The organism is Streptomyces sp. NPDC048606 (assembly GCF_040650855.1).
In the GTDB taxonomy this organism is placed as follows: Bacteria; Actinomycetota; Actinomycetes; order Streptomycetales; family Streptomycetaceae; genus Streptomyces.
In genome coordinates this window covers 1-112,418 of record NZ_JBEZIB010000028.1, presented here as the reverse complement: position 1 = coordinate 112,418, position 112,418 = coordinate 1, and the positions used below count along the sequence as shown (strand labels likewise).

General features: G+C 74.7%; 101 protein-coding genes, 2 tRNA genes and 1 riboswitch (1 of these 104 running past the window's edge). Of the genes, 69 read left to right on the top strand and 34 right to left on the bottom strand.

Annotation, left to right across the window (positions count from 1 at the left end; all coding sequences use genetic code 11):
- Nucleotides 1-1,480, top strand: partial view of a SpoIIE family protein phosphatase gene (locus AB0D01_RS27525; RefSeq protein WP_363059799.1) — the 3' portion only. 602 nt of this gene lie to the left of the window's left edge; the window shows 1,480 of its 2,082 coding nt (coding positions 603-2,082); its start codon lies beyond the left edge, outside the window; the stop codon is at nt 1,478-1,480.
- On the opposite strand, the gene AB0D01_RS27520 is transcribed toward AB0D01_RS27525, so the two are convergent.
- The gene (locus AB0D01_RS27520; protein WP_363059797.1) at nt 1,477-3,102 is read right to left on the bottom strand and encodes an AMP-binding protein; all 1,626 of its coding nucleotides are present in this window, start codon (nt 3,100-3,102) and stop codon (nt 1,477-1,479) included. The two genes, AB0D01_RS27525 and AB0D01_RS27520, sit on opposite strands and share 4 nt — an antisense overlap.
- Nucleotides 3,103-3,246: 144 nt before the next feature.
- On the opposite strand from AB0D01_RS27520, the gene AB0D01_RS27515 reads away from it, so the two are divergent.
- The 5 genes from AB0D01_RS27515 (at nt 3,247) to AB0D01_RS27495 (ending at nt 8,147) form a co-directional block, all read left to right on the top strand.
- Nucleotides 3,247-3,873, top strand: coding sequence for an alpha-ketoglutarate-dependent dioxygenase AlkB (locus tag AB0D01_RS27515; RefSeq protein WP_363059795.1), 627 nt, complete (start codon nt 3,247-3,249; stop codon nt 3,871-3,873).
- Between the two features lie 36 nt (nt 3,874-3,909).
- Entirely contained in the window at nt 3,910-4,863 is a 954-nt protein-coding gene (locus AB0D01_RS27510) for a tellurite resistance/C4-dicarboxylate transporter family protein (RefSeq protein ID WP_363059793.1), read from the top strand.
- Between the two features lie 9 nt (nt 4,864-4,872).
- Nucleotides 4,873-5,307, top strand: coding sequence for a VOC family protein (locus AB0D01_RS27505; RefSeq protein ID WP_363059791.1), 435 nt, complete (start codon nt 4,873-4,875; stop codon nt 5,305-5,307).
- 153 nt (nt 5,308-5,460) lie between these two features.
- On the top strand, nt 5,461-7,752 hold the full coding sequence (locus AB0D01_RS27500; protein WP_363059789.1) for an RNA ligase: 2,292 nt from the start codon (nt 5,461-5,463) through the stop codon (nt 7,750-7,752).
- 38 nt (nt 7,753-7,790) lie between these two features.
- Nucleotides 7,791-8,147, top strand: a complete 357-nt coding sequence (locus tag AB0D01_RS27495; protein WP_363059823.1) for an NTP pyrophosphohydrolase — start codon at nt 7,791-7,793, stop codon at nt 8,145-8,147.
- 33 nt (nt 8,148-8,180) lie between these two features.
- Here AB0D01_RS27495 and AB0D01_RS27490 read toward each other — a convergent pair whose 3' ends face one another.
- A complete protein-coding gene (locus tag AB0D01_RS27490; protein ID WP_363059787.1) occupies nt 8,181-8,702 on the bottom strand; it encodes a hypothetical protein in 522 nt (173 codons plus the stop codon).
- 241 nt (nt 8,703-8,943) lie between these two features.
- Here AB0D01_RS27490 and AB0D01_RS27485 point away from each other — a divergent pair, with 241 nt between their 5' ends.
- Together AB0D01_RS27485 and AB0D01_RS27480 are read left to right on the top strand one after the other, a co-directional pair.
- Nucleotides 8,944-9,183, top strand: coding sequence for a DUF397 domain-containing protein (locus AB0D01_RS27485; RefSeq protein WP_363059785.1), 240 nt, complete (start codon nt 8,944-8,946; stop codon nt 9,181-9,183).
- A 110-nt stretch (nt 9,184-9,293) separates the two neighbouring features.
- Complete coding sequence (locus AB0D01_RS27480; protein WP_363059783.1) at nt 9,294-10,220, top strand: helix-turn-helix transcriptional regulator; 927 nt, start codon at nt 9,294-9,296, stop codon at nt 10,218-10,220.
- Nucleotides 10,221-10,254: 34 nt separating this feature from the next.
- Here AB0D01_RS27480 and AB0D01_RS27475 read toward each other — a convergent pair whose 3' ends face one another.
- On the bottom strand, nt 10,255-11,088 hold the full coding sequence (locus tag AB0D01_RS27475; RefSeq protein ID WP_363059781.1) for an SAM-dependent methyltransferase: 834 nt from the start codon (nt 11,086-11,088) through the stop codon (nt 10,255-10,257).
- Between the two features lie 162 nt (nt 11,089-11,250).
- Here AB0D01_RS27475 and AB0D01_RS27470 point away from each other — a divergent pair, with 162 nt between their 5' ends.
- Entirely contained in the window at nt 11,251-11,625 is a 375-nt protein-coding gene (locus AB0D01_RS27470) for a YbjQ family protein (RefSeq protein WP_363059779.1), read from the top strand.
- A gap of 114 nt (nt 11,626-11,739) precedes the next feature.
- On the opposite strand, the gene AB0D01_RS27465 is transcribed toward AB0D01_RS27470, so the two are convergent.
- Nucleotides 11,740-12,693: a DMT family transporter gene (locus AB0D01_RS27465; protein WP_363059777.1), complete on the bottom strand. Its 954-nt coding sequence runs from the start codon at nt 12,691-12,693 to the stop codon at nt 11,740-11,742.
- A gap of 29 nt (nt 12,694-12,722) precedes the next feature.
- On the opposite strand from AB0D01_RS27465, the gene AB0D01_RS27460 reads away from it, so the two are divergent.
- The 5 genes from AB0D01_RS27460 to AB0D01_RS27440 all read left to right on the top strand — a co-directional run bounded on the left by AB0D01_RS27460 (nt 12,723) and on the right by AB0D01_RS27440 (nt 17,453).
- Entirely contained in the window at nt 12,723-14,216 is a 1,494-nt protein-coding gene (locus AB0D01_RS27460) for a PLP-dependent aminotransferase family protein (RefSeq protein ID WP_363059775.1), read from the top strand.
- A gap of 357 nt (nt 14,217-14,573) precedes the next feature.
- Entirely contained in the window at nt 14,574-15,491 is a 918-nt protein-coding gene (locus tag AB0D01_RS27455) for a nitroreductase/quinone reductase family protein (RefSeq protein ID WP_363059773.1), read from the top strand.
- A 218-nt stretch (nt 15,492-15,709) separates the two neighbouring features.
- Nucleotides 15,710-16,198, top strand: a complete 489-nt coding sequence (locus AB0D01_RS27450; RefSeq protein WP_363059771.1) for an LPXTG cell wall anchor domain-containing protein — start codon at nt 15,710-15,712, stop codon at nt 16,196-16,198.
- A gap of 8 nt (nt 16,199-16,206) precedes the next feature.
- Nucleotides 16,207-16,899, top strand: a complete 693-nt coding sequence (locus tag AB0D01_RS27445) for a SigE family RNA polymerase sigma factor (protein ID WP_363059769.1) — start codon at nt 16,207-16,209, stop codon at nt 16,897-16,899.
- Complete coding sequence (locus tag AB0D01_RS27440) at nt 16,896-17,453, top strand: hypothetical protein (protein ID WP_363059767.1); 558 nt, start codon at nt 16,896-16,898, stop codon at nt 17,451-17,453. Before AB0D01_RS27445 ends, AB0D01_RS27440 begins: the two co-directional genes overlap by 4 nt.
- A 55-nt stretch (nt 17,454-17,508) precedes the next feature.
- Here the strand turns inward: AB0D01_RS27440 and AB0D01_RS27435 are convergent, their stop codons facing one another.
- On the bottom strand, nt 17,509-17,970 hold the full coding sequence (locus tag AB0D01_RS27435; protein WP_363059765.1) for a MarR family transcriptional regulator: 462 nt from the start codon (nt 17,968-17,970) through the stop codon (nt 17,509-17,511).
- A gap of 189 nt (nt 17,971-18,159) precedes the next feature.
- Here AB0D01_RS27435 and AB0D01_RS27430 point away from each other — a divergent pair, with 189 nt between their 5' ends.
- The 3 genes from AB0D01_RS27430 (at nt 18,160) to AB0D01_RS27420 (ending at nt 21,577) form a co-directional block, all read left to right on the top strand.
- A complete protein-coding gene (locus AB0D01_RS27430) occupies nt 18,160-19,386 on the top strand; it encodes an MFS transporter (protein ID WP_363059821.1) in 1,227 nt (408 codons plus the stop codon).
- A gap of 45 nt (nt 19,387-19,431) precedes the next feature.
- A complete protein-coding gene (locus AB0D01_RS27425) occupies nt 19,432-19,866 on the top strand; it encodes a heme-binding protein (RefSeq protein WP_363059763.1) in 435 nt (144 codons plus the stop codon).
- A gap of 76 nt (nt 19,867-19,942) precedes the next feature.
- Nucleotides 19,943-21,577, top strand: coding sequence for a glycoside hydrolase family 20 protein (locus AB0D01_RS27420; protein ID WP_363059761.1), 1,635 nt, complete (start codon nt 19,943-19,945; stop codon nt 21,575-21,577).
- A gap of 27 nt (nt 21,578-21,604) precedes the next feature.
- Here AB0D01_RS27420 and AB0D01_RS27415 read toward each other — a convergent pair whose 3' ends face one another.
- Complete coding sequence (locus AB0D01_RS27415) at nt 21,605-22,462, bottom strand: endonuclease (RefSeq protein ID WP_363059759.1); 858 nt, start codon at nt 22,460-22,462, stop codon at nt 21,605-21,607.
- Nucleotides 22,463-22,679: 217 nt separating this feature from the next.
- On the opposite strand from AB0D01_RS27415, the gene AB0D01_RS27410 reads away from it, so the two are divergent.
- Complete coding sequence (locus AB0D01_RS27410; protein ID WP_363059757.1) at nt 22,680-23,246, top strand: DJ-1/PfpI family protein; 567 nt, start codon at nt 22,680-22,682, stop codon at nt 23,244-23,246.
- 136 nt (nt 23,247-23,382) lie between these two features.
- Here AB0D01_RS27410 and AB0D01_RS27405 read toward each other — a convergent pair whose 3' ends face one another.
- Nucleotides 23,383-24,195, bottom strand: coding sequence for a glutamate ABC transporter substrate-binding protein (locus AB0D01_RS27405; protein ID WP_363059755.1), 813 nt, complete (start codon nt 24,193-24,195; stop codon nt 23,383-23,385).
- Between the two features lie 255 nt (nt 24,196-24,450).
- Nucleotides 24,451-25,137 (bottom strand): M15 family metallopeptidase, encoded by a 687-nt coding sequence (locus AB0D01_RS27400; protein WP_363059753.1) that lies wholly within the window; start codon nt 25,135-25,137, stop codon nt 24,451-24,453.
- Nucleotides 25,138-25,288: 151 nt separating this feature from the next.
- On the opposite strand from AB0D01_RS27400, the gene AB0D01_RS27395 reads away from it, so the two are divergent.
- From AB0D01_RS27395 to AB0D01_RS27370, 6 genes are all read left to right on the top strand, one after another.
- A tRNA-Arg gene (locus tag AB0D01_RS27395) sits at nt 25,289-25,361 on the top strand.
- A 117-nt stretch (nt 25,362-25,478) separates the two neighbouring features.
- Entirely contained in the window at nt 25,479-26,627 is a 1,149-nt protein-coding gene (locus AB0D01_RS27390; protein ID WP_363059751.1) for a gala protein, read from the top strand.
- Nucleotides 26,624-28,471, top strand: coding sequence for an ankyrin repeat domain-containing protein (locus AB0D01_RS27385; RefSeq protein ID WP_363059749.1), 1,848 nt, complete (start codon nt 26,624-26,626; stop codon nt 28,469-28,471). Before AB0D01_RS27390 ends, AB0D01_RS27385 begins: the two co-directional genes overlap by 4 nt.
- Nucleotides 28,468-29,682, top strand: coding sequence for an AAA family ATPase (locus tag AB0D01_RS27380; protein ID WP_363059819.1), 1,215 nt, complete (start codon nt 28,468-28,470; stop codon nt 29,680-29,682). The genes AB0D01_RS27385 and AB0D01_RS27380 overlap by 4 nt, the downstream gene beginning before the upstream one ends.
- Before the next feature lie 13 nt (nt 29,683-29,695).
- A complete protein-coding gene (locus AB0D01_RS27375; RefSeq protein WP_363059747.1) occupies nt 29,696-30,925 on the top strand; it encodes a VWA-like domain-containing protein in 1,230 nt (409 codons plus the stop codon).
- A gap of 199 nt (nt 30,926-31,124) precedes the next feature.
- The gene (locus tag AB0D01_RS27370; protein WP_363059745.1) at nt 31,125-31,676 is read left to right on the top strand and encodes a TerD family protein; all 552 of its coding nucleotides are present in this window, start codon (nt 31,125-31,127) and stop codon (nt 31,674-31,676) included.
- Between the two features lie 172 nt (nt 31,677-31,848).
- On the opposite strand, the gene AB0D01_RS27365 is transcribed toward AB0D01_RS27370, so the two are convergent.
- Nucleotides 31,849-32,469: a TetR/AcrR family transcriptional regulator gene (locus AB0D01_RS27365; RefSeq protein ID WP_363059743.1), complete on the bottom strand. Its 621-nt coding sequence runs from the start codon at nt 32,467-32,469 to the stop codon at nt 31,849-31,851.
- Nucleotides 32,470-32,670: 201 nt separating this feature from the next.
- Between AB0D01_RS27365 and AB0D01_RS27360 the strand changes: the two genes are divergently transcribed.
- From AB0D01_RS27360 to AB0D01_RS27325, 8 genes are all read left to right on the top strand, one after another.
- Nucleotides 32,671-33,612: a phosphatase PAP2 family protein gene (locus AB0D01_RS27360; RefSeq protein WP_363059741.1), complete on the top strand. Its 942-nt coding sequence runs from the start codon at nt 32,671-32,673 to the stop codon at nt 33,610-33,612.
- Nucleotides 33,609-34,517, top strand: a complete 909-nt coding sequence (locus tag AB0D01_RS27355) for a DMT family transporter (protein ID WP_363059739.1) — start codon at nt 33,609-33,611, stop codon at nt 34,515-34,517. Before AB0D01_RS27360 ends, AB0D01_RS27355 begins: the two co-directional genes overlap by 4 nt.
- Before the next feature lie 5 nt (nt 34,518-34,522).
- On the top strand, nt 34,523-34,861 hold the full coding sequence (locus AB0D01_RS27350; RefSeq protein WP_363059737.1) for a hypothetical protein: 339 nt from the start codon (nt 34,523-34,525) through the stop codon (nt 34,859-34,861).
- A gap of 114 nt (nt 34,862-34,975) precedes the next feature.
- The gene (locus AB0D01_RS27345) at nt 34,976-35,242 is read left to right on the top strand and encodes a GlsB/YeaQ/YmgE family stress response membrane protein (protein ID WP_363059735.1); all 267 of its coding nucleotides are present in this window, start codon (nt 34,976-34,978) and stop codon (nt 35,240-35,242) included.
- Nucleotides 35,243-35,381: 139 nt separating this feature from the next.
- Nucleotides 35,382-35,867, top strand: coding sequence for a ribonuclease E activity regulator RraA (gene rraA / locus AB0D01_RS27340; protein WP_363059733.1), 486 nt, complete (start codon nt 35,382-35,384; stop codon nt 35,865-35,867).
- Nucleotides 35,868-35,999: 132 nt separating this feature from the next.
- Nucleotides 36,000-37,724 carry a peptide-N4-asparagine amidase gene (locus AB0D01_RS27335; RefSeq protein WP_363059731.1) on the top strand — a complete coding sequence of 575 codons (1,725 nt, stop codon included), beginning with the start codon at nt 36,000-36,002 and terminating at the stop codon, nt 37,722-37,724.
- A gap of 27 nt (nt 37,725-37,751) precedes the next feature.
- Nucleotides 37,752-39,446, top strand: a complete 1,695-nt coding sequence (locus tag AB0D01_RS27330) for a serine/threonine-protein kinase (RefSeq protein ID WP_363059729.1) — start codon at nt 37,752-37,754, stop codon at nt 39,444-39,446.
- 107 nt (nt 39,447-39,553) lie between these two features.
- Nucleotides 39,554-40,480: a squalene/phytoene synthase family protein gene (locus AB0D01_RS27325; protein WP_363059727.1), complete on the top strand. Its 927-nt coding sequence runs from the start codon at nt 39,554-39,556 to the stop codon at nt 40,478-40,480.
- Here AB0D01_RS27325 and AB0D01_RS27320 read toward each other — a convergent pair.
- Both AB0D01_RS27320 and AB0D01_RS27315 read right to left on the bottom strand, forming a co-directional pair.
- Complete coding sequence (locus AB0D01_RS27320; protein ID WP_363059725.1) at nt 40,464-41,138, bottom strand: LysM peptidoglycan-binding domain-containing protein; 675 nt, start codon at nt 41,136-41,138, stop codon at nt 40,464-40,466. The two genes, AB0D01_RS27325 and AB0D01_RS27320, sit on opposite strands and share 17 nt — an antisense overlap.
- 358 nt (nt 41,139-41,496) lie before the next feature.
- Complete coding sequence (locus tag AB0D01_RS27315) at nt 41,497-42,579, bottom strand: dihydrodipicolinate synthase family protein (RefSeq protein WP_363059724.1); 1,083 nt, start codon at nt 42,577-42,579, stop codon at nt 41,497-41,499.
- Between the two features lie 70 nt (nt 42,580-42,649).
- On the opposite strand from AB0D01_RS27315, the gene AB0D01_RS27310 reads away from it, so the two are divergent.
- The 4 genes from AB0D01_RS27310 (at nt 42,650) to AB0D01_RS27295 (ending at nt 46,567) form a co-directional block, all read left to right on the top strand.
- Nucleotides 42,650-43,666 carry a LysR substrate-binding domain-containing protein gene (locus AB0D01_RS27310; protein ID WP_363059722.1) on the top strand — a complete coding sequence of 339 codons (1,017 nt, stop codon included), beginning with the start codon at nt 42,650-42,652 and terminating at the stop codon, nt 43,664-43,666.
- Between the two features lie 78 nt (nt 43,667-43,744).
- A complete protein-coding gene (locus tag AB0D01_RS27305) occupies nt 43,745-44,830 on the top strand; it encodes an S-(hydroxymethyl)mycothiol dehydrogenase (protein WP_363059720.1) in 1,086 nt (361 codons plus the stop codon).
- Nucleotides 44,831-44,917: 87 nt separating this feature from the next.
- Nucleotides 44,918-45,682 carry a PIG-L deacetylase family protein gene (locus AB0D01_RS27300; protein WP_363059718.1) on the top strand — a complete coding sequence of 255 codons (765 nt, stop codon included), beginning with the start codon at nt 44,918-44,920 and terminating at the stop codon, nt 45,680-45,682.
- A 51-nt stretch (nt 45,683-45,733) separates the two neighbouring features.
- A complete protein-coding gene (locus AB0D01_RS27295; RefSeq protein ID WP_363059716.1) occupies nt 45,734-46,567 on the top strand; it encodes an enoyl-CoA hydratase/isomerase family protein in 834 nt (277 codons plus the stop codon).
- A gap of 17 nt (nt 46,568-46,584) precedes the next feature.
- On the opposite strand, the gene AB0D01_RS27290 is transcribed toward AB0D01_RS27295, so the two are convergent.
- Together AB0D01_RS27290 and AB0D01_RS27285 are read right to left on the bottom strand one after the other, a co-directional pair.
- Nucleotides 46,585-47,484: an SDR family oxidoreductase gene (locus AB0D01_RS27290; protein ID WP_363059714.1), complete on the bottom strand. Its 900-nt coding sequence runs from the start codon at nt 47,482-47,484 to the stop codon at nt 46,585-46,587.
- A gap of 49 nt (nt 47,485-47,533) precedes the next feature.
- Nucleotides 47,534-48,700: a hypothetical protein gene (locus tag AB0D01_RS27285; protein ID WP_363059712.1), complete on the bottom strand. Its 1,167-nt coding sequence runs from the start codon at nt 48,698-48,700 to the stop codon at nt 47,534-47,536.
- A 305-nt stretch (nt 48,701-49,005) separates the two neighbouring features.
- On the opposite strand from AB0D01_RS27285, the gene AB0D01_RS27280 reads away from it, so the two are divergent.
- The 5 genes from AB0D01_RS27280 to AB0D01_RS27260 all read left to right on the top strand — a co-directional run bounded on the left by AB0D01_RS27280 (nt 49,006) and on the right by AB0D01_RS27260 (nt 53,668).
- Nucleotides 49,006-49,983, top strand: a complete 978-nt coding sequence (locus AB0D01_RS27280) for an NADPH:quinone oxidoreductase family protein (protein ID WP_363059710.1) — start codon at nt 49,006-49,008, stop codon at nt 49,981-49,983.
- Nucleotides 49,980-51,173 (top strand): acyl-CoA dehydrogenase family protein, encoded by a 1,194-nt coding sequence (locus tag AB0D01_RS27275; RefSeq protein ID WP_363059708.1) that lies wholly within the window; start codon nt 49,980-49,982, stop codon nt 51,171-51,173. The genes AB0D01_RS27280 and AB0D01_RS27275 overlap by 4 nt, the downstream gene beginning before the upstream one ends.
- Nucleotides 51,170-52,282 (top strand): acyl-CoA dehydrogenase family protein, encoded by a 1,113-nt coding sequence (locus tag AB0D01_RS27270; RefSeq protein WP_363059706.1) that lies wholly within the window; start codon nt 51,170-51,172, stop codon nt 52,280-52,282. Before AB0D01_RS27275 ends, AB0D01_RS27270 begins: the two co-directional genes overlap by 4 nt.
- An 89-nt stretch (nt 52,283-52,371) precedes the next feature.
- Nucleotides 52,372-52,743 carry a tyrosinase family oxidase copper chaperone gene (locus tag AB0D01_RS27265; protein ID WP_363059704.1) on the top strand — a complete coding sequence of 124 codons (372 nt, stop codon included), beginning with the start codon at nt 52,372-52,374 and terminating at the stop codon, nt 52,741-52,743.
- Between the two features lie 58 nt (nt 52,744-52,801).
- Nucleotides 52,802-53,668, top strand: a complete 867-nt coding sequence (locus tag AB0D01_RS27260; RefSeq protein ID WP_363059702.1) for a tyrosinase family protein — start codon at nt 52,802-52,804, stop codon at nt 53,666-53,668.
- 124 nt (nt 53,669-53,792) lie between these two features.
- Here the strand turns inward: AB0D01_RS27260 and AB0D01_RS27255 are convergent, their stop codons facing one another.
- Complete coding sequence (locus AB0D01_RS27255; protein ID WP_363059700.1) at nt 53,793-54,074, bottom strand: chaplin; 282 nt, start codon at nt 54,072-54,074, stop codon at nt 53,793-53,795.
- 95 nt (nt 54,075-54,169) lie between these two features.
- The gene (locus AB0D01_RS27250; protein ID WP_363059698.1) at nt 54,170-54,508 is read right to left on the bottom strand and encodes a hypothetical protein; all 339 of its coding nucleotides are present in this window, start codon (nt 54,506-54,508) and stop codon (nt 54,170-54,172) included.
- A 138-nt stretch (nt 54,509-54,646) separates the two neighbouring features.
- Between AB0D01_RS27250 and AB0D01_RS27245 the strand changes: the two genes are divergently transcribed.
- Nucleotides 54,647-56,128, top strand: coding sequence for a carboxylesterase family protein (locus AB0D01_RS27245; RefSeq protein WP_363059696.1), 1,482 nt, complete (start codon nt 54,647-54,649; stop codon nt 56,126-56,128).
- Here the strand turns inward: AB0D01_RS27245 and AB0D01_RS27240 are convergent.
- The 3 genes from AB0D01_RS27240 to AB0D01_RS27230 all read right to left on the bottom strand — a co-directional run bounded on the left by AB0D01_RS27240 (nt 56,097) and on the right by AB0D01_RS27230 (nt 59,899).
- A complete protein-coding gene (locus AB0D01_RS27240; protein ID WP_363059817.1) occupies nt 56,097-57,068 on the bottom strand; it encodes an alpha/beta hydrolase-fold protein in 972 nt (323 codons plus the stop codon). The two genes, AB0D01_RS27245 and AB0D01_RS27240, sit on opposite strands and share 32 nt — an antisense overlap.
- A gap of 728 nt (nt 57,069-57,796) precedes the next feature.
- Nucleotides 57,797-58,483, bottom strand: coding sequence for a GNAT family protein (locus AB0D01_RS27235; protein WP_363059694.1), 687 nt, complete (start codon nt 58,481-58,483; stop codon nt 57,797-57,799).
- A 651-nt stretch (nt 58,484-59,134) separates the two neighbouring features.
- Nucleotides 59,135-59,899: a GntR family transcriptional regulator gene (locus AB0D01_RS27230; protein WP_363059692.1), complete on the bottom strand. Its 765-nt coding sequence runs from the start codon at nt 59,897-59,899 to the stop codon at nt 59,135-59,137.
- A gap of 179 nt (nt 59,900-60,078) precedes the next feature.
- Here AB0D01_RS27230 and AB0D01_RS27225 point away from each other — a divergent pair, with 179 nt between their 5' ends.
- From AB0D01_RS27225 to AB0D01_RS27215, 3 genes are all read left to right on the top strand, one after another.
- Nucleotides 60,079-61,326 carry a PTS transporter subunit EIIC gene (locus AB0D01_RS27225; RefSeq protein ID WP_363059690.1) on the top strand — a complete coding sequence of 416 codons (1,248 nt, stop codon included), beginning with the start codon at nt 60,079-60,081 and terminating at the stop codon, nt 61,324-61,326.
- A 69-nt stretch (nt 61,327-61,395) separates the two neighbouring features.
- Nucleotides 61,396-62,457: a hypothetical protein gene (locus tag AB0D01_RS27220; RefSeq protein ID WP_363059688.1), complete on the top strand. Its 1,062-nt coding sequence runs from the start codon at nt 61,396-61,398 to the stop codon at nt 62,455-62,457.
- Between the two features lie 57 nt (nt 62,458-62,514).
- Nucleotides 62,515-63,225 (top strand): (2Fe-2S)-binding protein, encoded by a 711-nt coding sequence (locus AB0D01_RS27215; RefSeq protein ID WP_363059686.1) that lies wholly within the window; start codon nt 62,515-62,517, stop codon nt 63,223-63,225.
- Between the two features lie 60 nt (nt 63,226-63,285).
- Here the strand turns inward: AB0D01_RS27215 and AB0D01_RS27210 are convergent, their stop codons facing one another.
- Entirely contained in the window at nt 63,286-65,055 is a 1,770-nt protein-coding gene (locus tag AB0D01_RS27210) for a S8 family serine peptidase (protein WP_363059815.1), read from the bottom strand.
- 410 nt (nt 65,056-65,465) lie between these two features.
- Nucleotides 65,466-66,884, bottom strand: a complete 1,419-nt coding sequence (locus tag AB0D01_RS27205) for a cation:dicarboxylase symporter family transporter (RefSeq protein WP_363059813.1) — start codon at nt 66,882-66,884, stop codon at nt 65,466-65,468.
- Nucleotides 66,885-66,951: 67 nt separating this feature from the next.
- Here AB0D01_RS27205 and AB0D01_RS27200 point away from each other — a divergent pair, with 67 nt between their 5' ends.
- Nucleotides 66,952-68,592, top strand: a complete 1,641-nt coding sequence (locus AB0D01_RS27200) for a sensor histidine kinase (protein WP_363059684.1) — start codon at nt 66,952-66,954, stop codon at nt 68,590-68,592.
- Nucleotides 68,589-69,308 (top strand): response regulator, encoded by a 720-nt coding sequence (locus AB0D01_RS27195; RefSeq protein WP_363059682.1) that lies wholly within the window; start codon nt 68,589-68,591, stop codon nt 69,306-69,308. Before AB0D01_RS27200 ends, AB0D01_RS27195 begins: the two co-directional genes overlap by 4 nt.
- Here AB0D01_RS27195 and AB0D01_RS27190 read toward each other — a convergent pair.
- Entirely contained in the window at nt 69,263-70,111 is an 849-nt protein-coding gene (locus tag AB0D01_RS27190; protein ID WP_363059680.1) for a tyrosinase family protein, read from the bottom strand. The genes AB0D01_RS27195 and AB0D01_RS27190 overlap by 46 nt on opposite strands.
- Nucleotides 70,108-70,503, bottom strand: coding sequence for a tyrosinase family oxidase copper chaperone (locus AB0D01_RS27185; protein WP_363059678.1), 396 nt, complete (start codon nt 70,501-70,503; stop codon nt 70,108-70,110). Before AB0D01_RS27185 ends, AB0D01_RS27190 begins: the two co-directional genes overlap by 4 nt.
- A 288-nt stretch (nt 70,504-70,791) precedes the next feature.
- Between AB0D01_RS27185 and AB0D01_RS27180 the strand changes: the two genes are divergently transcribed.
- On the top strand, nt 70,792-72,183 hold the full coding sequence (locus tag AB0D01_RS27180; RefSeq protein WP_363059676.1) for a glutamate decarboxylase: 1,392 nt from the start codon (nt 70,792-70,794) through the stop codon (nt 72,181-72,183).
- Between the two features lie 71 nt (nt 72,184-72,254).
- Here the strand turns inward: AB0D01_RS27180 and AB0D01_RS27175 are convergent, their stop codons facing one another.
- Together AB0D01_RS27175 and AB0D01_RS27170 are read right to left on the bottom strand one after the other, a co-directional pair.
- Nucleotides 72,255-74,738, bottom strand: coding sequence for a Helicase associated domain protein (locus AB0D01_RS27175; RefSeq protein WP_363059674.1), 2,484 nt, complete (start codon nt 74,736-74,738; stop codon nt 72,255-72,257).
- Between the two features lie 184 nt (nt 74,739-74,922).
- Nucleotides 74,923-76,692, bottom strand: coding sequence for a sigma-70 family RNA polymerase sigma factor (locus AB0D01_RS27170; protein WP_363059672.1), 1,770 nt, complete (start codon nt 76,690-76,692; stop codon nt 74,923-74,925).
- 271 nt (nt 76,693-76,963) lie between these two features.
- Here AB0D01_RS27170 and AB0D01_RS27165 point away from each other — a divergent pair, with 271 nt between their 5' ends.
- Nucleotides 76,964-77,593 (top strand): bifunctional 4-hydroxy-2-oxoglutarate aldolase/2-dehydro-3-deoxy-phosphogluconate aldolase, encoded by a 630-nt coding sequence (locus AB0D01_RS27165; protein ID WP_363059670.1) that lies wholly within the window; start codon nt 76,964-76,966, stop codon nt 77,591-77,593.
- 1 nt (nt 77,594) lies between these two features.
- Nucleotides 77,595-78,668, top strand: a complete 1,074-nt coding sequence (locus tag AB0D01_RS27160) for a PfkB family carbohydrate kinase (RefSeq protein ID WP_363059668.1) — start codon at nt 77,595-77,597, stop codon at nt 78,666-78,668.
- Between the two features lie 122 nt (nt 78,669-78,790).
- Here AB0D01_RS27160 and AB0D01_RS27155 read toward each other — a convergent pair whose 3' ends face one another.
- On the bottom strand, nt 78,791-80,119 hold the full coding sequence (locus tag AB0D01_RS27155) for a glycoside hydrolase family 18 protein (protein WP_363059666.1): 1,329 nt from the start codon (nt 80,117-80,119) through the stop codon (nt 78,791-78,793).
- 198 nt (nt 80,120-80,317) lie between these two features.
- Between AB0D01_RS27155 and AB0D01_RS27150 the strand changes: the two genes are divergently transcribed.
- Both AB0D01_RS27150 and AB0D01_RS27145 read left to right on the top strand, forming a co-directional pair.
- Entirely contained in the window at nt 80,318-81,397 is a 1,080-nt protein-coding gene (locus tag AB0D01_RS27150; protein WP_363059664.1) for a dihydrodipicolinate reductase, read from the top strand.
- Nucleotides 81,394-81,879 (top strand): carboxymuconolactone decarboxylase family protein, encoded by a 486-nt coding sequence (locus AB0D01_RS27145; RefSeq protein ID WP_363059662.1) that lies wholly within the window; start codon nt 81,394-81,396, stop codon nt 81,877-81,879. Before AB0D01_RS27150 ends, AB0D01_RS27145 begins: the two co-directional genes overlap by 4 nt.
- A 56-nt stretch (nt 81,880-81,935) precedes the next feature.
- Here the strand turns inward: AB0D01_RS27145 and AB0D01_RS27140 are convergent, their stop codons facing one another.
- Nucleotides 81,936-83,585: a GMC oxidoreductase gene (locus AB0D01_RS27140; protein WP_363059660.1), complete on the bottom strand. Its 1,650-nt coding sequence runs from the start codon at nt 83,583-83,585 to the stop codon at nt 81,936-81,938.
- A gap of 227 nt (nt 83,586-83,812) precedes the next feature.
- On the opposite strand from AB0D01_RS27140, the gene AB0D01_RS27135 reads away from it, so the two are divergent.
- Nucleotides 83,813-83,886 (top strand) — tRNA-Trp (locus AB0D01_RS27135).
- A gap of 90 nt (nt 83,887-83,976) precedes the next feature.
- Here AB0D01_RS27135 and AB0D01_RS27130 read toward each other — a convergent pair.
- Nucleotides 83,977-84,408, bottom strand: a complete 432-nt coding sequence (locus AB0D01_RS27130; protein ID WP_363059658.1) for a VOC family protein — start codon at nt 84,406-84,408, stop codon at nt 83,977-83,979.
- A gap of 171 nt (nt 84,409-84,579) precedes the next feature.
- Nucleotides 84,580-84,714: riboswitch (cobalamin riboswitch) on the top strand.
- 33 nt (nt 84,715-84,747) lie between these two features.
- On the opposite strand from AB0D01_RS27130, the gene AB0D01_RS27125 reads away from it, so the two are divergent.
- The 3 genes from AB0D01_RS27125 to AB0D01_RS27115 are packed head-to-tail and all read left to right on the top strand — an operon-like array spanning nt 84,748 to nt 87,541.
- The gene (locus tag AB0D01_RS27125) at nt 84,748-85,743 is read left to right on the top strand and encodes an ABC transporter substrate-binding protein (RefSeq protein WP_363059656.1); all 996 of its coding nucleotides are present in this window, start codon (nt 84,748-84,750) and stop codon (nt 85,741-85,743) included.
- A complete protein-coding gene (locus tag AB0D01_RS27120; protein WP_363059654.1) occupies nt 85,740-86,765 on the top strand; it encodes an iron ABC transporter permease in 1,026 nt (341 codons plus the stop codon). Before AB0D01_RS27125 ends, AB0D01_RS27120 begins: the two co-directional genes overlap by 4 nt.
- A complete protein-coding gene (locus tag AB0D01_RS27115; protein ID WP_363059652.1) occupies nt 86,762-87,541 on the top strand; it encodes an ABC transporter ATP-binding protein in 780 nt (259 codons plus the stop codon). Before AB0D01_RS27120 ends, AB0D01_RS27115 begins: the two co-directional genes overlap by 4 nt.
- 31 nt (nt 87,542-87,572) lie before the next feature.
- On the opposite strand, the gene AB0D01_RS27110 is transcribed toward AB0D01_RS27115, so the two are convergent.
- The gene (locus AB0D01_RS27110) at nt 87,573-87,956 is read right to left on the bottom strand and encodes a VOC family protein (RefSeq protein WP_363059650.1); all 384 of its coding nucleotides are present in this window, start codon (nt 87,954-87,956) and stop codon (nt 87,573-87,575) included.
- A gap of 226 nt (nt 87,957-88,182) precedes the next feature.
- Here AB0D01_RS27110 and galT point away from each other — a divergent pair, with 226 nt between their 5' ends.
- The 3 genes from galT to AB0D01_RS27095 all read left to right on the top strand — a co-directional run bounded on the left by galT (nt 88,183) and on the right by AB0D01_RS27095 (nt 91,700).
- Complete coding sequence (gene galT, locus AB0D01_RS27105; protein WP_363059648.1) at nt 88,183-89,238, top strand: galactose-1-phosphate uridylyltransferase; 1,056 nt, start codon at nt 88,183-88,185, stop codon at nt 89,236-89,238.
- Complete coding sequence (galK, locus tag AB0D01_RS27100) at nt 89,235-90,419, top strand: galactokinase (RefSeq protein WP_363059646.1); 1,185 nt, start codon at nt 89,235-89,237, stop codon at nt 90,417-90,419. Before galT ends, galK begins: the two co-directional genes overlap by 4 nt.
- Nucleotides 90,420-90,755: 336 nt before the next feature.
- Entirely contained in the window at nt 90,756-91,700 is a 945-nt protein-coding gene (locus AB0D01_RS27095) for an aldo/keto reductase (protein ID WP_363059644.1), read from the top strand.
- Nucleotides 91,701-91,824: 124 nt separating this feature from the next.
- On the opposite strand, the gene AB0D01_RS27090 is transcribed toward AB0D01_RS27095, so the two are convergent.
- Nucleotides 91,825-92,691 carry an ABC transporter permease gene (locus tag AB0D01_RS27090; protein ID WP_363059642.1) on the bottom strand — a complete coding sequence of 289 codons (867 nt, stop codon included), beginning with the start codon at nt 92,689-92,691 and terminating at the stop codon, nt 91,825-91,827.
- Entirely contained in the window at nt 92,688-95,468 is a 2,781-nt protein-coding gene (locus AB0D01_RS27085; RefSeq protein ID WP_363059640.1) for a CocE/NonD family hydrolase, read from the bottom strand. The genes AB0D01_RS27090 and AB0D01_RS27085 overlap by 4 nt, the downstream gene beginning before the upstream one ends.
- 221 nt (nt 95,469-95,689) lie before the next feature.
- Between AB0D01_RS27085 and AB0D01_RS27080 the strand changes: the two genes are divergently transcribed.
- The 3 genes from AB0D01_RS27080 to AB0D01_RS27070 all read left to right on the top strand — a co-directional run bounded on the left by AB0D01_RS27080 (nt 95,690) and on the right by AB0D01_RS27070 (nt 98,223).
- A complete protein-coding gene (locus AB0D01_RS27080; RefSeq protein ID WP_363059638.1) occupies nt 95,690-97,234 on the top strand; it encodes an ATP-dependent DNA ligase in 1,545 nt (514 codons plus the stop codon).
- Between the two features lie 58 nt (nt 97,235-97,292).
- Nucleotides 97,293-97,961, top strand: a complete 669-nt coding sequence (locus tag AB0D01_RS27075) for an XRE family transcriptional regulator (RefSeq protein WP_363059636.1) — start codon at nt 97,293-97,295, stop codon at nt 97,959-97,961.
- 133 nt (nt 97,962-98,094) lie between these two features.
- Nucleotides 98,095-98,223, top strand: coding sequence for a DUF6126 family protein (locus tag AB0D01_RS27070; RefSeq protein ID WP_363059811.1), 129 nt, complete (start codon nt 98,095-98,097; stop codon nt 98,221-98,223).
- On the opposite strand, the gene AB0D01_RS27065 is transcribed toward AB0D01_RS27070, so the two are convergent.
- Entirely contained in the window at nt 98,187-98,855 is a 669-nt protein-coding gene (locus AB0D01_RS27065; RefSeq protein ID WP_363059634.1) for a DUF6629 family protein, read from the bottom strand. The genes AB0D01_RS27070 and AB0D01_RS27065 overlap by 37 nt on opposite strands.
- A 16-nt stretch (nt 98,856-98,871) precedes the next feature.
- Complete coding sequence (locus AB0D01_RS27060) at nt 98,872-100,398, bottom strand: MFS transporter (protein WP_363059632.1); 1,527 nt, start codon at nt 100,396-100,398, stop codon at nt 98,872-98,874.
- A gap of 286 nt (nt 100,399-100,684) precedes the next feature.
- Here AB0D01_RS27060 and AB0D01_RS27055 point away from each other — a divergent pair, with 286 nt between their 5' ends.
- From AB0D01_RS27055 to AB0D01_RS27035, 5 genes are all read left to right on the top strand, one after another.
- The gene (locus AB0D01_RS27055; RefSeq protein WP_363059630.1) at nt 100,685-104,260 is read left to right on the top strand and encodes a S8 family serine peptidase; all 3,576 of its coding nucleotides are present in this window, start codon (nt 100,685-100,687) and stop codon (nt 104,258-104,260) included.
- Between the two features lie 139 nt (nt 104,261-104,399).
- Nucleotides 104,400-105,209 (top strand): hypothetical protein, encoded by an 810-nt coding sequence (locus AB0D01_RS27050; RefSeq protein ID WP_363059628.1) that lies wholly within the window; start codon nt 104,400-104,402, stop codon nt 105,207-105,209.
- Nucleotides 105,210-105,234: 25 nt separating this feature from the next.
- The gene (locus tag AB0D01_RS27045; protein WP_363059626.1) at nt 105,235-105,750 is read left to right on the top strand and encodes a protein phosphatase; all 516 of its coding nucleotides are present in this window, start codon (nt 105,235-105,237) and stop codon (nt 105,748-105,750) included.
- Nucleotides 105,751-105,876: 126 nt separating this feature from the next.
- A complete protein-coding gene (locus tag AB0D01_RS27040; RefSeq protein WP_363059624.1) occupies nt 105,877-107,079 on the top strand; it encodes a hypothetical protein in 1,203 nt (400 codons plus the stop codon).
- Nucleotides 107,076-107,318, top strand: coding sequence for a hypothetical protein (locus AB0D01_RS27035; RefSeq protein WP_363059622.1), 243 nt, complete (start codon nt 107,076-107,078; stop codon nt 107,316-107,318). The genes AB0D01_RS27040 and AB0D01_RS27035 overlap by 4 nt, the downstream gene beginning before the upstream one ends.
- A 30-nt stretch (nt 107,319-107,348) precedes the next feature.
- On the opposite strand, the gene AB0D01_RS27030 is transcribed toward AB0D01_RS27035, so the two are convergent.
- Together AB0D01_RS27030 and AB0D01_RS27025 are read right to left on the bottom strand one after the other, a co-directional pair.
- Complete coding sequence (locus tag AB0D01_RS27030; RefSeq protein WP_363059620.1) at nt 107,349-108,755, bottom strand: gluconate:H+ symporter; 1,407 nt, start codon at nt 108,753-108,755, stop codon at nt 107,349-107,351.
- Nucleotides 108,756-108,769: 14 nt separating this feature from the next.
- Entirely contained in the window at nt 108,770-109,333 is a 564-nt protein-coding gene (locus tag AB0D01_RS27025) for a gluconokinase (RefSeq protein ID WP_363059618.1), read from the bottom strand.
- Between the two features lie 146 nt (nt 109,334-109,479).
- Between AB0D01_RS27025 and AB0D01_RS27020 the strand changes: the two genes are divergently transcribed.
- Both AB0D01_RS27020 and AB0D01_RS27015 read left to right on the top strand, forming a co-directional pair.
- Nucleotides 109,480-110,190, top strand: a complete 711-nt coding sequence (locus tag AB0D01_RS27020; protein WP_363059616.1) for an FCD domain-containing protein — start codon at nt 109,480-109,482, stop codon at nt 110,188-110,190.
- Nucleotides 110,191-110,298: 108 nt separating this feature from the next.
- The coding region (locus tag AB0D01_RS27015; RefSeq protein WP_363059614.1) for an AAA family ATPase at nt 110,299-112,418 on the top strand (2,120 nt) is incomplete at its 3' end.

Here is a 112,418-nt window from a genome sequence, read left to right as displayed (position 1 = left end):
GCGCACCGTCGCCGACGGCGGCGCGCCCGTGGTCGGCCTCCTCGTCGGACTGCGCACCCCCGGTCGCCCCGACCGCGACCAGGTCCGCTCGGTCAGCTTCTTCCCGCTCAGCGGAGCCGTCGGCACCCGGCCCGGGGTGGGCGGCATGATGGTCGACGTCACCGACCGGGAACGGGCCCTGCTGGAGGCCACCGAGGCCCGCCAACGCCTCGCCCTGCTGGACCGGGCCGCCGCCCGCGTCGGCACCACCCTGGACACCGGCACCACCGCCCGGGAACTGGTCGACGTCGCCGTACCGGACTTCTGCGACGCCTCCGTCGTGGAACTCGTCGAGTGGCTGCACCCCTCCGAGGCCTTCGACCCCCTGCTGCCCCTGTACACGCGCAGGATCGCGGCCGGCACCACCCTCCCGCCGCCCGCCGACGAACTCGTCGGCGGCCTGGAGCGGGTGACCTACCCGCCCGGCTCCGACATCCACCGCACCCTGGAGACCGGCCGGCCCCTGTGCGTACCCGTGGACGAGGACTTCGCCGCCTCCACGGTCCTGCACCCCGACCGCGCCCGCCTGTTGCTCGACAGCGGACTGACGTCCCTGCTCATCGCCCCCCTCGTCGCCCGCGACACCGTCCAGGGCGTCGCCGTCTTCGGCCGCTCCGCCGCCCGCCCGGCCTTCACGGGACAGGACCTCAGCCTCGCCGCCGAACTCGCCTCCCGCGCCGCCCTCTGCCTGGACAACGCCCGCCTCTACAGCCACGTCCAGGACATCGCGCTCACCCTGCAACGCGCCCTGCTGCCGAGCGCGTTGACCACCGGCCCGTACGTGGACGTCGCCCACCGCTACCTCCCCGGCAGTCGGGTCACCGAGGTCGGCGGCGACTGGTACGACGTGATCGACCTGTCCGACGGGCGCGTCGCCCTCCTGGTCGGCGACGTCATGGGACACGGCGTGCCGGCCGCCGCGTCGATGGGCCGGCTGCGCATCACCGCGAAGGCGCTGGCCCGCCACAGCCCGGACCCGGCGGCCCTGCTCGCCGAACTCGACCGGTGCGCCCAGGAGGCGGGGATCGAGCTCGCCACCTGCCTGTGCCTGCTCTACGACCCCCGCACCGGCCGCGCCCTCCTCGCGAACGCGGGACACCCGCCGCCCCTGCTCCGCCGCCCCGACGGCGCCGTCGAGACCGTCGCCGGGGCGCCGGGCGTCCCCCTGGGGGTCGGCGGGGTCGCCTTCGGCTCCACCGAGGTCGAGCTGCCGGACGGGGCCGTACTGGCCCTGTACACCGACGGCCTCATCGAGGCCCGGGACCGGGACATCGACGCGGGCCTCGACGCCCTGCGCCGGCGACTCGCCGCCGTCGAGGGGCCGTTGGAGGACTGCGCCGACCGGATCGTCGCCACCCTGCTGCCCGACCCGCCGAACGACGACACCGTCCTCCTCCTGGCCCGCGTCCGCCGCGCCCCCGACCCGGGGGACGGGATCTAGTCCAGGCCGAGCAGTCGGGTGGCCATCGCCCGCATCTCGACCTTGCGGATCTTTCCGGTGACCGTCATGGGGAACTCGTCCACCACGTGGACGTAGCGCGGGATCTTGAAGTGGGCCAGCCGGCCCGCGCAGTACGCGCGCACCGCGTCCGCCGTGAGCGGCGCCGCCCCCTCCCGCATCCGCACCCAGGCCATCAGCTCCTCCCCGTACTTCGGGTCGGGGACGCCGATGACCTGTACGTCCAGGACGTCGGGGTGGGAGTACAGGAACTCCTCGATCTCGCGCGGGTAGAGGTTCTCGCCGCCCCGGATCACCATGTCCTTGATCCGGCCCGTGATGGCGAGGTAGCCCTCCTCGTCCATGACCGCGAGGTCGCCGGTGTGCATCCACCCGCCGGGGTCGACGGCCTCGGCGGTCTTCTCCGGCTCCCCCCAGTAGCCGAGCATCACCGAGTACCCGCGCGTGCACAGTTCGCCGGGGGTGCCGCGCGGGACGGTCTCGCCGGTGCGCGGATCGATGACCTTGACCTGGAGGTGCGGTCCGACCCGGCCGACGGTGGAGACCCGGCGCTCGACCGGATCGCCCGGCAGGGTCTGCGTGGACACCGGCGAGGTCTCCGTCATCCCGTAGCAGATGGACACCTCCGTCATCCCCATCCGCCCGATCACCTCGTTCATCACCTCCACCGGGCAGGGCGAGCCCGCCATGATCCCGGTCCGCAGGCTCGACAGGTCGTAGGTGTCGAAGTCTGCGACGGCCAGTTCGGCGATGAACATCGTCGGGACGCCGTACAACGAGGTGCAGGCCTCCGCCTCGACGGCCGCCAGCGTGGCCACCGGGTCGAAGGCCGGCGCCGGGATCACGATCGCCGCGCCGTGGCTCGTGCACGCGAGGTTGCCCATGACCATCCCGAAGCAGTGGTAGAAGGGCACCGGGACGCAGACCCGGTCCGCCTCCGTGTACCCGAGCGACTCCCCGACGAAGAACCCGTTGTCGAGGATGTTGTGGTGGGACAGGGTGGCCCCCTTGGGGAACCCCGTGGTCCCCGACGTGTACTGGATGTTGATCGGGTCGTCCGGTTCCAGCGCGGCCTGCGCCCGGACCAGTTCGGCCGGGTCGCGCTCCCGCCCCCGGCGTGCCAGGCCGTCCCACAGCGGACCGTCCAGCAGGGCGGTGAACTCCAGCTCCGGACAGCGCGGCCGGACCTCCTCGATCATCGCCGCGTAGTCGGAGGTCTTGAAGCGCGGCGCGGCCACGAGCAGCCGCGCGCCGGACTGCCGCAGCACGTACTCCAGCTCGTGCGAACGGTAGGCGGGGTTCACGGTGACCAGGATCGCCCCGATCTTCGCGGTGGCGTACTGGACCAGCACCCACTCGGCCCGGTTCGGCGCCCAGATGCCGACGCGGTCGCCCTTGACGATCCCGAGGTCCAGCAACCCCAGCGCCAGCGCGTCCACGTCCGCCGCCAGCTCGGCGTACGTCCACCGACGGCCCGCCGCGAGGTCGACGAGGGCGTCGCGGTCGGGGAACCGTCCCACCGTCCGGTCGAGGTTGTCCCCGATCGTCTCGCGCAACAGCGGGACCTCGGAACTGCCGGACGCACGACTCGACGCGACGGACACGCTTGCCTCCCGGGGGAACAGGATGATCAGGTCACGACCGAGGTTGCCGGGGGACCGGGGCCCCGGCAACCCTCCCGGCCGGGCCGGGCCGACCCGAACCCATCGAATCGAGCACATGTTCGGATTCGGGGTTACGGTGGAGCCATGCACGCACTCCAGGGTTCGCTCTTCGACCAGACCGACGAGATCCGGCTCGGCCCGCTCGCGCCGCTCCGACGCACCGTCCTGGGGGCCGGAGCCTGGGTCGACCACCTCCCCGGCTGGCTCACCGGCGCCGACGCCCTCTTCGAACACCTCGCCGCCGAGGTGCCCTGGTACGCCGAGCGCCGCCGCATGTACGACCGCGACGTGCCCGTACCGCGCCTGCTCGCCCACTACGGGCAGGGCGAACCCCTCCCGCACCCCGTGCTCACCGAAGCCCGCACGGCCCTCGACCGGCACTACGCCGCCGAACTCGGCGAACCCTTCGTCACCGCCGGCCTGTGCCTCTACCGCGACGGCCGCGACAGCGTCGCCTGGCACGGGGACCGCACCGGCCGCTCCGCCACCGAGGACACCATGGTCGCGATCCTCTCCGTCGGAGACCCCCGCGACCTCCTCCTGCGCCCCCGCGACGGCGGCCCCACCCTCCTGCGGCTGCCGCTCGGTCACGGCGACCTCGTCGTCATGGGGGGCTCCTGCCAGCGCACCATGGAACACGCCGTCCCCAAGACGACCCGCGCCGTCGGCCCCCGCGTCAGCGTCCAGTTCCGCCCGCGCGGCGTGCGCTGACCACGAAAGCGCGCCCCGCCCGGCACGATGCCCCGTATGAGTCGCGCACCCCTGCGGAACCGGTGGTCCGCACTGTCGCCCGCCGCGGGCGCCGCCGTCATGGCCCCCGGCATCCTCTCGACGGGCCTGGAACTCATCGGCCGCACCCTCCTGTCACGGGCCGCGCTGGCCCTCGCCGCCGCCCTCTGGTTCGTCCTCGCCGCCGAATTCCTCGCCCGGCTCGTCGGCGACCGCGAGCGCTTCCGGGCCGAGGCCGACACCCCCGCCGCCCTCACCGCCGTCGCCGCGACCACCGTCCTCGGCGCCCGCCTCGTCCCCCTCGGGATGCACCGCGCCGCCGCCGGTCTGCTGCTGCTCGCCGCCGTGCTCTGGCCCGTCCTGCTGTACTGCGTCGTACGCCACTGGCACCGCCGCATGCCCGGCGCCGCATTCCTCGTCTGCGTCGCCACCCAGGGACTGGCCAACCTCGCCGCCACCCTCGCCGCCGCCCACCACCTCGACCACCTCGCCGAGGCCGCCCTCGCCCTCTTCTGCCTCGGCCTGCCGCTCTACCTCTTCGCCCTGCGCAGCTTCGACCTCCACGAGGTCACCGGCGGCGCGGGCGACCACTGGGTGGCGGGCGGCGCCCTGTCCATCACCGCCCTCACCGGCGCCGGCCTCACCGCCTCCCCCCTGTGGACCGGCGCCGCCCACACCGCCCTGCGCGCCACCACCCTCGTGGCCCTCGGCCTCTCCCTCGTCTGGTACGTCGTCCTGCTCGTCGCCGAAGCCCGCTGCCCCCGCCCGCACTACGACATCCGCCGCTGGTCCACCGTCTTCCCGCTGGGCATGACCGCCACCGCCTGCCTGTCCGCCGCCACCGCGACCGGCGTGCCCCCACTGCGCCCCCTGGGGGAGGTCCTGCTGTGGATCGCCGCCGGCGCCTGGCTGCTCACCTGCGCCGCCTGGTGCCTGGCCTGTCGCCCCCGCGCCCGGACGGCCGGCCGGTAGGGTCCCGCCATGGCCTACACGTTCCAGGTGACCTTCGACTCCACCGACCCGCACACCCTCGCCGACTGGTGGGCGGACGCCCTCGGTTGGGAAGTGGAACCGACCGACGAGGCCTTCGTCCGCCGCATGGTCGCCGAGGGCCAGGCCACCGAGGAGGACACCACCACCCACCGCGGCGCCCTCGTCTGGAAGGCCGGCACCGCCATCCGCCACCCCGGGGGCCTCGCCGGCGCCCCCCGCGTCCTGTTCCAGCTCGTCCCGGAGGACAAGCGGGTCAAGAACCGCGTCCACCTCGACGTCCGCACCGGTGACGAGGACCCGGCCCCGCTCGTCGAACGCCTCCTCGCCCGGGGCGCCACCCACCTCCACGAGGGCCGACAGGGCCCCTACCGGTGGACCACCCTCACCGACCCGCAGGGCAACGAACTCTGCGTCTCCCACTAGGGCCTGTCGTCAAACTCCCGTCTGCGGGCGACGACGGGAGTTTGACGACAGGCCCTGGGAAACCCCCGGTCACCGCCGTGAGAGCGGCCATAATCGCTACCGGTGAGCTCCTCCCGCAGGCGAAGATGAGCCATCTCGAACCGGGAGGAACCCATGAGCCAGGACCACCTGACTCTGCACGACCTGCTGCCCGCCCAGGACCTGGCGGCGGCCATCGACGCGGGCCACGTGACCCGCAAGCGCCACCCCGAACTGCCCCTTTCCATCTACACGTACACGCGCGCCGCGCAGTACGGGCAGGTCTGGAACGAGGTCACCACGCGCTGCCGCGGACTCGTCGCCGACGACGCCACCGGCGCGGTCGTGGCCCTGCCGCTGCCGAAGTTCTTCAACGTCGGCGAGCACGAGGCGCGGATGCCGTACGCGCCCGCCCTGCCCGACGAACCGTTCGAGGTGTACGACAAGGTCGACGGCAGCCTCGCCGTCGTCTTCCACTACGCGGACCGCTGGCACGTCGCCTCCAAGGCCTCCTTCACCAGCACGCAGGCGACCTGGGCGCAGCGCCGCCTGGCCGGCAGCGACACCGCGGCCCTGATACCGGGCGTGACCTACCTCGCCGAGATCCTCTTCCCGCAGAACCGGATCGTCGTCAACTACGGCGACCGCCGCGACCTCGTCCTGCTCGCCGCCTTCGGCCCCGACGGCGCCGAGGTCCCGCTCACCGAGGCCGCCGAACACTGGCGGGGCATCGGGTCCGTCGTCACCGTCTGGCCCGCCATGCCGCTTCCCGAACTGCTCGCCCTCGCCGAATCGAACACCCTGCCCGGCGGGTCCCCGACCACCGGCACCGAGGCCGAGGGCTTCGTCCTGCGCTTCGCCTCGGGCGTCCGCGCCAAGGCCAAGCTGGCCGAGTACGTCCGCCTGCACAAGGTCGTCACCGGTGTCACCGAGCGCGACATCTGGCGCGGCCACGGCATCCAGCGCTTCGCCGACCGGCCCGTCAAGCTGGTCGCCCAGGCCCTGAACTGCACCGTCGCCGAGATCGAGGCCGCGGGCGGCAAGCCGCTCGACGCCCTCCTGGAGCAGGTGCCGGACGAGTTCGACCAGTGGGTGCGCGAGGTCGTCGAAGGCCTGGAGGAGGCGGCCGCCCGTCACGAGCGGGCGATCGACGAGGCCTACGCGGGCCTCGCGCACCTGTCCGGGGACCGGGCCGCCTTCGCGCACGCCGTCAAGACGCTGGACGACCGCCGGATCCGACCCGCGATGTTCACCCGGTTCGAGGGTCGGTCGACCGAACTCACCACCTGGCGGCAGCTGCGCCCGGAGACGGCCAACCCCTTCCTGGGCGAGGAGGAGGACGGCCCGGACGCGCCCGGAGGACACCGCGCGCCCGCGCCGGCCCCCGCCCCCCGACCCGCCCCCGCGCCGAAGCGGACGGCCTCCGCGGCCCCCGCCCGCGCCGCGGCGCCGTCCCCGGCCGCCGATGCCGTCCCGGACGGCGAACCGCGCCCCGACCTGCCCGTCGTGCACCTGATGACCGGGCTGCCCGCCTCCGGCAAGACCACCGAGGCCCGCGCCCTCCAGGCCCGGTCCGGCGGCCGGATGCGTCGCGTCAACCTGGACGACCTGCGCGCGATGCTCGACCTGCCCGATCCGGCACGGGGCCGCTCCTGGGAGCACGAACAGACCGTGCTGAGCGTCCAGGACGCGGCGGTGCGCGCGGCCGTCGAGGGCGGCTTCGACGTGGTGGTCGACAACACCCACCTGACCAAGCACATCCCGAAGCGGCTCAAGGCAGCCGTGGGCGGGCGCGCCACCTTCGTCGTGCACGACTTCACCGACGTCCCGCTGGAGGAGTGCCTGCGCCGGGACGCGGCCCGGGCCAACCCGGTGGGCGAGGAGATCATCCGGATCCTCGCCGACAAGCACCGCCAGGCGCGCAAGGGCGGCTGGCGACTGACGGCGCAGTGGCTCAACGGCTCCGGCTCCGGGACGACGCCCGAGGTGACGCCGTACGTGCCCGACCCCGCGCTGCCCGCCGCCGTGATGTGCGACATCGACGGCACCCTCGCGCTCACCGGGGACCGGGGCCCGTACGACTTCTCGCGCTGCGAACTCGACCTGCTGAACGAGTCGGTCAAGCACGCCCTGGACGCCTTCCGCCGGGCCGACGGAGACGTGATCGTCCTGCTGTCGGGCCGGAGCGAGGAACACCGGCCGCAGACCGAGTCCTGGCTGCGCCGGCACGGGGTGCCCTACGACGAGCTGTGGATGCGGGCCGCCGGCGACACCCGGCGCGACGACGTCGTGAAGGCCGAACTGTTCGACGCGCACGTACGCGACCGCTTCGCGGTGCGGGTGTCGCTCGACGACCGGGACCGGGTGGTCGCGGTCTGGCGCCGGATGGGCCTGCCCACGTGGCAGGTCAACTACGGGGACTTCTGAGCGCCGTGCAAGGGGACGAGCCCGGTCGCGGGGCGACCCTGCTGATCGTGGACGGAGCGAACGTCGTCGGCTCCGTCCCCGACGGCTGGTGGCGCGACCGGCGCGGCGCCGCCGAGCGGCTGCGCGACCGGCTCGCGGAGCGCGGGCGCGGGGAGGAGATCGTGCTCGTCGTCGAGGGCGCCGCCCGGGGCGTCGACTCCGTGCCCGGCGTGCGGGTGGAGGAGGCGCCGGGCAGCGGGGACGACCGGATCGTGGAACTGGTGGCGGCGGCCGGCGAGGGCCGCCGCCGGGTCGTCGTCACGGCGGACCGGGAACTGCGGGCCCGGGTGGAGGCGTACGGCGGCGAGTGCGTGGGTCCCCGTACCGTACGCCCCGTCGACCGACCGGGCCGCTAGTTCGCCTTCCGGATCAGCCGGGCCGGCGGTGGGTCAGAAGCGGCACCACTTCACCGGGGTGAGGTTCTTGACGTAGCGGGCGGAGACCCAGGCGCCGCGGTGCTCCGCGTGGCCCTTGTGGCCCTCGGCGGCGCTCCGGGAGGCGTCGCCGTCCTGAGACTCCCGCATTCCGTCGAGCGGCTCCGTGCCGTTGTCGCCGTTCTCGTGACGCTTGAGGTCCAGGAGGTACCAGAGGTCGTTGCCGTCGACCTTCTGCCCGCGGGTCTTGCACTCCAGCGCCAGCTTCCGGTGCGGGTGCACCTTGCCCAGCAGGTAGGAGTGCGTGGTGGGGTGGCTGCGGACGCTGAGCGGTCCCTTCGAGACCACCTTGCCGTAGGCGCGGTGGTAGCCCTCGGAGTCGTACTCGTCCCCGCCGGGGTGCCCGGCGGCGAGCCCGACCGAGGCGGGTCCCTCGTCGACGGGGGCGGTGTCGGCGGCGGAGACGCCCGCACCGAGCAGGCCGAGCGTCAGGGTGCCGGCCGCGAGGGCGAGAACGGTCCGGGTGGGTTGCAGCATGAGCCGGCTCCTCTACGAAGACGTCCGTCCGGGCGCGCCACACGTCCGGGGCGGCGACCGGGCGGTCGCCACGGACGACTATGGCGAGGGGGCACGGGCCCGTCCCGGCGGCGCACCGGCCTTTAGCCCGAAATGCCCAACCCTTTCGAGGGACTTCCAGGCGCCCGGGGGCCGGCTAGCATGCTGAGGAGTGCTTGTCATGCCATCCCACCGGGGGTGGCCGATGAGGAGGGGCAGGGTCATGCGGTTACACAATGGCGTCGCGGCGAGCGGGATTCCGGGCGCGGTCTGGGTGAAGAGCAGTGCCAGCGTGGGCAACGGGAACTGTGTGGAGGTCGCCGCGTTGGAGGGCGGAGAGGTGGCGGTGCGCAACTCCCGCCATCCGGACGGACCGGCGCTGGTGTTCACGGCGGCCGAGATGGAGGCCTTCATCGACGGCGCCAAGCGATCCGAGTTCGACCGACTGACTTCGACCGACTGAGTCGAACCGACTGACCGGATGACATTCATATCGTAGGCCAAAGCTTGGATGGCAGGGGCTGACACTCCATTCTGAGGACCGGGACCCGTCCCCGTCGCATTGGAGTCCGTATGTCCGCCCTCCCCGAGCCGACGTCCGAGCCGTCACCCGATCCCCTCGCCTCCGTACTGCCGTTGGAGCGTGAACCGGGTCGGGCGGCGGCCGGGCGCGTGCTGGGCCAGGCCCTGCGGGGGCACCGCGAGGACCGGGGGCTCACCCTGAGACAGGTGGCGGCGGTGATCCGCGGCTCCGTCTCCAAGGTCAGCCGTCTGGAGCGCGGGGAGAGCCCGCCCAAGGCCCGGGACGTCCACGACCTCGTCCACCACTACGGCCTCGACGCCGAGGAGCGGCGGACGATCGAGCGCCTCCTGGAGTTCGCCCAGGACCGCGAGTGGTACGAGCAGTACAGCGACGTGACCCCCGGCTTCCTCAGGCGCCTGATCCAACTGGAGGGCGAGGCCGAGGAGATCTGCGTCTACGAGAACCTCGTCGTCCCCGGCATCCTCCAACTGCCCTCCTACGCACGGCACATGGTCAGGGCCGTCATGCCCAGCGCCCCCGCCGAGGAGATCGAGCGGGTCGTGCAGCTGCGCACCCAACGCCGACTGCGCCTGATGGACGGCGACGTCCCCCGGCTGACGGCGCTGCTGGACCAGGGGATCCTCAAGCGCCGCTGCGGCAACGCGCAGGTGATGCGCGAGCAGCTCACGTACCTGCTGGAGGCGGGCGACACCGCCCGGGTCAACATCCGCATCCTCGACATGACCTCCGGCTACGTCGCCGCCCCGCCGTACCCGATCACGCACCTCACCTTCCGCGACGGCGGCCCCGGCGAACTCGCCTACGTCGAGCACATCAACGGCGCCAACTACGTGACCCGGCCCCGCGCCCTGGACGACCACCGCAACGCGCTGAGCAACCTGCGGGTCGCCGCGGCCTCCCGGGACCGCAGCAGGGAGATGATCCTGGAGGCGCGGGACGCCTTCGCGAGCGAGTGAGCGACCGCCCGCGCGGGGCGGTCGCCGGCAGTGCTCAGCGCGACAGGCGCCCGACGCCGCCCCACTCGACCCAGTCCTTCGGACGGCGTTCGGGCGGCGGCGGCGCGGAGTCCGGCCGCCAGTCGACCACGTCGACGAGGCGGGGCTCCAGGATCTCCAGACCGTCGAAGTAGCGCGCCACCTCGTGCGGCTCGCGCACCCGGCCCCAGTTCCCGTGGGTGCTGACGTCCATGAGCCGGGTGACCTGCTCGCGCACCTCGGCGTCGTCGCTCACGAGTTGGCAGATCACCATGAAGCTGCCCGGCGGCAGCAGTTCCGCCGTGCGGCGCACGACGGCGGCGGGGGAGCGGTCGTCCTCGGTGTCCGGGATGCAGTGCAGCACCGACACGAACAGGGCGGCCATGGGCTGCCCCCAGTCGAGGAAGCGGTCCGTGGCCCGGCGGATCCGCTCGGTCTCGCGCATGTCCTCGGAGATGACCAGCGTGCCGGCGTTGTCGTGCAGGGTGGTCTGGGCGTGCGCGAGGACCATCGGGTCGTTGTCGACGTACGCGACCCGGCAGGCGGGGTGGGCGCGCTGGGCCACCTCGTGGACGTTGTCCTGGGTGGGCAGGCCGGAACCGTGGTCGAGGAACTGGCGGATGCCGTAGTCCTCGACGAGCGTGCGCACGACCCGGGTGAGGAAGGCCCGGTTGTTGCGGGCCAGCAGCTGCGTGCTCGGTGCTATCTCCAGCAGCTTCGCACACGCCTCCCGGTCGCTGGCGTAGTTCTCCACGCCGCCCAGGAGCCAGTCGTACATCCTGGCCACGCTCGGGGTGTGCATGTCGATGAGGGGTGGCGGGGGATCCTGGGGTTCGTGACGCAATTGCATGTGCCCTCCTCCGTGCGGTCGGCCCATGCTAGGGAGTGGCCCCGAAACCGGGCAATCACCCGGGGACGTTCCGGCCACATTCCCCACGCCCTCCCGGCGCGCGCGTCGGCCCGGGCGCCGCCTGCGGATGCGGGCGGGCGCGCGCGGGGCCACAGTGGCCGCATGGGTATCGAAGACTACGGCGGCGGCCCCGGAGCCCAGCGGACCGGTGTTCTCGTCGTGACCACCAATGACGTTCCCGGGTACCGCGTCGAACAGGTCATCGGCGAGGTCTTCGGGCTCACGGTGCGTTCGCGCCACCTCGGCAGCCAGATCGGAGCCGGCCTGAAGTCCATGATCGGCGGCGAGCTCAAGGGGCTGACCAAGACCCTGGTGGAGACCCGCAACCAGGCCATGGACCGGCTCATCGAACAGGCGAAGGCGCGCGGAGCCAACGCCGTGCTGATGATGCGCTTCGACGTCACGGACGCCGCGGACGTCGGCACCGAGGTGTGCGCGTACGGGACGGCCGTGGTCCTGGTCCCCGCCGCCGGCTGACCGCGCCGACCCCCGGGTCGTGTAGCCGCCCCGGGCGCGTCCCCGGCCCCCGGCCCTCGGCCCGCCTCCCCGGCCCGCGTCGCGCGCCGGCGCCCGGAGGGGCCGCCCGGGGGCTCACTCCCGCAGTCCCAGAGCGAGTCCGGCGATCACCACGGCGAGCCCCAGCCACACCGCCGCCCCCGGTACGCCGCCCCCCGACAGCACCCCGCCGCCCGCCGCCGCGAGCGGCGCGACCCCCGTCAGCAGCCCCGCCCGGCCGGATCCCACGGCCGCCACCGTGCGGTACCAGAGCAGGAACGCCACCGCCGTCACCAGGACCGCGAGGTACCCGACGGCCGCCCACTGCCCCCCCGACAGCCGCCCCGCGGCAGCCGGTCCCTCCACGCACACCGCCGCCACCGCGAACATCACGGCCCCCATCCACACCGCGTGCAGGGACACCCCCCACGCGCCGTGCCGCCCCAGCACCGGCACCGCCAGCAGCGTGAAGCCCGCCTCGCAGGCCAGGGCCAGCGCCGCCCAGGCCACCCCGGCCGCGTCGGTGCGGCCCGTCCCCTCGACCAGGACGGCCCCCGCCACCACGACCGGTGCGGCCCACAGCACCCGACGGCTCGGCGCGCGCCGCTCCAGCAGCGGGCCCATCACCCCCAGCACGATCGGCACGGAGGCCACCGCGACGGCGATGACGGCCGGTTCCGCGTGCGCGACGCCCCGTACGACCGCGATGTTGAACAGCACCAGCCCGGTGGCGGCGATCCCGCCCAGCCACCACCACTCCGCGCCACGGGGCAGGGACAGCCGTACCCCGGCGGCGCGGGCGAGGCCCACCAGGATCAGGGCGGCGGCCAGGTACCGGACGGCCTGCGCGGTGAACAGCGGGGCGTCGACGAGCGTGCGCGAGACGGTGACGCTGCTGCCGACCAGCGCCATGCCCACGACCCCCGGGGCCAGGGCGGCGAGGGAGGACGCGGGGCGCGGGGCCGGGGCGCCGGCCCCGGCGGCCGTGGGTGTGGAAGACGCGGAGGCCGTGGAGGGTGTGGAAGGCGTGGAAGGCGTGGAAGTGCTCATGCCGTCCAGGCTGCGGGCACAATGGTCCGGTGAGCAGGTCCAAACGAGGCGCCACCGAGGGGTCCAAAACCGTCGACGCCGGCCCGCCCGGCGCCGCCGGCGGAGCGGACTTCCTCCAGCTCGACCTCACGGACGCCCCGGCCGGCGGACGCACCGAATGGCTCGCCGACCGGCTGCGCGCCGCGATCGCGGACGGCACCCTCCCGATCGGCAGCCGACTGCCCGCCGGCCGGGTGCTCGCCGCCGAACTCGGCGTCTCCCGGGGCCTGGTGACCGAGGCCTACCAGCGGCTCGCGGAGACGGGCCAGGTCGCCGGCCGGGGCCGCGCCGGCACCGTGGTCGTCGCCGCACCGCCCCCGCCGCCCGCCGCCGGCGCCGCCGAGGCCGATCGCGGGGGGCCGGTGGACGCCCTGCGCGCCGTGTCCTGCCGCATCGACCTCTCGCCCGGCGTGCCCGACCTCACCGCCTTCCCCCGCACCGCCTGGCTCCAGGCCGAACGCCGGGTCCTGTCCGCCCTCACCCCCGCCGACTTCGGCTACGGCAACCCCCAGGGGGCGCCCGCCCTGCGGGAGGCCGTCGCCGGTTGGCTCGCCCGCAACCGGGGCGTCCGCGCGGACCCCGCCGAGGTCGTCGTGGTCGCCGGCGTCGCCCAGGCCCTGTGGCTGCTCGCCCAGGTCCTGCCCGCACAGGGCGTGCGCCGGATCGCGGTGGAGGACCCGGGTTCGCTGGGAGCGCGCGGGCAGCTCGAACACGCCGGGCTGGACGTCGTCGGCGTACCGGTGGACGGGGCCGGGCTGGACGTGGCCGCACTGCGCGCGAGCGGGGCCCCGGCAGTGCTGCTGACGCCCGCGCACCAGTTCCCGACCGGGGTCGTGCTCGACGGGGAGCGCCGCCGGGACCTGCTGGACTGGGCCGCGGCCGGGGGACTGGTCGTCGAGGACGACTACGACGCCGAGCACCGCTACGACCGCGCTCCCGTCCCCGCGCTGCGGGCCATGCTGCCCGAGTCCGTCGCCTACGCGGGCAGCGTCTCCAAGCTGCTCGCCCCCGCCCTGCGGCTGGGCTGGTTGCTGGTCCCGACCCGGCTGCGCGACGCGGTGGTCGCCGCCAAACGCCACGCCGACCTCGGCAACCCCGTCCTCGCGCAACTGGTCCTCGCCCGGCTGATGGAGTCCGGGGAACTGGAGCGCCACCTGCGCTTCGTCCGCCGCCGCCACCGCCGCCGCCGGGACGCGATGCTGCGGGCCGTCGCCGCCGAGCTCCCCGGCGCCCGGGTCCACGGCGCGGCGGCGGGCCTGCACCTGATGGTCACCTTCGACGGCGCCCCCTTCGCGGACACGGACCTCGCGGCGGCCGCCCTCGCCCTCGGGGTCAAGACCCACCCCCTGTCCTGGCACCGCATGCGCCCCGGACCTCCCGGCCTGATCCTCGGGTACGCCGCCGGCCCGGCGGGCGAGATCGAGGAGGGCGTCGCCCTGTTGGGCCGCGCCCTGCGCACCTGCGCCCGCGCGCAACGGAGTTGACAGCGCGGCGCCGGCTGCGTGTAATGGGCAACGGTGTCGCGTGGCGCCGGCCACAGAGCAGTGGGCCGGCCGGCGATCGGGCGAACACCCTTCTTTCAGGAGAACACCATGAGTTCTTCGCTCTCTTCTTCCCCGCACCGCGGTTGACGCGCGGCGGCGCCGGAGATCCGGCCCCGCCCCCGCACCGACCCCCTCGGCACCTCCGTCGTGCCCGTGCGTCGTCCTTCCCCTTTCCACACCCTTCGCCACCCGGGCTTCCCCTGCCCCGCCGCGCACGCCGCGCGCCTCCGCCACGCCGTGGCGGCGCCGTCGGCCGCCGACGGCGCGCACGGGCCCGCCCGGAGAGAGAGACCACCCGTGCCCACGTCCTTCAACCAGTCCGTCATCGAGGAGTTCCGTGCCCACCGGGGCAAGGTCGGCGGCCCCTTCGAGGGGTCCGACCTCCTCCTGCTGACCACCACCGGCGCCCGGTCCGCCGCCCGGACCACCACCCCCCTCGGCTACGTCCGCCACGCGGGCGCGCTGCTGGTCGTCGCCTCCAACCTCGGGGCGCCCCGCCACCCGGACTGGTACCACAACCTGGTCGCCCACCCCTTGGTCGAGGTGGAACTCGGCGAGGAGACCTTCGAGGCGCTCGCCGTCCCCACCGAGGGGGAGCTGCGCGAGGAACTCTTCGCCGAGGTGGTCCGCGCGGCCCCCGGCTACGCCGACTACCAGGCCCGCACCACCCGCCTCCTGCCCGTCGTCCGCCTGGAGCCGGCCGAACCCGACGGCTGGGAGCCCCCGGCCGAGGTGCGCGACCTCGCCGGGAAGCTCCTGGAGACCCACACCTGGCTGCGGGCCCAACTGCGCCACGTGAGCGTCGAGACCGAGGAACACTTCGCCGCCCGGGCCTCCCACACGGGGCCGGGGGAGCCGCCCGCGCCCGGTCTCGGCATCCAGATCCGCCAGCGCTGCCTGGCCTTCTGCCGCGCCCTGGAGTTCCACCACACCAGCGAGGACGCGCACCTGTTTCCCGGGATCGCGATCCACCACCCGCACCTGGCGGACACGTTCGAGCGGCTGCGGGTCGAACACGCCGTCCTGGCCGGGATCCAGGACGAGCTGGTCGCCCTGCTGGACGGTCTCGCGATCGCCGACCCCGTCCGCTTCCGCGCGGAGCTGCAACGGATGACGGAGCGGCTCACGCGCCACCTCGACCACGAGGAGCGGACGCTGCTGCCGCTGTTGGCGGAGGTCCCCTGGCCACCGGTGGCGCCGCCCGCCCGCGACTGACCGGGGCGCGGGCGGCGGGGCGGCCCACGGGGAGTTCCACGGGGCCGTCCGCAGGGCCGGGCCACGGGCCCGGCCACGGGGCCGGCCCGGCCGTTTCGGCGGGCGCGGAAAGTTTTTCGAAATCGGCGGCAACCGATCGGGGACTCGCGCGTCGTGCGGGGGTGAAGGGCGGGACACACACGCCCTCGTACCGACCGACCCGACCGTGGAGAACCACCGTGAAGAACCTGAAGCGCCTTCCCCTGTCCGCCCACCGGGCGGCCGTCGTCGTCGCGGCCGCCGGTGTGGCCGTCGCGCTCGGCGGGCCGGCCTTCGCCGCGCAGGGGACCTCGCCCGTGCCGACCGCGCCCGCCTCCGCGACCCCGAGCGCCGCTCCCAGCGCGGTCCCGACGAGCCCGGCCGGCAGCGCCACCCCGAGCCCGGCCCCGACCTCGGGCACCGGCAAGCCGAGCCCGGTTCCGACCACCCCGGCCGGCAGCGCCACTCCGAGCCCGGCCCCGACCGGCCCGGCGGGTGCCAAGCCGAGCCCGTCGGCGTCCCACCCGGCGGGCGCGACCCCGACCGCCGAGCCCTCCGCCCCGGCCGGAACGGAACTCGCGCATACTGGCTCTTCCGCCACGACCATCGCACTGGGCACCGGCGCCGCCGGCCTCATCGCCGTCGGCGCGGGCGCCCTGTACACCGTGCGGCGCCGCACCAGCAGCTGAGGACCTCCGTGCTCGACCTCGCACCAGCCTCCGGCCCCCTCATGCCCGGGTTCTCCCGGGCGTGGCGGGGCCTTCGGTGGTGGTTCGCGCGCCGGGACCGGTCGGCCACGCCGGCGGGTCCCGGCCCGTACGCGTACGCGTACACCCACGACCGAGACCGCGACCGTGACCGCACGACCGCCGGTGGCGGCGCCGGCGCGCCCCCGACCGCCGGCGCACCCACCGTCAGCGAGCTGTACCACGCGCACCGCCTGGGCATGGTCCGCCTGGCGGTGCTCCTCGTCGACGACCTGGCCACCGCCGAGGACGTGGTGCAGGACGCCTTCACCGCGCTGTACCGCCGCCACGGGGAACGGATCGCGGAGGTGGACAACGCGCTCGGCTACCTGCGCACGGCCGTCGTCAACACCTCCCGTTCCGTCCTGCGGCGCCGGCGCACCGCACGCGCCTGGATCCCGCCGCGCACGGCGGACGTCCCCTCCGCCGAGGCCGCGGTCGTCCTGGGGGAGGCGCACCGCGAAGTGCTGGCGGCGTTGGGCGCGTTGACCCCGCGCCGCCGCCAGGTCCTGGTGCTGCGGTACTGGGCCGACATGAGCGAGGCGGAGATCGCCGAGACGCTCGGCATCAGCCGGGGCGCCGTGAAGTCGAACGCCAGCCGCGCCCTGGACGCGCTGGAGAAGATTCTGGAGGGACGGGTATGACCGGATCCACGGCTACGCCGCCGGGCGGCGACCGCCCCGTGGAGCGGCTCCTGCGCGACGCCCTCTCCGCCCGGGCGGACGAGATCACGGTCCGCGTGCTGCGCCCGGCGGACCCGCCGGGCCCGCACCTGCGCCGGCTGTCCGTGCGGGCCCTGTGGCGGCGTCGCTCGACGTGGGCGCTGGCCGGGTTGTCCGGGCTGGCCGCGGCGGCCGTGGCCGGCTACCTCTTCCTCGGTTCCGGTCCGGTCGGCGAGCGGCACGAGCCGCCCGCCACCCCGCCGGAGCTGACCTCGCCCACCCCGTCGCCGAGCCGCCCGTCCGGCACCCCGTCGCCGAGCCCGTCCGCGGTGCCGTCGCCGCCGCCGACCCGGCCCGGTTCCTCCCTCGGGCCGACGCCCCGGCTCTCGACCGCCGGGGCCACGCCGTCCGCGGCGCCGCCCGCCACCCGGGCGGGCGCGTTCCCCTCGGCGACCCCGACCCCGCCGCCGCCCGCGGGCGGGGCGACGCCGACGCCCGTCCCCTCGGCGTCGCCGCCGGCCGCCCCGAAGGGGTAGCGCTGCGGGGCGCCCGCGCGGGGGCGGTAGACCCCCGGTCAGGACCCCGCGGATCTCAGACGTGGGCGGGGCGGGAGTTCTCGACCGCCGCGACCAGGGGCGCGAGCTGCGGGTTCAGGGCGGCCTCGTCCAGCGCCTCGCGCAGGGCCGCGTCGTTCGTGGGGCGGGCCTCGGCCAGCAGGGCCAGGCCCGCCTCGCTCACGTCGGTGTAGATGCCCCGACGGTCCGTGTCGCACAGGTACCGGTTCAGCAGTCCGCGGTCCTCCAGCCGGGTCACCAGCCGCGTCGTCGCGCTCTGGCTGAGCACCACCGAGTCCGCGACCTGGTGCATCCGCAGGTGGCCGCCGACGCCGGAGTGCTGCCGGCTGAGCACGTCGAGCAGGGAGTACTCGCGCACGCTCAGGCCGTGCCCGCTCTGCAGGGCCCGTTCGATGTGGGCCTCGATGCGGCCGTGGAGGAGGGAAAGGGCGCACCAGCCCTGGGCGAGTGCGGTCAGGGCGCCGTCCGTGGCCGTCATGGGCTCCTCCGTGTTCGTCGATCGTCGTACCGCCAGGATAGGTCACGCGCGAAATAGTCGGCGTTTGCAAATATCCCGCGTCTGCAATTAATGTGGACGCAGGCAATCGGCGAGCGCCACAGCGCGCTGTCCGCCCGGTTCCCCCACCTCCCCCTCCTCGCCCCCGCACCTCTGAAGGGCTGCTCCGTCATGCCTCTCGCGCTCCTCGCCCTCGCCATCGGGGCCTTCGGGATCGGCACCACCGAATTCGTGATCATGGGCCTGCTCCCCGAGGTCGCCGCCGACTACGGCGTCACCATCCCCACCGCGGGCCTGCTCGTCACCGGCTACGCCCTCGGCGTGGTCCTCGGCGCCCCGCTCATGACCGTCCTCGGCACCCGCGTCCCGCGCAAGCGCATGCTGATGCTCCTCATGGGCCTGTTCGTCGTCGGCAACGTGCTCTCCGCCCTGGCCCCCGCCCTCGGCGTGATGCTCGCCGGCCGGGTCGTCGCCTCCCTCGCGCACGGCGCCTTCTTCGGCATCGGCTCCGTCGTCGCCGCCGGCCTCGTGGCCCCCGCGAAGAAGGCCGGCGCCATCGCCATGATGTTCACCGGCCTGACCGTGGCCAACGTCGTCGGCGTGCCGCTCGGCACCCTCGTCGGCCAGCACCTCGGCTGGCGCGTCACCTTCCTGATCGTCGCCGCCCTCGGCGTCGTCGGCCTGCTCGGCATCGCCCGGCTCGTCCCCGACCTGCCCCGCCCCGAAGGGGTGCGGATCCGCCACGAGCTGGCCGCCTTCCGCAACGTCCAGGTGCTGCTGGCCATGGCCATGACCGTCCTCGGCTTCGGGGGCGTCTTCGCGGCCATCACGTACATCACCCCGATGCTCACGAACGTCGCCGGCTTCGCCGACACCTCCGTCACCTGGCTGCTCGTCCTCTTCGGCCTCGGCATGGTCGCGGGCAACCTGATCGGCGGCCGGTTCGCCGACCGCGCCCTGATGCCGATGCTCTACGTCTCCCTGGGCGCCCTCGCCGTCGTCCTGGCCCTGTTCACCCTCACCGCCCACAGCAAGACCGGCGCCGCCGTCACCGTCACGCTCATCGGCGCCCTCGGCTTCGCCACCGTCCCGCCGCTCCAGAAGCGGGTCCTCGACCAGGCCGCCGGAGCCCCCACGCTGGCCTCCGCCGTCAACATCGGCGCCTTCAACCTGGGCAACGCCCTCGCCGCCTGGCTCGGCGGCCTCGTGATCGCCGCCGGACTGGGCTGGACCGCCCCGAACTGGGTCGGCGCCGCCCTCGCCGCCTCCGCGCTCGTCCTCGCCGTCGTCTCCGGGGCCCTGGAGCGGCGTACGGGCCGGCGCGCGCCGGAGGCGGGCCGCCTCGTGGCGACGGGCACCCCCGCCGCCGCCCCCGCCCCCGCCGTCACCCGTTCCTGACCTCCCCCTCTCCCCACACCCGAACCCAGATCCACAGGAGTAACCGTGAGCACCACCCGTACCGCCGTCGCCCCCCTGACCACCGAGGACGCCGAGCTGCTCGTCGGCGCCGCCCACGCCGCCGCCGAGGAGGCCGGGGCCACCGTCAGCGTCTCCGTCCTCGACGCGGGCGGCCACCCGCTGGCCTTCCGCCGCGACGACCGGGCCGTGCTGATCTCCGGCGAGACCGCCACCCGCAAGGCCTTCACCGCCCTCCAGCTCGACGCCCCCACGGCCGACCTCGTCGACGCCGTCCGGCCCGACGGCCCCTTCCACACCCTGCCCACGGCCCTGGACCGGCCGCTGCTGTTCATCGCGGGCGGTCTGCCCGTCCACCGCGACGGCCGTCTGATCGGGGCCGTCGGCGTCGGCGGCGGCGCGCCCGAGCAGGACCATGCCTTCGCGACCGCGGCCCTGGAGACCCTGGCCGCGCTGCGCTGACCCGCGCCCGCCGACCCCTTCCGGTCGCGCGCCCGTGTCCCCCGTGCCAGGTTGGTACGGGGGACACGGATGCACCATGAGGACGGCGACCGGGCGGATACGCGGGCGGGCCATCGCGACGGCAGTGGCCGCCGCCGTGGTCACCCTCGCCGTGCCCTCCTGCTCCGCCGGCGCCCAGGACACCCGGGACACCCGGGGCGCCCCCACCACCTCCCCGCCCGCCGACCCCACCCCCGGCGGCCCCACCCCGACCGCGACCCCGCCGCCGTCGACGTACGCGCTGTCCAGCGCCCCGCGCACCGTCCCGGCCGTACGGGAACACGAGCCCGCCCGGGGACCCGGCTGGAAACCGGCACCGGCCGCGCGGGTCCTCGTGGCACCCGCGAACAGCGCGGCCCTGGCCGACGAGGGCAAACTGCTCGCCGGTGAGCTGCGGATGGGCTACGCCGAGTCGAACGACGCCCGGCCCGGGGACGTGAGCCTCGCCCTCGGCGCCCGCGGCTCGGGACCGGCGGAGTCCTACACCCTCAAGGTCGGGGGCGGCCGGGTCACGATCACCGCCCCCGACGAGGCGGGAGTCTTCTACGGCACCCGGACCCTCAAGCAGGCGGTGCGCGGGGCCGGCTCGGCCCCCGAGGGCACCGTCCGCGACGCCCCGGCCAAACCGCAGCGCGGACTCAACCTCGACATCGCCCGCAAGCACTTCACCGCCGAGTGGATCCAGGCCCGGATGCGCGAGATGGCGGACATGAAGCTCAACCAGCTCGGCCTGCACTTCTCCGACGACCAGGCCTTCCGGATCCAGTCCGACAGCCACCCGGAGATCGTGTCCACCCCGCACCTGACCAAGGCGGAGGTGCGCGGGATCACCGCCCTCGCGGCGCGGCTCCACATCGCGGTCGTCCCCGAGATCGACTCGCCCGGACACCTCGGCGCCGTCCTGCGCGCCCACCCGGACCTGCAACTGCGCGACGTCGGGGGCCGGGCGGTCAAGGGCGCCGTGGACATATCCAACCCGGCCGCCGCCAAGCTCGTCGACGAACTGCTGCGCGAGTACCTGCCGCTCTTCCCCGCCGGCGCCTGGCACCTGGGGGCCGACGAGTACCAGGCCCTGGTCGTGCGCGACCCGCAGGCCTCCTTCCCGCAACTCGCCGCCGCCGCCCGGGCCCGCTACGGGGCGGGCGCGAAGGTCCAGGACCTGGCGACGGGCTGGCTCGACGACCGCGCGGCCGTGGTCCGTCCCTCGGGCAAGGCCCTCAAGGCGTGGAACGACGGCTTCTTCGCCGGGGGAGTGGCCAAGGCCGCCCCGGACCTCCAGGTCGAGTACTGGACGGGCAAGGAGATCGGGGCGCGGCCCCCGCTCGCCTACCTGGACGAGGGCCGCAAGGTGGTCAACCTCAACGACGAGTACCTGTACTACGTCCTCGGCGAGCCCAACGCGTTCACGTACCCGACCGGCAAGCGGATCTACGAGCAGTGGACCCCGCTCGTCCTGCGCGGCACGACCGCCGTCCCGGCCCGCTACGATCCGCAGATCCTCGGCGCCCGGCTCGCCGTCTGGTGCGACCTCGCCGGAGCCCAGACCCCCGCGCAGGTGGCGGCGGGAATCAGGCTCCCGCTGGCCGCGCTCGCGCAGAAGACCTGGGACCCGCGTCCCCCGCAGGCGCCCTGGGCGGACTTCAGCGCCCTCGCCGGGCGCCTGGGGGGATGAAACCGGGGTCCGACCGGTCCGAGCGGCCTACCAGATCGAGGCGACCCACTCCGGGTGGTCGATGAACGGGTTCCGGTTGTGCTGGTAGGTGTCGAATATGACCTGGTTGCGGCGCTGCTCGAAGGCGTCCGGCGGGTCCTGCTGGTGCCACTGCTTCAGCACGCTGATCCGACCCATCGCCGGGGCGCTGCCGTTGTTGACCTTGTCGTTCATCTCCAGGTTGGCGAAGCCGTCACCGCCGTCGTAACGCACCGCCATGTAGAGCAGCATGCGCGCGACGTCGCCCTTGACCGCGTCGCGGGGCTCGAAGGAATCGCCGTCGGTGAAGCTGCCGGGAGCCTCCGAGACGGGGCTGCCGCCCTTGTCGAAGTCCTTGTTGCCGCGCGTGCTGTTGACCGTCACGTCCTCGGGGCGCAGGTGGTGCAGGTCGGTGCCCGGGCCGGTGGCGGTGCCGAAGTCGCCGTGGCTCTTGGCCCAGACGTGCTCGCGGTTCCAGTCGTTGGCTCCGCCGCCGTTGGTGGACTTGGACTGGGAGCGGCCGGAGTAGAGCAGGATGACGTTGTTCGGGTTGGCCGGGTCCTGGTCGGTGACCTTCAGCGCGTTCCACACGCCGTCGTAGTTCACCTTGGACTGGGTCTTGATGATGGTGTGCAGCGCCGTCTTCAGCGCGGCGCCGGTCTTGCCCTCGGCGGCGGCGTAGTACGCGTCCACGCTCGTGGCCGAGGGGCCGGACGGGGCTGACGGGGCGGACGCGGGGGACTGGGCGGCGACGTCGGCGTGGGGATGCGCCGTCTCCCGCTGACCCGCGGATGCGGTGGCCGGCAGGACCAGGAGCGCGCCGGCGGCGAGGGCGGCCGCCCAGGAGGATTTACCGGAGATTCTCATGGCGTGGGGGACCTCTTCGTATGCACCGTGCCCGCCATGGCAGTTGGCGGGGTGTCAGGTGGCAGTGCGAGGGTCACATTGTCATGTGCCGAACAGGTAAAGGCCATGTGTCGGCACGCGGACCACGGCGTTTGCCGTCCGTTGGGTCTGGGCACGGTTGCGGTGGCCTCGGCGGGGCCGGGCCCACCGTGATGAACAGCCTTGTCTGGAGCAGCCCATGGCAGTGAAGATCCTCATCGTGACCGGCGACGCGGCCGAGTCGCTGGAGGTGCTCTACCCCTACCAGCGCCTGCGGGAGGAGGGGTACGAGGTGCACATCGCCGCGCCCTCGCGCAAGAAACTGCGTTTCGTGGTGCACGACTTCGAGGAGGGCTTCGACACCTACACGGAGAAGCCCGGTTACACCTGGCCCGCGGACCTCGCCTTCGCCGAGGTCGTCCCCGAGGAGTACGCGGCCGTCGTGGTCCCGGGCGGACGCGCGCCCGAGTACCTGCGCAACGATCCCGAGGTGCGGCGGATCCTGGCGTCGTTCGCCGGCGCCGACAAGCCCATCGCGCAGATCTGCCACGGCCCGCTGATCACCGCCGCGAGCGGGGCCCTGGAGGGGCGTCGGGTCACGGCGTACCCCGCGCTGGAGCCGGACATGAAGGCCGCGGGGGCCGCGTTCGAGGACTCCGAGGCGGTGGTCGACGGCACCCTGGTCTCGGCCCGGGCCTGGCCCGACCACTCCGCCTGGATGCGGGAGTTCCTGACCGTGCTGCGCGGCAAGGCCCCGACGGCGTAGGGGTGCGGCCGGGCGCCCGGCCCGGCGGGACCGGGCGCCCGGCCCGGCGGGACCGGGCGCCCGGCCGCAGCGGCGGGCCCGCGGGGCCGACGTCCCGCGTTTCGACGTCGACCGGCGGGCTCCGCCGCGCGGTCCGTCAGCCGCTGGTGGTGACCTGCGGCGCCGGCTCGTACTTGTAGTTGGCCGGGCCGAAGTTCTTCTTCACGGCCGCTTCCCAGGAGCCGTCGGCGACCATCTTGGTCAGGGCCGTGTTGATCTTCCGCTGGAGATCGCCGTCGCCCTTCTTCAGGCCGATGCCGTAGTTCTCGTTGCTCAGGTTCAGCCCGACCAGCTTGAACTTGCCCTCGTTGCCCTTCCTGGCCGCGTACCCCGCCAGAATGGAGTTGTCGGTGGTCATGGCGTCGACCAGGTTGTCCTGGAGGGCGACCAGGCACTCCGAGTAGCCGCCCAGCTCCAGCACGCTCGCCTTCGGCGCGAGGTTCTTGCGGACGTTCTCGGCGGAGGTGGAGCCGGTCACCGAGCACAGTCGCTTGGTGTTGAGGTCCTCGGCCTTGGTGATCGAGGCGTCGTCGGCCCGGACCAGCAGGTCCTGGTGGGCGATGAAGTAGGGGCCGGCGAAGTCGACCTTCTCGCGACGCTTGTCGTTGATCGTATAACTGGCGGCGACGAACTCGACCTCGTTGTACTGGATCAGCAGTTCCCGGTCGGAGCTGTAGACCTGCTTGAACTCGATCTCGTTCGGCTTGTAGCCGAGCTCCTTGCCGATGTACCTGGCCACGTCGACGTCGAAACCGGTGAAGGTGCCGTCGCTCTCGCGCATGCCGATGCCGGGCTGGTCGAACTTGATGCCGACGGAGAGGGGCTCCTTCGGGGCTTCGCCAGCACAGCCGGAGGCGGTGGCGGCGAGGGCGATCACTGCGGCGACCGCACCGGCCTTGGGAACCTTCATGCTGCACTCTTTCCTCGGGAACGCGTAACCACGTGGGGGTGCGCGGGAACGGGGCACGTGCGTCGCCGATCGGGCGTGAAGGCACGTGTACGAGGAAGCTAGGAAGCCGACGGGAGCGGCGTCACTAGATCTGAGTAAAACTTGAGGATAACGATCCGGTTCAGTCGAAGGATCTTCGGCCGACGCGGAGCGGCACGGGAGAAGGGGCGCGGGCACCCTCCGCGGGGCGGACGGACGCGGCGCCCGCCGGGCCGCTCAGCCGCCCTCGGCGGAGAAGTGCTGGTAGTCGGGCGGGCTCCAGCGGCCACCCCAGTACCAGCCCTCCTCCCGGAAGGCCCGGGTCACGACCCCGTCCGGGGTGATCATCCCGGGGCGGACCCGCTCGCGGTCGAGGTGGGAGCGGCCGTTCGGGGGATGGCTGGTGCCCCGGACGTCGACGTACGGGTTCTCGACCGGGTTGATGTCGACCGCGTCGCCCCAGGCGTGCCGCGAGCGCCGGCCCGGGTCGCCGGTGACCTGCCGGCAGTTGAAGGCGGAGGTGTTGTCGTCCGCCATCGCCGCGAGGTCGTCGCCGCCGTACGCGGCCATCACCCGCATGCGACGGATCGGGAAGCCCTCGGCGAAGGCCTTCCCGAAGACCCGCAGCACGGGGGCGACCACGTCCTCGCGCACCACCAGCTCGCCCCGGTGCACCGCGCCGTCGAAGCCCCAGTGGTTCATCGTCACGAGCCTGAGCCGCTCCGGCGGCACCGGGCAACCGGCGCGGTGGGTCGCGCCCAGCTTGTCCGGGGGGACGGCCGTGACGTGGGCGGACAGGGTCTTCACGGCGGGCCGGGGGGCGACCTGGGCGCGGAGGGCGGACTGCGGGGTCGTGGTCGTACAGGACGACGCGGTCGCGCACAGGACGGCGGTGAGGACGACGCGTACGAGGCGATGGCTCACGGATCCACCGTAGGCAAGGCCCCGACCCCCCGCCGGCGGGGACGCGGGCGGGTCGCGACCGCGTCCCCCCCGCCACCGAGGGCCCCCGACCGCGCCCCCGCTCAAACTGGTGATCGATTCTGGAGCGTCGGGCCGCTATGATCACCGCAGCAAGGCCGTAGCGCAGAGGTCGTCGCGCCCGAGCATCGAGCTGGAGGACGTCGGTTCGAATCCGACCGGTCTTGCCCCGACCGCCCGTCGCGACCAGCCGTACCGGTGCCCCGTCCCGCCGCTGCGGCTCCGTCCACGTCGTTGACGTCCTTGTGATCGCCGGACACCGGCGAGGAACCGGTGGAGTGGTGATGACACGGCCGACGCCCGTACGGTGCCCCGCGATCGAGCACCCCGACCTGCCGCTCGCCGACCCGGCCGACCTCGCCCCGCTCCTCGCGCGCCTCGCCCGGGACCTGCCCCTCGAAGCCGACGAGACCTTCCCGCTCGGCACCCTGCGCCCCGACGGCCGCGTCGACCTGTGCAAGCAGGGACTCGGCCCGGCGGGCGCGGCCCGCCTGCTGCCCGTCGCCGTCGCCTCCCCGCACGCCGCGCACCTGCTCCTCGGCACCAACGCCCTGACGGACGAAGGCGCGCGCACCCTGGCCGACGCGCTCGCGGCCGCGGACTCCCACGGGATCCACACCCTCTACCTCGGCTGCAACCGCATCGGCGCCGACGGGGTCCTCGCCCTGGCCGCCGCCCTCGCCGAGGACACCACCGTCCGCGCCCTGTGGCTCAAGCGCAACCCCCTCTTCGAGGACGGCGCCCGCACCCTCGCGGCCCTCCTGCGCCGCAACACCGCGCTGCGCACCCTCGACCTGGTCAACACCGGCATCGGCGCCGACGGCGTACGCCTGCTCCTCGACGCCCTCCTGACCCGCGAAGCACCCCTGGAGCGGATCTTCCTCGGCGGCAACGGCCTCACCCCCGAGGCCGCACCGCTGCTCGCCGCCCTCGTCCGCGACGCCGGGGTCCGCGAGCTGTACGCCCCCGCCAACCACCTCGGCGACGAGGGCGTCGCCGTCCTCGCCGAGGCGGCCGCCGCGGCGGGACCCGCGCGCCCGGTCCGACTCGGTCTCGGCGGCAACGGCATCGGCCCCGCCGGCGCCCGCGCCCTGGCCGAAGCGCTCGGCGGCATCGAAGCCCTGGACCTCGGGCGGGCCCCGTCCGAGCGCAGCCTCGGCTCCGCCGGCAACGACACCGGCGACGAAGGGGCGTACGCCCTGGCCGCCGCACTCCCCGGCAGCCCGCTGCGCCGCCTGGAACTGAGCCACACCGGCCTCACCGGGCGCGGCGCCAAGGGGCTGTTGGCCGCGCTGCCCGACGACTGCCCCCTGGAGCACGTGGGCCTCGGCCCCGGACTGCCCCGCCGGGTGAAACGCTCCTTCACCGAGCGCCTGCGCCCCGCCGGCGCCTCCCACCCCGACCTGCGGGCCATCGGGAGCGTGTACCGGTGACCCGTCGCCCCGCCCCGCCCGGCACCCCCTCGTCCGAGGAACTCGGCAGCGTGCGCCGCGTGCGCCGCTACGCCGTGCCCGGCTGGATGATCGAAGCGGCCGGCGCGCACCGGGAGGCCGGGGACTGGCGCGCCGCCTGCGCGGCCGCCGCCGTGGACGTGGCCCTGGAACCGGCCGCCCTCGCCGCCCGCCACGGGCGCGCCGTCGCCGACGCGGTCCTGGAGGACCTGCGCCACCTCGCCCCCGACCTGCTGCGCTGGCACCTGCCCCGGGTCCTGGGCGGACGTACGACCCTGGTCCCGGACCAGCGGATCCTGCTCGCCCACTACGGGCCGGACGGCGGCCCCGGCCGGCCGGGCCGGGGCGTACCGTCCCTGTACGTGCGCACCTACGGCATGGTGGACGGCCCCCAGCGGCTGCGGCTGGAGTGCGGCCCCTTCGTCCCCGTCCCCGACGCCAACCCCTACGCCCGCGTGACCACCGTGGACTGGAGCACCGCCCGGCACCTGTGGGACGTCCGCCACGCGCCCGACCTGCGCACCCGCGCCGCGGGCGGCGGCGCGGACCGGCTGCCCTTCTTCGCCCCCGACGGGACCCCGCTCCCCGCCGACGCCCTGGCCACAGGCGACCCCGGCCCCGGGGACCCGGCCGCCAGGACCGAGTGGATCGCGGTCCTCCAGTCCCGCGCCGGCTCCCGCGCCCACCTCGTGGAGGCCTTCGCCGCGGCCGGGATCGAGGCCGACCTGGACAAGCCCGCGGACGAGTGGCGCTCGTACGGCGTCGTGCACCTGGAGGACGCGCTCGCCTCGGGCCGCGTGGACCTGTCCCGCCTGGCCCACGAGGCGCGCCTGCTCGCCGCGGCCGGTCTGGGCGACCGGTTCCGCCTCGCCCCGGACTGGCGCGACGGACTGCTCGTGGAGGTCACCGGACCCGGCGCGGGCGACACGGTCCGCGCCCGCACCGCCGGATCCGAGGAGCTGCGCGCGCTCGCGCCGCTGCCCGAGCACGCCTGGCGTCCGCTGCCCGACCTCCAGCTGGTGCGGGCCGGCCGCCTCGCCCCCACCGAGCTGCACCCGCTCGTCGCCGCCTCCCTCTTCCCGGGTTCCGGCCCCGCCACGGGTCCGGCGGGGCCCACCGCGCCCCGGCCCGTCCGGGTGCGCTGCCTCGGCGTCTGGCACGAGGTACGGGCCCGGGCCGACGGCCTCGCCATCCCGCACACCGACGAGGAGCGGCGGCGCGAGCGCGCCCTGCGGGCCTTCGGCGGGGTCGTCGCCGGCTGCTTCGCCGCCGAGCGGGCCTGGACCTCGGGCGAGGGCAGGCTGCCGCGCGCCCTGCGCGAGGAGCGGCAGGACCTGTTCGAGCGCGCCCAGCACGGCGACGCCCCCGGCGTACTGGCCCTGCTGGACGCGGGCGTCGACCCGCGCGTGCGCAACGGACGCGGCCAGGGCCTGTTGCACGTCCTGTACCTCCTCGACCACGAGGAACTGCTGCCCAGGCTGCTGGGGGTCGGCCTCGGCCTGGAGGACCACGACCGCGCCGGCCGCACCCCGCTGCTGTCCGCCGTCCACCACGGCGGCGCCCCCGCCCTGGTCCGCGCGCTGATCGACGCCGGCGCCCGTGTCGACGTCACCGACGAGGAGGGCCTCAGCCTGCCCCAGATCGCCCGCCGCTACCGGCGCACCGATCTGGCCTTCCTGCGGGAGCTGGTGGAGGCCGGGCACCCGGACATCGGATCCCCCGACTTCGACGAGTACATGGACGAACGAGACGACGAGTACCGGCGCGAGAACGAGAGCGACGGCTACGAACCGGAACCGGAGGAGGAGCTGTGGGAGGAGGGCTGACGGGCGGCACCACGACGGCGGGAGCCGCGGGGCCGGCGGGGGCGCTGGCCGCCGCCGACGCCCTCAACGCCCGCCTGGGCGAGACCCGTACCGAACCGGCCGAGAACCCCCGACTGGAGGCTCTGGCGCTCGCGGTGACGGCCAATCAGCCCGTCCTGCTGTGGGGCGAGCCCGGCATCGGCAAGTCCGCCGGGATGGAGCGGCTCGCCGCCGCCCTCGGCGTCGGACTGGAGACGGTGATCGCCAGTGTCCACGAGCCCTCCGACTTCGCGGGGCTCCCCGTCGTCGGCGACGACCCGGCCACGACCGGCGTCCCCATGGCCCCGCCGGACTGGGCGGTGCGCCTGGCCCGCACCGGGCACGGACTGCTGTTCTTCGACGAACTGTCCTCCGCCCCGCCCGCCGTCCAGGCCGCCCTGCTGCGCGTGGTGCTCGAACGACGCGTCGGCAGCCTCGAACTGCCCGCCTCCGTACGCATCGTCGCGGCGGCCAACCCGCCGTCGAGCGCGGCCGACGGCTGGCACCTCAGCCCGCCGCTCGCCAACCGCTTCGTCCACCTCGAATGGACGCACGACCCGCGCACGGTCGCCCGCGGCATGGCCGGGACCTGGCCCGAGGTCGCCCTGCCCACCGTCGACCCGCGCCGCGCCGCCGGCGCCGCCGCCCGCGCCCGGGGCGTGGTCTCCGGCTTCCTCTCCGCCCGCCCCGGCCTGGTCCACCACCTGCCGAACGACGCCGAGGGACGCGGCCGGGCCTGGCCCTCCCCGCGCACCTGGGAGATGGCGCTGCGCCTGCTGGCCACCGGTTACGCCGCCGGCGCGAGCGGCGAGGCCCTGTCCGCCGCCCTCACCGGGGCCGTCGGCGACGGAGCGGGCCTGGAGCTGCTCACCTACCTGGAGCACCTCGACCTGCCCGACCCCGAGAAGGTGCTGGCCGACCCGGACGCCTTCGCCCTGCCCACGCGCGGCGACCGTCAACTGGCCTTCCTCATCGCGGTGGTGGCCGCCGTCCAGGCCGACCCGACGCGCTCCCGGTGGGAGGCCGGCTGGGTGGTCCTCGCCAAGGCCGTCGACGCGGGCGTACCGGACGTGGCCGCACGGGCCGCCGCCGACCTCGCCGCGCTGCGCGAACCGGCCTGGGCGGTGCCCGCGGGCATCGACGCGTTCGTCGAAATCCTGAGTCTGGCCGGGTCCCTGCCCGGCCCCCGCTGAGGGACCGGACGCCGTGCCGGGCGACGAACCGCCCCCCGTTTTCGACCGGGCCAAGCTGCTCGCCGCCCGCTACGCGGCGGCCGAGGCCCGCCCGTACCTGGCCTCGGCCCTGTACGCGCTCACGGTGGTGCCCTCCCCGGGCCCCGGCGGCGTGGGGACCATGGGCGTCGACCGGCACTGGCGCTGCTACGTCTCGCCGGCGTTCGTCGCCCGCACCCCGGTCGTCGAGCTCAGCGGGGTGTGGATCCACGAGGTCGCGCACCTGCTGCGCGACCACCACGCCCGCGCCGACCGCCTCCCGGCGGCCGACCAGGGAGATCCGGTCCGCGTCAACATCGCCCAGGACTGCGAGATCAACGACGACCTCCTGGCCGACGGGCTGGCGCTGCCCGCCGGCCGGATGGAGCCGCGGCTGTTCGGCCTGCCCGCGGGCGGCCTGTTCGAGGGCTACCTCCCGGCCGTCCCCCGCACCCCGCCGCACGGCGTCGACTGCGGGTCGGGCGCGCACGGGATCGCCGCCCCGTGGGAGCTCGGCGATGGCGCGCCCGGGGACCGGAGCGGGGATCCGCCGCGGCTGGGACCCGCGGAGGCGCAGGCGCTGCGCCGGCAGACCGCCCAGGCGATGCGCGCCCACCGGCGTTCCCGGGGCAGCCTCCCGGCCGGGTGGCTGCGCTGGGCGGAGGAGGTGCTGGAGCCCGTCGTCGACTGGCGCCGCGCGCTGTCCGGGGCGGTGCGGGAGGCCGCCGCCTGGTCCGCCGGCGCGGTCGACTACACCTACCGGCGCCCCTCGCGCCGTACGCCCGCCCTCGGCGGCCGGGTGGTGCTGCCGAGCCTGCGCAGGCCGCTGCCGCGGGTCGCGATCGTCGTCGACACCTCCGGGTCCATGGGCGAAGCCGAGCTGGCCGCTGCACTGGGCGAGGTGACCGGCGTCCTGCGCGAGGTCGGGGTACGGGGCAACCGGGTCGCGGTGCTGGCCTGCGACGCCGACGTACGGGCCGTGAGGCGGGTGACCAGCGCCGCGGAGGTGCGTCTCGCCGGGGGCGGCGGCACCGACATGCGCGTGGGCATCGCCGCGGCGCTGGCCGTCCCCGACCGGCCGAACATCGTGGTCGTGCTGACCGACGGGCACACGCCCTGGCCGGACGAGCCCGCCTCCTGCCGCCTGATCGCCGCCCTGATCGGGGCGGACGCCCCGGCGCCGCCGGCGTGGGTGGAGACCGTGCGCGTGACCCCCGGCGCGTGACCCCCGGCGCGTGATGCCCGGTGCGTGAGCGCGGACCGGTGAGCGCGGCGCGATGAGCGGCGCGCGGTTCCGGCCCCCGGCCGGCGGAGCCGGGTACGAGCCGGCCGGGATCGTACGGTGATCCGCCCGCCCGTCCCGGGGTCGTGACAGCATGGCCGGGCGAGGCGGCCGGAACCGGCCGCGGTGGAGGGGGAGTTCGGTGAGTGGAGTACGCAAGGGCCTGACCAGGGTGGAGATCGCTTTGCGCTGGGACCCCAGCGCGGCCGGCGAGCCCCCGCACGACCTGGACCTCGTCGCCGCGGTGTACGCGAGCGCCGACCCGCACGGCGAGCCCGTCCACCTCGTGCACTTCGGCAGCCGGTCCCCGGACGGCACCATCACCCTGAGCCGGGACAGTCGGACCGGGCAGGGCTTCGGCTTCGACGAGGTGATGGTGATCGAGCTGGACCGGATGGCGTCCGGGGCGGGCCGGGTCGTCGTCGGCGTGGTGATACAGGACGCGGGGGCCGGCGGGCCGGCGCCGCGGCGCAAGCCGTTCGCGGCCGTGCCCGGCACGGGGTTGCGCGTCCGCGCCGGCTACGAGGACCTCGCGACGACGGACTTCGCCGAGGTGGCGGACGCCACGGCGGCCACCGTCGCCGAGTTCACGCGCGAGGACTCGGGCGGCTGGACGCTGGAGGAGGCGCGCCCCCGGGGCTTCGAGGCGGACGCGCACGAGTTCACCCGGGTCATGGGCGCCGCCCGCGCCTGATCCCGGGACCGGCCTCGGGGTCGGCTTTGCCGGGGAGGAAGCCGTCCGGACCGGGCGGCGGTCACCCTGCTCGGGAGTGACCGCCACCCCGTCCGGTGGCGCGCTGCCGCCGTCCCCACGAGGCAGCGCGAGCGGGTCGCCGTCCGGTCATCGTGGACGGCGGCCCACCGGTTCAGGTGGCCCGTACGGCCTCGGGCGTGATGCCGAGGGCGGGCAACAGGGCCACGTCGACGAACCTGACCAGGTAGTCGGTGTCCGCGTAGCGGCCCTCCAGCACGGGGCGGATCCGCAGGACGCCCATCAGCTGCGCCGGGAGGAACTCCACCGCCGGATGGTCCGCGGTGATCTCACCCCGGGCCACGGCCCGCGCCACGATCGCGGCGAACGCGGTCAGTTCGGGCTCCACCAGCGCCTCGCGCAGCGCGCCCTGGAGTTCCTCGTCGCTGAGCACGGCGTGCCCGAGGGCCTGCGTCAGCCGGGTGTCGCGCCCCGAGGTGCAGGCCGCGATCCGGGCCGCCTCCCGCAGGTCGCCCACGAGGCTGCCGGTGTCCACGTCGGCCAGCGAACGATCGCTGCGGCTCGCGCGCAGGGCGGCCGCGACCAGCCGGGGCTTGGTCTTCCACTGCCGGTAGAGCGTCGACTTGCCGCAGCTGGCGCGGGCGGCGACGCCCTCCATCGTGAGCGCCTCGTACCCGTGCTCGCGCAACTGCTCCAGGACGGCGTCGTAGAACTCCTGCTCGCGCTCCGGCGAGATCTTGGAGCGGCGCGCGGTGACCTGCGGCGTCGACGTCATGGGCGGGGGCACTCCTCGGGCTCCGGGACGGGGTGGGTCCGTGCTCCGAGTGTACGGCCAACCGGAGCTCATCGGTACACGCGCGTATCGATACGGGAATGTATCGATACACTGGCGTGTCGATGGAGAGGTGATCCGGACCGACGGCCTCGCCGGCGGACCACCCCGAAGCAGCCGCACCGAAAGAAGTGAGACCGGGGGATGACCACCTCCCACACCACACCGGACCGACCGGCCGCCGGAGCCGGGCGCCGGGACGCCCGCCGCCGGCTCCTGCGCGAGCTGCTGCTCGTCGGGGGCCTGTTCGCCGTCTACAAGGCGGGCCGGGCGTTCTCCACGGGCCGTACCGAAGAGGCGTTCCGCAACGCCGCCCGCGTCTGGGACGCCGAACGGACCCTGCGCCTGCCGGGGGAGGGCGCCGTCCAACGGCTGCTGCTCCACTCCGACGCCCTCGTCCACACCGCGAACACCTACTACGCGGCCGTGCACTTCCCGGCGACCGCCCTGTTCCTGATCTGGCTCTACCTGCGCCGACCCCGCCACTACCTGTGGACCCGCAGGGTGCTCACCGCCCTCACCGGCGTAGCCCTCGCCCTCCACCTGGCCTTCCCGCTCGCACCCCCGCGGATGCTGGACGCCGCCCACCTGATCGACACCGGACAGGTCTACGGGCCCACCGTCTACCAGGCCGCCCCGGACGCCGACCGGCTCGCCAACCAGTTCGCCGCCATGCCCTCGCTGCACTTCGGCTGGGCGCTGATGCTGGCGCTCGGCATGATCGCGGCGACGCGCTCCCGCCTGCGCCTCCTGTGGCTGCTGCACCCCCTGGTGACCCTGCTCGTGGTCGTCGGCACCGCCAACCACTACTGGCTCGACGCGATCGTGGCCGGCCTGCTGCTGGGCGCGGCCCTCCTGCTGGTGCCGCGCCCGACCAGCGCGCCGCCGCGCGACCCGTTTGGCCCGCGACCGCCCGCGGACCGCGCCCCGGTACCGGTCGCGGCCCCGAGGGTGCCGCCGCCGGTCGCGGTCGGGGATCCTTACGCGGACCCGGACCCGGACCCGGACCCGGTCGCGGTCGGGGATCCGGCCCGGGCCGCGGATCCGGCGTCCCGCCTCGCCTCCTCCGCCGGAGCCGGCCGATGAACGCCACCGTCCTCGCCGTGGCCCTCTGCCTCGCCTCCGCCGTCACCTACGCGGCGGCCGCCGTCGCCCAGGAGCGGCTCGCCCGCCGCGCCACCGCCCGCAGCGCCCGCGCCCTCCTCGGCAACGGAGCCTGGTGGTGGTCCGCCGGACTGAACGCCGCCGCGGCCCTGCTGCACGCCGCGGCCCTGCGCTACGGCCCGCTGACCCTGGTCCAGCCCCTCGGCGCGCTCACCCTCGTCGCCGCCGTCCCGCTGGGCGCGCGCGGCGCCGGGCGACGGGTCGCGGCCACCGAGTGGCGCGGCACCCTGGCCACCGTCGTCGGCCTCGGCCTGCTCCTGCTGCCCGCCTCCGGCCCCGCCCCCGACGACACCCTCACCCTGGCCGAGGCCCTCGCCGTGTCCGGAGCCACCGTCGCCGCGATCCTGCTCCTCACAGCCCGCAAGGACCCCCGCTCCGGACTGCGCCACGCCACCGCCTCCGGGCTGGCCTCCGCCGTCGCCTCCGCCCTGACCCAGACCGTCGCCGTCGCGGGCGGCCGGGGCGGCTCGCTGTTCAGCGTCCGGGTGGTCTCCGTGGCCCTGCTCGTGGTCGTGTTCGCCGTCGGCGGGATGCTGCTCTCGCAGCGCGCCTACCGGGGCGGGCTCGGGGCCCCGCTCGCCGTCGTCAACCTCGCCAACCCGCTGGCCGCCGCCGCCATCGGCATGATCCTGCTCGGGGAACGCCTCCACGGGGGCGCGCTCGGGATCCTGCTCGCCGTGGCCGGCGCCCTCGCGGCGACCCGGGGGGTCCTGCTGCTCACCCGTACGCCGACCGGTTCCCCGACGGGGCCGGCGCCGGTCGCCGCCCGATCCGCCGTGCCGGTTCCGTCGGGAGCGCCCGTACCGGCCGGCCGTGTGACAGCCTGATCGACATGGCTCACTACCGCGACCCGTCGTTCCTCTCCCTGTGGTCCAAGGACTCCGTGCTCTCGATCGGCTCGGTGGGCTCGGTCCTGTCCATCGGCTCGGTGGGCTCCGCCCTGTCCGTGGGCTCCGTCGGCAGCGTGCTCTCCGCCGTCTCCGTCGGATCCGGCCTCTCCGTCGCCTCCGTGGGCTCCTGGCTGAGCCTCGCGTCCGGGTTCTCCGTGCAGTCCTCGCGCTCGTTCCTCTCCTGCCGTTCCCGGGGCGGCTTCGCCACCACCGGGGCCGTCGCCGCCGGGGCGGTCGCCGTCACGCTCCTGCTCCGCGCGGCGTCCACCCGCCGCGCGTAGCCGACGGGGGAGGCCCTCCGGGCACCGCCCCAGAACCGTTTCGCCCCCTGCCGGCGTCCTGATCGGTGACAGAAGGACGCGAAGGACGCGCACGAGCGAACGGAACGGAACACCATGGGCATCATCGGCTGGATCATCCTCGGACTCCTCGCGGGAGCCATAGCCAAGCTCCTGCTGCCCGGCCGCGACCCGGGCGGCGCCATCGGCACCACCCTCATCGGAGTCGCCGGCTCCTTCCTCGGCGGCTGGCTCTCCGCGAAGTTCCTCGACCGCCCCGTCCAGACCCAGTTCTTCGACCTGGCCACCTGGGGCTCGGCCATCGCGGGCTCACTCGTCCTGCTCATCGGCTACCGGATCCTCTTCGGCAACTCCCGCGACTGAGCCCGCCCCCGTCTGCCCCCGTCCGGCCCCGCCCGCCCCCCGCCACCTGCGGATCCACCCCTCCCCGTACCGCCGGCCGCGCCCCGCACCGCCTACGCTGGGCCGCGGCGCGACGTACCAGCCGGGAGGATCCCGAACCATGAGCACCACCCCCGTCCCCACCGCCGACCTCTACGACGAGTACGGCGAGGACCTCGGCATCTGCGCCACCGCCTTCCGGACCATCGGCGGCCGCCGGCTGTTCGCCGGACCCGTGCGCACCGTCCGCTGCCACGAGGACAACGCCCTGCTGCGCGAACTCCTCCACACCCCCGGCGACGGCGCCGTCCTCGTCGTCGACGGCGGCGGCTCGCTGCGCACCGCCCTGGTCGGCGACCTCATCGCCGGCGCCGCCCTGCGCTCCGGCTGGGCCGGGCTGATCGTCAACGGAGCCGTCCGCGACAGCGTCGCCCTCGGCGGGCTCGACCTGGGCGTCCAGGCGCTCGGCACCTGCCCCCGCAAGAGCGGCAAGACCGGCGCGGGCACCGTCGACGAACCCGTCACCATCGGCGGGGTCACCTTCCGCCCCGGCGACACCGTGTACGCGGACGAGGACGGCGTCGTGGTGCTGCCCGCCGGCCACTGACGCGGCGCGGCGCGCCGACGTCGGCGGGGCGCGGAACGGCGCCGGGACGGGACCTGGCGGGGTCGAGAACCCGCCAGGTCCCCCTGCCGGGCCCTGGCGGCGGCCGCCCCCGCCGGGCTTCACTGCGGGCCCATGAGACGACACAGGATCACGGGCCTGCTCGGCGCGCTCACCCTCGCCGCGGGCGCCCTGACCGCCGGCGCGGCACCGGCGGCGGCCGGCGCGCACGACGGCCCGACCCCCCGGGCGGCCGTCCAGGGCGAGCGCGCCACGGGCGGGCCCGTTCCGGAAGCCCCCGTCCCCGGCGAGCGCGCCGCCGGCGCCCCCGCCGCGGGCGACCCCGTACCGCCCGCCGAGTTCGGCACCGACTGGCACGACCCCCTCACCGCGGCCCCGCCCGTGACCCGGCCCGCGACGCGTTCCTGCACGCTCACCCTGGCCCGCGCGAGCTTCCGCGACTTCACCCCCTACCGGGGCGAGTACGCGCCGCCCGCCGACTGCGCCGCGGGACCCTGGGCCAAGGTCGTCCTGCGCCTCGACGGCAACGTCAAGGGCCGCCAGTACGACCGACTGGGCAACCTCACCCTCGGCGGGGTGGAGATCCTGCGCACCTCCACCCCGCAGCCCTCCCCGGACGGCATCACCTGGTCCGTCGAGAAGGACGTCACCCGCTACCGCGACACCCTCAGCCGCCCGCAGCCGGTGGAGATGCTGATCGGCAACGTCGTCGACGCCACCTACACGGGCGTGATCGACGTCACGGTCACCCTCACCTTCTTCGCCGCCGAGGGACCCGTCGGCCCCGCCGACACCCCCGACCTGGTCATCCCGCTCACCGGACCCACCGTCACCACCCCGCGCAACACCGAGCGGATCGTCGCCGAGGTGTACGCCACCGGATCCGGCGGCGGCTGCGAGGAGTACTGGTACATGACCGTCCCCGACGCCGCCCCCTACTCCTGCAAGGCGGCCGACGGACCCCACCGCGAGGTCCGCGTCCACGTGGACGGCCGGCTCGCCGGCATCGCCGCGCCCTTCCCCACCGTCTGGACCGGAGGCTGGTCCAACCCCTTCCTCTGGTACGTCACCCCCGGCCCGCGCGCCTTCGACGTCCGGCCGATCCGCTACGACCTCACCCCCTACGCCGCCCTCCTCAACGACGGCCGCCCCCACCGCGTCGAGGTGACCGTCGCCGGAGTACCCGCCGGACAGAGCGGCTGGAGCACCCCCACCAACCTGCTGATCGACCGGGACCCCGGACGCCGGATCGTCACCGGAGCCCTGACCCGCCACGAGGAGACCGCTCCGAGCGGCCACTCCCGCTGGACCCCCGGCACCGAGCACCGCCTCGACACCGAGGGGGCCCACCGACTCACCACCGCCGGGTACCTGAACACCTCCCGGGGCCGGGTCACCACCACCGTCACCCGCGAGGTCCGCGCCGACTCCACCCACCGCTGGACCGACGGCGAGACCCGCGACGCCCTCGCCGCCGAGTGGACCGACGGCGAGGAGGTCACCCGGGGCAACACCACCACCCGCACCGCGCGCACGTACACGATGGACGGCGAGACCACCCTCGGCGCCGGCGACCGCCTGCGCACCGTGCTGTCCCTGGGCGACCGGGCCGAGACCGTCACCCTGCGCGGCGGCAGGCCCCTGGACCGCACCCGCCTCGACGACCGGTACACGGGCGACGCCACCTACACCACGAACGTCCCCCGCGACCAGCGGCACGCCGTCGGCACCACCACCGCTCGCCACCAGGAGTACGGCTCCGAGGCGGGCGGCGGCTGTTACGACCGTACGGTGACCACCGCCCAGGGCACGGTGACGGCGGACCGCCGTCGTTGCTGACACAGGCGGCGCCTACGATGACCGCCCATGGACACGAGTGAGGCCGACAGACGGCTGGTCGACGGACGTTTCGAACTGATCGCTCCGCTGGGGAGCGGCGGTATGGGCACGGTGTGGCGTGCCCGCGACATCGCACTGCACCGCGAGGTCGCCCTCAAGGAGGTGCGCCCTCCGGACCCCGCCACCGCCGCCGCCCAACCCGAACTCGCCGTCCAACTGCGCGAACGGGCCGTCCGCGAAGCCCGCGCCCTCGCCCGCCTGGCCCACCCGAACGTGGTGACCATCCACCACATCGTCGAACCCCCCGCCGAGGCCGACGGGCACCCCTGGATCGTGATGGAACTGGTCAAGGGCGGCTCCCTCGCCGACCGGCTCGCCGAGGGGCCGATGCCCCCGGCCGAGGTGGTGCGGCTGGGACTCGACGTGCTGTCGGCGCTGCGCGCCGCGCACGCCGAGGGCGTGCTCCACCGGGACGTGAAACCGGCCAACGTCCTGCTGCGTCCCGACGGGGCGGCGGTGCTCACCGACTTCGGCATCGCCGCCCTGCACGGCTCCACCGCCCTCACCTCCACCGGCGTGCTGATCGGCTCCCCGGAGTACATCGCGCCCGAACGCGCCCGGGGCGAGGAGGGACTCGCCGCCTCCGACCTGTGGTCGCTCGGGATGATGCTGTACGTGGCCGCGGAGGGGACCCACCCGCTGCGCCGCGCCACCAGCCTGGCGACCGTGGTGGCCATCCTCGACGAGCCGATCCCGGCCCCGGTGCGTTCGGGCCCGCTGGGGCCCGTACTGGAGCGGGTCCTCGTACGGGACACGGACGCGCGACCCGACGGCGCCGCGCTGGAGGCGCTGCTCCGGGAGGCGGGCGCCGCTCTCGGCGGGACCGCCCCGCCCGGCGGGTACGGGTACCCGCCGCCGGCGGCGACCCCGTACGCCCCGTCCACCCCGTACGCCGTCCCCGCGTACGGCCCGACGTACGCCCCGACCTCGGTCCTGGGCCAGGGGGCCGCCCCGGGCGCGGGCACCCTCGTCGGCGCGTCGGCGCCGGCGCGCGCCTCCCGGCCCCGGAAGGCGGCCCTGTGGGCCGCGGTGGCCGTCCTCGTGCTCGCCGGCGGCGTCACGGGGCTCCTGCGCCTGCTGCCCGACGGGGGAGCGGACACGGACGACGAGGCGAAGCCGGGCCGCACCGCGTCCGCCCCGCCGGCCGCGTCGGCCACGCCCTCCTCCGCCGTGCGCACCGGGGTCCCCGGCACGGGCGCGGGCGCCGTCGCCGCGGCCGACACGGACCTCCTCACCCCGGCCGGGGTCCGCGACGCCCTCGACGCCCTGCGCCGGGCGACCGGCACCACCACCTTCGCCGACCTGCGGATCTACCCCGGCTACGTGCTGGCCAAGGTGCCCACCGCCCCCGGGGCCCGCACCCTCGACGGCTGGGAGTACCGGGGCGGCGCGACCCGCCGCACCGGGCCCGACGGGACCGTCGACGAGGACGATCCCGTCATCGACATGTCCACCGTCGACTGGAACGCACTGCCCGGGCTCCTGGAAGCGGCGCGCACGGAGCTCGGGGTGGAGCGGCCGACCTCGCGGTACGTGATCGTCGACCCCTGGATGATGGACAACCTCCCCGCCATGCGGGCCTACCTGAGCGACGCGTACGGACAGGGCGGCTACGTCCTCGCCGGAACCGACGGCAAGGTGAGGAAGACCTACAAGTCCTGATCCCACGAGGCCCACAGAGACCACGAGCCCGCAGGGACCCCGGAGCCCACCGGGACCACGGGCCCACGGGCCCGCAACGACCCACACCGTGCGAGGAGCAGCCCACCGTGCCCACCTGGCGCACCACCCTCACCCGCGCCGGCATATCGGCGCCCGGGTTGCGCGAGGACTACACGCGCGCCGCGCGTCGCGTCCTGCGCAGGGACCCGGCCCCCTACGTCACCCTGCGCCTGCTGGCCGAGCCCTCGCTGGTGCCGTGGCTCGCGGCCGGGCTGGCCTTCATGAACCTGGTCGACGACGTGGCCGAGACCGGCACCCCCGCGCAGCGGGCCGCCGGACTCGCGGAGTTGACCGAACGGACCGAGGCGGCCCTGGCCACCGGGGACAGCCCGGACCCGCTGCTGCGGGCCTACGCGCACGCCGTGGCCACCAGGGGACTTCCGCACCGGTGGGTCACCCGGTTCCTGGAGGGCGCCGCCGGAGCCGAGGCGGCCTTCGACGGCTTCGCCGACGAGGCGGACTTCCAGGCGTACCTCGACGCCTACGCCTGGCCGGGGGTGCTCGTCTTCACCGGTCTGCAGTACCGGGGAGGCCCCGACGCCGCGCAGGCGCGGGGATGGCGCGCCTTCGTGGACGCCGCCCAGCGGGTGGACTTCCTCGCCGACCTCGCCGGGGACCTCGCCGAGGGGCGGTTGTGCCTTCCGCGTGCCCGCCTCGACGAGCACGCGGTGACCCGCGCGGACCTGGAGGGGGGCCGTGACACCCCCGCCGTACGGGGGCTGTTGGCGGCGGAGTGCGGGCGGGCCCGGACGGCCCTGGCGGCCGGTGCGGGGATCCTGGACCTCACCGAACCGGGACTGCGGCCGGTGGTCCGGGCCATGACCGAGCTGATGGAGCACCAGCTGACGGCCGTGGAGAAGGCTGGCGCGGGCGCGCTGCGCGAGGACGTCGGCTACGGGCTGGTGGCGCCGTTGCGGACCCTCCTGCGCGCCCGGACCGGGCGGAGTGCCGCTGCGGTCAGTACGGCCCGTTGACGTTGTCGATCGAGCCGTAGCGGGCCGCGGCGTAATTGCAGGCCGCCGTGATGTTGGCGACGGGATCGTAGGAGTCCATCGGCGTTCCGGGGACGTGATAGGCGCGGAACGTCGGGTCGATCACCTGGAGGAGGCCCTTGGAGGGAATTCCGGCGGCCGCGTTGGAGTCCCAGTTGTTGATCGCCATCGGGTTGCCCGAGGACTCGCGCATCACGTTGCGGTGGATTCCGTTGTAGCTTCCGGGAATTCCGTGCCGGCTCATCACGTCGAGGGACTCGCGGATCCAGCCGTCGAGGTTGTCGGGGTAGGCGTCGGCGGGCTTCGCGGCCGCCTGCGCCGCACCGGCGGCCTTCGCGGCGGTACCGAGCGCCAGCTTGATCCCGGGGCGGATCACCGACGGATTGTCCCCGACCACGCCCTTGTTGGCGGCGTACAGCCCCTGCCAGCCGCCGGAGACGGAGTGCTCCGCCGCGATCTTCGAGAGGGTGTCTCCCGCGACCACGGAATAGGTGGTGGGCGCCGCCGCGGCCTCCACCGCTCCGGCCGGGTTCGCGCCGATCAACGGGAGGGCGAGGGCGGCTCCACCCGTTCCGGCGAGAGCCAGGCGGCGGGCGATCGGGTTCTGCTTCGGCCGGCGGTGCTTACCCTTTGCGGGCATGGCGCAGCTCCTCACGTGGGGGTACGGGAGAGCCCGGCGGCGGCCGGATTCGGCAATCGGCCGCCGGGAGTGAGGTGACCGTAGGCGAGTGTTCCGGGCCGGAACAAGACACGAATTCCACCGGGAGATCGACTTCCCGTGGATGCCCCTTCAAATGACCTTGGGGCGGTCCGCGCGAAAAAGCCGATTCCCTTTCCGGTGAAAGGGAATCGGCCTTTTCGACGAAATGATGTTGACTGCTTCGGTGTGACCCACATCATGGGTTCGGCGGGTTTGGCGAAGAGGGCCCGCAATAGGGTCAATTCACCCCCCGATGCGCCCGATTCGGGCTACCGGTGCGATCGGATCAAAACGCCCATCATGCACCATTCCGCTCGACCGTGCCGACCTCGTGGGCATCACGAACCTCGCGGACCTCACGGCCCTCGCCTGCTTCCAGGACTTCCAGGACCTCCAGGGCCGCCGTCACGGCCGCCCCCGAGGCCGGCAGCAGCGGCAGGCGGACGTCCGGGGTCGGGATCAGGCCCCGCGCGTGCAGCACCCCCTTCGTCACCGCCGGGTTCGGCTCCGCGAAGGCCGCCGCCGACAGCCGGGCCAGCGCGTGCCCCAGGGGTCGGGCCCGGGGGAGGTCGCCGACCCGCCAGGCCTCCACCAACTCCACGAACCGCCGGGTCGCCAGGTGCGCCGAGGCGAGGATCCCGCCGCTCGCGCCCATCGCCAGCAACGGGGACAGGTAGGCGTCGTCACCGGCCAGCACCGCGAAGTCGTCCGGCAGGTCACCGAGCAGCGCCACCGTGTCCGCGTCGATCCCGCCGCCCGCGTACTTCATTCCCACGACCCCGGGCAGGGCCCCCAGCGCCCGCAGGGTCGTCGCGTCCAGCGACCGCGCCGTCCGGTAGGGGATGTGATAGACGATCAGCGGTACGGGGCTCACCTCCGCCAGCCGCGCGAAATGGGCCAGCACCCCCGCCTCCGAGGGCCGCACGAACGACGGCACCGTCACCAGAGCCGCCCGTACCTCCGGCCGGCGCGCCAGCCGCGCGAGGGCCGCCTCACCCGCCGCCGTCGAGGCGGCCCCCGCGCCCACGACGAGCGGGGCGTCCCGCTCCCGGCAGACGCGGGCGCAGACCTCCGTCACCGCCTCCCGCTCCGCCTCCTCCAGCGCGGCGCTCTCGGCGGTGGTCCCGAGCGCCACGATCCCGGACGCGCCCGCGTCGAGGACCCGGTGGGCGAGCGCCTCCAGCGCGTCGACGGCCACGCTCCCGTCGGCGGCGAAGGGGGTGACGAGGGGGACGTGGATCCCGTCGAGGACCGGTGCGCCCGCCCGGCGGTTCCTGGCGTGCCGTGCGGGTCGGGCGTCGCGGGTGTCCCGTGCCTTCCGGGTGTCGCGGGTCTCTCGGGTGTCTCGGGGGGTTCGGGTCTGCTGTGTGTCCTGTCGCATGGGACGAGCCTCGTCGCTGCCGAGCGTCGAATCCAGTTCGCTTTCCTTCACCGAACCGTAAGCTGAGCCGATGCTCGACGTACGCCGCCTGCGGCTCCTGCGGGAACTCTCCCGCCGCGGCACCATCGCCGCCGTGGCCGAGGCCCTTGCCTTCAGCCCCTCCGCCGTCTCCCAACAGCTCTCCGCCCTGGAGCGCGAGGCCGGTCTGCCCCTGTTGGAACGCACCGGCCGCACGGTCCGGCTCACCCCGGCCGGGCTGCACCTGGTCGGGCACGCCGAGGTCGTGCTGGAGCGGCTGGAGCGGGCCGAGGCCGAACTCGCGCAGGCGCGCAGCGGCCTGGCCGGGGTGCTGCGCGTCGGCGCCTTCCCCACCGCGACCCGGGCCATCGTTCCCGCGGCCCTCACCCACCTGGCCCGCCGCCACCCGGGGCTGGAGCCGATGGTCCGCGAGATCGACCCGGCGGGGGTGGCGCACGCGCTGCGGGCCGGGGAACTGGACGTGGCCCTGGTCCACGAGTACGACTTCGTGCCCACGCCGCCGGAGCCTGGGCTGGCCACCCGCCCGCTCTACGTGGAGGCGATGTACCTCGCCGAGCCCGCGGGTGCCCCGTTCGACGGCACGCCGGCCGACGGCGCACCGCTCCCCGACCTCCCCGACCTCCCCACCGACCCGCCGGAGCGGGACCCCGCCCCCGACCCCGACCCCGCCCCCCTCCACCAGGACGCGGTGCTGCGCGCCCGGCGCGACGCTCCGTGGATCACCGCCACCACCGGCACGCTCTGCCACGCCATGACCGTACGGGCCTGCCAGGCGGCCGGGTTCACCCCCCGCGTGCGCCACCAGGTCGACGAGTTCGCCACCGTCCTCGCCCTGGTCGCCGCCGGGCAGGGCGTGGCCGTCGTACCGCGCCTGGGGGTGACGGACCCGGCGGATCCCGCCGTCACCCTCACCCGCCTGCGCATGGAGCGCCGTACGAAGATCGCCTGCCGCGCGGGGTCCGGCGGACACCCCGCCGTGGCCGCCTTCGCGCGCGCCCTGCGGGCCGTCCTGCCACCCGATCCGGCCACGCCGCGCCCCGAGGCGTGACGCGACTCCCGCCCGGCGCGACGTCCGTGTACGTTCGATGATCCAGACCGATTCCGAACCTTCAGAGTGGGGAACGACGTGACACATCGCGTACGGGGCGTCATCGCGCGGAGCAAGGGCGCACCGGTGGAGACGACGACCATCCTCGTGCCCGATCCGGGCCCGGGCGAAGCCCTCGTCAAGATCCAGGCCTGCGGGGTCTGTCACACCGACCTGCACTACCGCGAGGGCGGCATCAACGACGAGTTCCCCTTCCTCCTCGGCCACGAGGCGGCCGGTGTCGTCGAGTCCGTCGGCCCGGACGTCACCTCGGTCGCCCCGGGCGACTTCGTCGTCCTCAACTGGCGCGCGGTGTGCGGCACCTGTCGGGCGTGTCGCAGGGGCCGTCCCTGGTACTGCTTCGCCACGCACAACGCCGTGCAGCCCATGACCCTGGAGGACGGCACGCCGCTCTCCCCGGCGCTGGGCATCGGGGCCTTCGCCGAGAAGACGCTGGTCGCCGCCGGGCAGTGCACCAAGGTGGACCCGGCGGCCTCGCCGGCCGCCGCCGGACTCCTCGGCTGCGGGGTGATGGCCGGCCTCGGTGCCGCCCTGAACACGGGCAACGTCGGCCGCGGTGACTCGGTGGCCGTGATCGGCTGCGGGGGCGTGGGCAACGCGGCGGTCGCCGGCGCGCGGCTCGCGGGCGCTTCGAAGATCATCGCCGTCGACCTGGACGAGCGGAAGCTGGAGTGGGCGCGCGGCCTGGGCGCCACCGACACGGTGAACGCGCGCACCGAGGACGTGGTCAAGGCGATCCAGGCCCTGACCGGCGGCAACGGCGCCGACGTGGTCATCGAGGCCGTCGGCCGGCCCGAGACCTACCGGCAGGCCTTCTACGCCCGCGACCTGGCGGGCACGGTGGTCCTGGTCGGCGTCCCCACGCCGGACATGAAGCTCGAACTCCCCCTCCTCGACGTCTTCGGACGCGGCGGCGCGCTGAAGTCCTCCTGGTACGGGGACTGTCTGCCCGAGCGGGACTTCCCGCTGCTGGTCGACCTCTACCTCCAGGGTCGCCTCGACCTGGACGCGTTCGTCTCGGAGACCATCCCCCTCGACGGGGTCGAGGAGGCCTTCGCCCGCATGGAGCGCGGCGAGGTGCTCCGTTCGGTCGTCACCTTCTGAGAGCGCTGCGCCGGGGCCGCCGGCCGGACCGGGGTCGGGCGGGGGCGTCGCCCGTCCCCGTCCGCCCGGTCGCCTATTGTGCGGTTCATGAGTGAAAGAGCTGACGAGCAGGCCCCCTTGCAGCCGATGCCCACCGACTGGGAGCGCGCCCTCGCGGTGGTGGCCCACCCCGACGACCTGGAGTACGGCTGCGCGGCGGCCGTCGCCGACTGGACCGACGGCGGCCGCGAGGTCGTCTACGTCCTCGCCACCCGGGGCGAGGCCGGCATCGACACCGTCGACCCGGCGGCCTGCGCCCCGCTGCGCGAGGCCGAACAGCGCGCGAGCGCGGCGGTCGTCGGGGTGTCCACGGTGGAGTTCCTCGACCACCGCGACGGGATCGTCGAGTACGGTCTCGACCTGCGCCGGGACATCGCGGCCGCCATCCGGCGCCACCGTCCCGAGCTGGTCGTCACCCTGAACCACCGTGACACCTGGGGCGGTCAGGGGGGCGGCGGGGCCTGGAACACCCCCGACCACCGCGCCGTCGGCCGCGCCACCCTGGACGCGGCGGCCGACGCCGGCAACCGGTGGATCTTCCCCGAGCTGATCTCCGAGCAGGGCCTCCAGCCGTGGAACGGGGTGCGCTGGGTCGCGGTCGCGGGCTCCTCCACCCCCACGCACGCCGCCGACGCCGGGCCCGGCCTGGAACGGTCGGTGAAGTCCCTGCTGGAACACAAGGCCTACATCGAGGTGCTGACCGACCAGGACCCCGAGGAGTACGTACGGACCTTCCTGACGGGCAACGCGCAGCAGGCCGCGGCCCGCTTCGGCGGCCGTCCGGCGGTGCCGTTCGAGGTCTTCCCCCGCTGACCGGCCCGCCCTAGGCTGACGGTCCGTCAATTCCGGTTCGGGGGGCACGCGATGATCGACACGGTCACCACGGAGATCGCCGAGGGCGAGGAACGCCTGCGCCTGGAGGTCGCGGACGGGATCGCCGTCCTCACCCTGTGCCGCCCGGAGAAGCTCAACGGGTGGAGCTGGGAGTCCACCCGCCAGCTCGGCCTGCTGGCCGACCGGATCCGCTTCGACCCCTCCGCGCGCGTGGTGCTGCTGCGCGCGGAGGGGCGGTCCTTCTGTGCGGGCATCGACGTGACCGCGCCCGGCGGGGCCATCACGGGCGACTCCGCCGCGCAGCGGACCCGCAACTACTACGAGGGCATCCGCTGGGTCCACGAACGCTTCGCGGTCCTCTCCCGCTTGCCCCAACCCGTCGTCGCCGCGGTGCAGGGCCACTGCCTCGGCTTCGGCTTCGAGCTGGCTCTGATGGCTGACGTCCGCGTCGCCGCCGAGGACGCCGTCTTCGCCCTGCCCGAGGCCCGGCTCGGGGTGGCCGTGGACGCGGGCGGTGACCTGCGCGTCGCCCGGGAGGCGGGCGCCGGCTGGGCCAAGCTGCTGGCCCTGACCGGCCGCAGGATCGACGCCGCGACCGCGGAGCGACTGGGCCTCGTCCAACTGCGCGTACCCGGAGCCGAGCTGGACGCCACCGCGCGCGCCCTCGCGGCCGAGATCGCGGCGAACGCCCCCCTCGCGGTGCAGGGCATCAAGAGGGCCGTCGACTCCTACGTCGACGCCGCCCTGCCCGCCGCCCTCGACGGGGTCGCCATGAACGCCGCCCTCACCCTCACCTCCGAGGACTGCCGGGAGGGGTACGGCGCCGGCGCGAGCCGCAGGACACCCCGCTTCAAGGGGGCCTGAGCACCCCCGGCGAGGGCCTACGGGGTGAACCGGCCGCGCCCCAGCTGCTCGCGCACCGGCACCACCTCGGGCTGGACCAGCGCCCTGCGCTGCCAGTTCGCCCCGTCGACGACCAGGGTGTGCCCGGTGACGAACCGGGCGTAGGGGGAGGCCAGGAAGGTCGCGGCCCAGCCCAACTCGCGCGGTACGCCGACCCGCAGGGCGGGCTGTCGGGCGGCGTGGTCCCCGCCGGGAGCGCGGGCGAGGCCGCCGCGGATGTCCTCGGTCATGTCGTCGTGCGGGAACAGCCCGGGCACCAGTGCGTTGATCCGGATCCCGTACGGGCCCCACTCGACGGCGAGCGTCTCCACCAGGTTCTTCACGCCGGCCTTGGCGGCGGCGCTGTGGGCGAAGCCGGGGCCGCCGGTCCACGCGTACGAGGCGCCCACGCTGACGATCGCCCCCGGCGTGCCGGCCGCGAGGTGGCGGCGGCCGAACTCGCGGGTGGCGAACCAGGTTCCGGTGAGCGTGGTGTCCACCACCGCCCGCCAGGCGTTGGGGGACAGGTCCTCCGCCGGGCAGGGGAAGTTGGCCGCCGCGTTGTTCACCAGGACGTCGGGACGCCCGAGCGCGCCCTCGGCGGCGTCGAAGACCTCCGCGACCCGCTCCGGGTCGCGGACGTCGCAGACGGCGGCGGCGACCGGGCCCGCGCCCGGCACCGCCGCCAACTCCGCGCGGGCGCGCTCCAGCCGCTCCGCCCGGCGGCCCGCGACGACCACGCCCGCGCCGAGCCGGGCGAACTCGGCGGCGATGGCCTTGCCCAGCCCGGTGCCACCGCCGGTCACCAGGACCACCTGTCCCGCGTAGGTACCGGCGGGCAGGGCGGTGGCGCCGAGCGGGGGCGGCGCGGGCAGCCCGCGCGGGGTGTCGTCCGTCATGGGGCATCGATAGCGCGTGGAGGCCGAGATCTCCATGCCCCGGTCGGGATCAGCCCTGCGGGGCGTACGCCTGCCGGCTCGCGCAGTTCCAGACGAGGGGGCCGCCGGAGACCGTGCTCATGTCCCAGTAGGTGCCGCCGACGCGGTCGTCGTCGCTGACGGTGCGCGCGCTGCTGCGCGCGTACCGGTCCGCGCCGGCCGGGTGGGGCAGCGCGAGCGGGGCGCCCTTGCCCGACCAGAGGGCGGCCTGCGTGTACTGGGCGAAGCCCTCCTCGAAGGTCATGGCGGTGCCGACGCTCACGTTGGTGCTCGGGCTGATCGCCTCCAGCGTGAGCTGCTTGTAGCCCGCGACCTTGCCGGGGCTGGTGGGCAGGGCGTCGTAGGGCTTCTTCCACAGGGCGGGGGTGCGCTGCTGGTCGTCGCGCCAGCCGTAGTGCTCGTAGCCGACGACGCGGCCGTTGTTGTCGATGTCCCGCGCGTACGAGGCCCACGACCAGTGGCCCTCGTTCCAGATCTGGAGGCTGTAGGGCGGGTAGCCGCCGCCGGCGGGCCAGACGACGGGGAAGGTCTTGCTGACCGTCTCGTCGTTCGCGGCGTCGTAGTACTCCGAGTGCGCCGTGCCGACGATGTCGCCGCGCTTGTTGATGCCGCTCACGGAGACGATCCTGGCGCTCGGGTGCGCGTCCGCGGGGACGGGCAGCTCCCGGACCACCTTCCCGTCGACCCACTCCTTGGCGACGCCGTCGTCCAGGGCCACCACGTGGCCGGCGTCGTTGACGTTCGCCGCGCCGCTGCGCGTGGAGACGGCCGTGATCAGCTGCACCGCGGCCGCGCCCTGCCGGTAGGTGAAGGCGGCGGTGGCGCCGTCCGAGGTGCGGGTGACCGAACCCACCATCAGACCCTTGGCGTTGACGTCCGTGACCAGGCCCTCCTGGAAGCCCTCCGGGAGCGGTACGGCGTGCGGGGTGTGCTCGGGGCCGGTCCAGTAGACGGGCAGCCGTCCGCTGTCGCCCGCGACGAGCGCGTTCGCGCCGAAGGCGCGGGCCTCGCCGCCGCTGCGGCCCGGGAGGGAGGGCAGGACGTCGACGGACGGGGTGCACGCGGCGGGCGCGCCCGGCGTGGCCGCGGAGGCGGGGCCGGCGGCGGTGACGATCCCGGCGAGGACGACGGCCGCGGCGGCCGTGACGGCGGCCCGGCGGCCGAGGGTGTGGGTCATGGTGTGGATCCCCCTGAGAAGTGCGGGGGGCGCGCGTTCGTGCACCCGGAGCGGTGGTCGGCTCCGGGCGTGCTGTGACCCCCCGTGTCATGTCATATGCCCTGTGGCAGCGGCTTGTTGATGTTATCCCCACGTTCCCGTGTTCACCCCTGGTTCACGCGTCCGATTTTCGAGCCCGGCGGCGTGCGGGAGCCGCCGCCCGGGCCGACCTCCGTCCCGTCCCCGTCTCCAGGGTTCCCAACGGGGCAAGCGACCGCTTAGTATGCCGCCGAGCGTGGTCCCTCGACGGCGGCTGGAGGCCCCGGATGCAGGCATGGCGAGTACACACCCTGGGAGAACCCCGAGAGGCCATGCGCCTGGAGGAGGTCCCCGAACCGGTGCCCGGCGAGGGCGAGGTGAGGATCAGGGTGCTCGCGGCGAACCTCAACTTCCCCGACGCCCTCCTCGTACGGGGCCAGTACCAGATCCGGCCGCCGCTGCCCTTCACCCCCGGCGTGGAGGTCTGCGGCCTCACCGACGACGGCCGCCGCGTCATCGCCAACCCCAGCCTGCCCCACGGCGGCTTCGCCGAGCACGTCGTCGCCCCCGAACGGGCGCTGCTCCCCGCACCCGAGTCCCTGGACGACGCCGAGGCCGCCGCCCTGCACATCGGCTACCAGACCGGCTGGTTCGGCCTGCACCGCCGCGCCCGCCTCCGGGCCGGCGAGACCCTCCTCGTGCACGCCGCGGCCGGCGGCGTCGGAAGCGCCGCCGTCCAGCTCGGCAAGGCCGCCGGAGCCACCGTCATCGGGGTCGTCGGGGGCAAGGCCAAGGCGCGCACCGCCGAGGAACTCGGCTGCGACCTGGTCGTCGACCGCACGACCGAGGACGTCGTCTCCCGGGTGAAGGAGTTCACCGGCGGCCGCGGCGCCGACGTCGTGTACGACCCCGTCGGCGGCGACTCCTACACCGCCTCCGCCAAGTGCGTGGCCTTCGAGGGGCGCATCGTCGTCGTCGGCTTCGCCGGCGGCACCGTCCCCACCCCCGCCCTGAACCACGCCCTCGTCAAGAACTACTCCATCCTCGGCCTGCACTGGGGCCTCTACGCCGCCAAGGAACCGGCCGCCATCGCCGCCTGCCACGGCGAACTGACCCGCCTCGCCGCCGAAGGGGCGATCAAACCCCTGATCAGCGAGACCATCGCGCTGCCCGCCGTCGCCGACGCCGTACAGCGCCTCGCCGACGGCGCCACCACCGGCCGACTGGTCCTCGTCCTGCCCCGGGAGCGGGGGAGCGCCCGATGACCGCGACCACCCCCGAGGCCCTCCTCGCCCGCGTACGGGACCTGCTCGCCGCGCACCCGCCCGCGACCACCCCCCGCGCCGACTTCCTGCGGGCGCGCTTCGACGCCGGACTCGCCTGGGTGCACTTCCCCGAGGGCCTCGGCGGGCTCGACGCCCCCCGCACCCTCCAGGCCGTCGTGGACGCCGAACTGGAGGCCGCCGAGGCCCCCGACAACGACCCGCGCCGCATCGGCATCGGCCTCGGCATGGCCGCGCCGACGATCCTCGCCTACGGCACCGAGGAGCAGAAGCGCCGCTTCCTGCGCCCCCTGTGGACGGGGGAGGAGGTCTGGTGCCAGCTCTTCAGCGAACCGGGCGCCGGATCCGACCTCGCGGCCCTCGCCACCCGCGCCGTCCGCGACGAGGACGACGGCGACTGGGTCGTCGACGGACAGAAGGTGTGGACCTCCAGCGCGCACACCGCCCGCTGGGCCATCCTCATCGCCCGCACCGACCCCACCCTGCCCAAGCACCAGGGCATCACCTACTTCCTGTGCGACATGCACGCCCCCGGCGTCGAGGTCCGCCCCCTGCGCCAGATCACCGGCGAGGCCGAGTTCAACGAGGTCTTCCTCACCGGCGTCCGCGTTCCCGACGCCCACCGCCTCGGTGCCGTGGGCCAGGGCTGGGCCGTCGCCCGCACCACCCTGATGAACGAACGCGTCGCGATCGGCGGCATGCGCGTCCCCCGCGAGGGCGGCATGATCGCCCCCCTCGCCGCCACCTGGCGCGAACGCCCCGAACTGCGCACCCACGCCCTGCACCAGCGCCTGCTGGAACTGTGGGTCGAGGCCGAGGTGGCCCGCCTCACCGGCGAGCGGCTGCGCCAACAGCTCGCCGCCGGCCGACCGGGCCCCGAGGGCAGCGGCATGAAGCTGACCTTCGCCCGCCTGAACCAGGAGATCAGCTCCCTGGAGGTCGAACTCCTCGCCGAGGAGGGCCTGCTGTACGAGGACTGGACGATGCGCCGCCCGGAGATCGTCGACTTCACCGGCCGCGACGCCGGGTACCGCTACCTGCGGGCCAAGGGCAACAGCATCGAGGGCGGCACCAGCGAGATCCTCCTCAACATCGTCGCCGAACGCGTCCTCGGCCTGCCCGCCGAACCCCGCGACGACAAGGACACCCCGTGGAAGGACCTCCTGCGATGACGGCACCGGTCGACCTGCTCTACTCCGAGACCGAGGAGGAACTGCGCTCCGCCGTACGGTCCCTGCTCGCGGACCGCTGCGCCCCCGCGGACGTGCTCGCCCGCGCCGAGACCGGCGACCCCTACGACGCCGCCCTCTCGCGCACCCTCGGCGCCGACATCGGCGCCGCCGGGCTCCTCGTGCCCGAGAAGCTCGGCGGCGCGGGCGCCGGCCACCGGGAGGCCGCCGTGGTCCTGGAGGAACTGGGGCGGGCCGTGGCCCCCGTCCCGTACCTGACGGGCTCCGTCCTGGCCGTCGAGATCCTGCTGGGCTGTGACACCACCGCCCCCGACACGGCCGCCCTGCTCCGCGAGATCGCCGCCGGCCGCCTTACGTGCGTCCCCGCCGTCCCCCTCACCCTGGCCCCCGGCGCGCCCCTGCCGCACCCCGTCCACGACACCGGCGACGGACTGCTGACCGGCACGGTGACCTCCGTCGCCGACGCGCGCGCCGCCGACGTCCTGCTGGTCCTCGCCGACACCGGACTGCACGCCGTCCCCGCCGAGGCGCTCACCCTCACGCCCGCCGTCCCGCTCGACCTGACCCGCCCGCTCGCCCGCGTCACCCTCGACGGGGCCCCCGGCACCCGGCTGGCGGACGCCGCCACCGCCCGTGCCGCCCTCGCCGGAGCACTGCTGTCCGCCGCCGGGCTGCTCGCCTCGGAACAGCTGGGCATCGCCGAGTGGTGCCTCACCGAGACCGTCACCCACCTGCGCGCCCGCCACCAGTTCAACCGCCCCCTCGGCTCCTTCCAGGCCCTCAAGCACCGGCTGGCCCGCCTCTGGCTCGACGTGGCCTCCGCCCGCGCCGCGGCCCGCGCGGCGGCCGACGCCCTCGCGACCGGAGCCCCGGACGCTCCGCTCACCGTCGCGGTCGCCCAGGCCCACTGCTCCGGGGTCGCGGTCCGCGCGGCCGAGGAGTGCGTACAGCTCCACGGCGGCATCGGCATGACCTGGGAACACCCCGCGCACCTGTACCTCAAGCGGGCCAAGGCCGACTCCCTGGCCCTGGGCACCACCGGCCACCACCGCGGCCTGGTCGCGGACTTCGCGGAGCTCCCCGCCCCGTAGACGACAAGCACCCCGCCCCGCGGAGGTGACCTCGCCCCGTACCCCGCGTTAGACCCCGTAGCGCGGACCAATCGAGCGAGGGAGACCGTATGCGCACCGCATCCGTCGTCGCACCACCGACCCGTCGCGCGGTCCTGCGGGCGGCCTTCACCGCGGCCGTGCTCGCCGGCACGGCCGCGACCCTGGGCCCCGTCCTGCGGGCCCGGCGGCCCCGGCAGACGCTCACCCCGGCCCCGCTCGCCGAGGAGAGCTACCGGGGCCGGCACATCAGCGTCGACCTCGCGACCGCGGCGGTCCGCATCGACGGCCGTCCCCTGCACGTCATGCGCCGCGCCGACGGCAGCTACCTCAGCGGGATCAACCACTTCGAGTCCTACGCGACCCCCATGGAGCTGGCCCGCGCCGCCGTCGACGAACTCGGCACCACACAGCTGGCCCTCGCGGCCCCCCACCACGGCTGACGGACCGGCCGACCGGCCGGGAGGCCGGCCGGCGGGCCCGCACGGGAGGAGCCCCGCCTTGTACACCCGGCAGAACCAGCGGAACCTGACCAGCGCCCAGAAGAAGCGCTTCACGGCGGCCGTCCTCGCACTCAAGCGCGACGGCACGTACGACGCCTTCGTGCGCACCCACGACAGGTACTTCGTCCCCGACCGGGACCGCAAACTGCGCGTGGGCCACATGTCCCCGTCGTTCTTCCCCTGGCACCGGCGCTACCTGCTGGAGTTCGAGAAGCTGCTGCGGGCCGTCGACCCCGGGGTGTCCATCCCCTACTGGGACTGGACCGCCGACCAGAGCCCGGTCTCCTCCCTGTGGGCCGAGGACTTCCTCGGCGGCACCGGCCGGGCGAGCGACCGCAAGGTCATGACCGGCCCCTTCGCCCACGACACCGGCAACTGGACGATCACCGTGGGCGTCTCGGAGGCCCGCTTCCTCACCCGCAACCTGGGCCGGCCCGCCAACCCCATCGCCCTGCCCACCGCCGCCGAACTCCAGTGGGCCCTCGACGACCCGGTCTACGACGTCTCGCCCTGGGACTCCACCGCCACGGCCGGGGGCTTCCGCAACCGGTTGGAGGGCTGGGCCGCGCCCAAGAGCGAACGCTGGCGCAACCACAACAAGGTCCACCAGTGGATCGGCGGCCACATGACGGGCGGCACCGCCCCCAACGACCCGGCCTTCTGGCTGCACCACGCCTTCGTCGACCTGCTCTGGGACCGCTGGCAGCAACGGCACCCCGACTCCGGCTACCTGCCCGCCGCGCCCCTGGCCTACGGAGACCTCCAGCGCGGCCGGGTGATCGCCCTCGACGAGCCGATGCCCCCGTGGGACGTCACCCCGCGCGAGATGCTCGGACACCAGGGCGTCTACCGCTACGAGGCGTAGCCCCCGGTCCCCCCGGCCCCACCGGTCCTCGGGTCCGCCCGGGGCCCATGGGCACGCGGGAACGGGCACGCGGAAAGGCCCCCGCCACAGGGCGGGGGCCTCGTGCCCGCAGGCGTGCGGTCGATCAGCCGCCGTAGCCCTCGGTGTGGTGGTCGCCGCCGTGGCCCGAGGCGTTCACGCAGGTGTTGCCGAACGCGGGGTTCAGCAGGCCGATCACGTTCACGGTGTTGCCGCAGACGTTGACCGGGACGTGGACCGGAACCTGGACCAGGTTGCCGGACAGGACACCGGGGGAGCCGACCGCCGCACCGTGCGCTCCGGCATCGGCAGCCGCCAGACCCGCACCGGCCGCCAGGGCGCTACCGGCGGCAGCGGTGATGACGAATGCCTTCGCGATACGCGACATCAAGATCTCCTCCTGAGACGTGGGCGCCGCACTCTTCTGCGGCGTTCGACATGGCATACAACGCGGGGACCGCCGAGTGGTCACGGCCCGTGCGCCTACCCGGTGAATCGGATCGAGGCGAAGTACGGCCGCACCTGCGCGACCGACCCCGGCGCCAGCCGCGCCACGGCCGGGCCCGCGCAGCGCGGCTCGCGGTGGAAGGTGGCCGTGGCCCGGGTCTTGTTGGTGACGGCACGGGTACCGCCGCCCTCGGCCTCGACGCAGCCCTTCGGGGAGGTCACCCCGTGGACCCGGTCGTCCTGGCCGACGTACTGGAACGCCGGCCCGCCGGCCGGGGCGGGGCCCGCGGCGCCGACGGCGCCGGCCGCCAGCAGCAGGACGGACAGGCCCCGCAGCGCGCGCGGTACGGGGCGGGAGAAGAGAGTGGCTCGCATGCCGGTCCAACCCGGCCCGCCCCCGAGGGGGTCACGCCTTGTCACCCCCGGCACGGCTGTGCGAACGTGCCGGGGAGGCGCCGGCCGCGCGCGGCCGCCCCGCCCCGTACGACCGGCACCGGATCCAGGAGCACAGGCATGAGCGCAGCGGGCGGCGACCGCCCCCGGGTCGACACCCGGTACGGCACGGTCGAAGGCCGGTGGGGCGCCGACGGGAGCGCCGTCTTCCGGGGCATCCCCTACGCCGCCGCGCCGGTCGGCGCCCGCCTCTTCGCGGCGCCCGCGCCCCCGGCCGCCCGGGACGACGTACGCGACGCGGGCGCCTTCGGGCCCACCGCGCCCAAGGTGCCCTATCCGCCGACCTTCGCCGCGCTGCTGCCCGACCCGGTGGTCGAGGGCGACGACTGCCTGAACCTCAACGTGTGGACCCCCGCCCCGGACCCCGGGGCCCGCCGGCCCGTCATGGTGTGGATCCACGGCGGCGCCCACACCCGGGGCTCCTCCGCCGTCCCCGTCTACGACGGCGCGGCCTTCGCCCGCGACGGCGTCGTGCTCGTCTCGATCAACTTCCGGCTCGGCATCCTCGGCTACGGCCTCTTCCCCGACGCGCCCGCCAACCGGGGCCTGCTCGACCAGATCGCCGCCCTCGAATGGGTCCGCGACAACATCGCGGCCTTCGGCGGGGACCCCGGGCGGGTCACCGTCTTCGGCGAGTCCGCCGGAGCGATCAGCGTCGGCGCCCTCCTGGCCGCCCCCCGCGCCGCCGGCCTCTTCCACCGGGCCGTCCTGCAGAGCGGCGCCCCCGAGGCGCTGCCCCGCCGGGGGGTGCGGGCCATGGTCCGCAGGATGGCCGCCCTGCTCAAGGTACCCGCCACCGCCACCGCCTTCGCCGCCGCCGGCACCGGGGCGCTGCTCACCGCCCAGGCGGCGGTGCTGCGCCGGTCCTCCCCGCTGCTCGGCACGGCCGCCTTCGGCCTGGTCGAAGACCCCGACACGCTGCCCGTCGACCCGCTGCGGGCGGCCGCGCGGTCCCGGGTGCCGCTGCTGGTCGGCTGGACCTCCGAGGAGTACCGGCTGTGGCTCGCGCCCACCGGCGGGATGCGGACCATGGACCGGCTCGGCCCGCTGACCGTGGAGCTGGCCCGCGCCCGCAGCGGCAAGGACCGGGCCGCCGTACGGGACCTGCGGGCCGCCCTGCCCGACGCCGGACCGGCGGACCTCGCCGGACACCTGATCACCGACCGGCTGTTGCGCGACCCGCTGCGCCGGCTCGCGGGAGCCCCGCGGTCGGCGCCGAGCCACCTCTACGAGTTCCGGTGGCCCAGCGGCGTACCGGGTCTCGGGGCCTGCCACGCCCTGGAGTTGGGCTTCGTCTTCGACACCCTCCGGGTGCCCGAGGCGTCCTGGCTCGCCGGACCCGACGCCCCGCAGTGGCTCGCCGACGAGATGCACGCGGCCTGGGTGGCCTTCGCCGTGGACGGCGACCCGGGTTGGGCCCCCTGGGACGGCGCCGGCCCGCCGAAGGCGTTCGGCGGGCCGGGGCACGAGGGGGGACCGGGGCGGCGGTCGCAGGCGGGGACGCCGCTTCCTACTCGACGGGGCCTTCCATCACCTGGCTGATGAACTGGATGGGCCCCTCACCCATGTTCGGCACGTAGGTCTTGGCGTTGTGCTGGCCGCCCGGGATCACGCGCAGGCTGGTGTGGACCGGGCCCTTGGTGAAGGTCTGGACGAACTTCTGCACGTCCGGGAGCGTCTTCTTGTTGTTCTCGTTGTCACCGACCTGGAAGGCCAGGTAGACGTCCGGGCCCTTCTTGTCGATGAGTTGCTTGGCCAGCAGCTCGGGGTTGTTCTCGGCCTTCTCCTTCTCGTGGCCCTTCCACAGGGAGGAGTCCGGGACGATGTCCGGGCCGGAGGCGATCACGGCCTTGAACTTGTCCGGGTGCTTCAGCACGGCCTTCAGACCCGCGAACCCGCCCGTGGAGGAGCCCATGAAGGCCCAGCCGTCACGGGACTTGACGGTGCGGAAGTTCTCCCGCATCAGGTCGGGGACGTCCTCGGTGAGCCAGGTGCCCATCTTGGGCTGGCCGGGGATGTCCGAGCCGTCCCAGTAGACGCCCTTGTCGTCGGGGGCCGGGTTCAGTACGGGCATGGCGAGGATGAAGGGCTTGCTCTTGCCCTCGGCGTACCACTTGCTGATGCTGGTCTGGAGACCGAGGTCGGTGCCCATCCAGTAGTTGTTGGGGAAGCCCGCGCCGCCCGGCAGGGCGATCATGACCGGGAAGCCGCTCTTGGCGAACTTCGGGTCGTTGTACTCCTTGGGGGCCCACACCCAGACCTTGCCGGTGAAGCCGGACTTCTTGCCGGTGATCGTGGTGACGGCCACGTGGGTGCCGTCGTTCAGGGTCATCGAATTCTTGAAGTCGGCCTGCGGGCCGGTCGGCATGAGCATCTTCGAGTTGGGCGCGGACTTGGCCGCGCCGCCCTTGCCGTCGGGCGTCTTGCCGAAGGACACGGCCTTGCCCTTGTCGGTGAACGGCGGTATCTCGAAGTGGTTCATCACGAGCGCGGCGGCGCCCGCCAGGGCCAGCACGGTGCCGCCGGCTATGAGCCAACGCTTGACCTTGGACTTGCGGCGCGGCGGCTCCTGCCCGTACGGGTCGTAGGGCTCGTACGGCTGCTGCTGCGCGTCGTGGGGCCGGTACTGCTCGTGCTCCCGCGGGTCGAAGAGCGGCTGCTGCTGCGTGGCCTGCTCACCGCGCTGCTCCCGGTAGGAGTCCGACTGCGGCGGGCGGGGCGGCTGTCCGTACGGCGGCGGGGCCTGCTGCGGCTGCCGGCCGTAGGGGCCCGGCGGCGGGGGCGGCGGCTGGCCCTGCGGCGCGTAGGGGGGTCGCCCCTGCGCCGGTCCGGACGGTCGGTCCTGCGGGCGGCCGTGGGGCGGCTGCTGAGGGTACTGCCCTTCCGGCCGGCGCGGCGGCTGGTACTGCCCTTCGGGTGAGTGAGACATGTGCGGTGGCTCTCCGGCTGTTGCCGCCCCGTCGGGCGTGTGGACTGCTTCCGTTCGAATGATGAACGAAACGCCCTTCGGGTTCCCAATTTTTCCTTCTCTTGGGATCTCGTAGGGGAGCCCATGACCCGAGCGCCGAACGGCGGTCCGCGCCGCACCGCCCGCGACCGTCTCCCCGGCCCGCGACCCCCCGCCCCGGTCCTCCTGGCCGGGCGCCAGGGGCGCCGGGCAGGACCGGGGCGGGGGGTCGGTGGAGGGCCTGGTGGGGGGCCGCAGGACCGTTACGCCGGGATCAGCGTCTTGCGTCGCCGCCTGCGGGGCGCGGCGGCCGAGAGGCGCAGTTCGATGAGGGAGCGCACGGTGGGCCACTCCTCGTCGAGCACCGAGTAGAAGGCCGTGCTGCGCACCGCTCCGTCCAGCCCTCTGGAATGGGCCCGGCGGACCCCTTCGCAGGTGAAGCCGAGACGTTCCATCGCGGCCCTGGAGCGGCCGTTGCGGGCGTCCGCGCGCAACGAGATGCGGCGTACGCCCCAGGTCTCGAAGGCGTGGCGGAGCATGAGCAGCTTGGCCTCGGTGTTGATCCCGGTGCCCTGGGCGCTCGGGGACAGCCAGGTGTTCCCGATCTCGGCGGCGTCGGGGATGGCGGTCGCCGGATCCCCGAAGGGGACGCCGGGCACGGCGGGCCACACCAGCGGACCCTGCCAGTAGTCGAGATCCAGGAACCGGGTCGAACCGACGACCCGCCCGTCAGAAGCTCTGACCACGGCGAACGCCAGCGAACGACCCGCGGCCTGATCGGAGAGGGCGCGGTCGATGTACTCGTGGGACGCCTGCAACCCGTGCGGAACGGGTGTGAAGGCGTAAGTCGTACGATCCTCGGCCCCGGCCACGGCCAGGGCCTCGGTGTGGTGGGGGGCGAGGGGCTCGAGCCGCACGGAGCGGCCGGCGAGGAGTACGGGTACGGGCACGGAGCCTTCGGTCCTTCTGGGCGGTGGGGTGGTTGCACAGTCTGCGCTCCTGACGTCGCCCCCCGCGCAAAACGCGAGTGAAAGGCAACGGGCTGTCAGGTGAACGCGAGTGGCTCAATGTAGCTCCTTAATCTCCTCTCATGAACCCCCAATTCGGCAATGGCGCGGTTACGTTTTTCGACGCGTTCCCTCCACGCGGGGAGACACTCGTCATCCTGGTCCACGCACGCCCGTCGAACCGCTCGACGCGGGTGCCCCGGACCGCCGTCCGGGCCGCCTCCGGACCTTGGATCATGGCCTCTGACCTGCGATGATGCGGAGACGGTCCGGTCGATCAAGGAGAGGACCCGCCGTCCGTCCCGATGGATGAAGCGGTCGCCCCGCCGGAGTAGCCGGGAATCGAACAGGCGGTCGTCGGTGGAGTGTCCGCAGGCCGCTCGACCGCGCCCGTGATCCGGTTGCGCCACCCGGGTGGGGAGCGGGTCCGGAGGGGCCCCGCGAGAGGGTGCGGAGCGCCTGCGCCGACGAGGCGATCGACGGGGCGAGCGGCGGGCGTCGGCGGGCGTCGGAGGGTCTCCCGACCGGTCGCGGCGGGGCCTTTCGTCGGGCCCCCGGGTGCCCATCGGCGCCCGGGGGCGCGGCCGTGCCGTGTCAGGCTGTCTGGAGGGTGGTGCGCAGCCGGTAGCGGTCGCCGCCGTACTCCACCGTCGACAGCAGCAACGGGCGCCGGTCGCGGGTGTACACGGTCTGGTCGAGGACGAGGACGGGCGCTCCCGGGGCGATCGCGAGGTGCCCGGCGAGGGTCTCGTCGGCCGTCCGCGCCTCGATGGTGGCCTCGGCGTACTCCGGCGCGACGCCCCAGCGCCGGAGTTCGTCGAAGAGGGAGGCCTCGCGGAAGTCCGTCCGGGACAGGTCGGGCGCCAGGGCGGCGACGATCAGGGTCCGGTCGAGCGCGATGCGTACGTCGTTCAGCAGCCGGACCCGCTCCAGGCGCGTCAGCGGGGTGCCGGCCGGGACCCCGAGGCGGTCCGCGTCGTCCAGGGACGCCGTGACGGTGTCGTGGCGCAGCACCAGCGAGCCGGGCCGCATGTGCTTGCGGCGGGCGGTGGCGGTGAAGGACTCCAGGTCCTTGGGCCAGTCCCGGGCGGGGGTGGGCGCGGTCGGGGCCGCGACGAACCAGCCGCGCCCGTGGGAGGCGGTGACCAGGCCCTGCTCCACGAGGTGCGCGAGCGCCCGGCGCAGGGTGACGCGGGAGACGTCGAGCCGCGTGCACAGCTCGCGTTCGGGCGGCAGCCGGCTCCCCTCGGACAGCCCGCGCCGGGCGATCTCCTCGCGGATCCGGTCGGCGGCCCGGGACCACAGGGGGGCGACCCCGTCGGCGGTGACGGGGTCGGGGGCGGTGGCTTCGTCGGTCATGGAACGGACCATACCACTGGCTACCACTTGGTTCGGGGCGGAAGTCCCGGCCTGCCGGGACCTTGGACACCGGTTGGCCCGACCCGGGGTAGACCACCCAATACCACCGTTGACCACGAACGGACCACTCACTACGTTCGGGAGCGTCCCCACCCCCCGCTCGACGAGGAGCACCACCGATGAGTACGGCCACCGCCCCGCCCGTCACGGCGCCGACCCCAGGCCGCAGGCCGGCCCGGATCATGCCGTTCATGCAGCGCATCGGCCGGAGCCTGATGCTGCCGGTGGCCACCCTGCCCGCCGCCGCCCTGCTCACCCGCCTCGGCGGCGCCGACCTGCTGGGCCGGGAGGAATTCCCGGAACTCGTGCGGCGGCTCGCCCTCGTGCTCGCCGCCGCCGGGCAGACCGTCTTCACCCACCTGCCGCTGCTCTTCGCGATCGGCGTCGCGATCGGCTTCGCGAAGAAGGCGGACGGTTCCACCGCCCTGGCCGCCGTCGTCGGTCACCTCGTCTTCACGGCCGTGCTCGCCAGTCCCGCCTTCCCCAAGGGCGTCGACGGGGAGCCCCTCGACGCGAAGGTCTTCGGCGGCATCGTGATGGGCCTGGTCGCCGCGCTCCTCTACCAGCGCTTCAGCCGCACGAAGCTGCCCGACTGGCTCGGCTTCTTCGGCGGGCGCCGGCTGGTCCCCATCCTCAGCGCCTTCGCCGGCGTGGGCATGGGCGTGGTCTTCGGAGTGGTCTGGCCGACGGTCGGAACCTGGTTCTTCCACTTCGGTGAATGGCTCGTCGGCACCGGAGCCTGGGGCGCCGGCCTCTTCGGCCTCGTCGTCCGCGCCCTCATCCCGGTCGGCATGCACCACTTCTTCTCGGTGTTCCCCTGGTTCGAGGCCGGCTCCTACGTCAACCCGGCCACCGGCGTGGAGGTCCACGGCGACATCGCCCGCTTCCTGGCCGGCGACCCCACGGCCGGACAGTTCATGACCGGCGGCTTCCCGATCTACATGTTCGCCCTGCCCGCCGCCGCCCTGGCCATCGCGCACACCGCCCGCCCCGAGAACCGCGTGATGGTCAAGGGCATGATGATCTCCGTCGCCCTGACCTCCTTCGTCACCGGCGTCACCGAGCCCATCGAATTCGCCTTCATGTTCGTGGCCCCCGTCCTCTACGCCGTCCACGCCCTCCTCTTCGGCGCCTCGATGGCCCTGTGCTACGCCCTCGGCATCCGCGACGGCTTCGGCTTCTCCTCCGGAGCCATCGACTACGTGGTCAACTTCGGCATCGCCACCAAGCCGCTGCTGCTCATCCCCATCGGCCTGGCCTTCGCCGCGCTCTACTACGTGATCTTCCGCTTCGCGATCGTCCGGTTCGACCTCCCGACACCGGGGCGCGAACGCGACCCGGACGGGACGCCCCCGCCCTCCGCCTGAGTCCCGCGGCCTTCCCGGCCCCGCCCCGCTGCACTTCCCCTTCCTCTTCCCAGAGCCAGGAGCACTGTCGTGTCCGCATCCCGCATCACCTTCCTCGAAGGCCAGGCCGGCCAGGGCGCGGCCCTCGCCCGGATCGCCGAGCGCGTCCGCGAACGGCTCGCCTCCCCCGGGGCCGCCGCGCTGCGCGCCGCCCGCCGCCCGCTGTTCACCGGCATCGGGGCCTCGTACGCCGCTCTCGCCGTCCCCGTCGAACAGCTGCGCGCGGCCGGGATCGTCACCCAGCGCGTGCTGTCCAGCGAGATCGAGAACGGCACCCGCGGCTTCGACACCGACTGCCTGATCGGCGTCTCCCAGGGCGGCCGCAGCTCCGAGACCCTGGCCGCCTTCCGGGCGGCCGGGGACGACATCGCCAAGGTCGCGCTGCTGAACGTCGTGCCGTCACCGCTCGGCGACCTCGCCGACCTCACCGTCGACCTCGGCAACGAGCCCGACTCCTACGCCTCCACCATCGGCTACACCGGCACCGTCGTCGCCCTCGACCTGATCGCGGGCGTGCTCGCCGGCCGCGCCGGGGACCCCTGGGCGGACATCGAGCGGCACACCGCCGCCGTCCACCGGCAGGCCGTCGAGGTCGTCGCCGCCCTCGCCGAGCGGGGCGCCCGCTGCGTCGCCTCCGACGGGGTGGCCGCCGGCGCCTCCCGGGCCTCCGCCGAGGAGGGCGCGCTGCTGCTGCGCGAGGTGGTCCGGATGACCGGCGCCCACTCCGCCACCCGCAACTACCTGCACGGGGAGATGGAATCCGCGGGCGACACCCTCCACCTGGTCTACGGCGACGGGCGCGAGCTCGACCTCGCCCGCTCCCTCGCCGGCGCCGGCCACCTCACGCTCCTGATCACCACCGCGGACGTGGACCTCGCGGAGAACCTGTACACGGTGCGCCTGCCGCGCTGCGCCGACGCCGTCCGGGTGGTCCTGGAGACGGTGGTCCTCCAGGAACTGGTGGCCCGGCTCAGCGTCGAGCGGAACGTGCCGATCGAGTCGTTCGTGTTCGCCAACCAGGACACCAAGCTGGGTGGCCTCGACCTCGCCGACTTCGAACCCGCGGCCCCCACCCCCGCTGCCGCCCCCTGACCGGCCGCCACCCGGCCCCCCGGCCGGGCGGCGGCGACCGCCTGGGATCATCCCCGTATGGACTTCGCGGGAGGTCGGGCGCCGAAGCCCGACGTGGCAGGGGCGCTGGCCCGACTGGGCGCCGTCGGGGGCTTCTTCACCGTCGCGTACGGGCCCAGGGAGCCCGGCCCGGGCTTCCGGCCGCTCGACGTGCTCTACGGCGAGGAACTCGCCCCCTGGGTCGCCGAGGTGGGTCGGCGCATCGGCGGCGGACCCGACCGGGTGGCCGCCTCCACCGCCCAGTTCGGGATCGCGGCGCGGCTGTGGTCCCTCGGCCTGGGGTGCGCGGCCCTGGCGGACCGGGTGCCGGACCTGGCCCCCGACCGCGTCCGGTGGCGGCTGCCCCGGTCGGGCTCGATGGAACTGTGGCTCCCCGACCCCGGCGAGGGGCTGCCCGCCGAGGCGCTCGGGGACACCGTCCTCGGGAACCTGGCGGTGCTGGAGGCCCGGTTGCGCGCCGACCCCGGGGTGTCCGCCAAGGTGCTGCGCGGCAACGCGGCCTCCGGGCTGGTCGGGGCCCTGCGCGTGTTGCTCGACCGGGTCCCCGGCGGGCGGGCCGTGGCCCTGGCGGGTGAACTGCTGGCCGAGGGCGGGGCGTTGGCCGGCACCGGCACCTTCGTCCACGAGGAGGGGCTCGGGGTGGCCTTCGTACGGCGCAGCTGTTGCCTCTACTACCGGGTGCCGGGCGGCGGCTTCTGCGGGGACTGCGTCCTGCGCAGCAGGGGATAGCCGAGAGGGGCCCGCGGGGAACGGTGGACCGTTCCCCGCGGGCCCCTCGGAGGGCACGTCCTAGAAGGTCAGGTTCCAGGAGTCGATCTTGCCGGTGTCGCCGCCCGCGTTGTCGTTCACGCGCAGCTTCCACGTGCCGTTCGCCACCTCGGAGGAGGCGTTGACGGTGTAGGTGGTGTTGATGTTGTCGGCGCTGCCGCCGGCACGGTTGTGGACCGTGTAGACGGAACCGTCCGGGGCGATGAGGTCGACCTTCAGGTCACCGATGTAGGTGTGGACGATGTTCACGCCCACCTTCAGGGTCGCCGGCGCGTTGCCCGTCACACCGCTGACGGTGAGGGGGCTCTCCACGGTGGTGTTGTCGCCGATGGCGACGTCACCGAGGTTCTCGAAGTACTTGCCGGGAGGCGGGGTGGAGCCGCCCACCGCCTTCAGGGCGTCGACCTGGCCCTCACCGAAGAAGCCGTTGTTCGCGGCGGTCCCGGTGCACCGGCTGTCCGACGGGCAGGGCACGTCGTTGGCCTGGACGGCCAGCTTGTCGCGCAGCTGCGCCGGGGTGATGCCGGGGTTGGCGCTCACGAGCAGCGCGGCCACGCCGGCCACGTGCGGGCTGGCCATGGAGGTGCCGCTCATGGTGCCGTACTTGCCGCCCGGGAGGGTGGAGTAGATGTCGCTGCCCGGGGCGGCGATGTCGATGACGCCGCGACCGTAGTTGGAGAAGGAGGCCTTGGAGACGCCCGAGCCGTTGGCCGCGACCGTGACGACGCCCGGCAGCTCGGTCGGGATGTCGAGGCAGGCGTTGGTGATGGTGCGGGTGACCGGCGTCGAGTCGTTCGGGCTCTCGGTGTCGGTCGTCTTGTTGGCCAGGTCCAGGTTGGAGTTGCCGGCCGCCGCGACCTGGAGCGAGCCCTTGCGCTCGGCGTACTCCTGGGCGCGCTTGACGCCCTCGATGATCGCGGCCTGGTCGGCGTTGTCCGGGCAGTTGAACTGCCACGGGTCCGTGTAGTAGCTGTTGTTGGTGACCTTGAAGCCGTGGTCACCGGCCCAGACGAACCCGCAGACGGTGTTCTCGGCGAAGAAGAGCGAGGAGCCCGGCTCGGCGATGCGCACCGAGGAGATCTTCACGCCCGGGGCCACGCCGATGGCGCCCTTGCCGTTCTTGGCGGCGGCGACCGTACCGGCCACGTGCGTGCCGTGGGTGCCGACGTCGCGCCAGGCACCGGTGCGGGTGTCGGGCTTGCCGTACGCGCAGGACGCGGAGTCCGCCGCGTTGAAGTTCGGCGCCAGGTCCTGGTGCTGGTCGTCCACACCGGTGTCGAGGATGCCGACCTTGACGGAGGCGGAGCCGGTGGTGACGGCCCAGGCCTGGTCCGCCTTGATCTGGCTCATGTCGGTACGGACGGGCTCGCCCGCCGGGGTGGTGGACTGCGCCGGGTTGGCGGGCAGCGCCGGGTTGTAGGCGTCGGCCGGTACGTCCGAGGTACGGGTGGCGCCCACCTGCTGGACCCCGCTGACGCCGCGCATGGTGGCGGCGAAGGAGGCCGAGGTGGAGTGGGCGACGATCACGCCGATCTGGTCGAAGTACGAGAAGACCGTACCGCCGTTGGCGGTGACGGCGGACCGTACGGCCGAGCTGTCACCGGCGGCGGTGATCACGAGGTAGGCGCGGGTGCCGGCGGCCCAGGTCGCACTCTGGGACGTCGCGGCAGCGGCCTGCGGGGCGGCCGCGGGAGCGGCGGCCGAGGGGGAAGCGGGAGAGACGGGATCGGTGCCCGCGAGGGCGGTGGGCGCCCCGAGGGTCAGGGCGGCGCCGAGAGCGGCGGCCAGCACCAGGGCACGTCGGGGGCGGCTGGATATGTGGGGTATCAATGCGTCCTCCGTTGACCCGGTGGGGGCTGGTGGCACCTACCGGGTCGTACGAAACGAGTGGTGGACGCAAGATGTCAGACGTCCGGCCCCGGAGGGAAGTACCTTTTGGACCGGACGACTTATGGACCCGGTGGCCGAAAACCGCCCCTCGGTAAGCGGGGTGAATCGTTCCGCCGCCTTCGTCGGACTTGCCCGTCTCTCGGCCGCGGGTACGGGAACGCCGCGCCGCCGGCCCGGGAGGGGCGGGGCGCGGCGTTCGCCGCCCGTGGCCGCGGCGTCGCGAGGAGGGTCGACGCCGGGTCGGGACCGGCCGGACGGGGCACCGTGGGGGCGAGCCCTGCCCGGCCGGCGGCTGTGGGGGAAGGCGCCGCCTAGGCCGGCACCCCGTCCTTGTCCTTGGTGGCGGTCGACGGCGCGGGTACGGGGGCGGGGTCCGCGCCCGGTTCGGCCGGCGCGGCGTGTCCGTCGTCCACCAGCGTCGCCTCGTCGAACGGCAGCCGGCCGGCGAGGACTTCGGCGGCCCGCTCCCGGTCGAACTCCTTGGTCCACGTCCCGATCAGGACGGTGGCGACGGCGTTGCCCGCGAAGTTGGTCAGGGCCCGCGCCTCGCTCATGAACCGGTCGATGCCCACGATCAGGCCGACCCCGTCGACCAGTTCGGGCCGGTGCGTCTGGAGTCCGCCCGCCAGGGTGGCCAGGCCCGCGCCGGTGACGCCGGCCGCGCCCTTGGAGGCCACGATCATGAACAGCAGCAGCGAGACCTGCTCGCCCAGGGCCAGCGGCTTGCCCATCGCCTCGGCGACGAACAGCGAGGACATCGTGAGGTAGATGGCCGTGCCGTCCAGGTTGAAGGAGTATCCGGTCGGCACGGTGATGCCGGTGACCGGCCGCGAGACGCCCAGGTGCTCCATCTTCGCGATCAGGCGCGGCAGGGCCGACTCGGAGGAGGAGGTCGACAGGATCAGCAGGAACTCCCGGCCGAGGTAGCGCAGCAGGGTGAACACGTTGATCCCGGTGCACAGCCTCAGCAGCGCGCCCAGCACCACGAAGACGAACAGCACGCAGGTCGCGTAGAAGCCGATCATGATGACGGCGAGGGACTTGAGCGCGTCGACGCCGGTCGCGCCGACCACCGCCGCGATCGCTCCGAACGCGCCCACCGGCGCGGCCCACATGATCATCGCCAGCACGCGGAAGACCAGCCGCTGCACGTGCCCGATCCCGCGCAGCACCGGCTCGCCGGCCGTGCCCATGGCCTGGAGCGCGAACCCGCACAGCAGCGCGACGAGCAGCGTCTGGAGCACCTGGCCGCCGGTGAAGGCCGACACCAACGTGGTCGGGATGATCCCCAGCAGGAACTCCGGGGTGCTCTGCGCCCCGCCCGCCTTGGCCTGCGCCTCGCCGGCGTGCCGCGCGGCCTCGGTCAGGTGCAGCCCGCTGCCGGGTTCCAGCAGGTTGCCCACCAGCAGTCCGATGGCCAGGGCCACCGTGGACATCACCATGAAGTACCCGAGGGCCAGCCCGCCCACGGCACCGACCTTGGCGGCCTTGCGCACCGATCCGATGCCCAGCACGATCGTGCAGAAGATCACCGGGGAGATCATCATCTTGATGAGGTTGACGAAGCCGGTGCCCAAGGGTTTGAGCTCCACGGCCACGCCCGGCGCGGCGAAGCCCACGACGATGCCGAGCACCACCGCGGCGATCACCGCGATGTAGAGGTAGTGGGTTCTGTCGCGTCTGGCGGCCACGTGCGCCTCCCGGTCTGTGATTGCGTTCCGGGAGACCATCGCCCACCCTGTGACCCCGGTCACCCTTGCGTTCATTGAGTTCACGAGCCGGTGCACACTGAGCGCCATGTTCCGCTTCCCCCGGCCGCCCCGGAGCCTCGCCGGCCAGCTCTTCGCCATGCAGGTGCTGCTCGTCGCCGTCGTCGTCGCCGGCTGCGCGGTCTTCGCGTACGCCACAGCCCGGGGCCAGGCCGAGGACGCCGCCCGGCGGCAGGCCGGCGCCGTGGCCAGGGCCGTCGCCGACTCGCCGTCGGTGCGGGAGGCCGCGGGCGGCCCCGCGGCGGATCCGAGCGCCGCGGGTCCGAGCGCCGCGGGTCCGAGCGCCCCGGATCCGACCGTCACGCTCCAGCCCTACGCGGAACGGGTCCGCGCCGACACCGGCGTGGACTTCGTGACGATCATGGCTCCGGACGGCCGGCGCTGGACCCACCCCGATCCGCGCCGCATCGGCGAGCGCTACCTCGGCAACACGGCCCGCGCCCTGCGCGGGGAGACCTTCGGCGAGACCTACACCGGTACCCTCGGCCCCTCGATCCGCGTGATCACCCCGCTGATCGGCGCGGACGGCCGGATCGTCGGCCTGGTCAGCGCGGGGATCACCGTCCGCGCCATCAGCGACCGGCTCGCGGCGCAGCTCACCGCCCTCGGCTGGGTGGCGGCGGGGGCGCTGGCGCTGGGCGGAGCGGGTACGTACGTCATCAACGCCCGGCTGCGCCGCCACACCCACGGCATGAACGCCGCCGAGCTGAGCCGGATGTACGACTACCACCAGGCGGCCCTGCACGGGGTCCGGGAAGGTCTGCTGATGCTCGACGGCCGCCGCAGGATCACCCTGGTCAACGACGCGGGACGCGAGCTGCTGGGCCTGCGCGGGGAGAGCACCGGCCGGAAGGTGGACGACCTGGGGCTGCCCGCCCCGCTGACCGGGGCCCTCCTCGCCGACCGGCCCCGGGTGGACGAGGTCCACCTCACGGCGGAGCGGGTGCTCGTCGTCAACAGCTCGCCCGTCGCCGGCGGGGGCCGCCGCGGCACCGTGATCACCCTGCGCGACCACACCGAACTCCAGTCGCTGTCGGGCGAGTTGGACCTCGAACGAGGATTCACCCAGGCCCTGCGTTCGCAGGCGCACGAGGCCGCGAACCGGCTGCACACCGTGGTCTCCCTCATCGAACTGGGCCGCGCGCAGGAGGCGGTGGAGTTCGCCACCGCCGAACTGGAGCTGGCCCAGGCGCTCACCGACGAGGTCGTCACCGCCGTGGGCGAGCCGGTGCTGGTCGCCCTGCTCCTCGGCAAGGCCGCGCAGGCGCACGAGCGGGGCGTCGAACTGCTCGTCACCCCGGACGACGGCGCGGTCGACGCCGGGCAGCCCGGGGTGCCGCCGGCCCGGGACCTCGTCACGGTGCTCGGCAACCTGATCGACAACGCCCTCGACGCCCTGACCGGCGTACCGGGCGGGCGGATCCGCGTCACCGTGCGACGGGACGGGGGCGGGCTGCTGCTGTGCGTCGCGGACAACGGCCCGGGTCTGCCCGAGGGGGTGGACGTCTTCCGGCGCGGCTGGTCCGGCAAGGGGGAGGGGCGGGGCCTCGGCCTCGCACTGGTCCGTCAGGTGGCCGACCGGCACGGGGGCGGCGTGGAGACCGGTCGGGGGCCGGAGGGCGGCGCGGAGTTCACCGTACGCCTGCCGCTCGCGGAGGCGGCCCGATGAGCGCGGCCCCCGGCGCCGGGCGGCCGGTGCGCGTCCTGGTCGTCGAGGACGACCCCGTCGCCGCCGACGCCCACGCGCTCTACGTCGGCCGGGTGCCCGGCTTCACCGCCGTGGCGGCCGTCCACACCCTGGCCGAGGCCGGCCGGGTCCTGGAGCGCACCCGCGTCGACCTGCTGCTCCTCGACCTCACCCTGCCCGACGGCAACGGCCTGCGCTTCGCGCGCGGACTGAGGGCCGCGGGCCACCCCGTCGACGTGATCGCGGTGACCTCGGCGCGGGACCTGGCGGTGGTCCGCGAGAGCGTCTCGCTGGGCGTCGTGCAGTACGTGCTGAAGCCCTTCGCGTTCCCCACCCTGCGCGAACGGCTCCTGCGCTACGCCGAGTTCCGCGCGGCGGCGGGCGAGGCGGTCGGCCAGGACGACGTGGACCGGGCGCTCGCCGCACTGCGCGCGCCCGGTCCGACGGAGCTGCCCAAAGGGCTGAGCGCCCCGACCCTGGAGCGGGTCGTGGCGCTGTTGCGGGCGGCGCCCGAGGGGCTGACCGCCGCGGGGGCGGCCGAGGCGGCCGGGATCTCGCGGATCACCGCCCGCCGGTACCTGGAGCACCTGGTGGACACCGGCCGCGCGGACCGTGCCCCCCGGTACGGCCAGGTCGGCCGCCCCGAGCTGCACTACCGCTGGCTGGCGGCGGCGACCGGCTCGGTGTCGAACGTGTAGAACTTGCGGTGGTCCAACATGTCGGCCGGGGTCACGTCGTTCCACGGCCGCATGGTGTCGCGCAGGTCCACCACGTTCGGGGTGCCGGCGGCGGGCAGGTACGTGGACTGCGGGTTCTTGGCCTGCCAGTCGGCCCACAGCTTGTCCACGAAGGCGTGGTGCATCCAGAACACCGGGTCGTTGGGGGAGACGCCGGTGCCCATCTGGCCGCCCACCCACACGTGCACCCGGTTGTGGAGGTTGGCCCCGCGCCAACCCTCCAGGTTGTTGCGGAAGCCGTTCGAGGAGCTGTTCCAGGGGGCCATGTCGTAGACCGGCATGGCGAGGACGGCGTCCACCTCGGCGCGGGTCGGCAGCTGCGCGACGCCCTCGCCGAGCGTGCGCCGCAGGTAGGAGCGGCCGTCGACGCGGACGCTGATCTCCCACCTGCCCGTGGCGTACGCGAAGGGGCCGTCCATGACCTGGCCGTCGCGGGCGCGACCGGTGCCGCCGAGGAAGTCGGCGGCCCACAGGGAGGAGCGGGAGGTGCGGTCGGCGGTCCAGTCCCAGTACGGGATGGTCACGCTCGCGTCCACGGCCTGGAGCGCCTGCTCGAACTCCAGCAGGAAGCGGCGGTGCCAGGGGAGGAAGGAGGGGGAGCGGTGGCCCACCCGGTCGCCCGAGTCGGTGTCGCTCATGATGAAGCCGTTGTGCGTGGTGACGAACCGGTCGTAGCGGCCGGTGCGCTTCAGCTCCAGGAGCGCGTTGGTGAAGGCGCGCTTCTCGGCGGCGGTCAGCGTGGCCTGGTTCTTGCGGACGGTCATGCCGCGCCTCCCATCGGGTCGAAGGGCAGGAGCGTGGCGCCGCGCAGCTCGCGCACGGCGGCGCGGGCGAGCGAGGTCGGGTCGGCGAAGGTCTCGTAGTGGTTGACCACGCTGATCCAGGTGCCGTCGGCGTTCCGCATCACGTGCAGCTCGCGACCGTCGATGCGGACGGTGGGCAGGCCGGCTCCGTGGTGACCACCGTGGTGGCCGCCCCCGGTGGCGGGGGATATCTGGATGCGACGGCCCTGGTACACCTCGTCGACCGTGCCGGCGGGGGTGGCGGCGGCCCGGGAGTCGGTGGCGGCTGCGTGCGCGGTGGCGCCCGCTATGCCGAGGACGGTGAGTGCGCCGGCAGTTGTGCCCAAGGCCTGCCTGCGGGTGATCTTGTTCATGGCCGAAGAACTATCAGGGCCATGACAGCAGTTGACCGCTATCCGGACATCGGCGGATAAGTTTCCTATAGAACGAATTGCGCGATCTTCCCGTCCGGACCGGCTCCAGTGGCCCGGACGGGAAGATCTGCGGAAGTAATCCTACCCGGCAGTAATTTTTACGGCGAATCCGGGGGCGTGTGCACGGCGTCACGTTCCGTGAGAAGGCCGGAAGCGATGGCATGGTCGAGCCCCGCCCGAGCCCCGCCGAAACCGCAGTTGCGGCGATATCGCACCTATAGTCCCGATATGCCTCTTCATCAGACGAAGGACGTTCGCGACGGTGACGGCGACACGGACGTGTTCGCGTCCGCCCTCAGTGGCGAGATCCTCCCCAAGTACCGGATCCCCGAGGACCACTCGCCCTCGGAGGTCGTCTACTCGCTCCTGCACAACGAGCTGCTCCTCGACGGCAACGCCGCCCAGAACCTGGCCACCTTCTGCACCACCTGGTCGGACGAGGGCGTGCACCGCCTGATGAACGAGTGCCTCGACAAGAACATGATCGACAAGGACGAGTACCCGCAGACCGCCGAGATCGAGGCCCGCTGCGTCAACATCCTCGCCGACCTCTGGAACGCCCCGCCCGGCGTCGCCGGCACCGGCTGCTCCACCACCGGCTCCAGCGAGGCCGCCATGCTCGGCGGACTCGCCCTCAAATGGCGCTGGCGCGAACGCCGCCGCGCCGCGGGACTGCCCACCGACCGCCCCAACCTCGTCTGCGGACCCGTACAGATCTGCTGGGAGAAGTTCGCCCGCTACTTCGACGTCGAGCTCCGCCAGGTCCCCCTGGAACCCGGCGCCACCGGACTGCGCCCCCACCAGCTCGCCGCCCACGTCGACGAGAACACCATCGGCGTGGTCGCCATCCTCGGCGTCACCTACACCTGCGACTACGAACCCGTCGCCGAGATCGCCGCCGAACTCGACCGCATCCAGGCCGAACACGGCTGGGACGTGCCCGTCCACGTCGACGCGGCCAGCGGCGGCTTCGTCGCCCCCTTCCTCCACCCCGACGTCGTCTGGGACTTCCGCCTGCCCCGCGTGGCCTCCGTCAACACCTCCGGCCACAAGTACGGGCTCGCGCCGCTCGGCGTCGGCTGGATCGTGTGGCGCACCGCCGACCTGCTCCCGGCCGACCTCGTCTTCGACGTGGACTACCTCGGCGGCGACATGCCGACCTTCGCCCTGAACTTCTCCCGCCCCGGCGGCGAGGTCATCGCCCAGTACTACCTGTTCCTGCGGCTGGGCCGCGGCGGCTACCGGCGCGTCCAGCAGGCCTGCGCGGACACCGCCCGCTACCTCGCCGCCCAGATCGCCGACATGGGCCCCTTCACCCTGCTCTACGACGGCCGGGGCGCGCTGCCCGCCGTCTCGTACACCCTCACCGACCCCGCCGGCGCCGGCTTCAGCCTCTACGACCTCTCCGACCGGCTCCGCATGCGCGGCTGGCAGGTGCCCTCGTACCCGCTGCCGCGCGACCGGCAGGAGACCGTGATCCAGCGCGTGCTGATCCGGCACGGCGTCACCCGCGACCAGATCGCCCTGCTCGTCGGCGACCTGCGCCGGGCCGTCGAGCACCTCGCCGCCCACCCCCAGCCGGTCCCCGCCACCGAGCCCCGCTCGGGCTTCCACCACTGACGGACCACCGCCCCGGCGCCTCGGCGGGAGGACCGACCCGGTCGGACCACCACCCCGGTCGGTGGACCGCCTCAGGCGGACGCCGACCAGCGCATCCCCAGCTCCGACAGGGCGGCCGCCCGCTCCGGGGACAGCCCCGCCGCCCGGGAGCGCTGGTTGGCGATCCACGCCCCGAGCCGCAGCTCGCGCCCGCCGACGGGTTCCACGTGCGTACGCGGAACCCGCAGGTGCCCCTCGCGGGAACGGAAGGCCCGGGCCGCCTCCAGGTGCTCCGCCCAGGCCACCGCGTGGCTGCGGCGCGCGGGCGGCCGTTCGGACTCCGTCGCCGCGCCCACCCCCAACGTGTGCTCCAGCAGCCACCGCTGCGCCCACGCCAGCCGCTCCCACCCCAACCGCTGGGCCCGCACCCACGACCCCAGGTCCTCGCCCTGCACCACCACCTCACCGGGACCGAGCGGCAACCGCCCGCCCGCGTCCAGGTGCACCCGCGTCAGGTGGAAGGCCCGCTGCCAGCCGATGTCCCAGGCCGGGCACCAGGACGGGTCGATCTCGTCCAGGGCGTCCCGGCGCTCCCGCGCCAGCGCCCCCGGACCCTCCCGCCGGGCCGCCGCCCGGTTGTTCTTCATCCACACCCCGACCGGCGCCCCGTGCAGGCACGCCTCCACCGGCGGCAACAGGTGCCCGTGCTCCGCCGCCCAGGCGCGCGCCGCCGTCAGCCCCTCCTCGAAGGCCACGTCGACCTGGCTCCACACCATGCCGAGCGCCTCCAACTCCGCCGTCCGCTCACGGCCCAGGGCGCCCCGGCGGTACGTGCGCCGCGCGTCCGCGATCCACTGCCCCAGGGGGAAGGAGGCCAGCGCCGCCGGCCACCGCTCGTCGCCCGCCGGCACCCGGAACGCGAACGGCACCCGCAGGTCCCCGACCGTCTCCACGTGGATCCGGGCCGCCTCGACGCCCCGCCGCCACCGCGTGTGCTCGGGATGCAGGACGCGCAGCCGGATGAAGGCCGCCAGCAGCGCCGGATCCCGCGGCGTGGAGAAGCTCAGCAACGCCCGGGCCCCCGGTCCCGGACCCAGGCCGCCGCCGCCGATCGCGGAGCCGGCCGCGCCCCGGCTCTGTGCCTGGGGCTGCGCCAGGTCCTCCACCAGCCGCGCGTCGTGCGCCCGCAGGGCCTCCAACAGCCGCGCGAGGTCACCGTAGGCCCGCGAGGTGAGCATCGTGTCGGGCGTCTCGCCCGGTCCGAGCAGCACCGGGACCACCAGGGAGGCCACCTTGCCCTCGCCGGGCCGGATCCGCAGGGCGCGGCCCACGGCCTGCACGAGGTCGGGCATGGATCCGCGCACGTCCGCCCAGAACACCGAGTCGCACTCCTTGGTGTCGACCCCCTCTCCCAACACCCGCACGCTGCCGAGGAAGGCCTTGTCCGCGACCCGGTCGGCGGCGAACGCCTCCAGCACCCGCCGCCGGTGCGCCGCCGTGTGCTGGCCGCACAGCCAGTCCGCCCAGACCGTACGGGGGTAGACGGGGCGGGGGCTCCGGCTCGTCAGCCGCAACCGCGCCGCGACCGCCGGCAGGCCCGCGGCGAAGGCCTCGGCCTCCTTGGTCAGGTGGTGGAACACCAGGGTCCGCCGGAAGCCCTGGTCCGCCGCGGCCGTCACCAACGCCGCCTGGAGCGCGGCCAGACGCATCCCGCGCACCCGGTCCGAACGCCCGTCCGCGCCCAACAGCAGGGCCGACCGGAACCCGGGGTCGCTGACGTCCACGCACACCACCCGGTACGGGGCGCAGATCCCCCGGTCGATGGCCTCCGACAGCGACAGCGTGTGGCAGCGGGCGCCGAAGGGGCCCCGCGGATCGTCCTCCATCGAGGCGACCAACTCCCCGCCGCCCCGCACCACCCCGCCCGCCGCGGTCTCCGCCGAGGTCCGCGCCCCGGACGCCTCGTCCCCGGACGGCTCCTCACCCTCCTCGGGGCTCTCGCCGTCGCGCCACACCCGGGGGGTGGCCGTCATGTACAGCCGGCGCAGAGACGGGATGCGCGTGTTGTCGTGGACCACCGCCCACGGCTTGCCGATCCGCCCCGACGTCCGATGGGCCTCGTCGACGACGACCAGGTCCCAGGAGGGCAGGCCCGCCAGGTGGGCGCGTTCGATCGTGCCCAGGCCCAGGGAGGCGTACGTGGCGAACACCGTCACCCGCTCCAGCGGGCGGGCGCACCAGCGGGCCAGTTCACCCGGATCCGTGGTGGTCGGCACGCCCGCGTCCTCGCCGCGCAACGAGCACACCGCGAGGCTGCGCCCGGTGCGCCCGCCCTCCCGCCAGGCGGCCACGGTCTGCACCAGCAGGTCGAGGGAGGGGACCAGCACCAGCACCCGGCCGGCCCGCATCTCCTCCGACGAGCGGACGGCGACCAGCGACTTCCCGGAACCGGTGGCCATGATCACCTGGGTGCGCAGGCCCCGCTCCGGAACCCGTCCGGAAGGGGGCAGTTGCAAGGCGCGCACGACGGCGTCGACCGCCTCGCGCTGATGGGGCCGCAGCTCCCTCCTCGCCATCTCCGAACCCCCTCCGCCCTGATCTGCCCGTTCGACTCCAGGTCCTATCTTGCCCGGATTATGAGTCAAAGGGGGGCAGCGGGTGGTCGGTCCGTCACCTACGGGTGACCGAAGGTCACCCGCGACCCGGTCGCGCGGCGCCGCCCCAGGGGGTCGGGGCGGTGCCCGCGCGGGGACCGAGGGCTCAGCGGGCGCCGAAGTTCTGGGTCCACCACGGGCCGCCGGCGCCCTGGTGGACGCCGACGCCGATGTCCTTGAAGGAGCAGTTGAGGATGTTGGCGCGGTGGCCCGGGCTCTTCATCCACGAGTCCATCACCGACTGCGCGGTCTGCTGGCCCTTGGCGATGTTCTCCCCGTACGTCGACCAGCGGTACCCGGAGGCCGTCGTCCGCGCGCCCGGGTCGGCGCCGTCGGGGTTGGTGTGCGCGAAGAAGTCCCGCGCCGCCATGTCGGCGGAGTGGCCCTGGGCGGCCGCGCGCAGCTGCGCGTCCTCCTTGAGTGGTCCGCAGCCGGCCGCCGCCCGCTCGGAGTTGGCGAGCGCGATCACCTGGCCGGCGATGCCCGAGGGGGGCGCCGGGGCGGGCGCCGGCGGGCGGCTCGACGCCTTGCGGGTCGGCGTGGGCGAGGGCGCCGGGGCGCTGCTCGTGGCGGCCGACGCCGAGGCGGAGGCGGAGGCCGAGGGGGACGCGGAGGCCGAGGCGGAAGCGGAGGGAGAGGGGGAGGCGGAAGCGGAGGGCGGGACGGACGCGGTGTCGGGCGCGGCCAGGGCCATGGCCGGGGAGGCGGACGCCGCCCCGCCCGCCTCGGCGTCGCGCTTTCCGGGCATCGAGCCGAGGTAGACCAGTCCGCCTCCCGCCACGCAGGCGGCGAGCACCGCGCCGCCGATGGCCCGGCGGCGGTTCTGGCGCCGCTTGCGCTCGGCCCCCCGACCGCCGGAACCGTCGCCCGGGGCGAGTCCCTCGCCGGCGGAGCCCGAGTCGCCCGCGCGACGTCGGGCGGCGCGGCCCGGGCCGGAGACGACCGGGGTGGAGACGACCGGGGCGAGTTGGGTGGCGGCGTCGGCGAAGGACGCGGCGTCGGCGGCGTGCGCGGAGCCCGCGAGGTCGGCCGCGCCTGCCAGGTCGGCCGTGCCGGCGACGGTGGCGCCGGTCGGGGCGAGGCCCGTCACGGCGGACCGTACGCCCGCCAGCAGCGCGGCGGTCACCGGGACCAGGGCCAGCCCGGCCAGCAGCCCCTCGGCCGGCACCAGTCCGTTCCACAGGCCCGAGCAGCGCAGGCACTCCCGGGCGTGCCGGGCTATGCGCTTGCGCCACAGCGCCGACGGCCGACCGTCCCAGGTGCCGGTCACGGCCCGCAGCCCCTCGCAGACCGGCTGCGCCTCCAGCGCCCGCTCCACGACCCGGGCCGCCTCCAGTTGGGCCTTCATCCGCTGGACGCGCACCGCCGCGTGCTGCGGGGGCAGCTCCAGCGCGGCGGCCATCTCCGCGCGGGTCAGCTCGCCGGCGCACTCCAGCCACCACAGGGACAACAGCGCGCGGTCGTCGGGCTCCAGCCACCGCGTGGCCCGGGCGGTCTCGCGGCGCTGGCCCGACAGCTGGAGCCGTACGACGGTCAGGTCGGCGAAGTCGGCGCCCGGGTCGGCCACGTCCTCGGCCGCCTCCAGGCCGCTCGCGCCGAGGCCGTGGTCGCGGGACTGCCAGTGGGCCCGTACGCGGTTCATGGCGATGGCCACCAGCCAGGAGCGGAAGCTCTCGTCGACGCGGAGGCCGGGCAGCCCGTCGAGCGCGCGCAGCATGGTGTCCTGCACGACGTCGTCGACGTCGACGGACCCGTTCAGGGCCCGCCCGACGATGTTGTAGACCAGCGGCAGGTGGGCGCTGACGAGTTCGTCCTGCGCCCGGGGGTCGCCCGCGCGGGCCGCCGTCACCAGAGCTGCCGTGTTCTGTGTACCCATGTGATGTCCCTGTCCGTACCGGCGGTCGATGATGCCCAACAACTGGGAGACCGTCGAGAGGGGTCCCGATAACAGTTATCCGGAAGATTTTCCGGCAAGACATCGAGAGCCTCACCCGAATGTGTAAGGTCTGGACCACGTAGTTCCGTAACACGACACGTTGTTCCGCTACGTGGAACAACCCGATCTGTTCGGGGGTCCGATGTCCCACCAGCCGTCCCGTGCTCCGTCCGGCCGTCCGTCGGACCGTCCGTCCGACCATCCGTACGCCGTGATCACCGCGCAGCGCCTGCTGCCGGTGCTGCGCGACGTCGACGCCGCGGCCACCGTCCGCCGCACCACGGCCCTGCTCGCGGCCGGCTGCCGCGCCGTGGAGCTGACCACCACGACACCCGGCTGGGCCGGGGCGCTCGCCCGCGTCGCCGGTTCGGCCGACGCCCTGGGCCGCCCCGCGCTGATCGGGGTGGGGACGGTCACCACCACCGACCAGGCCGAGCGGGCGCTCGACGCGGGGGCCGGCTTCCTGGTCTCCCCGTACCCCGCCCCCGAGGTGCGGGCCGTGGCCGCCGAGCGCGGCGCCGTCTTCCTGGAGGGCGGCTTCACGCCGGGCGAGATCGCCGGGGCCGCGCGGCGCGCGGGCGCGGCGAAGGTCTTCCCCGCCCACGTCGCGGGACCCGCCTTCATCCGCTCCCTCAAGGCCGTCCTGCCCGACGCGCTGCTCGTGCCCACCGGCGGCATCCGACCGGCCGACGTGGGCGAGTGGCTCGCGGCCGGGGCGGGGGCCGTCGGCGTCGGCGGCGGCCTGCCCGAGGGCCCGGACGAACTCGCCGCCCTGTTCGCCGCCGTGGCCGCCGACCGCCCCCACGACGGCGGCGCGGGGCCCGCGCCGGAAGGGGCCTGAGGTGCCCCCGGCCGCGGACGCGCGCCCCGACGCGGCGGACGGCGCCCGGGACGCGGGCCGCACCGGAGAGGCCCGCGATGCCCGTGCCGCCCGTGACGCCCGCGATGCCCGTGACGCCTACGACGTCCTCGTGCTCGGGGAGGTGCTCGTCGAGATCCACTCCGACGCACCCCTGCGCGAGGCGGTCGACGGCACGACCGCCCGGATCTCCTACTCCGGCGACGCCCTGAACGCCGCTGCCGCCGCCGCGGCGGCCGGGGCCCGTACCGCCCTGCTCGCCGTGGTCGGCGACGACGAGTCGAGCGTCCCCCTGCTGCGCCGCGCCGTCGAACTGGGCGTCGACGTCTCCCACGTGCGCCGCGCCCCCCGTCCGAACGGTGCCTACCTGCTGGCCGCCGACGCCGAGGGCGACCGCGCGTTCGTCTACTGGCGCGCCGGCAGCGCCGGATCCACCCTGTCGCCCGCCGACGTGGAGGCCTGGCGCCCGCTGCTGGCCGGGGCCGGGTCCCTGATCACGAGCGGGATCACCGGCGCCCTGTCGCCGGGCGCCCGCGAGGCCGTCGTGGCCGCCGCCCGCACCGTCCACGGGTCGGGCGGGCACGTCACCTACGACGCGAACCACCGCCCCCGGCTGACCGGGCGGGGCGAGGCCCGCGCCCTGTTGGCCCGGATCGCCCCGCTCACCGGGCTGCTGAAGACCTCCTGCCCGGCCGACGCGCTCGCTCTGGTGGACACCGCGGATCCGGTGGTCGCGGCCGCCCGCTACCGCGCGCTCGGGGCCCGCGCCGTCGCCGTCACCACCGGCGCGGACCGGGTGCTGTCGCACGACGGGACGCGGGCGCGGTACCACCCCGTCCCCGTCGACCCGGCGCCCGTCGACGCCACCGGCGCGGGGGACTGCTTCACCGGCACCGCGACCGCCCGCCTGGCCCTCGGAGACACCCTCGGCGACGCGGTGGCCTACGGGGTGGCGGCGGCCTCCCTGTCGGTCGCGGGACGCGGGGGCACCGGCCGCGTCCCGGCCTTCGCCGAGACGGCGGCCCTGGCGCGACGCGGCCCGGGCGGGCCGGTGTAGGGGCGCGGCGGTGGTGGGCGCCGCCGGGCCGGATGGGTCTTCCGCGGCCCGGCGGCGCCGGTCGGACGGCGCGAGTGCGCCGGTCGGGGGGAGGGGGAGAGAGGGGCGCGGGACGGGCCGGGTCAGTGGCCGCGCAGGCCCCGGTCGACGGCCGCCGTCAGCTCGCCGTCGGCGGTGTCGGCGTCCAGGGACCAGAACATGGCCCCGCCCAGCCCCTCCTCGCGGACGTACCGGGCCTTCGCGCGCAGTACCTGCGGGTCGTCGTACGTCCACAGGGTGGTGCCGTCGAACAGCCAGGCGTGCCCGTCGCGCCGGTCGCGGTACAGCCGGTAGGTGCCCGAGCCCGCCAGCTCCTTCAGCTCCTTGTAGTCCGCGTACCCGGCCGCCCACCGGGCGGGAGCGGGCCCCGTCGCGGGCCGCCCCATGCCGTCGCCGCCGCCGGAGACCCCGGTCCAGCCCTGACCGTAGAACGGCATGCCGACCACCAGCTTGCGCGCCGGCGCACCGCGCCGCAGCCACGCGTCGACCGTGCCGGACACGCTGAAGTCGTTCCGGGCGTACAGCGCGGACTGTTGGGCCGTCCGCGCCTCCCCGGACACGTGGAAGTCGTAGCCCTGGAGGGTGACGAAGTCGAGGTTGCGCATGATGCGGCGGACGTCGAAGCCGGCGTCGATCTTCGCGGGGGCCGCGGGGACGAAGGCCGTCAGCTCGTAGCCGCGCCGCCGCTCGCGCCCGAGGGCGTCGAGCTGCCTGCGGAACTCCTCGACCAGCGCGGTGAAGTTGCGCTTGTCCTCCGGCCGGTACTTCGTGTCGGTGTCGCCCTCCGAGCCCGGCCACTCCCAGTCGAGGTCGATGCCGTCGAAGACCCCCGCCGCCGCGCCGGCGCCGCCCCGGGCGCCGTCCTGGGGGAGGTTGCCCTTGATGTACAGGTCGAGGCAGGACCGTACGAGGGCCTCGCGCGAGGCGGCGGTGAGGGCGGCGTCGGAGAAGTGCGTGGACCAGCTCCAACCACCCAGCGAGATCAGCACCTTGAGGTTCGGGTGCTTCGCCTTCAGCTCCTTCAGCTGGTTGAAGTTGCCGGCGAGGGGCTGCTCCGCCGTGTCGGCCACCCCGTCCACGGAGTTCGCGGCGTCCAGCGGGCGCGCGTAGTCGGCCCACGCGTCGGCCTCGCCCGGCACGTTGCCGGTGAAGCACTTGCCGTCGGCGCCGATGTTGCCGAAGGCGTAGTTGATGTGGGTGAGCCTGCCCGCGGTGCCGTTCGCGTCGAGGTCCTGGACCTGGAAGTCCCTTCCGTAGACGCCCCATTGGGTGAAGTACCCGACCTTGCGGTACGCGCGGTCGTGACCGCGCGCCCCGTCCCCGTCCCCGGTGGCGCCGGCCGGCGCGAAGGCGGTCAGCAGGGACAGGGAACAGACGGCGACGGCGAGTCTGCCGAGCGTGCTGCGGCGCATGGGCTTCCTTTGCGGATGCGGGGGAGTGGTGCTCCGGGGCCGTGCGAGAACGCGTGCGCTGTGCAACCCGGAAACTATTGGTCTGGACCATCCCGGTCAAGGGGGTGTCCACCTCGGGTTCCGCGCCCCGCGCGGGACGTCCGAAAAACATGGTTCACGGCCCTGGGCACCTAGGGCCCCCCTCGCTACCCTCCGCGCATGATTCCCACGGTGGTCTGGGGCACCGGCAACGTCGGCCGCGCGGCGATCCGCGCCGTCGACGCCCACCCGGCGCTCGAACTCGTCAGCGTCATCGTCCACAACCCCGCCAAGGTCGGCCGCGACGCGGGCGAACTCGCCGGGCTCGACCACGCCTTGGGGGTGACGGCCACCGACGACGTCGGCGCGGTCCTCGCCACCCGCCCGGCGGCCGTCGTCTACGCCGCCTCCGGGGACGTGCGCCCCGACGACGCGCTCGCCGACATCACCCGGGCCGTCGCCGCCGGCGCGGCCGTCGTCAGCCCCGCCCTCTACCCCCTCTACGACCACCGCAACGCGCCCGCGGAGTTCCGCGACCCGGTGCTGGCCGCCGTGGCCGAGGGCGGCGGCTCCCTCTTCGCCTCCGGCGTGGACCCCGGCTGGGGCAACGACGTGCTCCCCCTGCTGCTCAGCGGCCTCGGCACCACCGTCGACGCGATCCGCTGCCAGGAGATCTTCGACTACTCCACGTACGACCAACCGGACTCCGTCCGCGACCTGGTCGGCATGGGCCGCCCCATGGACGACGAGCCCATGATGCTCTGGCCCTCCGTCCCCACCATGGTCTGGGGCGGGCAGATCCGGATGATGGCCCGCGCCCTGGGCGTCGAACTCGACGACATACGCGAGACCTCGCAGCGCCGCGCGCTCGACACCACCGTCACCACCCGGACCATGGGCACCTTCGAAGCCGGGACGCAGGGCGCCATCCGCTTCGAGGTGCAGGGCATCGTCGAGGGCGAACCCCGCATCGTCATCGAGCACGTCACCCGCATCCACCCCTCCTGCGCCCCCGACTGGCCCACGCCGCCCGACGGCGCCGGCGCCCATCGCGTGATCATCGAGGGCCGGCCCCGGATCGAGGTCACCGTCGAGGCCACCGACGAGGGCGAGAACCGTTCGGCGGGCGGCAACGCCACCGCCGTCGGCAGGCTCGTCGGCGCCATCGACTGGCTGGTGGCGGCCGAGCCCGGACTCTACGACGCGCTCGACGTCCCGCTGCGTCCCGCAGTCGGCAAACTCGGAAGGAAGCAGCCATGAGGATCGACGTCCCCGAAGGACAGCACCCGATCGAGTACGTGTGGGGCGACCTCGTCCCCGGCATCGGGATGGCCGCCGCCAACTTCTCGCTCTCCGTCTACGCCCACACCACCCTGGGCCTGCGCGAGTTCGAGGCCGCCCGGCTGCGCGTCGCGCAGATCAACGGATGCGTGTTCTGCCTCGACTGGCGCACCGACCGCGACGGGGAGAAGGTCGAGGAGGAGTTCGCCGACGCCGTCACCGAGTGGCGCACCACCAAGGCTTTCGACGACCGGACCCGCCTGGCCGCCGAGTACGCGGAGCGCTACGCCCTGGACCACCACAACCTCGACGAGGAGTTCTGGGAGCGGATGACCGCGCACTACAGCCAGGTGGAGATCGTGGAGCTGAGCATGAGCATCGGCTCCTGGCTCGCCTTCGGCCGGCTCAACCATGTGCTGGGCCTCGACAGCGTCTGCGTGCTGCCGGGCAGCGGCGGCTGACGCCGGGCCGGGGTCGGCCGCAACCTCCGGCCGACCCCGGTACCGCCGCGCCTCCGTCAGAGGTCGGTGGCGATGATCTTCTCGATGTTGCGCTCGGCGAGCGCCGTGATGGTCACGAACGGGTTGACGCTGGTGTTGCCGGGGATCAGCGCTCCGTCGATGACGTACAGACCCGGGTGGCCGTGCAGCCGACCGTAGTTGTCGGTCGCCTTCCCCAACACCGCGCCTCCGAGGGGGTGGTAGGTGAGGTGGTCGCCCCAGATCTTGTTGGTGCCGAAGAGGTCGGTCCGGTAGATCGTCCCCTCCTTGGAGTTGATCCGGTCGAAGATGGTCTTCGCCATGTTGATGGAGGGTTGCTTCCAGGTGGTCTGCCAGTTCAGGTCCACCCGGCCCGCGGCGGCGTTCCACGTGAACTCGGCGCGGTGGGGGTTCCTGGTGATCGACAGGTAGAAGGAGGCGTACGTCTCGATCCCGGTCGGCAGCGGCGCCACCTCGGCGAAGGCGCCTCCCGCGTCCCAGTTGTCGATGCCGCCGCAGGGGATGGAGGCCTGGACCTTGCCGGTCGGGTCCCACATGTGGTTCGCGCGGCCGCACATGACGTTGCCGTTCTCGCCCCAGCCCTTGCCGACCTCGTCGTTCAGGTTCGGCAGGGCGCCCGTGGCCTTCAGCCGCACCAGCAGCTTGCTCGTGCCGACGCTGCCCGCGGCGAAGAAGACGCGGTCGGCGGTGACGGTCTTGGTGGTGACGACGCCGCCGGAGGTGTTCAACTGCTCGATGACGACCGTGTAGCCGCCACCGCCCGAGGGGGAGACGGTGGTGACCCGGTGCAGGGGGGAGACGGTGACCTTGCCGGTCGCGCGGGCGGCGGCCAGGTAGGTCTTCTGCAGCGACTTCTTGCCGGCGTTGTTGCCGTAGAGGATCTCGCCGTCGACCGCGGACTTGGGGACGGTCCCGGCGACCTCCTGCTTCATGTAGTCCCAGTCGTACACGTCGGGTACGAAGACGAAGGGGAAGCCGGAGCGTTGGGCGTGCTTGCGGCCGACGCGGGCGAACTGGTAACAGTCCACCGTGTCGAACCAGTTCGGGTCGATGAGGCCCACCCCGAGCGCGGCGTTGGCGCGCGGGTAGTAGGTGTCGTACATCTCGTCGGCGTCGACCGTCGGGAGGATGGCGGAGAAGTTCTGCCGCTTGGGCGTGACGGCCATGCCGCCGTTGACGAGCGAGCCGCCGCCGACCCCGCGGCCCTGGTAGACGATGATCCCTCCCATCTCCTCGGCGTCCAGGATGCCGGTGTACTTCGGCACGTCCTTGTCGATGGGGAACCCGAGGAAATTGCTGAGCGGGGCCTTGGTGCGGGTGCGCAACCAGTACGAGCGGTAGTCGGGTTTGGTGGTGTTGGCGAAGATCTTGCCGTCGTTGCCCGGGGTGTCCCAGGCCATGCCCATCTCGATCAGGTGGACGTCGACACCGGCCTGGGCGAGCCGCAGCGCGGCGACCGAGCCGCCGTAGCCGCTCCCGATGATCAACACCGGGACCCGGACGCCGGAGCCGATGGGCGAGTCCGCGGCGGCGCCGCTGGTGCGCGCCTGGGCGGGGGTGGCGTTGACCGACAGCGCCATGGCCCCAAGAATGGAACCAGTTCCAGCTATGAATCCACGTCGGGAAACACCCTTGGATACCTTGCTGTGCAGGCTTTTGTCACTCATGTGACCTTCCTCACTCTCGGCGGAGTGAGAACAAGTTCTACTGTCGATTGCCTGGTAAGTCACTACACGCGGCGCGGTAACTTGTGGCTGGTTCCGCCTCCTGGTTCACCCGGTGCCGAACCACCGCGACCGGCTCCCTCGCCGCGCGGGCGATCCGAATTCCCTCGCGTCCACCCCCGAATCGAGTGGATCTTCGGGCCGCGACGTGTCATCGTTGGTCCCACCGAAGGGGTGTAGCTCAGCTGGTCAGAGCAACGGTCTCCAAAACCGTAGGCCGCAGGTTCGAATCCCGCCGCCCCTGCCCTCGTGAACCGCGCGTTCACGCCGAACGCCCGGGTGAGAGGACCCCTCTCACCCGGGCGTTCGCGTTGCTGCGGCGTGGGAACGAGAATCAGCAGAGGCAGAACTCGTTGCCCTCGATGTCCTGCATCGTGATGCACGACTCGTTGACGCCATCAGCGCGCTGCGTCAGCACGTGATTCGCGCCGAGCGCCATCAGCCGTGCGCATTCGGCCTCTAGCGTGGCCAGGCGCTCGTCACCCACGAGCCCTGTGCCGACCCGCACGTCAAGGTGCACCCGGTTCTTGACGACCTTGCCTTCGGGAACCCGCTGGAAGAGCAGGCGCGGACCCACACCCGAGGGGTCGGCGCACGCGAAGTAGATCTCGTCCTCGGGCGGCAGCGAGCGGTGGTGCTCCTCCCACGTGGCGAAGCCCGCCGGGACCGCCGGTACGACGTACCCCAGGACCTCACACCAGAAGGCGGCGAGGCGCGCGGGCTCCGCGCAGTCGAAGGTCACTTGGAAGTGCTTGATCGTTGACATCGGCGCACGATAACAGGGGTCCTGCCCATCTCCCCTGGGCGGGTGGATCCACACGTCGCCGGGAGGACGGCCCCCGCGAGCGGCAGCCGCCGGCGCGGGCCTTCCGGCGTACCGGGGCGCGTGCGCGCATCGGTGTAAGGGGTGCGGGTGGGGGGCGGGGGTGATCGGGAGGTCTGGCAGACTGGTCGCGTTGTCCCAGGCTGCGCAGGTCAGGAAGCCGGTGTGAATCCGGTGCGGTCCCGCCACTGTGACCGAGCCCCCTCCGGGGTTCGGGAGTCAGACACTGCCGCGCCGCCTCCACTTCGACCGGGGACGAGGATCCCCCGGAGAGGCTCCGCCATGTCGCGTTCCCGCGCCGCCCTGCGCGCGTTCCTGCCGCTCGCTCTGCTCATACCGCTCGCCGCGTGCTCCGGCTCGTCCGGGAAGTCCGACCCGACGGCCGGTGAGGCCCCGAAGGCCGCGCCCGGGTTCCCGTACACCGTCACCAACTGCGGGGTGAGCACCACCTACCAGGCCCCGCCCCAGCGTGCGGTGACCATGAACCAGCACGCCACCGAGATCATGCTGGCCCTCGGGCTGCAGGACCGGATGGCCGGTACCGCCTACCTCGACGACTCGGTCCTGCCCGCCTACCGGCCGGCCTACGACAAGATCAAGGTGCTGGCACGGGAGTACCCCTCGAAGGAGGTGCTCCTCGGCGCCAACCCGGACTTCGTGTACGGCGGTTACGCCAGCGCCTTCGACAAGGGGCAGGGCCGCGACCGCGAGGGCCTCGCGAAGTCGGGCGTCAACACCCGCCTCAGCGTGGAGTACTGCACCCAGGGCCCGGTGGGCGTCGGCCAACTGAAGACCGAGATCGGCGAGGTCGCGCGCACCTTCGGCGTACCCGAGCGCGGCGACGCGCTGATCGCGGACGAGCAGCGCCGCATCGACGCCGTCACCGCACGCGTGAAGGACCGCACCCGGCCGTCCGTCTTCGTCTACGACTCGGGCGAGGGCTCCGCCTTCACCTCCGGCGGCAACGGCATCGGCAACGAGATCATCTCCCTGGCGGGCGGCACGAACGTCTTCGCCGACCTGAACGACACCTTCGGCGACGTCCCGTGGGAGAAGGTCATCGAGCGGGCGCCCCAGGTCGTGCTGATCTACGACTACGGCGGTACCACCGTCGAGGAGAAGAAGCGCCGCCTGCTGAACGACCCGGCGCTCGCCTCCGTCCCCGCCGTCCGCGACCGGAAGTTCGTCGTCCTGCCGCTGTCCTCCGCCGTGCTCGGCGTCCGCGTCGCCGACGCCGTCGAGTCCCTGGGGTCCCAGCTGCACCCCGACGCCGCGTGAGGCGGCGCCGAACCGCCACCGTCCTCGCCCTGCTGACCGTCGCGCTCCTCGCCTCGGCCGTCGCCGGCCTCGCCCTGGGGCCCGTACGGATCCCCCCGGGGCAGGTGCTCGACATCCTGCGCGCCGGCCCCGGGCCCGGCGGCGGGGCCTTCGGCTCCATCGTGTGGGACGTACGGATGCCCCGGGTGCTCCTCGGAGCGGTCGTCGGCGCGGGGCTCGCCGTCTGCGGCACCGTGCTCCAGGCCCTGGTGCGCAACCCGCTCGCCGACCCCTTCCTGCTCGGCGCCTCCTCGGGCGCCTCGGCGGGAGCGGTCCTGGTCATCGTGTTCGGCGCGGTGGGGATCCTCGGCGGGGTGGGCCTGCCCCTCGCCGCCTTCGTCGGCTCCCTGGTCGCCCTCGTCGCCGTCTACGCCCTCGCCCGACGCGGCACGACCATGACCACCGGACGTCTGATCCTCGCCGGCGTCGCCGTCCAGTACGTCCTGTCCGCCTTCACCAGCCTGATCCTCGTCCTGTCCGCCCAGCCCGACCAGGTCCGCTCCGTGCTGTTCTGGACCCTCGGCGGCCTCGGCGGCGCCCGCTGGGACGAACTCGCCCTGCCGGCGGTCGCCCTGTTGCTGGGCACCGCCCTGCTCGTCACCCTCGCCCGGCCGCTCGACCTGCTCCTCGCCGGGGAGGAGGGAGCCCGCACCCTCGGCCTGGACGCCGGCCGCTTCCGGGCCGGCGTCTTCGTCCTCACCTCCCTGGTCATCGGGGTGCTGGTGGCCTACAGCGGGGCGATCGGCTTCGTCGGCCTGATGGTCCCGCACGCCGCCCGGATGGTGGTCGGCGCCGGCCACCGGGCGCTGCTGCCGGTGTCCGCGCTGGCCGGAGCGGTCTTCCTGAGCCTGGCCGACCTGCTCGCCCGGACCGCCGCCGCCCCGGAGGAGATACCGGTGGGCGTGGTCACCGCACTGGTGGGCGGGCCGTTCCTGCTGTGGATGCTGCGCCGGTCCACCCGTACCGAAGGGATCACCGGATGACCGCCCGCCGTCCCGCGGCCCTCGCCGTCGAGGCCCTGCGCTACGAGGTCGACGGACACACCCTGCTGCACGGCGTCGACCTCGCCGCCCGGCCCGGCGAGACCGTCGGCGTGGTCGGCCCCAACGGCAGCGGGAAGACCACCCTGCTGCGCTGCGTCCACGGCGCGCTGCGCCCCACCGCCGGCCGCGTGCTCCTCGACGGGCTCGACGCCGGGGAGTTGGGCGTCAAGGAACGCGCCCGCGTCGTGGCGGTCGTCCCCCAGGACGCCGACGGGACCTTCGGACTGACGGTCCACGAGGTCGTCGCCATGGGGCGCAGCCCGCACAAGCGGTTCTGGGAACAGGACGGGCCCGGGGACAGGCGGCTGGTGGCCGAGGCGCTGGAGACCGTGGGGATGGCGGCGTTCGCCGCGCGCGCCTTCGGCGAACTCTCCGGCGGCGAGCGCCAGCGGGTGCTCGTCGCGCGCGCCCTCGTCCAGGAGCCGGGGCTCCTCGCCCTCGACGAGCCGACCAACCACCTGGACATCCGTTACCAGTTGGAGGTCCTCGCACTGGTCCGGGGACTCGCCGCCACCGGCCTGCTCGTCCTGCACGACCTCAACCTGGCCGCCTTCTTCTGCGACCGGCTGTACGTCCTGTCGGGCGGCACGGTGGTGGCGGCGGGCCCGCCGGCCGAGGTCCTCACCCCGGAGCTGCTGAAGGAGGTCTACGGAGTGCGGGCCGAGGTAGCGCCGCATCCGACGACGGGCGTCCCGAACATCGTCTACCTGCCCTGAGCGTGCCCCGGGGCCCGGGGCGCGGGGCCGATCAGCCGCCGTACGGGCGGGTGATGATCTCCATGGCGTGGCCGGAGGGGTCGATGAAGTAGACCCCCCGGCCGCCGTCGTTGTGGTTGATCTCGCCCGGGTGCCTGCGGTGCGGGTCGGCGAAGAACTCGACGCCCGCCTCCTTGATCTTCTCGAAGGCGGAGTCGAACTCCTCCTCCGAGATGAGGAAGGCGTAGTGCTGCACGGTGACGGGCTCGCCCGCACCGACGGTCGCGAAGTCCAGGGTGACGCCGTTGTCCGTCGTGACGGGGACGAACGGGCCCCATTCGGGACCGACCTCCAACCCGAGGACCCGGGCGAGGAATTCGGCGGACTCCCGGTTGTCACGGGAGTGGATGATCGTGTGGTTCAGCTGTACCGACATGAGTGGATGCCTCCGAAAGGCACGTCACGGCGCCTCCATGCCTCACCCGGTCGGTGACCGACACGCGACGCCGTCGTCGTGATCGTAAACAGGCGCCCGGGCGGAAGTCCACCGAAATCCGGCCGGCCGGCCCGCGGGCCGCAGCGCCGCCCGGCCCCGGGGCGGGGAACGCCGCCCCGCCCCGGTTCGCGGTACGGTCGGCACCCTCCGGTGAGAGGATCCGCCCGTGAAGCGCACCCGCACCCACCTCGCCGACGGCCGCGAGATCCTCTACTACGACACCGCCGACACCGGTGACGCAGCCACCCGGGCCGTCCCCGACAGCCGCCCCCTCGCCGCCGGAGCCACCGCCTCCGAGGTGCGCCGCGACCCCCTGCTCGGCGACCCCGTCGTCATCGCCTCCCACCGCCAGGGCCGCACCCACCTGCCCCCCGCCGCGGACTGCCCGCTGTGCCCCTCCACGCCCGACCGCGCGAGCGAGGTCCCGGCACCCGACTACGAGGTGGCGGTCTTCGAGAACCGCTTCCCCTCCCTCGCCGGCGACACCGGCCGCTGCGAGGTGGTCTGCTTCACCCCGGACCACCACGCCTCCTTCGCCGACCTCGACGAGGAACGCGCCGCCCTCGTCCTCGCCGCCTGGACCGACCGCACCGCCGAACTCTCCGCCCGCCCGGGAGTGCGGCAGGTCTACTGCTTCGAGAACCGCGGCGCCGAGATCGGCGTCACCCTCGGCCACCCCCACGGCCAGATCTACGCCCTCCCCTTCGTCACCCCCCGCACCGCGCGCATGGTCGACACCGTCGCCGCCCACCGCGCCCGCACCGGCGGCAACCTCTTCGAGGAGGTCCTCGCCGCCGAACGCGCCGCGCCCGCCGCGACCACCCGCGTGGTCCTCGAAGGCGAGCACTGGAGCGCCTTCGTCCCCTACGCCGCCCGCTGGCCCTACGAGGTCCACCTCTACCCGCACCACCGGGTGCCCGACCTGCCCGCCCTCGGCAAGGCGGCCCGCGCCGAGTTCCCCCGCCTCTACCTGGAGCTGCTGCGCCGCTTCGACCGGCTGTTCGCGCGGCCCGACCCGACGCCGTACGTCTCCGCCTGGCACCAGGCGCCGGCCGGAGCGGAACGGGAGCACTTCGCCCTGCACCTGGAGCTGTTCACCGTCCGGCGCACCGCCGACAAACTGAAGTACCTCGCCGGCACCGAGTCCGGCATGGAGGCCTACATGAACGACGTCCGGCCCGAGGACGCGGCCGCCCGACTGCGGGAGGTGGCGAGCCCGTGAGCCGCACGGAGACGGAGTTCCTGGAGCTGTACGGCGTCCCGCCCGAGGGGGTCTGGGCGGCGCCCGGCCGGGTCAACCTGATCGGCGAACACACCGACTACAACGACGGCTTCGCCCTGCCCTTCGCCCTCCCGCAGCGCACCGAGGTGGCGGTGGCCCGCCGCACCGACGGACTGCTGCGCCTGCACTCCGCCGACGTCCCCGGCGGGGTGGTCACGCTGGAGCTCGCCGACCTCGACCCGGCCCGCCCCCCGCGCGGCGCCGCCCGCTGGGCCGGCTATCCCGCCGGCGTGGTCTGGGCCCTGCTGGAGTCCGCCCGGGCGCCGGGCGCGCGGGGCGGCGGCGAGCCCGTCACCGGCGCCGACCTGCACGTGCGCTCCACCGTCCCGACCGGCGCCGGGCTGTCCTCCTCCGCCGCGCTGGAGGTGGCCACCGCCCTCGCCCTGACCGAGCTGTACGGTCTCGCGCCGACCCGCCCCGAGCTGGCCGCGCTCGCCCGCCGCGCGGAGAACGCGTACGTGGGCGTCCCCTGCGGGGTCATGGACCAGATGGCCTCCGCCTGCGCCACCGAGGGCAACGCCCTGCACCTGGACACCCGGACCCTGCGGACGGCCCACGTGCCCTTCGACTGCGCCGCCGCCGGCCTGGCCCTGCTCGTCATCGACACCCGCGTCTCCCACGACCTCGCCGACGGGGCCTACGCCGAACGGCTCGCCTCCTGCCGGCGGGCCGCCGCCGCGCTCGGCCTGCCCGCCCTGCGCGACCTGCCGTACGCGGACCTGGAACCGGCCCTCGCCGGGCTCGCGGACGCCACCGACCGGCGCCGCGTGCGCCACGTGGTGACGGAGAACGAACGCGTGGCCCAGGTGACGGAACTGCTGCGCGCCGGACGGCTGCGCGAGACGGGCCCGCTGCTCGGCCGGGGACACGCCTCCCTGCGCGACGACTACGAGGTCTCGTGCCCGGAACTCGACCTCGCCGTCGCCACCGCCGAGGCGGCCGGCGCGTACGGGGCCCGGATGACCGGCGGCGGTTTCGGAGGCTCCGCGCTGGCGCTGATCGACGCCGACGCGGCCCCGGAGGTGACCCGGGCGCTGACACGGGCCTTCCACCGGGCCGACTTCGCCCCGCCCCGCGTCACCACCGCGGCCCCCGCCCCGGGAGCCGCCCGCCTGCGCTGACCGCCGCGCCGCGCCGGCCCGCGCCGGCCGCCGTGCGGGCCGCCTGCGGTGACCGGGGCGCCGGGCGGCCTGCGCTGACCGCCGCGCCGGGCGGCTTGTACGCCGGTCGGCGCAGGCCGGCTTGCGACGACCGGCCGGCGCAGACGGGCCTCCGTCGGTCACCTGCGCCGGCCGCCGTGTCGACCGGCCTGCGTCCGCCGCCTGCGCCGGCCGCCGTGCCGGCCGCCGTGCGGGCCGGCCGGGAAGGGTCCTTCCCGGCCCCGCGAGCCGCCCTAGGATGATCACCCGAACCGTCGCCGTCGGACGACGGGCGAGCGAGTACGGAGGAGTCGTCCCATGCGCCACGTCCCCCTGGGTGATTCGGGCCTTCAGGTGTCCGTCGTCGGCCTCGGCTGCAACAACTTCGGCGGTCGCCTCGACGCCGCCGCCACCCGTTCCGTCGTCGACGCCGCGCTCGACGCGGGCGTCACCTTCCTCGACACCGCCGACATCTACGGCGGGCGCGGCGGCTCCGAGAGCCACCTCGGCCAGGCCCTCAAGGGCCGCCGCGACCGGGTCGTCCTCGCCACCAAGTTCGGCTACGACGGCGTCGACATGGGCTACGGCCCCGCCGTCGGACCGCGCGGCGGACGCGGCTACGTCCGCCACGCCGTGGAGGAGTCCCTGCGCCGCCTGGAGACCGACCACATCGACCTCTACCAGCTGCACAGCCCCGACCCGTCCACCCCGATCGCCGAAACCCTCGGCGCCCTCGGCGAACTCGTCACCGAGGGCAAGGTCCGCGCCATCGGACACTCCAACCTCACCGGCGCGCAGGTCACCGAGGCCGCCGAGGTCGCCGCCGGGATCGGGGCGACCCCCTTCGTCTCGGCCCAGAACGAGTGGTCGCTCCTCAACCGGGCCGTCGAGGGCGACCTCGTTCCCGCCGCCCTGCGCCACGGCCTCGGCGTCCTGCCCTACTTCCCCCTCGCCAACGGCCTGCTCACCGGCAAGATCCGCCGGGGCGCCCCGGTGCCCGCCGGCTCCCGCCTCGAAGGACGCGACTCCTACCTGACCGACGAGCGCCTCGACACCGTCGAAGCCCTGGCCGCGATCGGCGAGAAGCACGGCCGCACCCTGCTGGAACTCGCCATCGGATGGCTGATCGCCCAGCCGGGCTGCGCCTCCGTCATCGCCGGCGCCACCTCCGCCGAGCAGAGCCGGGCCAACGCCGCCGTCGCCGACCGGCCGCTCGACGCCGCACTGCTCGCCGAGATCGACGCCGTCACCCCCTCCGCGTGAACGCCGCGCCGCGCGCGGCCCGGCGCACCTGACGCCCCGGCCCGCACACGGCGAAGCCGTCGGGGAGGTCCGCGACCTCCCCGACGGCTTCGCCGTACGCGCCCCTCCCGGGCGGGGGCCCGCCCTACGACACGATGTCCTTGCGGGCGAACCCGCGGAACGCCAGCGCGAACAGCACCACCGCGTACGAGAACGACACGGCCGCGCCCTTGACCATCCCGCCCCACTCCAGCTGCGGTTGCAGGGCGTCCACCCAGGCGAACTGCCAGTGCGCGGGCAGGAACTCGCGCCACGACCCCAACGCGGTCACCGCGTCCAGGACGTTGCCCACGATGGTCAGGCCGACGGCGCCGCCGACCGCGCCGAGCGGCGCGTCGGTCCGCGTCGACAGCCAGAACGCGAGCCCGGCCGTGACCAGTTGCGACACGAAGACGAAGGCCACGGCCAGCGCCAGGCGCGGCAGCGCGTCCCCGGCGGCCAACTCCCCGCCCGTCGGAAGCCGCAGCGGCCCCCATCCGTACGCGGCCGTACCCGCCGCCAGCGCCACCACCGGCAGCAGCACGATCGCGGCGAGGCTGAACGCCAGCGCCACCACGAGCTTGCTCCACAGCAGCCGCGCCCTCGGCACGGGCGAGGCCAGCAGGTAGCGCAGCGAGGACCAGCCGGCCTCCGAGGCCACCGTGTCCCCGCAGAACAGCGCCACCGGGATCACGAGCAGGAACCCGGCCGACACGAACAGGCAGGTCACCGCGAAGTTCGCGCCGGAGGCCGTCGCCGTGTCGATCATGCTGATCCGGCCGTTGTCCCCGCCGCGGTCGCCGTCGGGTCCGCCGCCCACCGCGAACGCGATGATCATGACGAAGGGGAGCGCGGCCAGTACCCCGGCCATCACCAGCGTCCGGCGCCGGCGCCACTGGCGCAGCGCCTCCACGCGCAGCGGCAGCGTGTGCCCCGCCCGGTAGCCGGGCGCGGTCTCCTGCACGGCGCTCATGCCGTTCCTCCGATCAGGGTGAGGAAGGCGTCCTCCAGCCGTCGGTGGGGTCCCACCGAGGTCACCGGTACCTCCAGCCGTACGAGTGCCACGATCAGCGCGGCGGGCGAGGACCCGTCCAGCCGCACCAGCAGCCCCTCCTCGGCGGCCACCGCCGAGGCCACGCCCTCCAGGGCCGCGACCTTCCGCACGACCGTCTCGTCCACCGGCCCGTCGACGCCCACCAGCAGGGTGTCCCCGCCGCCGGTGATCTCGCCTACCTCGCCCGCCCGCACCAGGCGCCCGCGGTCCATGACCACCAGGTGGGTGCAGGACTGCTCCACCTCCGACAGGAGGTGGCTGGAGACGATGACGGTCCGTCCGCCGGCGGCGTAGCGGATCATCACGTCGCGCATCTCGCGGATCTGCGGCGGGTCCAGACCGTTCGTCGGCTCGTCCAGGATCAGCAGGTCCGGCATGCCCAGCATGGCCTGGGCGATGGCGAGGCGCTGGCGCATGCCCTGCGAGTACGTGCGCACGGCCCGTTCCAGGGCGTCGCCGAGGCCGGCGATCTCCAGGGCCTCGGCCATGTGCGCGTCCTCGGCCGGCCGGCCGGTGGCCTGCCAGTACAGCTCCAGGTTGGCCCGACCCGTCAGGTGCGGCAGGAACCCGGCGCCCTCCACGAAGGCGCCGACCCGCGACAGGACCGGGGCGCCGGGACGGATCGCGTGGCCGAACACCCGGATCTCCCCGGCGTCCGGGGTGATCAGCCCCATCAACATCCGCAGGGTCGTGGTCTTCCCCGCCCCGTTGGGCCCGAGCAGACCGAGCACCTGGCCCTTCTCCACCCGGAAGGACAGGTCGCGCACGGCGTAGCGGTCGCGGGCCTTGGCGTAGCGCTTCGTCAGCCCGGTGATGTCCAGCGGTACGTCGGCCAGCGCGGGGTCGTGGCCCGCCGTGGCCGCCGGTGTCCGCGCCGGTCCCCGGCCCCCGCCGGTGCGGCGGATGCCGAGCAGGGCGGCGGCCAGGGCCACCGCGCCGAGCGGGAGCGCCCAGGTCCAGGCGGGCAGCCCGGCCGGGGCGGACCGTACGCCGTCCGCGACGGGCACCTCCAGCGGGCCCTTCACCGCGACGGTGTAGGAGGCCGGGGCGGCGGGGGAGGCGTAGGCGAGGTCGGTGGCGGCGACCACCAGCTTCAGCCGGTGTCCGGCCTGGACGGCGTGGTCCACGGCCGGCAGCCGCAGCCGCACGGTCCTGCCCGCCGCGGCGTCCTCCACCCGTACCGGGGCCACCAGCTGGTGCGGCAGCACCTGCTGCCGGCCGTCCGGGCCGACGTCGTACACCTTGCCGAACAGCACGGCGGAGCCGTCGGCGGCCGTCGACCTCACGTCGAGGGTGACGGTCGGCGTCCCGGTGATCCGCAGTTCCTCCGTCAGCGGCCGCGACTCGAAGGCGGCGTGCTGCCCGGGGAAGTCCAGGGAGAGCCCGGTGCCGAGCGCCGCGAGCCCACCGCCGATGCCGGGCAGCGAGGAGATGGACGGCGGGGTGCCGCCCGCCGGATTGGCGAAGGTCTGCTCCCGACCCTCCAGGGCGAAGGCCCGGGGGTCGGAGTCGAGTCCGGGGTAGCGGTCGGAACTCGCGCCGCGGACCATGATCCGGCCGTCGGTGGAGTCGATGCCGCCGGTGCGCGAGACCCGGAACGCGGGTCCCGTGTCGACGCCCTCGTCCCCCTTGAGGTGACGGTCGAACCAGGACGCCACGCGGGCCTCGACGCGGTCGGCGTCGCGCATGCCGCCGTCGTGCCCGCCGGCCGCCCAGTCCACGGAGACGGGCGCCCCGTTGGCCGCGATGGCCTTCGCCATGGCGTCGGCCTGGCCCAGCGGGAAGAGGGAGTCGTCCTGGCCCTGCACGATCAGGGTCGGCACCTTGATCCGGTCGGCCACGGCGGAGGGGCTGCGCCGTTCCAGCAGTTCGCGGGCCTCGGCGTCCGGCCTGCCCGCCACCGCGACGCGTTCGTACATGGCGCACAGCGCCGGCTCGAACCGCCCGCAGGCGGCGGCCGGGCCCCGGCCCGAGGCCTCCGCCCGTCCGGGCGGGGCGTCGGCCGGCGGGGCGTCGGCCGGCGCGTCGTCGGGCGCCGTCCGTGCGGGCCCGTCCGTCCGCAGGCCCCCGGTCGCGCCCGTCGTGAAGAAGATCCCGGTCCACAGCTTCTTGAAGACGCCGTCGGGGAAGAGGGAGTCCGCCAGGTTCCAGTAGGTGATCTGCGGGGCGATCGCGTCCACCCGACGGTCGTACCCGGCGGCCAGCAGGGAGACCGCCCCGCCGTAGGAGGCCCCGGCGACGCCGACGCGCGGGTCGCCGTCCGCGTCGAGCCGCACCTCGGGCCGTTTCGCGAGCCAGTCGACCAGCGCGGAGACGTCCTTGACCTCGTGCTCGGGGTCGTTCAGCCCGATCGCCCCGCCGGAGCGGCCGAAACCGCGCGCCGACCAGGTCATGACGGCGTACCCGTCCCGGGCCAGCCGCTCCGCCTGCGCCCGGACGTCCTCCTTGCTGCCGCCGAACCCGTGCCCGAGGAGCACGGCGGGCCGTCGGCCGTCGGCGTCCCCGGCCGCGGCGGCCGTGAAGTAGGAGGTGTCGATGGCGGCGCCGGGCAGGTCGAGGACCTGGTCCTGACGGTGCACCGCCGGGGCTTCCCCGGCGGCCACCGCCGTCCAGGTCCCGGCGCCCGCCAGGACGGCGAGGGCGGCGGCGCCGGAGAGCAGCCGGTCCCGGCGGCGCCGGGGCAGTCGTAGCTTCATACCGGGAACCCTAAGGGTCGGGGTGCCCCGACCCGAGCTCCCTCAGGGGGAGCCCCGCCCCTTCTCCAGGCGTACGCGCCCCGGCCGGCGTACCGCGTTCGTGGTACGCCCGCGCCGGCCCGACCGGTCTGGGGCCGGTCCCCGCCCGGTTCCGGCCGTGTCCCGCCCGCCCGCTCCCGCCCGACCTGCGGGGGCGGCCCGGCGGCGGCAGGATGGGCGGCATGCTGCTGGCCGAGGTCGCCCGCGTGTCCCGGGAGGTCGCCCGTACCTCCGCCCGTTCCCGGAAGGTCGCCCTGCTCGCGGAGGTGTTCGGGGCCGCGCGGGCCGAGGAGGCGGCGCTGGTCGTCGCCTACCTCTCCGGGCGCCTGCCCCAGGGCCGCCCGGGCGTCGGGTGGCGCGCCCTCGCCCCCGAGGTCCCCCCGGCCCCGCGGTCCAGCCTGACCGTGACCGCCGTCGACGCGGCCGTCACGGAGCTGGCCGCCGTCGCCGGCGCGGGCTCCCGCGACGCCCGGCACCGGATCGTGGCCCAGCTGCTCGGCGCCGCCACCGAGGAAGAGCAACGGTTCCTGCGCGGCCTGCTGTCCGGCGAGGTGCGCCAGGGAGCCCTCGACGCCGTGGCCCTGGAAGGGGTGGCCTCCGCCGCCGGGGTGCCCGCCGCCGCGCTGCGCCGGGCCGTCATGCTGGACGGGTCCCTGCCCCGGGTGGCGGCCGCCGCGCTGACGGGGGGAGCGCGGGCGCTGAGCGAGGTGACGCTGCGGGTGGGGCGGCCGGTCCAGCCGATGCTGGCCGGGACGGCCCGGTCCGTGGCCGACGCCCTGGCCGCACTGGGGCCGTGCGCGGTGGAGGAGAAGCTCGACGGGATCCGCGTCCAGGTCCACCGCGAAGGGGACGACGTACGCATCCACACCCGTTCCCTCGACGAGATCACCGACCGGCTCCCCGAAGTGGCCGAACTGGCCCGGAGCCTGCCGGGGGAGCGGTTCATCCTGGACGGGGAGGTCATCGGGGAGCGCCCCGACGGGCGACCCGTGCCCTTCCAGGAGATCGCCTCCCGGGTCGGCTCGCGGGTGGACGTGGCGGCGGCGCGGCGCACCCTGCCGGTGACGGCCTACTTCTTCGACGTGCTCGCGCTCGACGACCGGGTCCTGCTCGACCTGCCCGTCCGCGACCGGTACGCGCGACTGGCCGCACTCGTCCCCGAGGCCTCCCGGGTGCGCCGACTGGTGGTCGAGGACCCGGCGGGGCAGGCGGCCGAGGCCGAGCGGTTCTGGGCGCGGGCGCTGGAACGGGGCCACGAGGGGGTCGTCGTCAAGGCCCTGGACTCCGTCTACGAGGCGGGCCGGCGCGGCAAGCGGTGGCTGAAGGCGAAGCCGGTGCACACGCTGGACCTGGTGGTCCTCGCCGCCGAGCGGGGCCACGGCCGGCGCACCGGGCTGCTGTCGAACCTGCACCTGGGCGCGCGGGCCGCCGACGGCACGTTCGCCATGCTGGGCAAGACCTTCAAGGGGCTCACCGACGAGACGCTGCGGTGGCAGACGCGGCGGCTGGGCGAGCTGGCCGTGGAGGACGACGGGTTCACGGTGCGGGTGCGCCCCGAGCTGGTGGTCGAGATCGCCTACGACGGCCTGCAAAGCTCCTCCCGCTATCCGGCGGGGGTGGCCCTGCGCTTCGCCCGGGTGCTGCGTTACCGCCCGGACAAGAACGCGGACCAGGCGGACACGGTGGAGACGGTGCTGGAGGGCCGAGCGGGCACGGACGGGCGGTGATTTTGCCTCAGAGGCAAGAGAGATTGCCAGGAAGGCAAGACTCTGGCTCAATCGGAGCATGACGTCCCGCCCCGAGGCCCCCACGGGCCCCGCCCCCGACGGCATCCAGGGTACCCGGGCGCCCGACGGCGCCGCCGACGGTCTGCCCGCCGTGGCCCCGCAACTGCGCGAGCTGCGCCGGCGCGCCGGCCTCACCCTGGAGGCCGCCGCCGCCCGCGCCTCCCTCTCGCCGGCACACCTGTCCCGGCTGGAGACCGGCCGGCGCCAGCCCTCGCTGCCCCTGCTGCTCGAACTCGCCCGCACCTACGGCACCACCGTCTCCGAGCTGCTCGGCGAGACCCCGGCCGTCGCCGACCCCATCGTGCGGGCCGGCGGGCCGGGGGCCCGGGAGGCCGACGGATGGACGTACTGGCAGGCCGGCGGCTCCGGACGGGGGATGCAGGCCCTGCGCGTGCACGTCCCGTACGGGGGCGGTCAGGGCGAGCTGGTCCGCGTCCACCCGGGCGAGGAGTGGCTGTACGTGCTCACGGGGCGGCTGCGGCTTCGGCTGGGGGAGACGGAGTCCCTGCTGGAGCCGGGGGACAGCGCGCACTTCGACTCGCTGACGCCGCACCGGATCGGCGCGGCCGAATCCGGCGGGGCCGACCTCCTGTTCGTCCACACGCTGCTCCAGAGCAGCCTCGCCGGGCTGTGCCTCGGCGGAGCCACCACCACGCACCACCGCTGAGCGAGGAGCCGCAACCGTGTCCCAGGCACACGAGACCACGACCCCGACCACGACCCCGAACGAGACCACGACCACGGACGCGGGGGCCGGCGCCGCCGACGGGACCACCGGCGGGCAAGCGGCCCGGCAGACCCTGCTGGGGCGCATCGAGTCGAAGTTCCCGCGCGGGCTGGTGATCCGACTGATCGCCTACCTCTTCGTCGGTCACCTCTTCGCCTTCTTCGTCTACCTCCTGTTCGTGCTCGGCGGCCAGAACCAGTAGGCCTTCGGGTCCCGGGCGGCGCCGGCGTCGGCCCGCCCCACCCACCCGAACACCAGCAGCGAGGCCACCGCCGCGAAGGCGCACCAGGTGGAGGCGAACTCCAGCCGCCACAGCGCCGCGCACAGCGCCGCCCCCACGGCCAGGACGGCGCCCAGCAGCCGCAGGAGGCGGTCCCCGGCGAGCAGCAGCGAGCCGAGCGTGGCGAACAGGTAGCCCGCCACGACCACCGCCGGGTACGGCACGTCCAGGCCGTACCCGATCACCCGCCCCCGGATCTCGGCGGTCACCGGACGCGTGGCCAGGCAGGCCGCGAGGACGGCGGCCGTCAGCAGGCCGACCGCCGCGGGCGGGAGCAGCCGCCGCCGCGTCCGGGGCGCGGCGGCGCACAGCACCGCGAACGGCACCCACACGGCCAGGACCGGCAGGGCGATCACCGCCCACGCGGTGGTGGCGGCGCAGCGCCCGCCGCCCGCGTCCCACACGGCGGCCTCGACCAGCTGGTGCGCCCCGAGCAGCACCGGCACCGCGGCGACCGGCAGGTCGCGGGCCCGTCGGGTCCGGGCCAGGCACACCACTCCCGCGGCGGTGACGATCGTTCCCGCCGTCAGGTCGGCCGTCGCGCTCCAGCACACGCGGCGCCGCCCGCCCTCAGGCCCCGCCGGACCGCGTCGGCGGGGGTTCGGGCGACGGGCGCGGGGGCGCGTCGGGACAGGCTCCGGGCGGCGGTTCCAGGGGCGGCGCGCAGACCGGGCACTGGGTGCGGCAGCGGGCGTGGGGCGCCCCGGGCGCGGGGGTGCGTACGGTCGCCCAGGCCAGGGCCGCGCCGGCCACCAGGGCGCCCGCGCACCAGAGCATGGAGCGACCGAACGCGGCGTCGAAGGCCCCGGGCGCGAGGTAGGCGTCCGGGCCCATGCCCGCCAGCAGCGGCAGGGCCGCCACCGCGAGGAGTCCGGCTGCCCGCGCGGCGGCGTTGTTGATGCCGCTGGCCAGGCCGGCCCGGCCGGGATCGACCGAGGCCAGGACGGTCGCGGTGAGCGGGGCCACCAGGGCCGTCATGCCCGCGCCCATCACCACGAGGGCGGGCAGCACGTCCCGTACGTAGGAGGCGTCCGGTCCCACCCGCAGCATCAGCAGGGTCCCGGCCGCGCACAGCAGGGGACCCACCGTGAGCGGGATCCGGGGGCCGATGCGTTCTCCGAGGGCCGCCGCGCGGGCCGACAGCAGCAGCATCAGGGCGGTGGTCGGCAACAGGGCGGCGCCGGCGCCGAGGGCGGAGTAGCCGGACACCACCTGGAGCTGGAGCACGACGAGGAAGAAGAAGCCGCCGAAGGCCGCGTACACGCAGAGCGTGACCAGGTTGACGGCGGTGAACTGGCGGGACGCGAAGATGTCCGGCGGCACCATGGGGTCGGCGCGGCGCCGTTCCACGAGGACGAAGGCGGCGCCCAGCAGGAGGCCGCAGACGGCCGCCACGGTCACCGACAGGGCTCCGGAGCGGGCCTCGATCAGGGCGTACGTGATCAGCGCCAGGGAGGCCGCGCCGAGGACCGCGCCGGCCACGTCGAAGTGCCCGCGCGCCATCGGATCCCGTGATTCCGGTACGTGGCGCAGGGCGACCGGCACGCACAGCGCGGCCAGCGGCACGTTGAGCAGGAACACCCACCGCCAGCCCGGCCCGTCCACCAGCCAGCCGCCCAGAAAGGGGCCGACGGCCGCCCCGACACCGCCGAACCCCGACCACAGGCCGACCGCCCGGGCCCGGTCGTCGGGGCGGATCGAGCCCTGGATCAGGGCGAGGGAGCCGGGGGTGAGCAGGGCGCCGCCGATGCCCTGGAGGGCGCGGGCGGCGATCAGGACCCCGGCGTTCGGCGCGATCCCGCACAGCAGCGAGCCGGCCGCGAACCACACCACGCCGAGGACGAAGATCCGGCGCCGCCCGTAGCGGTCGCCGAGCGCCCCGCCGACCAGGATGAGCCCGGCGAGGGTCACCAGGTAGGCGTTCACCGTCCACTGGAGCACCGCGAGGTCCGCCCCGAGGTCGCGGCCGATCCGGGGCAGGGCCACGTTGACCACGGTCGAGTCCAGCAGGGCCATGCCCGATCCCAGCACGGTGGTGAACACGATCCACCGGCCGCGGGCGGAGCCGAGCGGGATCCCGGGAGCGGGTGACGTCATCACCCCAGGCTGTCGCGGACCGCCCGGAAGGGCCAGCCGGCGGGCGGGGGAGAGCCGGCGGGCGGGGCCGGCCGGCGGGCGGGGCCGGCCGGCGGGCGGGGCCGGTCGGAGGGGGAGAGCCGGCCGACGGGAGGGGTCGGCCGGCCCGGAAGTGGCTCACGAGGCCCTCTTGTAATGAGCATGGCGCCCACATCACCATGACCGCGCACGTCACCGGGGCCCCGCTCGTTCACGGCTCCGACACCAGTCCCGCACGACCCGCACACGGCGTACGAGGAGACCACACGTGGCAAGACGCGACATCCGACGACGATCCTTACGCACGGCGCTCGCCGCGCTCACCGCGGCCCTGCTCCTGCCCCTCGGCGCCGGCGCGGCCGCCGCCGCGCCCGAACCGGGCCCCTTCCCGAGCGCGGCGGAACGCAAGATCGAACCCGCGCTCCGGGGACAGCTCGAAGGCGACGCCAAGGCCGTCTTCTGGGTCTACCTCGACAGCGCGGCCGACCTCACGCAGGCGCGGGCGCGCCAGACCCGCGAGGCCAAGGCCGAAACCGTGCTGCGCCTGAAGCGGGACCACGCCGACCGCAGCCAGGCCGAACTGCGCAAGGCCCTGGACGGCGCCCGCGCCGAGTACACCCCGTACTGGATCGTCAACGCGGTCCGCGTCGTCGGCACGCAGAAGCTCGCCGGGGCCCTCGCCCAGCGGCCCGAGGTCGCGCGCATCGACGCGGACGACAAGGTCACCCTCCCCGAGCCCGCCGAGGGCACCCGGGAGAAGACCGGCGCCGACGCCGTCGAGTGGAACATCGACCGGATCAAGGCCCCCCAGGTGTGGGACTCTCTCGGGGTGCGCGGCGAGGGCATCGTCGTCGCCAACATCGACAGCGGCGTCGACCACACGCACCCGGCCGTCGCCCGCCAGTACCGCGGACTGCGGGCCGACGGCGGCTACGACCACAACCACAACTGGTTCGACCCGGCCGGCGTCTGCGCCGGGGCCCAGCCCTGCGACAACAACGACCACGGCACCCACACGATGGGCACGATGGTCGGCGACGACGGCGCCGGCAACCGGATCGGCGTCGCCCCCGGCGCCCGCTGGATCGCCGCCAAGGGCTGCGAGACCAACTCCTGCTCCGAGGCCTCCCTCCTCGCCGCCGGCCAGTGGATCGTCGCCCCGACCGACCTGAACGGCCAGAACCCCCGGCCCGACCTCGCCCCGCACATCGTCAACAACTCCTGGGGCAGCTCGGCCCACGACGACTGGTACCGGCAGATCGTCGACACCTGGCGGGCCGCCGGCATCTTCCCCGCCTTCTCCAACGGCAACTCCGGCCCCTCCTGCTCCACCAGCGGGTCCCCCGGCGACTACGCGAGCTCCTACAGCTCCGGCGCCTTCGACGTGAACAACGCCATCGCCTCCTTCTCCTCGCGCGGCGCCGGCCCCGGCGGCATCGTCAAGCCGAACATCGCCGCCCCCGGCGTCAACGTCCGCTCCTCCGTCCCCGGCGGCGCCTACGAGGCCTTCTCCGGCACCTCCATGGCCTCCCCGCACACCGCCGCCACCGTGGCCCTGCTCTGGTCGGCCGCACCCGCCCTCGTCGGTGACGTCGCCCAGACCGAGGCCCTCCTCGACGGCACCGCCCAGGACACCGACAGCGCCCAGTGCGGCGGCACCGCCGCGAAGAACAACGTCTTCGGCGAGGGCCGGCTCGACGCGCTGGCCGCCGTCAACGCCGCACCGCGCGGCTCCGTCGGCGCCCTCGCCGGCACCGTCCGCTCCGAGGACGGCGCCCCCGTCGCCGGCGCCCGCGTCACCGCCGACGGCCCGACCGACCGCACCACGACCACCGCCGCCGACGGCACCTACCGCTTCCCGGCCCTCTCGGTCGGCTCCTACGCCCTGACCGCCGCCAAGTTCGGCTACGGACAGCGCGCCGTGACGGCCGAGGTCACCGAGAACGCCACCGCCACCGGCGACTTCACCCTCACCGCCGCCCCCTCCGGCAAGCTCACCGGCACCGTCTCCACCGCCGCCGGACCGACCGCCGGAGCCTCCGTCACCATCGTCGACACCCCGGTGACGGCGACCACCGACGAGCGGGGCCGCTTCGAGGTCACCCTGCCCCACGGCACCTACGAGATCCGGGCCGGCCACTCCTCGCGCTGCGTCACCACGGGCACGGCCCGCGCCACCGTCGCAGGAGACACCACCGTCGCCGTCGACCTCCCGGAGCGCACCGACGGCTACGGCTACGCCTGCGCCGCCGCGAACGGCCGCCCCTACGCCGCCGGAGACCGACAGCTCGCCCTGACCGGCGACAACACCACCGAGCGCGTCGACCTGCCCTTCCCGCTGCCGCTGTACGGCAAGACGTACGGGCAGGCCTGGATCGGCACCAACGGCACCGTCAGCTTCGGCGGCAACCACACCGCCGACACCAACGCCGACATCCCCGCCACCGGCACGCCCAACGCGGCCCTCTACCCCTTCTGGGACGACCTGGTCGTCGGCGCCGCCGGCAGCGGCTCGGGCGTCTTCACCGCCGTCACCGGCACCGCCCCGCACCGCGCCTACGTCATCGAGTGGCGCGAGGTCTCCCACTGGTCGGCGCAGTCCGACCGCTTCTCCTTCTCCGCCTCCATCGGCGAGGACGGCACCGTCACCTACTCCTACAAGGGCACCGGCGGCACCGGCATCAAGGCCGGCTCCACCGCCACCGTCGGCGTGGAGAACGCCACGGGCACCGACGCCTTCAAGTACTCCTTCAACACCCCCGTCCTCACCGACGGCCTCTCCATCGGCTTCCGCACCACCCGCAGCGGCGTCGTCGCGGGCCGCGTCCTCGACGCCAACGACGGAGCCCCCCTCGCCGGGGCCACCGTCACCGTCGGCACCGGCGACACCGCCGTCTCGGCCGTCACCGCCGCCGACGGCGGCTACGTCGTCCAGAGCCCCTCCGGGGTGCGCACCGTCGCCCTGACCGCCCCGTCCTACGAGGCCGCCCGCGCCGACGTGGACGTCAAGGCGGCCGACGTCACGACCGTCGACCGCGCGCTGCGCACCGGCAAGGTCACCGCCGCCCGCGCGGACGTCGAACTCGTCCTGCCCGCCGGACAGCGCCGCACCCGCACCCTCGACCTCACCAACCCCGGCCTCGGCACCGCGTTCACCGTCGCCGAGGACGCCCCCTGGCTGACGGTCACCCCCGCCGAGGGCACCCTGCCCACCGGCGGCAAGGCGGCCCTCACCCTGACCGCCGACACCACCGGCCTCGCCCCCGGCACGGTGCTCACCACCGGGCTGCGCATCACCTCGGCCAGTGGCCGCGCCCCCGTCCTCACCGTCCCGGTCAAGATCGTGGTCCCGCGCTACCAGGCCGCCCTCGACACCGGATCCGACCAGGCCGGCACCGACGCCCTGGGCGACGCCTGGTCCCCGGACCGCAAGTACACCCCCGGCTCCTACGGCTACCAGGGCAACTCCTCCGTCCGCTCCACCGGACGCGAGATCGCCGGCACCCAGGACCAGAAGCTGCTGCGCAACGCCCGCGAGGGCATGTACGAGTACCGCTTCGACAACGTCCCGAACGGCACCTACACCGTCGAACTCGGCTTCGCCGAACTCTCCTCGACCCGACCCGACAAGCGCGTCTTCGACGTCCTCGCCGAGGGCGTCCAGGTCCTGCCCTCGCTGGACATCGCCCTGGAGGCCGGTTCGTACAAGGCCCTGACCAAGAGCTACACGGTCACGGTCACGGACGGCGCCCTCAACGTCCGCTTCGTCACGCACAACGGCTTCGGCAAGCCGCTGGTCAACTCCCTGCGCGTGACCGACCGGCCTGACCTGCCCCGACCCTGACCCACGACACCGGCGCACGGCCCCCGGGCCGACTGCCGGCGCCGCCCGCCCCCCGGCATTCGGGTGGCGGGCGGCGACTTCGGGCCCGCCCGGCGCGACACGCCCGTCGCGCCGGCCGGGTCGACGTAGCGTGAGGTCCATGACGTCCACGACGCCGCACAGCGATCGGGCCGACCGGATCGAGGCCCTCGTACGGGCCGCCGACCCGTACGCCGTCTGGGCGGAGGGCGGCGCCGACCCCGCCCGCGACGCCCCGCCCACCTCCCCGCCGGGCGCCCCCGACCGCGACACCCCGCAGGACGTCGGCGGGCTGCTGCCGGTCCTCGCCCTCTGGCCCGTCCTCGGCAGTCTGGTCACCCGGGGCGAACTGACCCTGCACACGCCGATCGCCGCCTACGGGCCGCGCCTGGCCGACGGACTGCCCGCCGGAACCACCACCCACCACCTGCTCACCCACGCCGACGGCCCCCCGGCCCTGGCCGCCCTCACCCGCCTCGCCGAGCACCTCGGGGGCAGCCCGCCGACCGCCCTCGCCGCCACCCGGATCTGGGGACCGCTCGGCATGACCGGCACCCGCTTCGACGGGCGGACCCTGCACGCGCCCCCGGCCGACCTCGCCCGCTTCCTGCGCCACCTGCTGTCCACGGCCGACCACCCCATCGCGCGCCGGTGGACCGCCGACTCCCTGCGCATCCGCACCGGCGAACTCACCCCCGCCCGGGGCCTGCTGTGGCACCCCGCCCCCGGCGGGGTCTGGACCCACCACGCCCCGACCCGCACGGGCCCGGCGCTGTGGGTCTCCCCCCGACACGGCCGCTGGGCGGCCCTCCTGCCGGGCGCCGCTCCCGCCGGGCCCGCCGGCTCCGTCGACCCCGCCGCCGGCGCCCGCGCGCGCCCCCTGCGCAACGCCTTCAGGGACGCGGTCTTCCAATCAACCCCGCCCGGGTGAAGCCCTGTTGTACGCTCCCGACACGATGGCGAAGACTTCCTGGAAGAACCCCGACGCACCCTGCCCCACCACCCCCTGGAACGAGGTCGCGCCCGGCCTGTGGATGGGCGGACACGTCTGGAGCGACCCGTCCGGCGAGATCCGGCCGGCCGTCGTCGCCGACGAGTTCGACCTCGTGATCAGCCTGCTCGACCGACCCGGCCACGGACCCGACCCCGGCGTCGAACACCTCCTGGGGGAGATGCCCGACGCACCGCTGACCGTCGCCCAGCTCGAAACCGTCGTCCACCTCGCCCACAGCGCCTCGCGGGCCCTCGACGCGGGCCGCCGCGCCCTCGTGCGCTGCTTCTACGGATACAACCGCTCGGGCCTCGTCGTCGCCCAGTGCCTCGTCGGACGGGGTGCCTCGCCCGCCGACGCCATCGAGACCGTCCGGCGCGAACGCTCGCCCTGGGCCCTGCACAACTCCGTCTTCACCGGCTACCTCACCACCGGCCTGGACACCGCCGCGCTCCTCACGGACCTCGATCCACTCCCGTAGCGCAGTCGGAGCGCGCGCCCCACGGGAGCGACGTACGGTGATCCCGTCGTCGCCGAACGCGGGTGTCCGGCCCCGTCGGGGCCCGCCGGCGGCGCCCCGCCGTCCGCCGCACCACGCGAGGATCCCATGTCCGACGCCGTGACCGCCCTGGCCACCGACCCGGGCGTCGACACGCTCGACGCCCTGTGCCGGGAACTGGCCGACGCCGCCGACGCCGTCGGCGAGGCCTCCCGGTACGCCTCCGCCCTCGCGCTCGGGGCCCGCCTGCCCGCCGCGGCGCTGACCGGAGGGCGCGGCGGCCACCGTCGGGCCTGGCGCACCCTGCTGCGCACCCTCACCGACCCGGCCGGTCTCGGCTGGGCCCCGCGCGGCCGGGGCGTCGCCCGCGCCGGCCGGCTCGTCGGGGTGCTGGCCCACCGCGAGAGCCTCGCGGTGAGCACCGCGGTCTGCGGGCTGCGGGCCAGGATCCGCCTCGCCGCCCTGGAACGCCCCGAACCGCTCGACGACCCGGCCGCCGCCGCCGTGCTGGAGGCGGTCGCCGAAGGACGCCAGGCACAGGCGGCCCGGGCCTTCCGGGCCCTGCTGCGCGAGCGGGGCGGGGCGGAGGCCTTCGCCCTGCTGGCCCCGTCCTTCGCGGACATCCTGGCCTGGCACGCGCTGACCGACGAGAACCCCTTCAACGACCACGCGGGCTGGCAGGTCGCCACCGGCCGGGCCGTGCCCGCCGAGCCGCTCCTCGGGCTCGGGGCCGCCGTACGCTCCCTGTTCGACCGGGGTTCCGGCCCCGGACCGGGCCCCGGACGCGGGGCCGCGGCGGCCGGGCCGCTCCCGGCGGCCGGGCTCGCCGCCGCGCTCGACACCACCGGCACCCTGGCGGGCGCCCTGCGCAACACCGCCCTCCTGGCCGGCGCCGACAGCCTGCTGGTCCAGCGGGTGAAGCGGCCCGGCGCGGGGCCGCTGCACGTCGTACAGCTCGGCGACCGCGACGCCCCGTACGCCGCCGAGGTGGCGCGGGCCCTGCGGCCGGAGGTCCCCTCGGGGGCGGCGGTGGCCCTGGTCGGGCACCGGATGGGCGCCGTCACCGCGATGGACCTGGCCCGGGACCGGGAGTTCACCACCGTCTACGCCGTCACCCACCTGGTCACCACCGGCTCCCCGGCGGACGACCGCGTCCCCCTCGACCCCCGGACCAGGACCGTCCGGGCGGCCGGGCCGGACGCCGCGGCGCTGGAGGGAACCGTGACGGGCACCCGTCTGCTGTCCCTGTCGCCGCCCGCTCCCCCCGACCCGCCCGTCCCGCCCGCCGCGTCCTTTCGGAGGAGCCCGTGAGCCCCTGTCACCGGCTGTGCCCGCCCGGCCCGTCCGACGGGCTGCGCGCCCATTCCGCCGCCCTGCGCTCCCACGCGGGCCGGCTGCGGGCCGGCCTCGCCGCCCTGGACTGGCGGGGCCCGCAGGCCGACGCCTTCCGGGCCGAGGTCACCGCCCTCGCCGACCGCTGCGCCACCGCCGCCGACGGCTTCGCGCTCGCGGCGGCGCAGCTGGACGGGCCCGAACCCCGGCGCCGCTGACCGGCGTGTCCGGCCCGTCCGGCCCGTCCGTCACAGGACGAGCGACAGCAGCATCACGAACCCGAGACCCGTCACGGAGATGATGGTCTCCATCACCGACCAGGTCTTCACGGTCTGGCCGACGCTCATGCCGAAGTACTCCTTCACCAGCCAGAACCCGGCGTCGTTGACGTGGCTGAAGAAGAGCGAGCCCGCGCCGATCGCCAGCACCAGCAGCGCGGTCTGCGCGGTCGGCAGGTCCGTCGCGAGGGGGGCCACCAGGCCGGCGGCCGAGATGGTGGCGACCGTCGCGGAGCCGGTGGCCAGGCGGATGGCCACCGCGATCAGCCAGGCCAGCAGCAGGGTGGGCACCGACCAGTCCTGGGCCAGATCCATGATCATGCGGCCCACGCCCACGTCGATGAGGATCTGCTTGAAGCCGCCGCCCGCGCCCACGATCAGCAGGATGCCCGCGATCGGCGCGAGGGACTTCTCCACGGTGGACGACAGCCGCTCCCGGGTGAATCCGGCGGCCCGGCCGAGGGTGAACATGCCCACGAGGACGGCCGCGAGGAGCGCGATCAGCGGCGATCCGATGACGTCGGTGACCTTCTGGACGCCGTCGGTCGGGTCGTCGACAACGATGTCGACCAGTGCCTTGACCAGCATCAGCGCCACCGGCAGCAGGACGGTGAACACCGTCGCGCCGAACCGGGGCCGCCGTCCGGGCTCCACCTCGGGGCGCCGCGGGACCATGTCCTGCGGTACCGGGACGTCCACCCAGCGGGCGGCGTAGCGGGAGAACAACGGCCCGGCGATGATCACGGTGGGGATGGCGACGAGCACCCCGAGGGCGAGGGTGACGCCCAGGTTCGCGTCGAGCGCGTCGATGGCGACGAGCGGGCCGGGGTGCGGCGGGATCAGCCCGTGCATGACCGAGAGGCCGGCGAGCGCGGGGATGCCGATCCGCATCAGCGAGTAGTTCCCGCGCTTGGCCACCATCAGCACCACCGGGATCAGCAGGACGATGCCGACCTCGAAGAAGAGCGGCAGCCCGATCACCGAGGCGATGAGCACCATCGCCCAGGGCATGGCGCGGCCCTTGGCCCGGGCCAGGATGGTGTCGACGATCTCGTCGGCGCCGCCGGAGTCCGCGAGGAGCCGGCCCAGGATCGCGCCGAGGGCGATGAGCACGCCGACGCCCGCCACCGTGGAGCCGAGGCCGGTGGTGAAGCTCGCGATCGTCTTGCCGAGCGGGGCGCCCGCGAGGGACCCGAGGGCGAGCGAGCCCACCGTCAGGGCCAGGAAGGCGTGCATCTTGAGGCGGGTGATGAGCAGGACGATGACGGCGATGCCCGTCAGGACGGCGAAGCCCAGTCGGCCGTCGCCGGCCGAGGTGATGGGGGCGGGGGCGGCTGCCGCCAGCTGCTGGACTGTCTCGACGCTGAGACCGGTCACGGTGGTGCTTCCTTTCACGGACGGGGGGTTCGGGGCCCGGTCTGCGGGGTGGGCGCGGGCGCGCCCGGCGTCCGCGGGGCGCGCAGGGCCGCGAGGGCCCGGGCGGTGATCTCCCGCGGGGTGCCGCCGACGTCGACCGCGACGCCGCGTTCGTCCGCGCCGAGGGGTTCGAGCGTGGCGAACTGGGAGTCGAGCAGGGAGGTCGGCATGAAGTGGCCCGTGCGGGCCGCCATCCGCCCCTCGATCAGCTCCCGGTCCCCGGTGAGGTGGACGAACACCGCCGCGGGGGCCGTACGGCGCAGCCGGTCGCGGTAGGCGCGCTTGAGGCAGGAGGCGGCGACCACGCCGCCGCCCTGCCCGGACCGGTCGAGGATCCACGCGGCGATGGCGTCGAGCCACGGCCGCCGGTCGGCGTCGTCCAGCGGGGTGCCGGCCGACATCTTGGCCACGTTGGCCGGCGGATGGAAGGCGTCGCCCTCCGCGTAGGGGAGACCGAGCGCCTCCGCGAGCAGCCGGCCCACGGTCGTCTTGCCCGTGCCGGCCACACCCATCACCACGATGACGCGCTGGGAGCTCACGTCGTACCTCGCTGTCCTCGTCGACACCGTCCGGGGGAAAGCCCCGGGGGAGCACCACTGAAGCCTATTAAGTACTACTTATTCAAGGGGTAGACGGTAAAACATCACACCTTTTGGCCATCCGTGCGTCACCGTACGCTTACGCCATGACCACCGAAGGCAGTCCGGGCCAAGGACTCCACTCCCAGGTGCTGGACACCCTCGGCCTCGCGATCACCGCCGGCGAGCACCCCCCGGGCAGCGTCCTGCGCACCGACGAGATCGCCGAGCGCTTCGACGCCTCGCGCACCGTCGTCCGCGAGGTCGTCCGCGTCCTCGAATCGATGCAGCTCGTGGAATCGCGCCGGCGCGTGGGCGTCACCGTCCGCCCCGCCGACGAGTGGAACGTCTACGACCCCCGCGTCATCCGCTGGCGGCTCGCCGGCGCCGACCGCCCCCGCCAACTGCGCTCCCTGACCGTCCTGCGGTCCGCGGTCGAACCCGTCGCCGCCGGTCTCGCCGCCGCCCGCGCCACCCCCGAACAGTGCGCCCGCCTCACCGAGGCGGCCCTCGGCATGGTCCGCACCTCGCGCGGCCACCAACTGGAGGGCTACCTCCACCACGACATCGACTTCCACCGCACCGTGCTGAACGCCTCCGGCAACGAGATGTTCGCCCGACTGGGCGATGTCGTCGCCGAGGTGCTCACCGGCCGCACCGCGCACGCCGTCATGTTCCACGACCCCGACCCCGCCGCCGTCACCCTCCACGTCCGGGTCGCCGAAGCCGTCCGCGAGGGCGACGCCGCCCGCGCCGAGGCCCTGACCCGGCAGATCGCGCTCGGCGCCCTGGAGGAACTCGACGTCCTCGCCCCGTAGCCCGTGCCCACCGGGCGGGGCACCGGCGCCGACTCCCCGCCGCCCCGCCCGTCCGGTCCGGGGCGACGCGGTGCCCGCCACCCGCGCCCGTACGCCACACTGGGGCCCGTGCTGGGACATGCCGGGCAGACCCCGGGCGCGGGAACCTCCTTCGTGGGGCGCGAAGACGAACTGGCCGCCCTGCGGACGGCCTTGGACGAACGACGACTGATCACCCTGACCGGCCCCGGCGGAGTCGGCAAGACCCGCCTCGCCCGGCAGGCCCTGACGGCCGCCGCCGGCCCCACCGGTCCCTTCCCCGAGGGCATCCACTGGGCCGACCTCTCCCCCCTGCCCGACGGGGCGCTGCTGCTCGACACCGTCGCCGACGCCCTCGACCTCGCCGACCACACCTCCCGCAGCCTCGCCGAAGCCGTCCGCGACTGGATCGGCGACCGCAGGGTGCTCCTCGTGCTCGACTGCTGCGAACACCTCACCGACGCCGTACGGGACCTGGTCGGCGCGCTCCTGGACCGCGCCCCGCGCCTGGTGCTCCTGCTGACCAGCCGCGAGCCGCTCGGCCTCGCCGCCGAACACGTCCTGGACCTGGGCCCGCTGCCGTACGCCCCGCACGCCTACGAGGCCCTCGCGCTGTTCACCGCCCGCGCCCGGGCCGTCCGCCCCGCCATGGGGCCGCCGTGGACCCCCGCCCACCTCGCCGCGGCCCGCGCGATCTGCGCACGCCTCGAAGGGGTCCCCCTCGCGTTGGAACTGGCCGCCGCCCAGTTGACGGACCACACCGTCGAGGAACTCGCCGACCGCCTCACCCGGCGCATCGGCGCGCTCCCCGGCCCACCCGACGCGCGACCGCCCCGCCACCGGGCCCTGCGCACCGCCATCGGCTGGAGCCACGAATGGTGCACCCCGCGCGAACGGCTCCTGTGGCTGCGGCTCTCCGTCTTCGGAGGCGCCTTCGACGAGCGCGCCGCACGCGCCGTGTGCTCCGCGCCGCCGCTCGCCCCGGACGAGGTACCGGCCCTGCTGGAGGCGCTCGTCGCCAAGTCGGTCGTCCGCCGCACCGGGCCCCCGGGCACCCACCGGATGCTCGACACCATCCGGGAGTACGGCGCCCTGTGGCGGGACGAGGCCGGGGAGACCGACGCCCTGCGCGACCGGCACGCGGCGTACTTCCTCGACCTGGTCCGCGCGGCCGAACGGGACTGGCTCGGACCCCGCCAGCGCGAGGTCTACCGGCGGATCGCCGCCGGCCACGGCGACATCTGCGCCGCCCTCGACCACCACCTGGCCACCGACCCCGCCCGGGCCGTCGAACTCGCGGGCCGCGTCGGCTTCTTCTGGGCCTGCTGCGGCCACCTGCACACCGCGCGCGCCTACCTGGAACGGGCCCTGGCCGCCGCCGATCCCCGGGAGGTGGACGCCGCCGGCCGACTGCGCGCCCTGTGGGCCCTCGGCGTGGCCCTGGTGCTCCAGAGCCGCCAGGACGAGGCCCACCGGATCGCCGTCGGCTGCGAAGCCCTGGTCCGGGCGCGCAGTGACCTCGGACTCGACGCCGTCCTCGACGCCGCGTACCTGCTCGGCCTCAGCCACCTCGTGGCCGGCCGCCCCCTCGCCGCCCGGTCCATGGCCGACCACGTCCTCGAAACCCACCCCGCCGAACCCTTCGACTCCGCCCCGCGGATGCGCTGCCACCTGCTGCGGGTCTTCGCCCTGACCGGCATGGGCCTGTTCGGCGACGCCCGCGCCGAGGCGGAGGAACTGCGCGCCGGCTGCGTGAGCCGCCAGGAGTACTGGATCCGCTCCTACATCGACTACCAACTGGCGCTGATCAGCCTCTTCGAGGGGCGCCCCGCGGAGTCCGCCGGGCACGCCCGGGCCATGCTGGAGAGCAAGAGGGAACTGCGCGAGACCTTCGGCACCGCCCTCGCCTTCGACGTCCTCGCGAGCGCCCGGGCCGCAGCCGGCGACGGGACGGGCGCCGCGCACGCCTTCGGCGCCGGCCACGCCTACTGGGGGGCGGTCGGCCACGCCCTGCGCGGCACCCCGGAACTGGGCCCCGTACGCGAGGAGTTCGAACGCGCGGCCCGCCGCGCCCTGGGCGAGCGGGCGTACGAGGCCGCCTTCCAGGAGGGCGTCCGCCACGGCCACGCCCAACGCGCCGAGGCCGCCCCCACCCCCCCCCCAAACCCCCCCCCCCCCCCGGGGGGCGGGGGGGGCCGCGGCCCGGCCCC

Excerpts from the sequence above, each read along its gene's own strand:
- AB0D01_RS27270 (WP_363059706.1), top strand. The coding sequence starts at position 51,170 with ATGACGGCACCGGTCGACCTGCTCTACTCCGAGACCGAGGAGGAACTG.
- AB0D01_RS27300 (WP_363059718.1), top strand. The coding sequence starts at position 44,918 with ATGAGTGAAAGAGCTGACGAGCAGGCCCCCTTGCAGCCGATGCCCACC.
- AB0D01_RS27080 (WP_363059638.1), top strand. The coding sequence starts at position 95,690 with ATGCTGCTGGCCGAGGTCGCCCGCGTGTCCCGGGAGGTCGCCCGTACC.
- AB0D01_RS27110 (WP_363059650.1), bottom strand. The coding sequence starts at position 87,956 with ATGTCGGTACAGCTGAACCACACGATCATCCACTCCCGTGACAACCGG.
- AB0D01_RS27365 (WP_363059743.1), bottom strand. The coding sequence starts at position 32,469 with ATGACGTCGACGCCGCAGGTCACCGCGCGCCGCTCCAAGATCTCGCCG.
- AB0D01_RS27405 (WP_363059755.1), bottom strand. The coding sequence starts at position 24,195 with ATGAAGGTTCCCAAGGCCGGTGCGGTCGCCGCAGTGATCGCCCTCGCC.
- AB0D01_RS27255 (WP_363059700.1), bottom strand. The coding sequence starts at position 54,074 with ATGTCGCGTATCGCGAAGGCATTCGTCATCACCGCTGCCGCCGGTAGC.
- AB0D01_RS27215 (WP_363059686.1), top strand. The coding sequence starts at position 62,515 with ATGGACTTCGCGGGAGGTCGGGCGCCGAAGCCCGACGTGGCAGGGGCG.
- AB0D01_RS27115 (WP_363059652.1), top strand. The coding sequence starts at position 86,762 with ATGACCGCCCGCCGTCCCGCGGCCCTCGCCGTCGAGGCCCTGCGCTAC.
- AB0D01_RS27085 (WP_363059640.1), bottom strand. The coding sequence starts at position 95,468 with ATGAAGCTACGACTGCCCCGGCGCCGCCGGGACCGGCTGCTCTCCGGC.
- AB0D01_RS27125 (WP_363059656.1), top strand. The coding sequence starts at position 84,748 with ATGTCGCGTTCCCGCGCCGCCCTGCGCGCGTTCCTGCCGCTCGCTCTG.
- AB0D01_RS27345 (WP_363059735.1), top strand. The coding sequence starts at position 34,976 with ATGGGCATCATCGGCTGGATCATCCTCGGACTCCTCGCGGGAGCCATA.
- AB0D01_RS27490 (WP_363059787.1), bottom strand. The coding sequence starts at position 8,702 with ATGCTGCAACCCACCCGGACCGTTCTCGCCCTCGCGGCCGGCACCCTG.
- AB0D01_RS27045 (WP_363059626.1), top strand. The coding sequence starts at position 105,235 with ATGGCGAAGACTTCCTGGAAGAACCCCGACGCACCCTGCCCCACCACC.
- AB0D01_RS27500 (WP_363059789.1), top strand. The coding sequence starts at position 5,461 with ATGAGCCAGGACCACCTGACTCTGCACGACCTGCTGCCCGCCCAGGAC.
- AB0D01_RS27140 (WP_363059660.1), bottom strand. The coding sequence starts at position 83,585 with ATGAGTGACAAAAGCCTGCACAGCAAGGTATCCAAGGGTGTTTCCCGA.
- AB0D01_RS27180 (WP_363059676.1), top strand. The coding sequence starts at position 70,792 with ATGCCTCTTCATCAGACGAAGGACGTTCGCGACGGTGACGGCGACACG.
- AB0D01_RS27350 (WP_363059737.1), top strand. The coding sequence starts at position 34,523 with ATGGCTCACTACCGCGACCCGTCGTTCCTCTCCCTGTGGTCCAAGGAC.
- rraA (WP_363059733.1), top strand. The coding sequence starts at position 35,382 with ATGAGCACCACCCCCGTCCCCACCGCCGACCTCTACGACGAGTACGGC.
- AB0D01_RS27415 (WP_363059759.1), bottom strand. The coding sequence starts at position 22,462 with ATGAGAATCTCCGGTAAATCCTCCTGGGCGGCCGCCCTCGCCGCCGGC.
- AB0D01_RS27505 (WP_363059791.1), top strand. The coding sequence starts at position 4,873 with ATGGCCTACACGTTCCAGGTGACCTTCGACTCCACCGACCCGCACACC.
- AB0D01_RS27335 (WP_363059731.1), top strand. The coding sequence starts at position 36,000 with ATGAGACGACACAGGATCACGGGCCTGCTCGGCGCGCTCACCCTCGCC.
- AB0D01_RS27410 (WP_363059757.1), top strand. The coding sequence starts at position 22,680 with ATGGCAGTGAAGATCCTCATCGTGACCGGCGACGCGGCCGAGTCGCTG.
- AB0D01_RS27515 (WP_363059795.1), top strand. The coding sequence starts at position 3,247 with ATGCACGCACTCCAGGGTTCGCTCTTCGACCAGACCGACGAGATCCGG.
- AB0D01_RS27360 (WP_363059741.1), top strand. The coding sequence starts at position 32,671 with ATGACCACCTCCCACACCACACCGGACCGACCGGCCGCCGGAGCCGGG.
- AB0D01_RS27190 (WP_363059680.1), bottom strand. The coding sequence starts at position 70,111 with ATGACCGTCCGCAAGAACCAGGCCACGCTGACCGCCGCCGAGAAGCGC.
- AB0D01_RS27310 (WP_363059722.1), top strand. The coding sequence starts at position 42,650 with ATGCTCGACGTACGCCGCCTGCGGCTCCTGCGGGAACTCTCCCGCCGC.
- AB0D01_RS27435 (WP_363059765.1), bottom strand. The coding sequence starts at position 17,970 with ATGACGGCCACGGACGGCGCCCTGACCGCACTCGCCCAGGGCTGGTGC.
- AB0D01_RS27155 (WP_363059666.1), bottom strand. The coding sequence starts at position 80,119 with ATGCGCCGCAGCACGCTCGGCAGACTCGCCGTCGCCGTCTGTTCCCTG.
- AB0D01_RS27230 (WP_363059692.1), bottom strand. The coding sequence starts at position 59,899 with ATGACCGACGAAGCCACCGCCCCCGACCCCGTCACCGCCGACGGGGTC.
- AB0D01_RS27090 (WP_363059642.1), bottom strand. The coding sequence starts at position 92,691 with ATGAGCGCCGTGCAGGAGACCGCGCCCGGCTACCGGGCGGGGCACACG.
- AB0D01_RS27225 (WP_363059690.1), top strand. The coding sequence starts at position 60,079 with ATGAGTACGGCCACCGCCCCGCCCGTCACGGCGCCGACCCCAGGCCGC.
- AB0D01_RS27145 (WP_363059662.1), top strand. The coding sequence starts at position 81,394 with ATGAGGATCGACGTCCCCGAAGGACAGCACCCGATCGAGTACGTGTGG.
- AB0D01_RS27475 (WP_363059781.1), bottom strand. The coding sequence starts at position 11,088 with ATGCAATTGCGTCACGAACCCCAGGATCCCCCGCCACCCCTCATCGAC.
- AB0D01_RS27095 (WP_363059644.1), top strand. The coding sequence starts at position 90,756 with ATGCGCCACGTCCCCCTGGGTGATTCGGGCCTTCAGGTGTCCGTCGTC.
- AB0D01_RS27285 (WP_363059712.1), bottom strand. The coding sequence starts at position 48,700 with ATGACCCACACCCTCGGCCGCCGGGCCGCCGTCACGGCCGCCGCGGCC.
- AB0D01_RS27275 (WP_363059708.1), top strand. The coding sequence starts at position 49,980 with ATGACCGCGACCACCCCCGAGGCCCTCCTCGCCCGCGTACGGGACCTG.
- AB0D01_RS27295 (WP_363059716.1), top strand. The coding sequence starts at position 45,734 with ATGATCGACACGGTCACCACGGAGATCGCCGAGGGCGAGGAACGCCTG.
- AB0D01_RS27480 (WP_363059783.1), top strand. The coding sequence starts at position 9,294 with ATGTCCGCCCTCCCCGAGCCGACGTCCGAGCCGTCACCCGATCCCCTC.
- AB0D01_RS27265 (WP_363059704.1), top strand. The coding sequence starts at position 52,372 with ATGCGCACCGCATCCGTCGTCGCACCACCGACCCGTCGCGCGGTCCTG.
- AB0D01_RS27060 (WP_363059632.1), bottom strand. The coding sequence starts at position 100,398 with ATGACGTCACCCGCTCCCGGGATCCCGCTCGGCTCCGCCCGCGGCCGG.
- AB0D01_RS27420 (WP_363059761.1), top strand. The coding sequence starts at position 19,943 with ATGAGGACGGCGACCGGGCGGATACGCGGGCGGGCCATCGCGACGGCA.
- AB0D01_RS27390 (WP_363059751.1), top strand. The coding sequence starts at position 25,479 with ATGACACGGCCGACGCCCGTACGGTGCCCCGCGATCGAGCACCCCGAC.
- AB0D01_RS27040 (WP_363059624.1), top strand. The coding sequence starts at position 105,877 with ATGTCCGACGCCGTGACCGCCCTGGCCACCGACCCGGGCGTCGACACG.
- AB0D01_RS27050 (WP_363059628.1), top strand. The coding sequence starts at position 104,400 with ATGACGTCCACGACGCCGCACAGCGATCGGGCCGACCGGATCGAGGCC.
- AB0D01_RS27485 (WP_363059785.1), top strand. The coding sequence starts at position 8,944 with ATGCGGTTACACAATGGCGTCGCGGCGAGCGGGATTCCGGGCGCGGTC.
- AB0D01_RS27290 (WP_363059714.1), bottom strand. The coding sequence starts at position 47,484 with ATGACGGACGACACCCCGCGCGGGCTGCCCGCGCCGCCCCCGCTCGGC.
- AB0D01_RS27075 (WP_363059636.1), top strand. The coding sequence starts at position 97,293 with ATGACGTCCCGCCCCGAGGCCCCCACGGGCCCCGCCCCCGACGGCATC.
- AB0D01_RS27355 (WP_363059739.1), top strand. The coding sequence starts at position 33,609 with ATGAACGCCACCGTCCTCGCCGTGGCCCTCTGCCTCGCCTCCGCCGTC.
- AB0D01_RS27240 (WP_363059817.1), bottom strand. The coding sequence starts at position 57,068 with ATGAACCACTTCGAGATACCGCCGTTCACCGACAAGGGCAAGGCCGTG.
- AB0D01_RS27175 (WP_363059674.1), bottom strand. The coding sequence starts at position 74,738 with ATGGCGAGGAGGGAGCTGCGGCCCCATCAGCGCGAGGCGGTCGACGCC.
- AB0D01_RS27020 (WP_363059616.1), top strand. The coding sequence starts at position 109,480 with ATGACCACCGAAGGCAGTCCGGGCCAAGGACTCCACTCCCAGGTGCTG.
- AB0D01_RS27330 (WP_363059729.1), top strand. The coding sequence starts at position 37,752 with ATGGACACGAGTGAGGCCGACAGACGGCTGGTCGACGGACGTTTCGAA.
- AB0D01_RS27170 (WP_363059672.1), bottom strand. The coding sequence starts at position 76,692 with ATGGGTACACAGAACACGGCAGCTCTGGTGACGGCGGCCCGCGCGGGC.
- AB0D01_RS27315 (WP_363059724.1), bottom strand. The coding sequence starts at position 42,579 with ATGCGACAGGACACACAGCAGACCCGAACCCCCCGAGACACCCGAGAG.
- AB0D01_RS27465 (WP_363059777.1), bottom strand. The coding sequence starts at position 12,693 with ATGAGCACTTCCACGCCTTCCACGCCTTCCACACCCTCCACGGCCTCC.
- AB0D01_RS27250 (WP_363059698.1), bottom strand. The coding sequence starts at position 54,508 with ATGCGAGCCACTCTCTTCTCCCGCCCCGTACCGCGCGCGCTGCGGGGC.
- AB0D01_RS27430 (WP_363059821.1), top strand. The coding sequence starts at position 18,160 with ATGCCTCTCGCGCTCCTCGCCCTCGCCATCGGGGCCTTCGGGATCGGC.
- AB0D01_RS27185 (WP_363059678.1), bottom strand. The coding sequence starts at position 70,503 with ATGAACAAGATCACCCGCAGGCAGGCCTTGGGCACAACTGCCGGCGCA.
- AB0D01_RS27150 (WP_363059664.1), top strand. The coding sequence starts at position 80,318 with ATGATTCCCACGGTGGTCTGGGGCACCGGCAACGTCGGCCGCGCGGCG.
- AB0D01_RS27130 (WP_363059658.1), bottom strand. The coding sequence starts at position 84,408 with ATGTCAACGATCAAGCACTTCCAAGTGACCTTCGACTGCGCGGAGCCC.
- AB0D01_RS27200 (WP_363059684.1), top strand. The coding sequence starts at position 66,952 with ATGTTCCGCTTCCCCCGGCCGCCCCGGAGCCTCGCCGGCCAGCTCTTC.
- AB0D01_RS27205 (WP_363059813.1), bottom strand. The coding sequence starts at position 66,884 with ATGGTCTCCCGGAACGCAATCACAGACCGGGAGGCGCACGTGGCCGCC.
- AB0D01_RS27195 (WP_363059682.1), top strand. The coding sequence starts at position 68,589 with ATGAGCGCGGCCCCCGGCGCCGGGCGGCCGGTGCGCGTCCTGGTCGTC.
- AB0D01_RS27510 (WP_363059793.1), top strand. The coding sequence starts at position 3,910 with ATGAGTCGCGCACCCCTGCGGAACCGGTGGTCCGCACTGTCGCCCGCC.
- AB0D01_RS27245 (WP_363059696.1), top strand. The coding sequence starts at position 54,647 with ATGAGCGCAGCGGGCGGCGACCGCCCCCGGGTCGACACCCGGTACGGC.
- AB0D01_RS27470 (WP_363059779.1), top strand. The coding sequence starts at position 11,251 with ATGGGTATCGAAGACTACGGCGGCGGCCCCGGAGCCCAGCGGACCGGT.
- AB0D01_RS27280 (WP_363059710.1), top strand. The coding sequence starts at position 49,006 with ATGCAGGCATGGCGAGTACACACCCTGGGAGAACCCCGAGAGGCCATG.
- AB0D01_RS27440 (WP_363059767.1), top strand. The coding sequence starts at position 16,896 with ATGACCGGATCCACGGCTACGCCGCCGGGCGGCGACCGCCCCGTGGAG.
- AB0D01_RS27320 (WP_363059725.1), bottom strand. The coding sequence starts at position 41,138 with ATGCCCGCAAAGGGTAAGCACCGCCGGCCGAAGCAGAACCCGATCGCC.